This is a genomic window from Sphingomonas sp. P4_G2 (genome assembly GCF_056401155.1).
Genome location: NZ_JBFUJY010000002.1, coordinates 55,422 through 169,398 on the forward strand (window position 1 = coordinate 55,422; position 113,977 = coordinate 169,398).

The following is a 113,977-nucleotide window of genomic DNA, read 5'->3' on the forward strand; positions in this document are numbered from 1 at the left end:
CAGCGTTATGGCGATTATATCAGCTATGACCCGCCCTTGGGCGGCGCGACCTGGCCGCTTTGGGCGGCACCGTTCGTGCTGCTCGCGATCGGCATCGCGATCGCGCGGTCGAGCTTCAGGAGGAAGCGCTGATGGGCTGGATCATGCTCGCGCTGATCGGGCTGACCACGGCGGCATTGCTTGCCGTGTTGCGCCTGCCGCGGACGCTGTGGCCGCTGGCCGGTGCCGCGCTGATGCTGGGCGCGGCCGGTTATGCCTGGCAGGGGCAGCCCGACCTCGCGGCGCAACCCGTCGCGGCGGATGCGGTCAAGTTGCCGCCGAGCGAAGCCTATAAGAAGCTGCGCGATACCTTCTTCGGCCGCTTCGGTGGCGAGTCGATGTATTTCGGGATTTCGGACGTCGCGCTGGCCAATGGCGATCCCGACTTCGCCGCGCGCGCGCTGACCGGCGGGGTCGATTATGCCCCGCGGAATGCGGCGATGTGGAGCGAACTCGGCAACGTCATCGCGCTGCACGATCGCGGCGTGGTGTCGCCCGCGGCGCTGCTCGCCTATCGCCGCGCGATGATGCTGTCACCGCAGAATCCGGGGCCGCCCTTGTTCCTCGGCCTGGCCTATATTCGCGCCGGTGAATTCGCCAAGGCGCGACCGCTATGGAAGCACGCGCTGGATCTGACCCCCAAGAATGCCAGCTATCGCGACGAGATCGTGCGGCGGCTGGCCTTGCTTGACATGCTGCTCGCCGAAATCGCCCGCGAGCAATCCGCCCAACGCTGAGCGCGCGGGGCGGATCGTCAAAGCGGGCTTGTTCGCCCGATCAGGCGTGCCAGGCCTCGAACGGGAGGTCGAGCGCTTCGGCCACCGCTTGGTGCGTGATCTTGCCCTTATAGACGTTGAGACCGTTGGCGAGGTGTGGGTCCGCCTTCATCGCCCCTTCCGCGCCCAGCTTGGCGAGCTTGAGCGCGAAGGGCAGGGTGGCGTTGTTGAGCGCGAACGCGCTGGTCCGCGCGACTGCGCCGGGCATGTTGGCGACGCAATAATGAATCACGCCGTCGACCTCGAACACCGGATCCTCATGCGTCGTGGCATGGCTGGTCTCGAAGCAGCCACCCTGGTCGATCGCGATGTCGACCAGCACCGAGCCGCGCTTCATCGTCTTGACCATGTCGCGCGTGACGAGCTTGGGCGCTGCCGCTCCGGGGACCAGCACCGCGCCGATCACCAGATGCGCGTTGCGGACGGCCTGTGCGATCGCCGCCTTCGACGCGTACTGCGTCTTGATCTGGCTCGAGAAGAACATGTCGAGCTCGGCCAGGCGGTCGTTATTGATGTCGTAGATGGTAACGTCGGCGCGCATGCCGACGGCCATCTGGGCGGCATTGATGCCCGACACGCCGCCACCGAGGATCGCGACCTTGGCCGGCGCCACGCCCGGAACACCACCGAGCAATACACCGCGGCCGCCCTGTTCCTTCTCGAGATAATGCGCGCCGACCTGGATCGACATGCGGCCGGCGACTTCGGACATCGGCTTCAGGAGCGGCAGGCCGCCGCGCGCCGCGGTGACGGTCTCGTAAGCGATGCAGGTGGCGCCCGACTTCATCAGACCCTCGGCCTGCGGCTTGTCGGCGGCGAGGTGAAGATAGGTGAACAGCGCGTGGCGCGGCTCGAGCATCGCCACTTCCTGCGGCTGCGGCTCCTTGACCTTCACGATCATGTCCGATTCGGCGAACACGGTCCTGGCGTCGGGCACGATCCGCGCGCCGGCGTCGATATAGGCCTGGTCTTCGAAATCGATGCCCATGCCCGCCTGGGTTTCGACGATCACCTCGTGACCGGCGGCGTGCAGCTCGGCGACCGACGAGGGGGTCAGACCGACGCGATATTCGTGATTCTTGATTTCCTTGGGGACACCGACTCGCATGCGAACTCTCCTGAAAGGGGTTGTCATGCAAATAGCGCCGAAAAGCCGAGAGAGGTTCGCAAGTTTTTTGACAGATGCGGCCCCTGGCAGGATATGTTTGCGTGATTATATACCTGTGAGAGAAAAATGCTCGACCATCTCGATCGCAAGATCCTCAAACAACTCGTCGTCAATTCGGACCTGACAAGTGCGGAACTCGGCGAGGCGGTAGGCCTGTCGGGAAGCGCGGCGCATCGCCGCGTCGGCAGCCTGCGCGACCGCGGGCTGATCGCGGGGTTTCGCGCGGTGCTGTCGCATGAGGCGCGGGGGCATCCCGCGGTGGTCATGGTCAACGTCACGCTCCGCGACCAGCGGCAGGAGACGATGGCGGCATTCGAGGCAGAGATTAGCGAATGTCCGGAAGTGCGCGATTGTTTCCTGATGAGCGGCGAGGCCGATTACATGCTCCATGTCGAGGTGACGCGCGACGACAGTTTCGAGCGGATCCACCGCGAGACGCTGTCGCGCTTGCCCGGCGTGACGCGATTGGCGTCGCATTTCGTCATTCGCGAGGTCATCCGTCGCCCATGAGCGGCCGGCTGACCCATAACGAGCCGGCGCATCCAATGCGTCGTTGCGGGCGTTCCTATGCAATGCTAGGGCGCCGCCACCGTAAACAGGGGCTTCATACGGTCATCATGACCTTTCGTGCGAACGCGCGGCGCTTGCCGTGAGCGCAGCCACTCCTTCCATCGCAGTAACCGACGGGCACGCCGACGACGCGCACGCCGGGCACGTGCATGCGCATGGCAATGACGGGCTGATCAAGCTCGCGATCGGTGCGATCGGCATCGTGTTCGGCGATATCGGCACCAGCCCGCTTTATGCCTTCCGCGAGACCTTTGCCGGGCATCACAAGCTCAGCCTCGACCATGCCCACATCATGGGCGTCACCAGCCTGATGTTCTGGTCGATGATGGTGGTGGTGACGATCAAATATGTCGCGATCATCATGCGCGCCGACAATAAGGGGGAGGGCGGCAGCCTGGCGCTGCTCGCGCTCATCTCCAGCAAGGCGCAGACCAAAAGATGGACGGCGGGGATCGTCCTGCTCGGCGTGTTCGCGACCTCGCTCTTCTATGGCGACTCGATGATCACCCCGGCGGTGTCGGTGCTGTCGGCGGTCGAGGGTCTGGCGGTGGCGCAGCCCGGCATGGCGCATTTCGTGCTGCCGATCGCGATCGCGATCCTGATCTTCCTGTTCGCGATCCAGCAGAGCGGCACGGCGCGGGTGGGGTTGTTCTTCGGCCCGATCATGCTGTTCTATTTCCTGACGATCGCGCTGCTCGGTGCGCTCAGCATCGCCGAGACGCCGGAAGTGCTGTGGGCATTCTCGCCAACCTATGCCGTCGAATTCTTCCTGCTCGATCCCGTCCGTGCGTTCCTCGCTTTGGGGTCGGTGGTGCTGGCGGTGACCGGTGCCGAGGCGCTCTATGCCGATATGGGGCATTTCGGGCGCAAGCCGATCGGCATGTCGTGGCTGTGCTTCGTGCTCCCGGCGCTGATCCTCAATTATATGGGGCAGGCGGCGCTGCTGACGCGCGACGGGACGCAGGCGCTGGAAAGCCCGTTCTACCTCTTGGCGCCGGTCTGGCTGCAGCTGCCGCTGGTCATCCTGGCCACCGCCGCCGCCGTGATCGCGTCGCAGGCGGTGATCTCGGGCGCCTTCTCGGTGACGCAACAGGCGATCCAGCTCGGTTTCGTGCCCCGCCTCAGGATCGAGCATACCAGCGCGGCGACGGCCGGACAGATCTATATCCCGCTGATCAACTGGATGCTGATGACGATGGTCATCATCCTGGTGCTGTTCTTCCGCACCTCCTCCAACCTGACCAGCGCGTATGGCATCGCCGTCACCGGCGCGATGACGATCGATACCTGCCTGTTGGCGGTCGTGTTGTTCCGCTTGTGGAATTGGCCGAAATGGGCGGCGATCCCGCTGCTCGGGCTCTTCTTCCTGGTCGACGGCGCCTATCTGACTGCCAACCTCACCAAGATCCCGGACGGCGGCTGGTTCCCACTCCTGGTCGGGCTGATCGTCTTCACCATCCTGACGACCTGGGCCAAGGGGCGGCAGCTGATGATGGCGCGGCTGCGCGAGGCGGCGATGCCGATCAAGGTGTTCATCTCGTCGGCCGCCACGTCGGCGACGCGCGTGCCCGGCACTGCAGTGTTCATGACTTCGACGGCCGATGGCGTGCCGCACGCGCTGCTCCACAACCTCAAGCACAACAAGGTGCTGCACGAGCGCATCATCCTGCTGACGGTGAAGATCGCCGACGTGCCGTTCGTGCGTCAGGCCGAGCGGGTGAAGCTCGATCATCTCGGACACGGCTTCCACCGCCTGGTGCTGCGCTATGGCTTCATGGAGGAGCCCGACGTGCCGGCGGCATTGGCGTTGGTCACCGGCTGCGGCGACAAGTTCAAGATGATGGACACCAGCTTCTTCCTCGCACGGCAGACTCTTTTGCCGTCGAGCAAGCCCGGCATGGCGATCTGGCGCGAAAAGCTGTTCGCCTGGATGCTCCGCAACGCCGAAAGCGCGATGGAATTCTTCCGCCTGCCGACCAATCGCGTGGTCGAGGTGGGGAGCCAGGTAGAGATCTGAGACCTCTCGACGATATATAGCCGTCACCCCCGCGAAAGCGGGGGCCCATCTCCCAAGTTTGCACGGTGGGTGTGACGGCAGGAGATGGGTTCCCGCTTTCGCGGGAATGACGGAGGGAAAATTGCACCCACCAGCGCCGATTATCCTGACTGCTGTGATCGGGCGCGACGACCAGGCGTGGCTCGACGCGCAGCGCCGCGCGCATTTCCCGCCCGAGCGCAATCTGCTCCCCGCCCATCTGACGATGTTCCACCATCTGCCGCCGTCGCTGGCGGACGAAGTGCGGCAGCGGCTGGGCGAGCTGGCGCGGGAAGGGGCGCCGGCGGCGCGGATCGCCGGGCCGATCTCGCTCGGCCGCGGCGTTGCCTATCGCATCGACTCCGCCGAGCTGGAGGACCGCCGCGCCTGGCTCGCCGATCTTTGGGTCGACGTGCTGACGCCGCAGGACCGCACGCCGTGGCGCCCGCATGTCACGATCCAGAACAAGGTCGAGCCGAGCGAGGCGAGGGCGTTGCTCGACCGGCTCAAGGCCGATTTCCGACCCCGGCCGCTCGCGATCATCGGTTTCGCCAGCTGGTATTATCGCGGCGGACCCTGGGAAAAGCTCTCTCGCCACATGGTCGCTTGACCGCGTCGGGAGCGCTACTTATAGGCCGCCGCTCGCGGCAACGCGGGCCTTTCGGGGCGGAGTAGCTCAGCTGGTTAGAGCACGGGAATCATAATCCTGGGGTCGGGGGTTCAAGTCCCTCCTCCGCTACCACCCCGACAGTCCGGGTGGAGATTCGCCGGGCTCCAGCGCCGGGGCCGTTTTCCCTCACATGACGATCCTGCACCGGTTCGCCCGTCGCGACGCGCAGCACGGCGGCCAGGCTGCCGAGCACGTCGACGCGGGCGCTGTTCGGTTCGGCGGGGTCGTCGTCGATCGCGATCGAGTCGATCAGGCCGCGGATCACCGGCAGGAACTTGGCGGCGCGCTCGCCCTTGACCACGGCGTCGCCGATCATCGCGATGCGGCGGCGGTATTGCTCGACGATCTGTGGGTGGAGGATGATCGGCGGCAGCGCCTGGTGCTCGGCCAGCTGCGCCTCGGCGATCGCCAGCGCCTCGCGCCGCTTCGCCAGCTCGTCGCGCACCTCGGCCATGTCCATGCCGTCGGCCATCGCCGCCACCAGCCGGCCGATCGCCGCCCTCCCATCGTCGACCGCCTTTTCCGCGCCGCGCAGTCCCTGGGCCATCGCCCGGCGCTGATCGGCGCGCTTGTCGTGATAGCGCTTGACCACCTTTGCCACGACATCGGGCGCGAGCAGCTGGCGCTGCAGCCCGTCCATCACCCGATGCTCGAGGTCGGCGGTGGCGATCCTTCGCGGGTTGTCGCACGTGCCCGTCTCGCGGTGGTTGCGGCAGGCCCAGCGGTCCTTGCTGACCACGGTGAAGCTGCCCCCGCAGCGCGCGCAGCGGACCAGCCCCGACAGCATGTGTTTCGGCCGGGTCTGGCGGTGCCAGGGGATATGCGCGCGCGCGACGCGGTCGGCCTGGATCGCCTGCCAGTCGGCCTCATCGATGATGCGCAGCTGCTCGGCGACTTCCTCGACGCGCTCGTCGACCTTGTTCGACCGGCTGAGCCGCTGGCGGGTGACCGGGTCCTTCACCATCCGCACGCGATTATAGACGATGCGGCCGGCATAGGCCGGGTTGTGCAGGATGCCGTTGGCGCGATCGCGCGAGCCGCTGAGCGTCGAGCTCGACCATAATCCGCCACGCGGCCCGCGCACGCCGTCGCGGTTGAGGCGCTGGGCGATCGCCTTGGTGCTGTCGCCGGCCAGCCGCTCGGCGAAGATGCGGCGGATGATCGCGGCTTCGTCCTCGACGATCTTGCGGTGGCCGCGGTCGACGGTGCCGTCGGGCAGCAGCCGGTTGTCGGTGGCATAGCCGTAGCACAGCCCGCCCGGCACGCGCCCGCGCGACACCGCGCCGCGCTGGCCGCGCCGGATCTTCGCCGCCAGTTCCTTGACGTAGAGCGCGTTCATCGTGCCGAGCATGCCGATATGCAGCTCGCTGACCTCCGCCTCGCTGATCGTGTGGATCCGCACGTCGGCGAATTGCAGGCGCTGATAGATGGTCGCGATGTCGGCCTGGTTGCGCGACACGCGGTCGAGCGCCTCGGCCAGCACGATGTCGAAGGCGCGCGCCTCGGCGGCGGCAAGCAGCGAATTCAGGCCGGGGCGGTGGTTGGTGGTGCCGGATATCGCCAGGTCCGAATAGACCTCGACCACGTCCCAGCCCATGCGCAGCGCATGGTCACGGCAGACGCGAAGCTGGTCCTCGGCCGACCGGGCGTTTTGCAGGTCCGTCGAAAAGCGGGCGTAGATCGCGACGCGCGGGCGAATATTGGTCATGGCGGGCGGCGGCTCCAGGGTATCGCGACTCGGCCGCGTGATCCTCGACGGCCATATCCTCGGCGATTGCTAGCGCGAGATCGAGGATCAGGTCAGGTAATAATGCGGGGAGCGCGCGGGTCGCCATCACGCGGCGTGCTCGAACAGGGCGCCAGAACCCGGCGCGGGGCGTGGGGCGCGTTGCTGGGGCGCTGCGGGCGCGGATGCCCTGGCGGCGATGGTAGCGCGTGCGCGGGCTTGCAGCGCCAAGGTGGTGCGGTGGCAGAACACAAGCATCGGCGTGTCGATGCGCGAATCATAGGCGCGGAAGTGCCAGGCGATCGCGGCGACGGCGTCGGCGCGCTGGCGGGCGATGGTGTTGCCGGGGCTGGCGTCGGCGCGGCGATCCGCCTCGGCAGCGGTGGCGTCGAGATCGGCGCGGATCGCCGGCCAGTCGTGGTCGGCCTCTATCGGTGCGAGTGCGACGACCGCGGCCCAGATCGCGGCGACCTCGGTCATGCGCCGGACGCGGGGATCCTCGGCGCCGAAATACCCCTCACGCTGATCGCGCAACGACGCGGCGACCTGCGCGAGCGCGGGCCATTGGTCGTGGTAGAGGGGCAGGGCGGGGGTCAACGTTGGATGCCGGCCGGCACGTAGCGATAGCGACGGAGGCGCCGTCGAATGGCGTCGGTGTTGGGCACGACTGGCCCGACGTTTCTGTCGACTATGCCCGGTGCAGGCGGAACGCCCATCGCATCGACGATTTCGCAGCGCACCGGGAAACGGTCCGGACTTGGGTGGAGACCCTCTTTGCGCGCGTAATAATAGGCCGCTTCGCCGTCCACTGTCTGGCGCGAATATCGCCCCGACCACGGCAGGGGATAGGCATACCCTGCGTTTTTCGCGCGCCAGAACGAGACATAAGGCTTGTCGCGGAAAGACGCGCGTAAATCGACGATGTAGAATTCAGCGCTCATCGCTCGTCTTCCTCGACAAAGGCGACTCTGGTGCCGGGGCGTTCGGCGCGGGCGGTGCGCAGCGCGGTCAGCCGGTCGTGCGCGCGGACGCTGCCGATCCGGTAGCCCCATTGGCGCGAACCGACCCACACGCCCCACAGGCGGTTGACGTCGATCACATCGATCTCGCGGGCCCTGGCCATCACAGCCACGTCCGCAGATACTGGCCGATGAACATCAGCGCGAAGGCGGCGACGATGCCCAGCGTGACGCGGTCGAGCACGACCTCGGCGGGCGAGGGATAGAGGGACTCGGGCTGGCGCAGACGGCAGGGCCGGATCGGCTGCAGCGGCGCGGCATCGGCGGCGCGCTCGCGGGGCGGGAGGTCGAGGGCGGTCACGGTCCAACCATGCCCAGCGCGGCGAGCATCGCGCGCGCCCCGGCTTTCGCCGCGAACACGACGCGATAATAGTCGCGATGACTCCTTGGGAGACCAGCACCTTCCGCGACTTCGGCACCGATCTCGTCGATGCGATCCGCCGTCACGGTCGGATAGAACATCTGCACCAGTTCGTCGCGAATGATCGCGTCCAATTCCTCTCCCGATACCAGCATCATCTCAGGCTGATCATCGGGACTGGTTCGATCCGGTAATTCGCATACGTTCTGGACGATGCGCATGATGACCACGTCGAAATCGCGCGTTGCACACTCCATCACGCCGCCTCCGCCATCGGGCGCAGGGTCAGGTCGACGCAGCGTTGCGCCTTGCCGTCGACCTTGCGGACGGTCGAGCCGTGGCCCTTGAGGTTGAGGAAGTGGCCGAACGCCATGCGGGTCGGGGTCTGGTATTCCTCGACGCCGCGGGCGCGGGAGAAGGTCAGGAAGTCGCGGTACAGATCCTCGGTCGGGGTCGGGCAGGCCTCGCCCTCCAGGGTCGCGGCGCGCTCGGCGAACCAGCGGCCCATCGGGTCGCTCGGCAGGCTGGCGTCGCTGAGCTGATCGAGCTCGACGGTGCGCGCCACGCCCTTGCCGGTGACGAAGCGCCGGCCGTCGGGCTCGACGCGGTTGATCCGCACGCGGCGCTCGCCGAGCAGCGCCTCGCTGCCGGCATAGGGGAATTCTGCGATGGATTTGAGCATGTCGCCCTCCGTTGATGACGGGGGCGGTGGATAATGAGAAATATCCAATGCGTCAAGCGAGGCGTTGGACATATCCTTGCGGCCCTTGCAGCGCGCCTCGTGCTATGATCGGCCGGGGAGGGCCTTGCGATGTGGATCATGGCGGCAGCCGCGGCGGCTGCGTTCAACCTGGTGTGCACCGGTACGGTGACGGTCGCCGGCGGCGATCGCGACGGGGCGAGGCCGTACCGCACGGCCTATCGGATCGATCTCGCGAGCGGCAAATATTGCGAGGGCGATTGCCGGCTGGTGCGTGATATCGCCGAGGTGCAGCCGACCCGGATCACGCTCGACGAGCGCGGTAATGTCGCGCCCGGGAGTTCCGACTATTCGATAAACGTCATCGAGCGTGACAGCGGCGCCCAGACCATCCTGACCGCGTCGGGACGCCGCGGCGCGATGCTCTACGTGAAGTCGACCGGGCGGTGCGAGTCGCAGCCGTTCACCGGCTTCCCCGATATACCCACCAAATTCTAGGTTAGAAGGCGACCATCTCGCGCCATGGCACCCAGCGGTGGATCGACGCCACCTGACGCGCGGCGATGCGGAAGCGCAGCGGCGGATTGTATTGCTCGAGCTCGATATAATCCGAGCCGCGGCGCACCAGTTCCTTGATCAGCACGCTGGCGATGCGGCCCTCGCCTTCCTCGTCGCGCGTCATCAGCTGGACGACGACGATGTCGCCGATCGAGGGGCGCTGTTCGGGGTCGACATAGATCGGGTCGCCATCCTCGAACTTGGGTTTGAGCGAGGTGCCGCGCACGGTCAGCGAATAGACCGTCTTGCGGTCCTTCAGCGCCGGCGGTCGGCGGACCATGTCGATCACCTCGTCGAGATGCACGTCGATCTGTTCGGCGAACAGCATGGTGCCGTCGGCGGTCACCTGGAAATCGGCGGCCTGGGCAGTGCCGAGCATCGGCACGTCGCGCGGGTCGCCCGGTGACGTGAACGGGGTGCGCGGCGAATGCAGCGCCATCAGCGGCGCGCCGTCGCGTTCCGATTCGAGCGCGTGGAAATCGGACAACGATATGCCGACCACGCCCAGCACGCGGCCCAGTTTGTCATAGCTCGGCTTGGTGCCCTTGCGCCGTATGTCGTTGAAGAAGCTGACCGAGACGCGCGCACGACGGGTCCATTCCGCCCAGCTGAGATCGGCCGGACGGATCGAGTCGAACAATTCCCAAAGCCTTGAGGCTTCGTTGGTTTCGTCGGGCCCCACCATCGGCGTTGGGAATATCCCATGCGCCACGATCGCGGCAGGGGAAGAATTTTCCACAATTGCCGCTTGCGTCATTGGAAATATCTCATTATCCAACGCTCCCCATGACCACCATCCTTCCCAGTTCCGACCCCAACAAGGCGCTGTTGCAGCAGATCGAGGACTTCCTCGCGCGCACGCCGAGCATGTCGGCGACTCGCTTCGGGCTCGACGCCAACAACGACGGCGCCTTGCTGACCAACCTCCGCGGCGGCCGGTCGGTCAGCCTGACCCTGGGTCAGAAGCTGCTCGACTTCATCGCCGAGCAGGATGCGGCGAATAACGGGCAGGGGGCGGACGTGTCAGGCGATAACGCCGCGCCAGGCATTACCCAGGTCGGCGAAGCGGCATGAGCTACGCCCGCGACCTCTCGCTTTCGCATGACGAGATCGACCTCAAGATCGCGACCGACGACGCGGTCGACGCGGCCGGTGGACAGGCCCGGCTCGAGCCGGTGCTCGAGGCCAAGCAATCGCACATTTCCAACCTGTGTTCGCGCACGACTCGGGCGTTCGCGCGGATCGACCAGGTCGCCAAGATCGAGGATCGCGGCACCGGCCGCGCCGGCCATCCGCATATCACCCGCGCGCTGGCGCGGCGACAGGGGTTCGTATTGGTTCCGGCCGGCGATGCCGGCGACGAGGCGAGTCTGCCGATGCACCTGGGCTGTATCGCGAGCGAGGCGGGCGACGTGATCAAGCTGCTCGCCGCGCGCGTCGCCGACAGCAAGCCGATGAGCCCGCGCGAGATCGAGGACGCCCTGCGCGAGACCGACGAGCTGGCTGATGCCGTCGCCGGGCTGCGCGCATCGCTGACCGCGCGACGGCCCGCGCCCCCGGGCTGATCGCCAACGGAGCGAGCGGGCAGGATTTCCAATCTGACAAAGGGGTTACCGGGGTGAGTGGGGAACAGATCAGCTACACGACGCTGGCCGCCAATGCGACGGCCGAGCAGCTGGCGATGATCGCCGGATGCCGTCATCTGACGATCGGCGATGTCCGCGCCTGGGTGGCCGGCGCGCAACCGCGCGCGCAGTTGGTCTACGCGGTCGGCTTTTTCGCGCTGAAGGATGCGGCGACGGGTGTCGCCGAGGAACTGCTCGGGTGCGAGAAGCTCGGCTTCGTCTATCTGGTCCAGAAACGGATCGAGCCGTTCAAGTCGCTCTACATCGCGCAACGATCGTCGCGGCCCTTGTCGACGCCGGTGAAGAAGCCGGTCCTGCACCGCCACGTGCAAGGGGCGATGTGATGGGCGTCCTGCTCACCCTGATCATCCTGCTGGTGGTCGTCGCCACGGCGAAGGCTTCGCTCTCGATCGCCGCCTGGTTGCGCTCGGGCGGCGTGCCGAAATGGTGAGCCGCGCGCGGGCCTTTGCCGCCGACATGGCGATGGTCGTGCTGGCGCTGGTGGTGCTGGCGATCATCGTGGTCTTCGTCGCGCCGATCACGCTGTGGCGGATCGTGCGGGGGTTGCGGGTATGAGCGCCGCGACAATCGCCGTTTTTCTGTGCGGCGTCATGGCGGGGGTTGTTCTCGTCATGCTTGCGTCGATCGTGGGATCGATGCTCGCGTCGAGGACGGGCCAATGAGCGCGGCCGATCAGCGCAAGGTGGTCGAGGCGCTGCGCCTGGCGCTGCCCGAGGGCATGGACCGCTGGACGCCGTCGTTGGTTGCGCGTCAGGCTGGGCTGTCGATCCTCGAGGCCAACATCGCGATCCGATCGCTGCGCAACACCGGCAAGATCAAGTTCGGCGCGCTCGAATTGAGTGCGTCGATGCTGGCTGATGCTGAAATTCCCTCTCCCCTTGTGGGAGAGGGTGCCCGCGACGCGCAAGCGGAGCGGGTGGGTGAGGGGGACTCGGCCTGCGCGGGACAGACTCCCCCTCACCCTTCCGGCGCTTCGCGCCTCCCTCCCTCTCCCACAAGGGGAGAGGGAGATATCGCCCAATCCACGACCGAGCCATGTGCCCACCCCCCCGGCGAGCAAGGCGAGGTTGCGGCGGCCGGGGATGCTGGTCCTCTCCCCAGCGTCCCCGGCCACTCCCGTCCCAATCTGGTCGCGGCCGATGCATCGCTCGGCGAGGCGCTGCTCGCCGAGGTCGAACTGTATCTGGCGCGCACGCGGATGGGCGCGTCGATGTTCGGCGACCTGGCGGTGCACGCGCCCGGCTATGTCAATTTGCTGCGGCTGCGGCGGACGGCGCGGACGAAGACGGCGGAGCCGGTGCGCGCGTTCATGGCTCGCTGGCCGCAAGGCGCGACTCGCGGCCAGGTCCGGGAGGCCCAACATGCCGACCTGGCGGCGGAAGCGGTGCGGATGCGGGCGGCGTCGATGCGCGCGGCCCCGGGAAATTTGGCCGACGAGGTCAAGGCCGAGGCGCTGGAAATGGGCGATCGTCGGCGGTCGGCGCGCAAGCTGTCGGCGACGGTGCACAACCCGCTGGCGGCCAACGTCGTCGGCCTGCAGGCGGCCTTGCTCGCCGAGCCCGAGGACGCGTTCCTGTTCCTGCGCCGGCGTTGGCCGCGCCTGCTGCGCGACGTGATCGCCCAGGCGCGCGCGATTGGGACGACGCCCGCGGCGCAGCTTGCCCATGTCATCGAGAGCGGCCTGGACGCCGCGGCGGGGTCGCTATGACCGACGCCCCCAAGCGGATTCGGCTGTCACGCACCAAGGGTTGGCGGATGCCGCCCAATACGGTGAAGGTCGATCGCACGACGAAATGGGGCAATCCCTATCGGGCAGGCGTCCACTGCGATCATCAACACGCGGTCGACTGTCACCGCTTCCTCCTTACCCAAGGTCGTCCTGCCCGAGCGGAGCCGGATTCGGTCACCAATACCGCCGATTATTTGACTTTCGTTCGGGCCAACATCACCGACCTCCGCGGCAAGAACCTTGCCTGCTGGTGTTCGCTCGCCGAGCCTTGCCATGCCGAATTGCTGCTCGAGCTGGCCAATGCGGAGCCAACCTCATGACCGACGGCGGCTGTGCAGCATCGTCGCGTCCGCTCGATCGCGACATTGGCCTGACCGACGCGCTGGCAGAGCAGCGGGGGCGGTATGCCGATTATATCGACGCCTTCGCCACCAAGATCGCCGCGCGGTTCGACCCCGACACCGCGGGCACGATCAAGCCGATCATCGCCGGGCTCGCGACCACGATCCGCGCCGGCATCCCCGATCCCGATGGAGTTTCGCATGACTGACGACACGCTCGCACCCGAGGACAATCCCGATACCGTGGAAATCGAGCAGCCGGGCGACGACGCCCCGGCGCCCGAGCCCTCGACCGAGGTGAACGACGTGGCCGAGAAACCCAAGCGCGGTCGCGTCAAGAAGGACCTGCCCGACTCGCCCGGCAACGACGGAAAGCCCCGCGTCGTCGCCTTCGTCGCCAAGCAGCTGAAGGCCGCGCTGGCCGGGATCGGCGAGGTGGTCGAGCGGCGCAACACCATCCCGATCCTGTCGAACCTGATGATCTCGGCCGAGCATGGCCGCGCGACGCTGATCGCGACCGATCTCGACATGGAATGCGTGCGGATCCTCGATGTCGAGCAGGCGGCCGACGCGCTGCCTTTTCGCACCACGGTTGCCGAGCGGCTGTTGTCGGACATCGTCAAGAAGATCGACGGCGACGCGACGATCACGCTGACGCTTGAGCGCAGCAAGGTCGTCGCGACCGCGGGCCGGGCGCGCTTCACGCTGCCGACGCTGCCGGTCGAGGATTTCCCGGTGATGGCCGGCGCCCAGTTCGACCATGTGTTCGAGCTGGCGGCGTTCGACCTGGCCGCGATGATCGACGGCGTGCGCTTCGCCATGTGCACCGAGGAAACGCGCTATTATCTCAATGGCATCTATCTCCACGCGACCGAAAGCAGGGGCCCGACCGGCGACGGTGAGGGCGTGGTGATGGTGCTGCGCGCGGTGGCGACCGACGGGCACCGGCTGGCGCGCTATGACCTGCCCCAGCCCGACGGCGCCGGGGCGTTGAACGGCGTGATCGTCCCGCGCAAGGCGATCGGCGTGCTCGACAAGGTGCTCGACGGGTTCGAGGGCCCGGTCGAGGTGTCGATCAATTCCGGCAAGGCGCGGTTCGACCTGGGCGACATGGTGCTGACCACCAAGCTGGTCGACGGCACCTTCCCCGATTACACGCGCGTCATCCCGAGCGGCAATGACAAGGTGCTGCTGATCGACCCCAAGTCGCTGGCCGCGGCGGCGGGGCGGGTGATGGTGATGACGGACAGCAAGACGCGCGCGGTCAAGGTCGCGCTCGACCGCGACATGGTGACGCTGTCGTGCCAGTCGGCGGAGTTGGGCGATGCGCGCGAGGAAGCCCCGGGCGATTACGACGCCGAGGCGCTGACGATCGGGTTCAACGGCACTTACCTGACCGAATTGCTGGGCCGCATCCAGGGCGACACGATGCGGGTCGAGCTGGCCGACCCGGCCGCGCCGACACTGTTCCGCGACGCTAATGACGACGCGCGCGGGTTGTACGTGCTTATGCCGATGCGGGTTTGACGATGTCGGCCCTCTCTTATGCCAACCTCGACGAGATGCAGGCCTGGGCGGCCGGCGTCATGGCGCGCGCGCCCGACTTCATCATCGGCGAGGCGGCCAATCCTTATCTGCGGCGCTGGTGGGTGATCCCGCGCAATGAGGGGTGCAATGTCTATCTGCATGAGATCCTGCGCAGCGACGACGACCGCGCCGGGCACGATCATCCCTGGCCGAACACGTCGTACATCATCGACGGCGGCTATACCGAGATCACCTATTACCAGCAGCAGCCATGGGCCGAGGCCTATCGCCTCGAGCGCGTCGCCGGTGATTGCGTCACGCGGCTGGCGACCGACACGCACCGGCTGATCGTGCCCGATGGCGGGCGGTGCGTGTCGCTGTTCATGACCGGGCCCAAGGTGCGCGACTGGGGCTTCTGGTGTCCCAATGGCGAGCGCTTCGTGCCGTGGCAGGTGTTCACCGGCGGCGAGAATGGCGAGCTCGTCGGGCGCGGGTGCGGCGAGCCATGAGCGGCCCCAGCAAGATCGAGTGGACCGGGCGGACGTGGAATCCGGTGGTCGGGTGTTCGGTGATCTCGCCGGGCTGCACGCATTGCTATGCGATGAAGATGGCGGCGCGGCTCGAGGCGATGAGCGTCGCGCACGAAGCCGCGCACGGCGGCGATCGCGGGCCGCTTGGCCATTATCGCGGCACGACGCGCGCGACCAAGGGTGGCGCGGTGTGGACCGGGGTCGTCAATTTGGCACCGAAAGCGACCCGGTTGGCACCGTTGCGCCGCAAGGCACCGACGACGTGGTTCGTCAATTCGATGTCCGATCTGTTCCACGCCGGGGTGCCCGACGAGGTGATCGACCATGTTTTCGCGATTGCTTCGCTGTGCCCGCAGCACATTTTCCAGGTGCTGACCAAGCGGGGCGAGCGGATGCGTGCCTATTGCAGCGATCCGCGCACCCCCTTTCGCATCGCTCGGGCGGTGCTCGACTTGGCGCTCGCCGAGCCGTCGTTGCTGCGTCGCGAGCCATGGCCCGTGCAGACGATCGGCGACGTGGACGCGCCCGATGACGTGACGATCGCATGGCCGCTGCCCAATGTCTGGCTCGGCGTGTCGGTCGAGGACCAGCGCCGCGCCGACGAGCGCATCCCGCACCTGCTGGCGACGCCGGCGGCGGTGCGCTTCCTGTCGTGCGAGCCGTTGCTTGGGCCGGTCAATATCATGGACGCGATGTGGTCGACCGCCGATCCGCTCGAGTCGCTCGACGCGTCGATCAACTGGGTGATCGCCGGTGGCGAAAGCGGCAAAGGCGCGCGGCCGATGCATCCCGACTGGGCCCGCCAGCTGCGCGACCAGTGCGCCGCGACCGGCACGCCGTTCTTCTTCAAGCAATGGGGCGAGTGGGGACCTGACGATGGCGAGGGCGGGACAGACAAGCTCGACCGCGTCATTGCCGCGCCGGCGTGCACCTGGGCCGGCGGCGCGTGGCACGATCTGCCCAAGCTGATCAGCCAGCGACCCGCCGGGGATTACGACGTCTATCGGCTGGGCAAGAAACTGGCCGGCCGCCTGCTCGACGGCGTCGAACATCACGGCATGCCCGCGTGACCGTCCGCATCATCATCGGCGATGCGCTGGCCGAGTTGCGCAAGCTGCCCGGCGACAGCGTCGACCAGTGCGTCACCTCGCCGCCTTATTGGGGGCTGCGCGACTATGATGTCGCGGGGCAGCTCGGGCTCGAGCCGACGCTGGGCGAGCATCTCGACGCGATGGTCGAATTGTTCGAGGAAGTGCGCCGCGTGCTCAAGCCGCACGGGTCGCTGTGGCTCAATTACGGCGATTGCTATGCGACCGCGCCGAACGGGCGCAGCGCGGCGGCGACCAAGGCCGAGGGCGTTGACGACCGCACGTTCCGCGACAAGCCGTTCTCGACGGTCGGGCCGGTCTATGGCGCGATGCCGGGTAAGCCGAACGAAGCGGCCAACGGCACCAAGCGGCGCGGCGGCGGCAATGCGCCTGCAGGTGCGGTCTATATCGGCGGCTATGAAAAGACCGAGCGGTCGGGCAGCGGGCAGAATCGCGGCAATCTGGCCGGGTCGCACGGTGGCCGCATCGTCGCCGGCGGCTTCCTGAAACCCAAGGACCTGTGCATGATCCCGAACCGGCTGGCGATCGCGCTGCAGGATGCCGGCTGGTGGGTGCGCAGCGAGATCGTGTGGGGCAAGCCCAACGCGATGCCCGATTCTTCGGGGGCGTATCGACCCAGCGTCGCGCATGAAAAGATCTTCCTGCTGACCAAGTCGAACGACGCCGACATCTGGCGCGCGCGCGACACCGGCGAGCTGAGCTTCGATCCCGACCTGTCGCAACGCTGCGCGCTGGTGACCAAGCCCGACCAGGACGGCCCGCGCTGGTCGCGGATCGGCAGCTATTACGATGCGTCGGCGGTGGCGATGCCCCCGGCCGCTGCATCGATCGCGCGCTGGTCGCAGAATGTCGATGGTCAGGCGGGATCGACCCGCGCCAACGCCGGCCGCAAGACCAACGGCAACCTCAAGGCGGTCGGCGGCCCGCGCCGTGGTCGTGCGGTCGATGCTCGCCACGCCAACCATGCCGCGACCGATAATCGCGGGTTGAACGATCTCGGCCGGGGCGAAGGTCGCCTTCTCCGCAGCTACGAGCCCGATCTGTCGGCGATCGTCCCGCCCGAGGTGTGGGACATCGCGACCGCCAGCTTTTCGGGCGCGCATTTCGCGACCTTTCCGCCGGCGCTGGTCGCGCCGTGCATCCTGGCGGGCTGTCCCAAAGGCGGCGTCGTGCTCGACCCGTTCGGCGGCGCGGGCACGACCGGGCTGGTCGCCGACCGGCTCGGCCGCGACGCGATCCTGATCGAACTCAACCCCGATTATGCCGAGATCGCGCGCGAGCGCCTGGCGGCCGGCTTCGTCCGCGTCGAGACCACGCTGCCCCCGCGCCACCACGCGGCCGGGCCGCTGTTCGGTGACCCCGAGCCGACCGAGCAAGCGGCATGATGCCCGCCTGCCTCCGCGTCCTGGTCGCCGCCAAGCTGGCGCAGCGCGAGCGGGTGTTGCTCGGTGCGCGCAACGGGCTGACGCGTCCGTGCCGGCTTTGGACCGGCGCACAGTCCAAGGGGGGGGGGCGTCCATCGAGCGGGCCTTACGGCTCGGTCTGGGTTCCCGGCGTTGGCGGGGTGCGCGTGCATGTCGCCGCGGCCTGGGTTGCGGGCCTGATCCCGTCGCTGCGCGTGCCCAAGGGCATGAACCTGGATCATCGCTGCGAACGGACATTGTGCATGGAGACTGAGCATTACGCGCTGATCCCGGCGCCGAACAATCGCGCGCTGCGCTGGTCGCGGCGGCGGAGGGCGGCATGAAGCGGACGCGGTTCACGGCGCACGATTGCCCGGTGCCGGGCTGTCCCAACACGCGGCAGCATTGGGAGGCGGTGTGCAAGCCATGCTGGTCCCGCCTGCCGCAATATCTGCGCGCGCCGATCGAGGCGGCGCGGCGGGCCAAGGCGCCGCACAAGGTGGGCGCGGCGGCGGTCGCCGCGATCGCCTGGCTGACCCGCGCCCCGGCGGCGATCGCCGCGCGGCGGCTGGGCGAGGGTGATTCTCAGATGGAGGTGGGGTGATGGCGCAAGCCGAATTGTTCGAACGCCCGCTGGCCGTCGAGCCCGGCGCCTATGTCGGCAAGGGCGCGGTGATCTCTGCGTGCGGGAACTATCGCTATCATCTGTGGCGCGAGTGGCGGGGCTTCGGGCGGCCAGAGACGTGGGATTGGTGGCAAGACGACGACGGCAAGCCCGCGGTCGACGGTGTCGGCGAGCCGCTCGGGACGCCCAAGGCTGCGCTGTTCGTCATGCTCAACCCGTCGACGGCCGATGGTGATGAGGACGACCGCACGATCCGGCGCTGCGTCGCGTTCGCCCAGGCGTGGGGTTATGATCGCCTCGAGGTGGTCAATCTGTTCGCGTGGCGCGCGACCGAGCCGAAGGACATGCTGGCGCTGACCGCCAAGGGCGACCCGATCGGGCCGCGCAACCAGCAATATATCGACCGCGCCGTGGGCGATGCCGGCATCGTCGTCTATGGCTGGGGCGCGCATGGCGGGCATATCGACCAGGACGAAACGGTGCTCGGCTGGATCGAGGACGCCGACGGGGTGCCGCACGCGCTGCGCGTGACGAAAGACGGCTTCCCGTCGCACCCGCTCTATCTGCCGGGCGACCTCACGCCGGTGCCATATCGCGGGAGGGCGGGGAAATGAGCTGGTTCTATTTCGGCTGCGATCATGGGCCCGGCCATTACCTGATGCATGCCAACCGCGCGCGAGTAAGCAACGACGGCTGGCGTCGCTTGACCCGATTTGACGCGATGCTCGCGCCCCAAATGGAATCGCAGGACCGCGTCCTCTATCAGGCGGTCGTGTCGCGGCTCGGGGGCTATCGGCTGTTCGCGCTGTCGTGGTGGGATCGCAGCGTCGACAGCCGACCCGGCAGCAACAGCATCATCTTCGGGCCCAACGTCGATTACCCGGCCGAGAAGCTGCTGCGCGACGCCGAGGAACGATTCCCCTGGGTGTTCGCCAGACTGCCGCAGCCTGTCGTGCTGTACGGCGCGGAAGATACGCGCCCCGCGCCCCCAACCTGATGCCGCCCTCGCTTCGCTGATCGACCGCAGGGCAGCGGTCATTTTTCCGGTATTTCGGGGGTGGGTTCCTTTGTCGTTGACGCCGCAATTCCTGGACGAGCTACGCGCGCGCACCTCGCTGTCGGCGCTGGTCGGCGCGACGGTCAAGCTGACCAAGGCCGGGCGCGAGCACAAGGGGTGCTGCCCGTTCCACAGCGAAAAGACCGCGTCGTTCTACGTCAACGACGACAAGGGATTCGCGCATTGCTTCGGCTGTTCGTGGCACGGCGATGCGATCAAATGGGTGCAGGAAAAGCACGGGCTGGGCTTTATCGACGCGGTGCGCGACCTGGCCGAGCGCGCCGGGCTCGAGGTGCCGGCGCCGTCGCCCGATTACGCCCGGCGCGAGGCGGCGATCGAGGATGCGCGGGGCGTGATCGAACGCGCGGCCGACTGGTACGCCGATCGGCTGGCGGGCGAGCCGCGCGCTCGGGCGATCCTGGCGGAGCGGGGAGTCGGCGACGCGGCGATCGCGCGGTTCGGGCTGGGGCTGGCGCCGGGATCGTCCTCGGTCAGCATGTGCGGGGCGGAGCCGCGCGCGCTGGAAGCGGCGGGGCTGCTGATCGACACCCCCAACGGCTGGCGCGACCGGTTCCGCCAGCGCATCATGATCCCGATCCATGACGCCAGGGGGCGCGTGATCGGCTTCGGCGGGCGGGCGATCTCCGCCAATGCCGATGCCAAGTACATCAACAGCGCCGAGGGTCCGCATTTCGACAAGGGGCGGACGCTGTTCAATTTGCACCGCGCGGCGCCGGCATCGCGAGACAAGCGGCGGCTGGTGATCGTCGAGGGCTATTTCGACGCGATCGCGCTCGACGGCGTCGGCGTGGCCGAGGTGATCGCGCCGATGGGCACCGCGCTGACCCCCGAGCAACTCGAGCGCGCGTGGCGCGTGCACCATTGCCCGATCCTGCTGTTCGACGGCGACGCCGCCGGCAGGCGGGCCGCGGTGAAGGCGTGCGAGCGCGCGATGCCGATGCTCGGGCCGGGTGCGAGCCTGGCGATCGCGCTGCTGCCCGACGGGATGGATCCCGACGACCTGGCGCGGGCGGAAGGGCGGGACGGCGTCGAGCGCGTGCTGGCCGAGGCGGTGCCGCTGTCGGCGTTCCTGTTCGATGCATTGGTGGGGGAGGCGGCTTGAGTGACATGGCTGTACGTCCCTGGCACGTCCTCGAGCTCTGCGCCGGCGCCGGCGGGCTCGGACTCGGCATCGATCTTGCCGTTCCCGGAGCGTGCGGCGTCGCTTACGTGGAGAGGGAAGCCGCAGCTGCCGCAACTCTGGTCACGCGCATGGAAGCGGGTGACCTGGCTGCAGCGCCTGTCTGGTCTGACCTTGCCACCTTCGACGGCCGACCGTGGCGTGGCCGCGTTCATTGCGTCGCTTCCGGTGATCCCTGCCAGCCCAACAGCGTCGCCGGCAAAGGGCTCGGCGCCGATGACGAAAGATTCCTCATCGACCAGGTGCTGCGCATCGTCGACGAGGTTCGGCCTCTCCGTCTCTTCCGTGAGAACGTGCCGGGGAACGCCGCCGGCCAGCTCGCCGCCCTCGTCGGGCCACTGGAAGAAATGGGTTATCGCGTTGAATGCGGAATATTCAGCTCGGCCGCGACCGGCAACAGCCACGGGCGAAAGCGCCTCGTCGTCATGGCCGACCGCGCGGACGGCGAGGGGTGGCTATACCCGCGACCGTGGCGACCCGGAGAAGACGCGGGCGACGCTCGAGGGGATGGCGACGGACTGGCGGACGCCGCAGGCGGGGGATGCGACCCGCGGGCCCAAATCGCAGCGGGGCAAGTCGTCTGGCTATCGGGATCCGGCGGGCCGGCACTCGCTGGTGACAGAAGCGTCGGCATGGATGACACCGCAGGCGATAGATGCCGGGATGCCGAGACTGCCACGCCCGAAGACGGGCCACGCGCGGGATTACACGCTCGAGGGAAACTGGCGCGCCGATCTGAAGGACCAAGTTACGAATTGGTCGACGCCACGCGCGACGGACGGCAAGAAGGGCGGCCCGAATCAGGCGTTCGGCGCGGGCGGGACGCCATTGCCGGCGCAGGCGGCGAACTGGCCGACTCCGACGGCGAGGATGCACAAGGGCGGCGGCGAGGCCGTGACACGGGCCGACGGGAAGTCGAGGCTCGACATGCTCGACTGGTCGGCGGAGGCCTGGGCGCGTTCTTCGCTCCCGGCCCGGGCGACCCCCGATGGGGTGGCATCATTGATGCCGATCCCTTTTTCCAGCCTGCCCTCGGACGGTACGATTTCTGGGCCATTGCTCGCCGAAATCTTGGTCTATCGCCGCTGGTCGATGCGATCGGGCGGCGCGGCGGGATGGCGCGGGACCTGGACGCGGCAACCGCGGCGGCAGTTAAATCCGAAGTTCGTCGAATTGCTGATGCGATGGCCGATCGGGTGGAGCGGCTTCGGCAGCTTGGAAACGGGGTTGATCCCGTGGCTGCATGGGATGCGTGGTGCAATCTCGACGCTCGTCACCGCGCGCGGCGAGACCGCGAGGCAGGGCGAGTTGTGGTGATGCTGGCGTGAGCGGATTGCTTCATCCCCTGGTATCGTTCGACGCGATCGACGGCGAACAGCTGAACCGCGCGCTGGTCGACTGGCGGCACAAGATGGGTCCGTTGCATCGCCCGCGCTTCGGGCGGTTCGGCGGCGCACATGGGCTGTTCCATGAAGGTGCGCTCGTCGCCGTGGTGGCGACCGAACAGATGATCGCGGCCGAGACATGCGGGCTGTCGCGCGACCAGGCGTTCGAGCTCGCCCGCGTCTGTGCCATCCGGCCGGACCTTTGCCGCGCGATCGTCCGGCTGTGGCGCGAGTTCGCCTTTCCGTGCTTCGCCTCGGCGACGAACCCGCCGCGCAGCTGGGCGATTTCCTATCAGGATGCGGTGCAGCACACCGGCCATCTGTACCGGCTGGATGGCTGGGTCCGCCTCGGCGAGACGCGCAGCGGCACCGACGATCGCGGACGTGAGGGCAAGCGGACGGGTAGGCGCAAGGTGGTTTGGGGTTGGACCGCTGACGGCGCCGCCCGCGATGCCGCCCGCGCGGCCGATGCGCAACGCCAGGCCGACAAGGCTGCGTTGAAGGTGGCCGCGTGACCGCCCGCACCCCCGAACAGATCGCGGCGATCTGGACTCGACTGTCCGGGCTGGCCTGCGAGATCCGCGACGACGAGACGCGTGCGCAATATCTCGCCGCCTGGCGCGCGCGGTTCGATCGCGAGGTCAGCGCCGCGGCCGAGGTCGTCGCCGAGCTGCCAGCGCTGCATGCGCAGATCCCGGCCGAGGATGGAAATTACGCCTGGCCCGAGGATATCAGCGAAAGCGAGCGGCGGCTGATCATGGGGGTGAACCGGCTGATCGAACTGCGCGCGCAGCGGGCCGAGATCGGCCAGACGATCCGCGACATCATGGCGGTGATGAAGGCGGCCGGCTTTTCCACCAAGGCGATCACCGCGACGATCCGCGACATCGAGGCGGATAGCGAGGGCCGCGAGGATCATGAGGCGACCTGGGCGCTCTATCGTCGCGTGCTGGGGGTCAAGGGCCCGATGAGCGAGGCGATGCTGCCCAGCCCGATCGACGCGCGCGCGGCCCGCATCTCGACCGCGACGCAGCGGCGACTGTCCAAGGCGATGGTATTGATCGAGGCGCGCGACGTCCTGATGATCGGGGAGGGGTCGGATGGCTGACCGCGACCCCGGCCCGATCGCGGCATCGCCGGCGCCCGATGCCCATCTGCAGCGCGCGCGCTGGGACCTCAACGACGTCGGCAATGCGCGGCGCCTGGCGGCGATCGCCGAGGGCAAGCTCAAGTTCGTCGGCGAGCTCGGCCGGCAGGGCGAATGGGTCAATTTCGACGGCCAGCGCTGGTCGATGCGCGACGGCAAGGCGCGCGCGCTGACGCTGGCGCAGCGGGTGGTCGACGAGCTGCTCGCCGAGGCGCGCGCGGTGCGTAAGGCGGGGCCCGAGGAACTGTCCGTGGTGTTCGGGCCGAAATTCGACGCGCAGATGGCCGACGAGCGCGCGGTGCAACTCTACACCTGGGCGATGAAGACGGGCAATAGCGACCGCGCGTCGGGCATGCTCAAGATGGCGCAGGGGCTGGCCGATCCCGATGGCGAGGATGGCGACGGGCGCTTCCTGATGCGCGCGAGCCTCGACGATTTCGACACCGACAAATTCGCCTGGCATTGCCGCAACGGCACGGTGCGGTTCGGGCAGGGCGCCGACGGCTGGGAAAGCTGGTTCGAGCAGGGCCATGTCGCCGGCGACATGTTCATGCAGATGGCCGATGTCGCGTTCGACCGTTCGGCCGCGTGCCCGGCGTGGCGCGATCGGCTCGAGGTGCTGCATCACGACCCGGTCGCGCGCACCGCGATCAAGCGCCTCTATGGCATGACGCTCACGGCGCTGACCTCGGACCAGGCGTTCTACGTGTTCCAGGGGCGCGGCGGCGACGGCAAGTCGATGACCAACAGCGTGATCGCCGACCTGCACGGCGATTATTTCCGGTCGACCAGTCCGCAAACCTTCCTCGAGGGCAAGCAGCGCAACGCCAGCGACCACCAGTCCGACATCGTGCGGCTGCGCGGCGATATCCGGCTGGTGGTGACCGACGAGCCCAAGAAGGGCAGCGTGTGGAACGGCGAGCGGATCAAGCAGGTCACCGGCAGCCTGATCACCGCGCGGGCGCCGAACGCGGTCGAGGAACTGACGTTCAAGCCGCATTGGAAGCTGATCGTGGAGTGCAACCCGCTGCCGCGGGCGCCGAGCGACGATCGCGGGTTTCGACGGCGATTCAAGCTCTATCCGTGGACCGTCCAGTTCGGGGTGACCGCGGGGGTCGAGGATCGGCCCGAGGATTTGGTGCGCGGCGAATTGCTGGCGGAGAAGCCGGGCATCCTCAATTGGATGATCGAGGGCGCGATCGACTGGCTCAATACGCGGGTCATTCCCGAGCCGGAACTGTCGAAGCGAGCGCTGTCGAGCTTCTGGGCGACGGGCAGCGCGATGGGCGAGTGGATCGAGGCGCGGTGCGATCTGACCGATCCCGAGGCGCAGGCCGGGGCGACCGACCTGTACAACGATTTCAAGGCCTTCTGTGGCGAGCGGGGCGATGATCCCGACAAGGTGATCACCCAGACGACGTTCGGCAACGCGCTCAATGAGGCGCAGATATACGCCACCAAGGACAAGGCGGGGCGGAAGGTGCGGCTGGGTATCCGGCTGCGCGCGACCGGGGAACTGGCGTTGCCAGTGACGCCGGCCGACTGGTCCGGCGATGTCGACGAGGTGCCGCTGTGATGGGGGTGATTGAACTGTCCGGGCAACTGTCCGGCGGGGTGTCCGGTGGGCGGTGGCTGGCGGGAGCGGGAGGGCGGCATGGGGCCGAAACAGACGGCTACGGATAGTCGGACGGACTGTTTGCGGACAGTATGGCGGACAGTGCGAAAGCGCGGAAAACCAAGGGGTTGAGCCTAGTCCGGACAGTTGTCGGCCAAGTCGGTGAACTACATGTGCACACGCACGAATATTACTAACCTAAACTCTACTGTCCGAAGGGACGATATAATGACCGGATTGAGAGAAGAGGGCGATGATCGGATGGTAAGGGCGGGTGATCCCGCCCGCGCGCCGATCGTGACGCGGGCGATGCGCGCGCTGCCTGGGCCTGGCGCTCGGCCATGGGAGGCGACGGGGTCGATCGAGGTCGAGGCGCTGTGCGTGTGGGCGTATCGCGACCAGCGGGTGGATCGGCTGGGCAATGCCGGGCTCTATGCGATCGAGGCGGAGGCAGATGGGCGGGTCTGGTATGGCCGCTCGACCGATGGCTGCGCTGCCATCGCCGACATCGCGCACATGGGGTGCCGGGTGCAGTCGTCGGGCGTGTCGATCCGCGACAGCGTCCATGCCGCTGCCGACATGGTGGCGACGGCGCTGGGCGGGATCGATGGCGGGCATCTGGTGGCGTTCCATGCCCGGCATGCCGGGCGGCCCGATGGCTGGGCGCTGCCCGATCGCCGCTATCGTCCGGTCATGTGGTCGGTGCCGGGCGTCGAGGCGCAATGGGAGCATACCGACAGCGGGCACCGCTATTGCCCGATCATCTCGGTCGGCGCGGTCGACGACGTGGGGCGTTGCCGCTTGGCCTATGCGCGGTGGTGGGACGCGCTCGACCAGCTGACCTGGGCGCTGTCGCTGCGCGCGATGGGCTTCGCCGTGCTGCGCCCGACCGCACCGCGCGAGCCATGGGCCGAGGCGGCCTGATGGGCGCGCCACGTCATCCGGAGGGCGACCTGTGCGCGTCGCCGCGCCAGCCGGGCCGCCAGCCACCCCCCCTTCGGGTCCTCCCACGCCTCCCAAGACCAATGCGGTGCGGCAGCGCGAAGCGCGCGCGTTGTGGTAATCGGCTGATTATTCGTGGTTTTGTTTTGCTTTATGGACTGATTTGGGCGGCTGGCGGGGCCGGAAATGCGGGAGGGCGGGGCCGTGGTTGAGGCGGTGATCGTCAGCCTCGAGGAATTCGCCGACCTGTGCGGGGTGACGCCGGAAACGATGCGGGTGCACCTCAAGACGGTCGAGGGCGAGCCCGACTGGCTGATCGCGAAGGGTGATCGGGGGCGGGCTTATCAGATCGAAGCGCATGGCGGCGTGGCGTGGTGGAAGGCGCGGCGCGATGCCGAGGACAACGCCAGCACCGAGCGCCGCAACCAGCTCGCGCAGATGCGCTTCGACCTGCTCGGTCCCGCGGTGATCGACCAGGCACAGCTGTCGATGTCGGGGCGCGCGCGCAAGGAAGAATTCGAGGCGGGGTTCAAGGAACTGGAATTCCGCAAGGCGATGGGTGAGCTGGTCGAAAAGGCCGAGCTGCTCCACACGCTGACCGGCGCTGCGGTCGAATTGCGGCGCCGGCTGATGCTGTGCCCGGGCGAATTCGCGATCGTCGCGGGGTTCGAGGCCGACCAGGTCAAGCCGCTCGAGGGCATCCTCGCCCGCGCGCTCGACGCCTTCGTCACGTCGCTGGCGCCGATCGGCATCGTTGCAGCAAGTGATGCGGAGGCATCCCAGTGAACGCCGCCGAAATCCTCGACCTGCTGATCGCCGGATGCGACGATTCGATGATCTGGGCGAGCGAGTTAGCGCTGTCGACCGGCGCGCGGCGCTGCGATTTCTGGACGATCGCGCCTTGGCAGTCGAAGGGCTATTTGGCGATCGCCTACGAGATCAAGATTTCGCGCGCTGACTTCCGCCGCGATACGCATGAAAAGCAGCGCGAGGCGCGGCTATTCAGCGACCGGTTCTACTACGTGACCCCGGCCGGGCTGCTGCGCCCCGAGGAAATTCCCGACTGGGCCGGCCTGATCGAGATCGCCGATGGCAAGAAACACACCATCGTCATGGCCCCGCTGCGCGACAAGGACGCGCCGAGCTGGGAACTGATCGTATCGCTGCTGCGCAACAGCGGCACCGTTCGTCGCGACGCCGACCTGATCCGCAAGGAACGCGACCGGCTGAAGCGCCAGCTTCGCGAGGCATCGGGCCGCATTCGCGCCGCGGGCAAGCTACCCTGGCAATTCGGTCTCGACGATGCTTGACCCAGTCGCCACCTCTCTCCCCCCATCGTTCGCGTCCGCGCGCGCGGTGGTGGCGGATGGGTTGGCGGATCTGCGCTTTCCGCCCAAGGTGGCGATCTCGGCCGCCAACCGCGGGCGCCTGCTCGACAATCCGGGCGCCTATTCCGGGCCCTGGGGAGAGTCGCCGCACGACATGCGCTTTACCGAGCGCGCGATGGACGCGCTGCGCGCCGACAGCCCCTATGCCGAGGTGGTCGTCTGCGGCCCGTCGCAAACCGCCAAGTCGGAAGTCGGCAACGCCTGGATTTACCACACGATCCTGCACGACCCGGCGTCGCTGCTGTTCGTCATGCCCGACAAGGAAGCGGTCAAGAAATACGTCACGACCGAGCTGACGCGGATGCTCGACAACAACACCGATCTGCGCGCGCGCCAGCTGGCCGGCGCCTCGGCCGACAATATCAACCTCAAGCAATTCCGCGGCTGCGACATCTTCATGCTGCACCCGGTCGGCACCACCTTTCGCGCCCAGCCATTCTCGCGCGGACGCCTCGACGATTACGACGAATTCGACATGGATATCAGCGACCAGGGCACCGCCCTCAAGCTGCTCTATGGCCGCATGGGGTCGTTCGAAATGTACGGCGGCACCAAGATCTACGTCAATTCGACCCCGAAGCTCGGCGACAAGGCCGGGATCGCGGCGCTACTGCCGGGCGGGACGAACGAAAGGTGGTGGGTCGATTGCCTCGAATGCGGCACGCCGTTCGAGCTCGACACCGAGAATGTGCTCAAGTTCGACAATACCGGCACTGCCGAGGAAGCGGCCGAGTCGGCGATGGTGGTCTGCCCCGACTGCGGCGGCACGCACCTCCAGCGCGACAAGCGCGCGCTGATGGCGACCGGTCGCTGGGTCGGGCGCGGAGAGACGGCGATCGCCGGCGGCAAGCAGGGCGAGCTCGTCACCGCCACCCGCCTGTCGCAGCGCTGGGACGGCCTGATGGGCATGCGGTCATGGGGCAAGATGGCGCACCAATGGCGCGAGGCGGAGATCGAGTTCGCCGACAAGCAGGACGAAAAGGACCTCAAGACCTTCTGGCAGACGGTGATCGGCAAGAATTACACCGCGCGCGGATCCGGCGAACCCGCGGTGACCGAGGAAACACTGGTCAGGCGCGCGCGGACCTCGGGGCATCGCCTGCGCACCGTGCCCAGCGCCGCGGCGTGCCTGGTCGCCGCGGTCGACCAGCAGGCCAAGGGGTTCGAGGTCGCGGTGTGGGCGTTCGGCCCCGGCTTCCGCGCCTGGCTGGTCGACCGATACGACGTGATCGTGATCGAGCGCGACGGGCGAAACGAGAAGCTCAAGCCGTTCAAGCGCGCCGAGGATTGGGCGGTGCTGCACAAGGAAGTGCTGTCGCGCAGCTATCCGATGGCGGACGGGCGCGCCGGCACGATGAAGATATTCAACACCGCGGTCGACACCGGCGGGCTCGAGAATGCGACCGACAACGCCTTTCAATGGTGGCACGCGATGGTCACCGGCGACGTCGGATCTGGCCGGGCGAAGGTGCCGGCGACCGCGATCACGCTGATCAAGGGCGGCAACAAACCCGACAAGGCGCTGCTGCCGACCCCGACGATCGACGCCCGGCGCCAGATCAAGGGCGCGCCCCAGGCCGAGCTCTACATACCCAACGTCAACCGGATCAAATCGATCGCCGACACCCGGCTCAAGATCGACGATGGCGGCGCCGGCGCGATCCACTTCCCGTGCGACACGACCAAACGCGGCGACCTGCTCGCGGCGCCGTGGATCGCCGAAATGCGCTGCGAGACCAAGGAAGGCGAGCAATGGGTGCGCGACCCGCACCGCGCGAATGAGACCTGGGACCTGTACGTCTATGCCTATGCCGTGATCCTGCGGCTGGGCGGCGGCGATTCGTCGATGGCCTGGGTGCCGGAATGGGCGCGCCCGCCCCGCGGCAAGCCGCGCAAGCTGCCCGCGCCCGAACGCGCCCCGGCCGAGGACCGCGCCGACGAGCCGACCCGCGAACCGCCCCGCGATATGCCCGCACCGTCGCCGGCCGTCGCGCAGGCGATGCGCCGCCTAGCGCCCAAGCGCGGCGTGCGGGTGCATCGGACGCGGTGATATGATAGGAGAAATGACGATGCTGACGAACATGCCTTGGGGTGCCCCTGCCAACGGAACCGACATCCTTGATGCGATTCGCAAGGCGCGCCTGTTGATGCCGCCTATCGAAACCTGGTGCTCGACGAAGATGGTGCCCGAGCCGCAGCATGCCATCCGCCTTGAGGCGTCGGGCGAGAATTTCCTGATCGGGCACCCCGATCTATGGCGTCGACTTCCGGCGCAAACCAACCCGGGCACGCTTGGCAATTCTCTGAGCGGCGGAATAAAGATAATCGACATCGATCTCGACGACGAACTGTCAGACGAGGCGAGGCGGTATCGCGAAGGGATTTGGTTGCGCCTTGCTGAGGCGTACCTGATCGCTTCGACCGAGCTGCCCGACTGGCTGCGGTCCACGATTCGGTTCGGCACGCACGGTTAGGCGAGACGCTAGTTCGGCGCGGTGATCAGCCCGACCCGGCCCCAAGCTCAAAACGGGCATGATCTCCGATAGTTCTCGCCGCCTTAACTTGATCGGCGAACGGGTCCGTTACCAACATAGGTTGAACATGCCGGTTGCGCTTGGGGAGGGCGGCGCGGTCGCCTCGGCCATCACGCATGGGGAGGGCACGGCAATGATCCACCTGATGGGGGAGCATGCGAAGCAACTCGCAAGTCCCGGCGGGCCAGCGCGGTTGACGGCGCAATGGCAATATTTCCGCGTCACGCTCGAATTGTTCGTCGCGGCGGGGATCGACCTGCTCGACGCGATGCAGGGCGAGCCTGACGATGAAACCGATGGCACCGAAAGCGAGGACGACGAGGGCCAATACTGGATTCCCGGCCGTCCGTTACTGCCCGGTGCCCTGGAGGACGACGAGGCGGGGTAATAAACTCGGCTCGCTTATTGCTTGACGATCGCCCGAATAGCATCGGGTCGACTTTGTAACTGTGCCCCGCTTGACGGGGGAGTCGATGATTTGACAAGGGAGGAACCGTCGAAAAGTTGCGAGCATGGATCACCCGCCCGGGAAACCGGCGCGGGTTTTTTCGTGCCCGCGGCGCCCCCGACAACCTCCCCTCCTCGCGGGGTGATCCGGCAAGATCACCCCGCTGTTTTCGAGGGGCCCCAACAAAGAGGTTCACCCCGTGGCGGCATCGCAGGAAGAGATCGACGCGCAGCGCTCGCTGGTCGCCGCGTATCGCGCCTCGATCGAGGCCGCGCTGGGCAACCAGTCGTACAAGATGCCCGATGGCCGCGAGCTGATCCGCGCGCCGCTCAAGGATTTGCAGGCCGGCTATCGCCAGGCGCAGAACGACCTCAACGCGATGACCGGATCGAGCCGCGGCCGGGTGCGGCGCGGGATCGCGGTGTTCCGCTGATGGACGTGAAGCTCAATTTGATCGACCGCGCGATCGGCTTCGTCTCGCCGGCGGCGGGCGTGCGACGCATGGTCGAGCGCAGCGCGATGTCGGCGGCGAGCGCGATGACCAGCGAGATCCGCGTCGGCGGCCTGACCGCGCCGTCGATCTACGATGCCGGTCGTCGCGGCGGGATCAAGGGCGTCAAGCGCCGGCCGCGCTCGGCCAATGTCGATTATATCGGCGGCCAGACCACGCTGATCGGCCAGTCGCGCTATGCCGCGGCCAACATGCCGCTGGCGACGGCGGCGATCGAGCGGCCGGTCGAGTTCATCATCGGCACCGGGCTGATGGCGATTCCCGACGTCGACGCCGACGAGGTCGGGCTGACGCCCGAAGCGCTGGCGAAGATCACCAAGCGGATGCGGATCGATTACGACGAATACATGGCGTCGAAGGATCCCGACGCCGAGCAATCGTCGACCGGCTATGGCCAGCAGGAAATCATCCTGCGCGGCGAACTGACCTCGGGCGACATGCTGGTCGTCCGCGTGATGCCCGAACAGCGCGGGCGCCGCCACGCGACCGCGTGGAAATTGTTCGAGGCGGACTGGATCATGTCGCCGGTCGGCCACACCGAGGGCCAGAAACTGGCCAGCGGCCCCTGGGCCGGCAAGGTGTGCATCGCCGGCGTGGTGCAGGACGATTATGGCGCGCCGCTGGCGTTCGGCGTGCTCAAGCGCGATCCGGGCGCGTTCAACGTCCGCACGTCGGATGACGTGATGTTCATCGACGCCTGGGGCGAACAGTCCGGCCTGCCGACCGCGTTCCTGGTCGCCAAGAAGAAGCGCGCCAACCAGACACGCGGCGTGCCGTTCCTGGCGCCGGTGCTCGACATCGTCCAGAAGGTGTCGACGCTGACTCGCGCCGAGGCGTTCGCCGCGGTGCTGTCGGCGATGCTGGTGTTTACGCACAAGTCGCCCGGTGCGCAGGCGATGCCCGAGCCGGTCTATGCCGCGGAGGGCGACGACGGCGACCGCATCGTCACCGGCGGGATGGCCGGCGAGGGAGAGGGCGGGGTTGCGCCCGAATACCAGCTCGAGGAAGGGTCGATCCTCGACCTCGACCTCGACCACGAAGTCGAGGCCAAGACGCCGGGCCGCCCCAATCCGGCGTTCGACCCGTTCTTCATGGGGCTGGCGCGGCAGATCGGCGCGGCGACCGGCATCCCGGTCGAGGTGCTGCTGCTGCACTTCCTGTCGAGCTACACCGCCAGCCGCGCGGCGTTCGAGAGCCTGTATCAAATCCTGGTCAAGCCGCGGCGCGAGTGGCTGATCGGCCAAAGCGAGCAGCTGCGCTATGCGTCGTGGCTGTACGAACAGGTCGCGCGGGGCCGCTACAAGCTGCCCGGCTATCTGACCGACGAGAACAAGCGCGCGGCGTGGAGCCGGGTGCGGTTCCGCGGCGACGGCAAATTGAGCATGGATCCGGCGCGCGAAGCCAAGGCGCTCGAGATCCACGAAGCGCATGCCTGGACGACCGGCCAGCAGATCACGGCCGACCTCAACGGCGGCGATTACGACGCGAACGTCACGGTACGGATCGGCGAGCATCAGCGCTTCGTCGACGGCGGCCTGCCGATCCCCAACGTGGTCGGCGGCGGCAACGGGGTGCCCGAGGCGACCGACACGACCGACAACATCGCCGGCAGCGGCTCGGCCGACACCGGCGGCACCGGCAAGGAAGGGAATTGACGATGGGACGGAGGGCCTTTTCGCGCGCTGCGATCACGTCGCGGCTGTTCAATACCCCGCTCGCCGCCACGGCCGAGACCGGCATGATCGTGCTCGGCGCAGTCGGTCGCAAGTTGGACGTGTCGCAGCTGTTCGTCGGTGGCGAAGGCCAGCGCGTAACGTTGACCGATCTTGCCGCATTGTCGTCGGAGCGTGTCACCGAATTGAAGTCGCGTACCGGCATCGACCAGCGTGCCCCGCTCTACGCCGCGTCCGACATCATGCCGGTGATCGAGGGTGTCGCCTTCATCGAAATTCGTGGCGAGTTGGTTGCGGAGAATGACGGCGCGATCAGCCCGCAATCGGGCTTCACCGGCTATGACGGCATCACCGCCAAGGTGAAGGCGGCGGACGCTGACGCTGGCGTCAAGGGGATCATCCTCGATATCGACTCGCCGGGCGGCGAGGTGGCCGGGCTTTACGATTGCTGCGATGCGTTGATGGCGCGCCGTGGGACTAAGCCGATGCGCGCGGTTATCCGTGGGTGCGGCGCGAGCGCGGCCTGTGCAGTCAGCATCTGTGCCGACCAGGGCGACGTGACGATCACCGACCTGGGCTATGGCTGCTCGATCGGCACGATCATGATGCACGTCGATTATTCGAAGGCGCTGGCAGCGGACGGCATCGATGTCACGCTGATCATGTCGGGATCGCATAAGGCGGACGGCAACCCGTTTGAGCCGCTCCCCGACGACGTGCGGGCCCGGCTGCAGGCGCTATGCGACCAGGCCAATAATCGCTTCATCGCCCATGTCGTCGCGGCGCGCGGGTTGGATGAAGAAGCGGTGCGCGGACAGCAGGCGCAGGTTTTTCGCGGGCAGGAAGTGGTCGACGCCGGCATCGCCGACAAGGTGATGTCGTGGGCGGACTCGATCGCCGAGTTCACCGCACAAGTGAATGCCCCGGCATCCCCGGGGACTGGCGGAATTGCAGGCCGATCCGCCCGGCCCGCGCCCGGTGCGCGATCCAGCATGGAGACGACAATGGACACCCTCGACACCGCACCGGCGGGCATCACGCCGGAAGATCACACCAAGGCGCTGGCCGCCACGGAAACCGCGGCCATTACGGCAGAGCGGGCCCGCATCACCGGCCTGCAGGCGATCGCCGGCGACGGCAACAAGCCTGAGCTCGAAAAGGCGATCGCCGATGGCACCGAGCCCGGCGCGTTCGCGATCGCGCTGCGCAAGGGTGAGGAAGCCAAGGCGGCCGAAGCATTGGCCGGTGCCCAGGCCGATGCCGCCAAGCCCGAACTGCTGCCCGCCAAGGCGGCCGACCAGCAGCCCGGCGCCAAGCCCAATCGCGGCCAGGCGTACGTCGCCAAGAAGACGGCCAAGTAACCCGGCGCCGCGGCGTCACCCAATGACGGGGCTCAGCCCCAAAATCGGAGAACGGACATGGCTTACGATCGAGCCGCATACACTCAGGGCGCGGTCTTCGCGCCCAAGCAGATCCTCGCCGATGGCGATTACACCACCCGCAAGGTCACGATCCTGATGGGTGCCTCGCTCATCGCCGGCTCGCTGATCGGCCCGGTGCTGGCGGCGGCCTCGGCGACCGTCACGCCCGGCACGCCGGTCAGCAGCACCGGCGGCACCGTCGGCAACGGCGCGGTCGGCACCTGGACGGTGGATGCCGGCGCTCCCGCTGGCACCTGGTACATCAACATCACCAAGACCACGACCAACCTCGGCAACTTCGAGGTAGTGCGTCCCGATGGGACGATCGATGGCGTCGGCGTCGTGGGGACGGCCTATAACGGCCAGCTCAACGGCACGCTGGCCGACGGCAGCAATGACTGGCTGGCCGGGGATTATATCCCGATCGTGGTCAGCTATGCGGCGTCGAAGTACAAGCTGTCGGCCTCGGCCTCGACCGATGGCAGCCAGACTCCCGACTTCATCCTGGCGCAGGATGCCGACGCCACCAGCGCCGATGTCGAGGCGCTGGTGTACGAGACCGGCAAGTTCAACTGGTCGGGCCTGACCGTCGGCGCCGGCATCACGCTGGCGGCGATCCGCGAGGGGCTGCGCCACAAGGGCATCCTGATCGACGACTAAACCGACCCACCAACCAATCGGGCCGCGTGCCCAGGCTGAAGGCCGTCCCATCCGGGGCGGCCTTCGCTTTTTCGGAGAAAGACAATGGCAGACGACTATGGCACGTTTCAGCCCGATGAGCTGATGCCGCTGATCCCGGACCTGTTCGTTCCGGGCACCTTCCTGACCCAGACGATGTTCCCGCGCGAATTCGAGTTCGACACGCAGGAAGTCTATTTCGACCGCATCATCACCGACCGTCGCCGCGCCCCGCTGGTCGGCCCGCTGTCGCCGGGCAAGGTCCACCAGCCGCGCGGCTTCCGCAAGGAGTCGATCGTCCCGGCGAGCTACAAGCCGAAGAACAACGTCACCCCCAATGAGGTGATGGCGCGACTGCCGGGCGAGATGATCGGCGGCGAAATGTCGGCGCAGGATCGCGCCGCGGCGATCCGCGAAAAGTATCTGCTCGAGCATCAGCGCAAGCTGGCGCGGTCGGTGGAATGGCAGGCGGCGCAGCTGCTGCAGGCCGGGTCGATGACCCTGGTCTCGCCAGACTATCCGTCGACCTTCGTCAACTATGCCCGCACCGGGTCGCATACCGACACGTTGCTCAGCACCGCGCGATGGGGCGAAACCGGCGTGTCGCCGGTCGACGATCTCGACGACTGGATGAATACCGTCGGCGAGGACAGTGGCGCCCCGGTCAACATCGTCATCATGGATCGCCTGGCCTGGCCGCTCTACAATGCCGATCCCAAGGCGACCAAGATGATCGACCTGACCCTGGGTCAGACCACGGCGATGAACCTCGGCTTCACCCCGACCACGCCGGGCGCGCCGGTGTTCAAGGGTCGCTCGGGCGGTGTCGAATTCTACGTCTATAACGACATCCAGGAGGACCCCGACACCGGCACGCCCGAGAAGCTGCTGCCCGATTATTCGGTCGGCCTGCTCGCGATGGGCGGCCTCGAAGGTGGGCGCCTCTACGGTTGCGTCCAGCATGCCGAGAACAATTACGGCAAGGGCCGCTTCTTCCCGCACAACTGGATCGACCAGGGCACGGGCGCGGAGTTCATCGAAACGATCTCGGCGCCGATCTGCGCGCCGGGCCGCATCGATGCGACGCTGTTCCGGACCGTCCGCTAACCGGTGACCCAATGGGTCCCTCGGCCCGGCCATCGCACAATGGCCGGGCCAAACATTTCGGAGTCAATCATGAGCAAGGTTACCATCCTGATCGCCGTCACTCAGTTGACCGGCGGTACCAAGGTCGACGGCAAGGTCGTGCCGTTCACGCTCCCGGCCGGGGAGGAACTGACGTCGGCGGCGATCAAGTCGCTCGGCATCGATAAGACCACGGTCGCCGCCCTGAAGGATGCCGGCAAGGTGGCGGAGACGCTGGCCAGGACGGCGTCGTCGGACGACGGCCCGTCGGCGTCCGAGAGCGCCGCGATCGAGCGCGCCGAGAAGGCCGAAGCGTCCGTAGTCACGCTGACGGCCGAACTGACCGAAGCGATCGCCGCGCGCGACGACCTCGCGGTCAAGCTGGAAGCGGCGCGCAAGCTGCTCACGGCCGACCAGCTCAAGAAGCTCGACGAGCCGGCCAAGGCCTGACCCATGCCGGTCGAGAGCGCGGCTGATCGCGCGTCCTTCCTGTCGGCGGACGAATTCGCCACCCCCGCGCGCTACACCGCGCCGGGCGGTGGCGAGCCGATCGGCCCGTTCACGATCGTCTATGATCGTGGCCAGGCCAAGCAGCGCTTCGTCGCGCCGGATCTGCGCGCGGTGACGGCGGAGCGCACCGCCTGGCTGCGCCGCGACGACGTCGCGACGCTGGCGCGGGGCGGGCTGCTCGAGGTCGGCAGCGTCGACGACACCGGGGCGATCGTGGTCGATGACGACGGCGACATGGTGGTGGCCGAGACGCTGACCATCGACGGCCTGCCGGTGCTCGACGAGACGGGCTTCTTCTGGCTCGCCGAGCTGGTGCTGGCGGACTGATCCGATGGCACGCAAAAATTCCCCCGGCATGATCGCCCGCGCAGGCGGGTCGTCGGCGATGAACTTCCACGGCCGGGGCGGCGGTGGGTCGGGCTTCACCGTCGAATTCCTCGACATCAAGGGCATGAACGCCTTTGCCGCGGGGATCGACGATGGCGCGGTGGTCGTCGCCAATGCCTCGATCGAGAGCGTCGTGCTGACGATCGACACGCTCAAGCAGAAATTGCGCGGCTATTTCGATGGCGTGTTCTCGCGGTCGACCCCGACCCGCAACGGCAAACGCCGCGCGACCAACGCGTTCGTGCAGTCGGCGATCTTCAACGACATGGCCAACAAGGGCCAGTTCACCGGGCTGATCTATTCGAAGCTGGGCCGCGGCATGGGGCCGCAAAGCTTCGTCGACTATCTGCTCGCCCATCTCGACGGCAGCACGCTGCACCCGCAAGGCCAGTGGCTGCGGATCGAGGAAGGTGAACAGGGGGCCGCTGTGCGGCGCGCCGGCGGCTTCATCCCGACCGGCTATAACAAGGCGACCAAGACCAGCGTCTATTGGCGCGCCGACAAGAACGATCCGAACAAGCTCTATCTGCTGCGCAAGGACGAGCAGACGGGCAAAAGCGAGCTGCTCGACGTGCTGGTCAAGAGCGTGACCCTGCCGCCCAGCCTGTCCGGGCTGCAGCCGCTGCTCGACGAGAGCGAGGCGATCTTTGACCGCAATCTCGACGAGGTGTGGGCGCGCCTGGCGCCCGCGGCGGGGCTTAACTGATGGCGTCCGTCCGTCGGCAGCTATTCGACGCGATCGCGGCGAAGCTGGAAGACGTGCGCGCCGATCTCGGCTGGGCGACGGTGTTGCGCAATCCGCGCAAGGCGGTTGGCGAGGACCAGATGAACGCCATCGCACTCGACGAGGGCGGCGAGCCCGAGCCTGACGACCTGACCGGCAATGTCGAGATCAACATGGCCGATTTCGCGGTCGGGATGGTGGTGATGGAAACCGGCGCCGATTCGGCGGAGGATTTGCTCGACCGGGGCTTCGTCGCGATCTGCGACGCGCTGCAGGATCCGAACGATATCCAGCTCGGCGGGCTGGCGATCGGCGTGCTGCGCGGCGGCATGTCGAGGCCGTTTATCGGCACATCGGTCACTGGTGCCCGCGTTGTGGGCATCCAGACGATCAATTTCACGGTCCAGTACATGGCGCGCGAGGGTGATGCCTCGACGCCGGGGCCTTAGCGGAGACCAATCATGACCATCGAACATCAGCGCACCGCGCATGTCGCGCGGAGCGGCGACACGCATGTCATCGATCCATCGGGCGACCATGCCGAGGCCGTCAATGTCGATGCGTTTGCGCGCGACCAGGCGATGGCCGCCCCGCTTGGCGCGCTGAGCAGTGTCGATGTGCAACCCGGCGAGATGACAGACCCTCCCCTAACCCCTCCCGCAAGCGGGAGGGGAATTAAGGCGGCCAAGCCTGACGCACCCCTTACCGGCGCCCAGCCGACCCCTGAAACCTCTGCGGAGTAACCGACGATGAGCGATTTCCTGACGCGCAACCGGCTCGTGCTGGCCAAGACCGAGGTCACGTCGGGCACCGATCCGGTGCCGGTGCCGGCGACCGATGCGGTGCTGGTCGAAGAGCCGAAGGCCAACCCCAATTTCGAGCTCGAGCAGACCGATGAAGTGTCGGGCTCGCTCGATTCGACCCAGTCGATCGTCGGCGGCGGCTATATGGAGCGCACGCATCGCTTCTACGCCAAGGGCAGCGGCACGCCGGGCACCGCGCCCGAATTCACGCCCTATCTGCAGGCGGCGGCGCTGGGCCTGACCACCTTGGCGGCCGACAGCACTGGCACCGCGCGCGCCGGCACGGCCGACACGATGCAGCTGGCATCGGGCGGGCCGGCGACCGATCTGACCGGCTTCGTGGTCGAGACGACCGGCGGCACCGGGCCCGGCCAGACCCGCGTGATCACCGCCTACAACACCACCACCAAGACGGTGACGGTCTATCCCGACTTCACGGTCACGCCCGACGCGACGACCACCTATTCGGTCCATGCCGGCAATCTGTTCGTGCCCTCGTCGACCGCGCTCAAGACGATCACCGATTATCTCTACAAGAAGAATGCCGGCAGCGGCAACGCGATCCTGCACCGGATCACCGGCGCCGCGGCCAATCTGTCGTTCGCGATGCAAACGCGCCAGACCGGCAAGTTCACCGCCACGCTGCGTGGCGTCATGCACGCGCCGGAAGGCGTCGCCAATCCGACCGGTGCGGTGTTCGACAGCGTGCGCCCGCGCCCGCTGCGCGATGCCGATGCCTGGCTTGACGGCGTGCGGGTGTGCTTCCGCAACTTCACCCTCGATCTCGGCAACCAGATCGTCCAGGGCGACTGCCCCGGCGCCGAATTCGGCTACGACCCGGCGCGGGTCACGATGCGCAAGCTCGCCGGGCGGATCAATCCGCAGCTGCTGCTGCTGAGCGACCGCGACGCCTTCACCGACCTGGTCGCCGGCACGGTCAAGCCGCTGTGGCTCAATTGGGGCGAGGTCGACGGCAACCGCGTGTCGATCTTCCTGCCCGGCATCGCCTATACCGGCCAGGAAGACGAGGATCTCGACGGGATCAGCGCCGACGGCCTGCCGTTCGAGGCCACTGGCATCGACTCCGCCCTCTACCTGCTGTTCTGGTGACATCATGCCGGTACGGGTAAGCGACCTGCACGAGTGCGTGATCGGCGACACCGCCTATTGGTTCCGCACGCCGACCGAATACGACACGCCGATGCTGCGCCACGCGCTGACCAAGCGCGGGGTGCGGCGTCCGCTGCAGGCCGAGCTGCGCATGGCAGCCACGGCGGGGATCAAGGCACTGGGCGAGGTTGCCGGCGACCCGGCCGAGGCCAAGCGACAAGAGGGGGTGATGGAGGATTGGTATCGGCTGCTCAAGCCGATCGTCGAGGACGATGTGGACGAGCCCGATTTCGAGCTGCGCGCGGCCGAGCTGGCGCGGCTGCACCAGCAACAGGCGGACGACTGCGCCGAGATCGCGGCGGAAGTGTCGGCGATCGAGGCGATGCTCGCGCGCCATTGGCCGCCTTATGCCGAATTGCTCGCCGACCGCGCGCTGTTCGACGATCTGTCGCAGATCGAAATCGTCCGGCAATTGCTGGTGCGACGGGTCGACAAGGTGCCCAATCCCGATCCCGACACCGAGGGTATGATCGAGCGGGCAACCGATCTTGCCCGCGATCGCGACGGGCGGCTGAGCAGCGCCGCCTATCAGTCGATCCCGAAGCCCTATCGACCGGTGCTGACCGCCTTCGCGATGCGGTTGCTCGTGCCCGACGAGGACCTGGAAAAAAACTGATCCTCGCTGCCGCTTATGCCTTCGACCCGGAAGGCTTTGCCGGTGGCGAGACCTTCACCCCCGCTTATCCGCTGCGCGGCGATACGTTCATGGCGCAGCAACCGGCCGGCATCCGCTGGCTGCATATCCACCCCGATTATCTGGTCACCGACCTCAGCTGGCTGATCGTCAAGCTGGCGCGCAATTGGGAGGACGGGTTCCTGCCCGAGGACAGCGTGCCGGTGCAGGCGGCGTTCACGATGGCGGGGATCCACATCGTGCGGCGCACCTGGGGCAAGATGCGCGCGGCGCGCGATAAAGATTGATGTTCACCGGCCTCGCGGCGTCGTCGCGGGGCCTTTTCGTTGCTGGAGAGTTGGATGGCAGGTCGCGATCGCGCCTTGAACTATGCCGTGCGCGTCAAGGGGCAGCAGGAAGCTGCCGCGGCGTTCCGCACGGTCAGCCAGGCCGCGACCGCCAGCATCCAGGCGGTGGCGGCGGCGGGGCAGGCGGCGGCGGCGCATGACGAAGCGGTGTCGCGCGCGGCGAACAGCGCGGCGGCGTTCGGGGCGGCCCAGGCACAGGCCAGCCAGCAGATGGCGGACGCCAAGGCGGCGTTCGCGGCCGGCAAGATGGGTGCCGAGGCCTATCAACGCACGATCACCGAGGCGAAAACCGGCCTGTCGCTGTTCAAGGCCGAGAATCAGTCGGCGGCGCGCGGCGTCGACCTGACCGCGCGCGCGCTGGTCGCGGCGCAACAGGCGGCGGCCAATTACGCCCGCGAGATCAAGCAGGCCCAGGCGGTTGCGGCCACGCCGGTCACGGCGCCGGCGCCGGTATTCGATAATCGCACCGGTGCGCAGCGGCTGGTCGCGGGCGATGCCTCGATCGACCGCGCCGCGATCTCCGCCACCACGCTCGAGCAAGTGCTCGGCCGCGTCGCGACCAAAGGGCAAGCGGTCACCGCGGCGATGCAATCGGCCACGGCAGCCGAGGATGCCCAGGCATCTGCGGCCGACCGGCTGCGCGCCCGTTACAATCCCCTCTATGCCGTGATCAGCAATTACCTGACGGCGGTACGCGAGATCCGCCAGGCCGAACGCGACGGCGTACTGAGCACCGACGAGCGTACCGCGGCGATCAACCGCGAGCGCACCGCGACGCTGGGTGCGGTCAAGGCGATCAAATCGCAGACGGCGGCGGATCTAGCCGGCACCGGTGCGCGTCGCGCCGGCCTCGCCAATCTCGGCTATCAGCTCAACGACGTCACCACTCAGCTGTCGACCGGCACGCCGGTGGCGCAGATATTCGCGCAACAAAGCGGGCAGGTCGTCGGTGCCTTGTCGATGATGGGCAAGGAAGGCGGCACCATGGCGGCGATTTTCGCCGGGCCGTGGGGGCTGGCCATCACCGCGGGCGTGTCGATCCTCGGGCTGCTGGCGGCCAAATTGTTCGAGACCGGGACGAGCGTCGATTCGCTCGTCGCGAAAATGAAGAAGGACGGCGAGGAAACCCGCAAATCCGATCAGGCGAAACAGGCCTATAATCGGACGCTTGAAGGCCATATCGAACTTCAGAAGAAGCTGACCGAGGAACTCGACCGGACCTGGAAAAGCCAGCAGCAGCTCAACCTGGCCCAACTTCAGAGCCAACTTAACAACCGCAATGCACTGCTGGCGGATGTCAAGGCCAAGCAGGCGACGGTCGATAAGGCGAAGGCGGCGGCGGATGCTGCCGACCAGACCGGTGGGGCCACGGTTGGCGTGCCATCCTATGCCGGTGCCGTTCTTCCCGTTGCGACGGCGACGGCCGCGAAAACGCTGAAGGCCGAGCAGGAAAAGTTGAAGGCGGCGCAGGCTGCGCTGGCCGATGCCAATCGCGGCATCCGCGAGGCGCAGTTGAGCTTCCTCGACGACAAGGCGGCGGCGATGATCGACGCCACTGCGGCGAAGATCGCGGCGCTCAAGACCCAGCTGGACAAGTTGCGCGAAAGCTATGTGTCGGGTGCCACTTCCGAGACTAAATATACCGCCGAGGCGGCCAAGCTCAAAAAGGCAATCGCCGACCTCGAAAAGCAGAGCCACGCCAACAATCGCGAGTCGGGCCGCGAGGTCTCGCCCGACGAGGCGGCGGCGATCGCGCGTGCGGCCGGGCTGCAGGTCAATTCGACCAGCCGCACCTTTGGCGAGCAGAAGCGCCTGTACGACGCCTGGGTGGCCAAGGGGCGCCCCGCAGACAATCCCGTGGCGGTGCCCGGCACCAGCGCGCATGAGGGCGCCAAGGGCCGCTGGGCGCTCGATATCCAGTTCGCGGCGGGGGTAACCCCCGAATTGCTGCGCAAGGTGTTTGCCGACCAGGGCATCAACCTCACCAAGGTGTTCAAGGAGCGCGGCCACTTCCATGTCGAGGGAAGCCGCTCGCAAGCCGACCGCGCCGACACGACCGAGGACAAGGCGGCCGAGGAAGCGATCCGGCGCCAGAAGGCCTATGAGGACCAATTGGCGCAGCTCGATGGCGGCCTGCTGTCGGCGAAGCGCGCCAACCTCAACAACGCCGACGACATCGCCCAGGCCGAAAAGGACCAGTTGGCGGTCGAGCGGCAGAAGACGGTTGCGGACATCGCCGCCAGGGTCGCGCTCGGCGACCTGACCGAGACGCAGGGCAAGGTGCTGGCCGAGCGCGCCAAGCAGCTCGAGGCCGAAAAGACGCTGACCATCGACACCGAGAATCGCGCCAATCACTTGCGCGACGCGGTCGATGCCGAATTGGCCGCATCCGGCAACCGCATGGACCTGCTCAATGCCGAGCAGGCGCTCGCCAAAACGACCGGGGATCGTCGCGACCTCGCGCTGGCGATGCTGGCCGAGGAAGAGAAGCAGGTACGCGCCAAGGCGCAGGAAACGATCGCTCTATTCGCCCTCGGGAAGGCGACCGAGGATCAGGCCAATATAGCGAAGGCCGAATTGGCGAAGCTCGACCAGCTCCACCCGCTCAAGGTCGAGCAGATCAATCGCCAGAATACCGGCGCGCTGGGCAAATATCTCCAGGACACCGACCCGAAGACGATCAACGACCGGGTCGAGACGCTGGTCACCAACGAACTGACCCAGGTCCGCGACGGGATCAACGATGCGCTGACCAACGCGCTCGGGGTCAAGGATCCGATGCTCAAGGGGTTGCTCGAAATCTTCCTCGACGAGGTGCTGTTCCGCCCGATCGCCGAGGCGCTGCAGAAGCGGCCGGGCGGGGGTGGCGGCGGGTTCGGCTCCATCCTCGGCTCCATCGCCTCGCTGTTCGGGTCGAGCATGGGCGGTGGCGGCGGCGCGGGCATCGGCAATTATGACGGCGTGATCATGGAAAATCCGTTCGCGGCCGGGTTCGCGGGCGGATTTGCCGGCGGCACCAACGACCTCCCGACCGGGCTTTCCTGGGTCGGCGAGAATGGCCGCGAGTTGCTGTTCAACGGCGGCGGCGGGCGGATCTCGGTGCTCAACAACCAGCAGTCGCGGTCTGTCGTCCAGGCTGGGCCGGCCGGTGGCGGCGGCAACACGATCATCCATCAGGCCTTCAACACGCCGGCCATTCCCGATCGCCGTCGCCTCGGCGCCGTGGTCGGGCGGGCAGCGCAGCTCGGCGCCGGTCGCGCGGTGCGCAAGGGACTGGCTGCACCGAGGGCTCACCGATGACCGTAGACGTACGCCTCCCCGAGAAATGGTCGAGGGGCTCGGCCGGCGGGCCGATGTTCAAGACCGACATTTCGCAGGTCGATTCGGGCGCCGAGCACCGGCTGCGCAAATGGCTGCACCCGCTGCAGAAATACGAGATCGCGCACAATGTGAAGACGCCGTCCGATCTCGCGGAGATCAGGGCGTTTCATTACGTGCGCGGCGGCAAGCATGAAAGCTTCCTCCTCAAGGATTGGCTCGACTGGACCAGCGCCAGCGATGGCCGCACGGCACCGACGATGCTTGACCAGCCGCTCGGCACCGGCGACGGGGCGGCGGCGACTTTCCAGCTGGTCAAGCGCTATTCGGACGGCGCCTCGGGCGTCTATGACCGCCCGATCGCCTGGCCGGTCGCCGGCACGCTCAAGGTCGCCAAGGACGGCGTGCTGGTCGCTAGCGGCGTCAGCGTCGCGCGCGGCACCGGGATCGTCACCTTCACCGTCGCGCCGGCCATGGGGACGGTGCTGACCGCGGGGTTCGAGTTCGACGTGCCGGTGCGGTTCGACGACGACTGGCTGTCGGTCACCTTCGACACCATCAATTCGCAGAGCGCTGGCTCGATCCCGCTCGTGGGGGTTCGGGCATGACCCGCGTCATCACCGGCGGGCTGGGCGCGCACCTCGCGTCCGTCGAGGCATTCGTCGCCGATTGCCTGATGGTGCAGCGGCGCGACGGCATGCGCTTTGCCTTCACGACGCTCGACGGGGAGATCGTCGCCGACATAGGTGAGGGCGACGAGACGTACGACGCCGGGATGACGGTCCACGCGCTGACGCTGGCGGTCGGGCTTGATGCCAGCTCGGTCGAGTGTCGCGGGCCGATCGGTCCCGTCGTGACGCGCCCGGCGCTGCTCGGCGGGGCGTGGGACGATGCCGAGGCGTGGTTTTTCCGCGCCTCACCGGTCGTCGCCGGCATCGCGCCGTTGCTTCATGGCCGGATCCGCGAGGCGCCCGCGGATGGCGAGGAATTCGTGTTTCAGATCCGGGGCGAGGCCGATCGGCTCAACCAGACGATCGGCGCGGTCATCACGCCCTATTGCCAAGCCGATTTCGGCGACAGCAAGTGCCAATATGTCATCGTGCCGGTCGATGCGACGGTGACGGCGGTGACCGACGCCATGCGCTTCACCGTATCGTTCTCGGGCAGTTATGCCGATGGCTATTTCGATCTCGGCCTCGCCAATTTCCTGACCGGTCCGCTGGCCGGCGATTCGGCGATCGAGATATTCGCCTGGGCCGCAACCGGCGCGGTCGAACTGTTCGAGCCCTTGTCGGCCGCGCCCGAGGTCGGCGACACGCTGCACCTCAAGCAGGGCTGCGCCAAGACGCGCGAGGCGTGCATGGGGTTCGGCAATATTCTCAATATGCGGTATGCCTTTCCCGAGACTCCCGGCTCCGACCAGGTGCTCAAGGCGCAGGTGCCCGACGATGCTGGCGCCTGACATGCAAGCGGCAATCGTCGCCGAGCGCGATCCCCGCTCCGATCTGTCCCCCGGACAGCTCGCCTCCGCCATCGTGGCGGAGGCGCGGGGATGGATCGGCACCAAGCTGGTGTTCGGCCAGTCGGTCAAGCTGGTCGGCTGCGACTGCAAGGGCCTGATCGCCGGGGTCGCGCGCGCGGTTGGCCGGCCTGAGGGCGACAGCGTCCAGGCGCTCGCGGTCGATTATCGCCAGGTCGATCCGCGCCGGCTCAAGGCCGGGCTGCGCGCCTTGTTCGATCCGGCCACGGCGATCGAGGCGGGCGACGTGCTGCTGCTGGCGATGGCGGGCAAGGCGCAGCATCTGGCGATCGCGACCGGCGAGGGGACGATGATCCATTGCAGCGCGCGCGTGTCGCCGCGCGGCGTGGTCGAGCAGCCGATCGACGAGATGCTGGCGATCTTCCCGCTCGATTCGGTCTGGCGCTGGCGGAGTTCGGACGCATGAGCGCGCGTTTCCATCCGATGCCGACGGCGCCGCGCGACGGCACCATCATCGACCTTCGCCACGTGTCGAAGGCGCATGGCGAGTTGATCCTGCGCGCGCGCTGGCTGGCGCCGCTCAAGGTGTGGATCGACTGGGATCGCCAGCACGTCACGCTCGACAAGGCGCCGTTGCGCGGCTGGCGCGTGTCCGAGGTGCAGCATCGCGCCTGGACGCCCGAGGAAGAGGCCATCCTGGTCGAGATCAACGGGCCGCCCGGCGTCCGCTATCTCGACATGACCGCGTGGCAACAGGGCATCCGCAAGGAAGTGCCCGGACCGGGGGCCACCTCGTGAGTATCGATCCCGTCACCCTCGGCATTCAGGCCGCCCTGATGGCGACGTCGATGGCGATGACCGCGTCGAAGACGACCGAGGGGCCGCGGCTGACCGATCTGTCGGTGTCTGTGGCCGATTACGGAACCCAGCTCAATTACTTCAAGGGCATCCGGCGCTTCGCGGTGCCGATCATCTGGGCGGAGAGCCTGAAGGAAGTAAAGAAACAGACCAAGTCGAAAGCCGGCAAGTATAACAACTACACGTATTACGCGACGTTCGCGGTGGCGATCGCCGGGCACGCGATCGACGGCGTCACCCGCATCTGGTTCGACAAGCATCTGATCTACGACGCGACCGGGGTCGGGCCGCAAGTGCCCTATACCGTCGCCGATGGGTTCAACCTGCTCGAGTCGATCCGGTTCATGCTGGGCGGCGAGGACCAGATGCCCGATCCGCGGATGCAGGCGACGGTCGAGGCGAAATGGGGCGCGGGATCGTGCCCGGCCTATCGCGGCACCGCGCTGGCGGTGTTCGAGGAAATCCCGGTCGAGAAATTCGGCAACCGCGTGCCGCAGGTCGAGATCGAGGCGGTCAGCCATGGCAGCCCGGCCTATCCGTTCGAGACGTTCGACACGTCGACTCGCGACATCGGGCTGAGCAGCACGGTCTATTCGCCCGATTATAGTCGCTTCCTGACCGCGGCCGGCGACAGCTACCGGATATGGGACAGCGCCAGCCGCTCACCGATCATCGCCGGCACCTTCCCGGCGCCGCTCTCCAGCCCCGCTATTTCGAACAACGGCACGATCTATGGCCTGGACGGAGTCAACGGGGTCATATCGTTCACGCCGGACGGCCTCGCTCTCGCCGGCCATGTGCTCGATGTCGAAGGCAATGGCGGCCTTGTCGTGCTGCAAGACGGCCTGGGGCGCGAGCACGTCGTCACCCTGCCGCAAGCTTTTCTCGGATCGTTCGCGACCTGGACGCTAGGCGGGCTGGGCTCCCCGGAGACGATCAACACCTGGGAGATCGGCGACCTGACCGGCTGGACGCCGCGCGGGGCCTGCACCGACAGCTATGGCGATATCTGGGTCACCGGCAGCATCGCCGGGTTCTTCGGGTCGTGGGACGACCTCTATCTCTATCGGCTGGTCGATACCGAGGCACGGCCGGGATCGATCGGCTTCGTCCACCTCAACCACGGCCATTTCGACAACGGCCCGTCGACCGAGATCGTCCATTCCGACGGCAAGTTCTTCGTGTTCTGGGGGCATTACCGCCTGATCGTGATCGACGATGAGACGATGACGATCGTCGACGACATCGCGCTGAGCGATAATGCCGGCGGGGGCGGCGCGATCAATTTCCGCAACCTCGCGGCGGGCACGACCAGCGTTTGGATCGGCTATAGCGAAGTCAGTCTGATCGACGGCAGCACGATCCGCAGCGTCGATCCCCATGACTGGAAGACCGAGGACACCTATAGCGGGCCGGTCTATGACCGCGTCAACAACGCGCTGATTTCGCACCCGCAATATTCGGCGGTGGTGACCTTCCGCTATCTCGACCGGATCGGCAGCGACGGCGTCACCCTGGCCGACGTGGTCGACGACGTCGCAGCGCGCGCCGGGATCGCGCCTGGCGATATCGACACGACGCCGCTGACGCAGATCGTCAAGGGCTGGTCGTGGACGCAGGGCGACGGCAAGTCGATCCTCGAGCCGCTGTTCGACCTGTACGATGTCGACCCGCGCGAGCATGGTTTCGTGCTCGGCTTCGTGCCGCGCGGCGGGGCGATCGGCAGCACGATCGATATGGCCGATTTCGTCACCGGCGAGCAGGACGATTCGCCGACGCACACTATCGAGCGCGGGCAGGGCACCGACACGCCGCGCCGGCTGACCCTGAGCTTTTCCGACGTGGCGGCCGACCAGCAGACCAACAGCGCCAGCGTCGCGCGCCCGCTCGAGCGGGTCGACGGCGCGCGCGAACTGTCGATCGACATGACCCCCTGGGTGTCGGACGTCGATACCGCGCACCAGGTCGCGGCGCGGATGCTGCGGCGCCGCTGGTTCGGGCGCGAGACCTATACCAACGGCCTGACCGCGCAGCATATCGCGCTCGAGCCGGGCGACGTGCACCTGCTGACGTTCGACGGGGTGGCCAAGGGCGCCCGCCTGACGCTGGCGTCGGTCGATGCCGATCAAGTGCTGCGGCTCGAATGGGAGCGCGACGACCCCTCGGTCGCGATCCTCAACGGCCAGGCCGGGGCGACGTTCGACGGGCGCGCGCCGTCGGTGATCCTGGTGGCGACGCCGAGCAAGGGCTTCGTGCTCGACATGCCGCTGATCCGCGACGCCGACAACGACGTCAATCCGCTGCTCTATTACGCCGCGGCACCCTATGTCGCCGGCACCTGGCCCGGCGCGACGATCCTGCGCAGCCTGGACGCGGGCTCGACCTATGAGGACGAATTCGCCAGCGTGCCGAGCGGATCGCCCGCCACCTGGGGCTATGCGTCGGACGTGCTGGCCGATGCCGACCCATGGCTGTGGGACCGCGGCAACAGCGTCACGATCACCTTGCAATATGGCAGCCTGACCGGCGCGACCGAGGCGGAGTGCGACGTCAACCCGCTGCTCAACCTGGCATGGTTCGGCGGCGAGCTGCTGCAGTTCACCACGCCGACGCTCAACGTCGACGGCAGCTGGACGCTGTCGGGGCTCAAGCGCGGGCGGCGCGGCACCGAATGGGCCTGCGCCGGCCATGCCGCGGGCGACGCGTTCGTGCTGGTCGCGGCGACCGGCAAGGTGGCGATGGGCGCCAGCGACCTGGGTGATGCCGAGTATTTCAAGGCAGTGACGGCGGGACGCGATCCGTCCTCGGCGTTCGTGCTGTCGCTCGACTTCACGGGCGCCAGCCTCAAGCCCTATGCGCCGGCGCAGCTTCGCGCGGTCAAGGATGCCGCGAGCGGCGACTGGTCGATCGACTGGGTGCGCCGGACTCGGATCGGGGGCGCCTGGACCGGTGGGACGACGATCCCGCTGGGCGAGGTGAGCGAGGAATATGCGCTTGAGTTGCTCGACAGCGGCGGGACGGTCGTTCGGACCTATTCGGGGCTGACCAGCCCGTCGGCGATCTACAGCGAGGCCGACCAGGTGTCGGACGGCGGCGACGTCGCCGAGGGGGATTTGTACCCCAAGGTCTATCAGATCAGCGACACGGTCGGCCGCGGCTTCGGCGCGGCGGCAAACTTTTAACCAGAGGAACCAGCAATGTCGGTAACACCGAGGATCGGCGCGCCGGTCCTGACGGCCGGTCAGGCCGTGCCCGAAACGACCGTCAATGAAATCACGCGCTACATCGAGGCGGTGGCGGCGCGCGTCGTGGTCGACAAGGATCTGACCGCGCCGGCCGGCACCGAAGCCGATGGCGATTGTTTCATCGTCGCGGCGTCGCCGACCGGCGCCTGGACGGGCAAGGCCAAGTATATCGCGGTCAAGGTGTCGACCGCCTGGGTGTTCATCGCGCCCTTCGCCGGGCTGACCTTCTTCGTCCAGGATGAAGCGGTCAATTATCGCTATTCGGGCAGCGCCTGGACGGCGGTCGCCAGCGGCGGCACCGCGGCCAGCCTGGACTATGACACCGACGTCACGCTGGCGGCGAACAGCGACAGCAAGATCGCGACGCAAAAGGCGGTCAAGGCGTTCGTCGCCGCGATGTTGGCTGGCCTGTCGTGGAAACAGGCGGTGCGTGTCGCGACGACGGCCAACGGCACGCTGGCCAGCGCGTTCGAGAATGGCGACACGGTCGACGGCGTCACCCTGGCGACCGGCGACCGCATCCTGCTCAAGAACCAGTCGAGCGGCGCGGAGAACGGCATCTATGTCGTTGCGGCGAGCGGTGCCCCGGCGCGCGCGACCGACGCCGACAGCGGCGCCGAGCTGGTCAACGCCAGCGTCTATGTCAGCGAGGGTACCGCCAACGCCGACACGCAATGGACATGCTCGACCAACGCGCCGATCATGGTCGGGTCGACCAGCCTGACCTGGGCGCAGTTCGTGTCGGGCAGCTACACCGACGAGAATGCCCGCGACGCGATCGGGGCGGCGTTGGTGGCCGGGACAAACATCACCATCACGGTTAACGATGGTGCCGACACGATCACGATCGCGCTCGACCGCACGCCGCAAATCCAGTCGGTTTCGTCCTCCGCGACGGTCACGCCAACCTTTGCCAACGACCAGGTCAATATCACCGCGCAGGCGGCCGGGCTCACGCTTGCCAATCCAACTGGAACTGCGGTTGACGGCGCCGGTCTGTCGATCAGGATCAAGGATAACGGCACCGCTCGCGCGATCAGTTACGGCACGCAATACCGTGCGATCGGCGTGACGCTGCCGACGACGACGGTGATCAGCAAGACGCTCTACCTCGGGCTGATCTTCAACAACGCCGACACCAAATGGGATGTCGTCGCCGTGGCGCAGGAAGCCTGACCGGTGCGCCCGATACAGGCTTTGCGGATGCGGACGGCAGGTGCAGGCGGGCCCGCGACCATCATTCGTGGTGCCGCCAGTATCTACGTGAACGGCACTAATACGGCAACGATTACCCTGCCCGTCGGCTCTCAGGCTGGTGACACAGTGGTGATGTCCGTCGGGCATAGCTGGCCGCTTAATGGCCTGACGTGGTCCGGTGCCAACACTGGAATTCTGAACCTTCAGGGACCTAATTACAACGGCCTGACTTATTATGGGACGCTGGACGCAGCCGATATAACGAGGGGTTATCTCAGTTTTAGCTGGGGCGGGTCGGGGAACGGCGTCGTTGATCTGATCGTCTTGGCGGGGAGTCACACCTACCAAGATTCCGGTGGTACGCGGAATGGTTCCGGCGCTTCCAGTAGAGCAGTTTCAACCGGGTCGTCGGTATCGGTCGGCGCCAACCTCTTCCTGATGGGAAGTGCATATCTCGCGACGGACGCAACCTCGTCCTCTCTGACATCCACGCTGCTGCATGAAGTGCATACAGGCGGATCGGGGGTTTGCCGATATGGCGTAGCGACGGCGTCTGGCGTGCAATCGGGGACGGTTAACTACTCAGGATCACCAGGCGGCGACTATCAGGTATTGGTCGCCATGTCGTGAACCCCAGCTATTCGTTTGGCCATACGAGTAGCTTTAGGGCGAGGAAGAACAGCAGGATAGACCCAAACAGGCCAATGTAGAATTTGAGTTCCTGCCAGCGCTTCATATAACGTTGGATACCAGCATTATGTCGGATGTGCGCGGGATATTTCCGCCAATCTGGTTACAATCCGTCATCGTCCTTCGCCTTGGGCAAGTGCCCGGTCGAACGAAACCTGCGCAGCGTGAAGCGCCTCGACCGTCCCGGCCACGGCGCCAAGGCCGAGCAATAGACTGAAACAGATGAAGGCGGTCCGCATGGGCCGCCTTTCTCGCATGGGTCCGGTCGGGACGCAGGCGATAATCGAGCCGCGCCTATCGCCCGGCCGTCCGAAAAGGGGGAATGATCGATGCGAAGCGCGCGGCGATGAGCGATCCGGCGGCACCATCCGGCTGGGATTTGGCCGCGCTCGCCAGTGGGGCGCTGGCGATGCTGGTGGCGATCGGCCACGGACTGCGCTGGCTGCTGACCTGGACCGACCGGCGGGCGGTGGCGCGCGCCGAGCGGCTGGCGCGCGAGGAAGACGAGCTCGCCGAAAGCTGGTCGTCCTATCGCAAGCGCGTCGCGGCTGACCTGACCGAGGCGATGCGCCGGATCGACGACCTCGAGCGGCGCGACATAGTCCGCGCCAAGGAAAACGCCGCGCTGCGCGTCGCGTTCGAGCTGGTCGCGGCCGGGCTGCGCGTGCTCGACCCGAACAACATCTCGCTGCGCCAGGCCGAACAGATCCTGGCGACCACCTTCAAGCTCGAGCCGCAGCTGCCGCTCGACATGACCCAGGCGATCGCCGCGCTCGGCGAGGTGCCCGGGACCGACGATCGCTAACCCAAAGGGAGAATGACGATGGGCATGTTGCCGATCCGCTATCTGACGATCCATTGCGCCGCGACGCCCGAGGGCCGCGACGTGTCTGCCGAGACGATCGGCGAATGGGACAAGGCCAAGTTCGGGCAGATCAGCTATCACCATGTGGTGACGCTCGACGGGGTCGATCACGTCACCTTGCCCGACACCGCGCGCGGCGCGCATGTCGGCGGCGCCAACACCGGCAATATCGGCGTGTGCTATGTCGGCGGGATGGACGCGCAGAACGCGCATCCCAAGGACACGCGCACCGCGGCGCAGAAGGCGACGCTGCGCCGGATCGTCGCCGATTACCGCGCGAGATACCCGGGCATCGTCGTGCGCGGACATCGCGACTGGCCGAACGTGAACAAGGCATGCCCGTCGTTCGACGTGGCGACGGCGCTGTGATCGCGCTGTCGACGCTGGGCTGGGGCCTGGTGCTGATCATCGCGGTGCTAGCGATCGGGCTTGGCCTGCTGACGATGTTCGCCGGCGGCATGTCCGATTCGCCCGGCGAGGGCCGCCACAAGGGAAAACAGGGCGGCGCGATGGTCGTGGTGGCGCTGATTGTCGGCGGGCTTGCCATCTGGCGGTTGTTCGCGTGACGCTCCCCGGCTGGCCGCCTCGCGACTTGCGCGCATTCGTCGCGCTGGCCGCGTCGATCGGCGGCGCGATGGTCCTAACCGCGCTGCTCGGGTGGATCATCCGCATTTTCCAGAACTGGCACGTCGCGGATCCGTTGGCGAACATCGCTTACGGATTGCTCGCCATCATCGGCATCATCCTGATGTCGCTCGGGCTCGCGATCAACCGGCGATCGGTGAAGGCTTCGGGGCTCGGCTTCTCGCTGGACGCGACGGGCGGCGACGACAGCGCGCCGACTCCCGCGGTCGTCACGACGACCACGACGGTCGCCACGCCACCAGCCAGCTCAACGACGGAGACGACGGTCGCCACGCCACCAGCCAGCTCAACGACGGAGACGACGGCATGATTGCCTGGTTGTTGCGGCGCCTTGTCGACCGCTTCATCGCTCGAGCACAGGCTCGCGAAAGCCGCCCGCTCAACGTGGTGCGCCATGAAGACGGCGGGTTGATCCTGCATCGTTACCAGCCCTTCTGGCCCGACGAATGGATCGGCCCACGCGGCGAGCATTACGATCGTCCGCCTTGGTGGCGGCCGTTCAACGTCCTGCTGCATCAATGGGTGGCGACGCATAACGAGGAAATGCACGATCACCCGCGATGGTCGATCACGATCGTGCTGCGGGGCACGCTGGTCGAGCATACGCCGTGGCGCAGTCGGGTGCTGCGGCCTGGTTCGATCGTCATCCGGTCGCGCAAATATATCCACGCGTTCGAGTTCGTGCCCGGCGTCGAGCCGTGGACGCTGTTCATCGTCGGCCGGCGGAATCACCAACAGAACGGCTTCATCGTCAAGCCGTTCGGAAAGAAGGCTGCATCATGATCGCCTGGTTTATGGCGCTGTCGACGGGGCGCAAGATCGCCGTCGGGCTTGGCGTGCTGATCGCCTTGATCGCCGCGGTCGCCGGGCTGGTGCTGGCGGTCAACGCGCACGATGCAGCGCAGCGGCAGGCCGGCCGCGATGAGGTGCAGGCGAAGTGGAACGCCGAAAAGGCGACCCGTTCGGCTGCGCTCGCCGATTTTCAGGTGACGCTGGGCAAGGCGCTGCAGGACCGGTTCGACGCGTTCGGCGGGAGGCTGGCGGCGATCGACGCGGCGGGCTCGCGGATCTCGGTCGAACTGCCCAAGGCGATCGCCGCGGCGCCGCGCTATGCCGACCCGAATTGCGGCCTGACGCCCGATGTCCTCGATCAGATCAACGCCGGCCGCGCGATGACTCGCGCGCCGCAACCGGGGAAGATGCCATGAAGCGCCTGACCATCGCGATCCTCGCGCTCCCGCTGATGGCGTTCCGCTGCGGCTCGGGTGACGACCGGCCGTCGATCGGCTTCCCCGATCTGCCGAACCTGCCTGCCAATGTCGTCGCGCCGTGTCCCGGCCTGCCCGATGTCACCGGCTCGCTCGGCGACCTGGCGACCAAGGATGCGGCGGCGGCGATCGCCTATGCCAATTGCTCGGCGCGCGGTGACGCGGCGGTCGCGGCGTATGAGATCGCCCAGGTCAAGCTGGCCGAGGCGAAGGCGAAAGCGGAGAAGCGCTAGCCGTACACCAGGTCGAGCAGCGTCCGCGCGATGCCGGCCTGCGCCTGTTCGTCCCAATAATAGGCGGCGCCGGCGGCGGCGCGCTCGAGCGCTTGCGTCTCGGTCGCCCCGCTGCCGCTCCACCATGGCCGCGCGCCATGCGCGGGGTCGTGCCCAGCGCGGATATCAGCGCGCCACCCTTTGCCTTCGCGCCTCGTGCGCCAGTCGAACGTCAGCCGCTTGCGGCGGCATATCCCGCGCAGCGGCGCCAGGATCGCGGCGGCTTCCTCGCGCGTCACCGCGGCGACCACGGATCGCGCGCGCCGAGCTCGCGCTCGTCGACCAGGAAGTGCTGCGCCAGCGCCAGCCGGTCATCCTCCCCCAATCGCCGCGGCGACCCGCGCTCGACATATTGCTGCAGATAGGCGGCATTGCGCCCGATCATCCGCGACAGCCCAGCCAGCGACGCGCCGCGATCGGCGGCCAGCATGGCGAGGCGTAGGCGGGGCGAGTCGTCCATCCGCGCGATAACGCCGCGCGATTTCCAACATCGCAAGCGTCAGGCGCGGAAGCGCTTGAGCCGGTGATCGAGGGCTGGATGCAGACCGGGGGACCGAAGTCCCCCGCGAGCACATCAACCGGCGCTTCTCAGTGCACGCTGCCCGGGGCAAACCCTCATCGTACATTCCGCTTTCGCGAGGCTGCTGCCAAGTAGCATGAAACCGGTGGCGTCGACAATCCGCGCCGGGGCGCTCAGGCGCGGAAGCGCTTGAGCGGACTGTCGGGGCCGATTCCCTCCTCCGCTACCAAGGGACCTAAGCGCTCCCTTGTTCGGATGTCATCCTGGCAACGTCCGGAATGGTATTTTTTCCCGAACAAAATCAAATATTACCAGCCATTCGTTCATCCATCAGCGTTGCTTCTTCGCAATTGTCGCGGTGAAGTCCGGATCCTTGTTCGCCACCCAATCCACGAATTTGCGCACATTCGGATTGTCGAGCAGGCCCGTCACCTCCATCCCATGGCGCTGTAGTTCGGAATTGGTGAAATTGGCGACCAGCGTCTGCTGGCAGATCGAATGCATCGGCACAACATCGCGGCCGCCACGGCTCTTGGGCACGGGATGATGCCAGACGATCGTCTTGCCGGTCGGCCGACCACAGAGCCAGCAGAGCACCGGCGCTGCTGGAGCCTCGTCTCCTTGCGGGAGGTGATCATAGGGGTCGTGTTTCGAACGCTTGCGGGCCATATGTTGATCTAACTGCCTTGATCTCGTTCAGCCTATAGCGATGCGAACGGCAGCATCACATTGGCAAGTGCATAACGCCGGCCCTTTGCCGCGAATGACTGGGAAAGAGCGATGACCAATCTGTCGAAACCGTGGGACGGAGAACTGGTCCGCAAATGGCTTGAGCGTCGTTTCGAGGCCTCGCGGCTCGACCAGGCGGTAGCGGACAGACGCGGCTATGAGGCGCGGGACGACTATGATAAGGCCGCTGCCGAGGAATGGACTTGCCGCGCGTTAAAGGGCGCCGCTTGCACAAATGACCAGGCTGCGTTCGCCACCCGCCTCAAGGAGCTTATCGGCCAAGACGAATACCAGGCGACGAGTATCTATGACGATGCGCGATTCGAACGGCATGTTCGCACGCATCTCAGGAAACTGGCCAAGATGACGAAAGCGAATGAGGGATTCGAGAAGACCCTGCGCCACCAGTGAGATCGGTGAAGCCGGTATCGGTATGCTAAGCATGGCATATTCATGCATGGTCTGAGGATGCGAAGGTCGTAGCGGGCGCGGCGCCACACGAGCATGAGCTCGCGCTAGGCTAGGTCTCCGTTCACGCGAATGCGGACGCCTTGCGCGCTGGTGGGGCAGGGATCTCGTAAATCCGAACCGGGCCCGTCGCGGGTAGATACAGGCACGCTATCGCGCTTCCTTGGCGGCGCTCCAAAAGAAAGCGCACGGCCCTTAGAGCGAGACCGGCGCGCCGCGGCCCGAGGGCGGGTGAGCAGCGTCCCGCCTGCATTGGACGTCATGGCCGATCATAGCGGGCACGGAACAAAGGTCGCTTTGAGCGATCAAAGATGGTTGTCGAACCAAGCGAGCACGCGGTGCTGGACATCGCGCTGGTGCGCTGGATCGTGGAACCAGTGCGGCTCGCTTGGATATTTCACCATCTGCGACTCTTTCCCCAGCATCCTCAGCCCGCGATAGAATTCGAGACCCAGCGTTACCGGGACTCGCGTGTCATTTTCACCGTGCAGCACGAGCACAGGCGTCCGCACATTCTCGAGCATTCGCGCTGACGAACTGCGGTCGTAGTCGGCTATGTGCTTGGTCAGGTCGCCAAAATAGCCGAGCGGAAAGTCGGGCGTGTCGGTGATCCTTGCGAACGGCACCAGGTCGGTGGGCCCAGCGCCGACCACGGCCGCCTTGAAGCGGTCGCCATGCGTCACCGCCCAGGCCGACATGAACCCGCCATAGCTCCAGCCGCCGATGCCCAGCCGGTTGGGATCGGCGACTTTCTGCGCGATCAGCGCGTCGACCCCGTCCATCACGTCCTGATAGTCCATCCCGCCCCAGTCGTTGCCGACCGCGCGGGCAAAATCGGTGCCCTGGCCATCCGATCCGCGCGGATTGGGGAGGAACACGACATAACCGTGCGTCGCGAGCATCTGCGCCCATTCGTGCCAGCTGCCGAGCCAGCCCGACCACCACGCCCATTCGGGACCGCCATGGATCTCGACCACCATCTTGGTCGGCGTGCCGGGCACATAATTGGGTGGCGTGACGAGCACGCCGTAGATCGTCTTGCCGTCCTTGCTGTTGCGCCAGCTGATTTCGCTGACCTTGCCGAGCTTCCAGTCGGCCACCTGGCTGTTGATCCGGGTGATCGCGCGCGCCTTGCCGCCGGCGATCGCCCAGACGTCGGCGGGACGGTCGGGGCTGGAGAGTGCCGCGACCATCTGCCGGCCGTCGCGGCTGACGTCGAAGTCGCTGGATTCGCCGTCGAGTGCCGCGAGCGGCGTCACCGTCCCGTTTTGCCGGTCGATCCGCACGATGGCCGAGCGCGTCTTCTCGAACGATAGCGCCAGCACCGATCTGCCGTCGGCCGACCAGCGGATATTGGTGAACAGGCCGGGATGATCGTCAGCGAGCGGGCGGACCGCGCCCGTGTCGAGGTCGCAGATCCGCAGGCCCAGCCCGATAAAGCCCGGCAAGCGGATCACTTCGCCCAGGATCGACTTGCCGTCGGCCGACCAGAACGGCCCCTCGGCGGCGTTCTCCAACAGGGTCTTGCCGATCGTGCCGTTCGCAGGGTCGAACAGGACCAGTCGCGAATGATAGAAATAATCGTTGATCCGGGTCGTGTCGGCGACGCGCAACGCCATGCGCTTGCCGTCGGGCGACCAGTCCATCGCGCTGACATTGACACCCTCGGGTGAGGCACGGCGCGCGGCGTGGCTGGCGAGGTCGAGGACCCACAGCCGGCTGAAATGGCGGTCGCGGTCGATCTCGGTCCAGTTCGCGCCGCCGGCGATCGCCTGTTTCTCCTGAGGCGACTGCGGGTCGACGCTCAGGAAGGCGATCCGCTTGCCGTCGGGCGACCAGGCAATGTCGTTGACGTCACCTGGCATCGCGGTCAGCGGGATCGCCTCGCCGCCGCTCACCGGCATCAGCCACAATTGGGTAGAAGCGACACCCGGCTCGGCCGCGCCTGCCGGCGGCGTGCCGGCGACCGGCGGATTGGGACCGGCGGCGGTCGTCGTCGAGAAGGCGAAACTGGTTCCCTTGTCCGTCGCGAGCGGGTTGGGACGGTTGGACAGGAACGCGATCCACTTGCCGTCGGGCGACCAATGCGGCGCGCTGTCGATACCCGCGCTGACGATGAACGGCCGGGCCGCGGCGCTACCGTCGCTCGGCACTGCCCAGATCGTCTGGTGCGGCGAAGCGAAGGTCGACATTTGCGCCTGCACGGTGAACAGCACCGTGCGACCATCGGGCGACAATGCGACGTCGCGCATGTCGCGCAGCTTCATGATATCGTCGGGCGTGATCGGCCCGCCCGACGCGGCGGGCAGCGGGGTCGGATCGTCCGCCCCCCATACCATCGGCACGGGGCACAGGGCGATCAGCAAGGCGGCGACGAGGCGGCGGATCATGATCCGCACCGTTACAGCTTCCAGTCGATACGGAGTCCATAGGTGCGCGGCCGCACGATCGAATAAGCCGGGGCGAATTGCGACGTGAATGGCGCGTTGAGGATGCCGTATTCGTTGAACAGATTGTTGACGAAGCCGGTCAGCCGGAAATGGCTCGCCAGGGTGAACGAGGCGCGCGCATCGAAGATGTTGAAATCGCCGCGCGTATTGGTCGATCCGAACGCGACCGGCGCCTTCGACAGGTAACGATGCGCGATCTCGAACGAGGGTTTGCCCGGCAAGTCGTCGCGATCATAGCTGATCGTGTTGGCGACCGACCATTTCGATGACCCCGGCAGCGTCGATCCCGAGACATAGCCGCCGCCGACCGCGAACGTATCGGGCAGGAAGGTGGTGAGCTCGGCCTCCGAATAGGTGACGTTGGTGCTCAGCGTCAGCGCATGCGTGACGCGGAACGATCCGGCAAACTCGACACCGACGATATTGGCGCTGCCGGCATTGGTGACGTAGGAATAATATTGCGGCGCCGGACCGAACAGGCGCGCCTGGATGCCGTGCCAGTCGATATTGTAGATCGAGGCGTCGATCGTCAGCCGGCTCCACAAGGTGGTCTTGATGCCCGCTTCGTAATTGTCGACCTTGTCGCTGGCATAAGCGGTGGGAATGGTCGGCAGCAGGCCGGCATTGGGATTGATCCCGCCGACGCGATAGCCGCGCGAATAGGTCATGTACGCCAGGAAATGCGAATTGGGGCGGAACGCCAGCGAGGCCTTGGGCGTGAAGCCATGGTCCTTCTGGTCGGTATGCCCCGATAGATCGACCGGGCTGCCGCTGACGAAGCCGGCCTTGTTGGTCACGTCTCCCTCGGCCCGGGTGCTGTAATAGCGTCCCCCGACAGTAATCTCGAAGCCCTTGAGCGGCTTCCACGTCGCTTCGCCGAAGACGCCGAAATCGGTGTTCAGCGTGTCCGACAGATAGCCGTAGATGCGGTCGTTGGGCGCCAGCACCGAGGCCGGATAGGCGAAGCCGGCCGGATTGGCGGTGATGTACGCATTGGCGCCCGGCGCGAACATCTGGTCGTAGGAGAATTTGGTCGCGCGCATATAGCTGACGCCGATCAGCCAGTTGAGCGGCCCACCATTGTCCTTCGACGCGACCCGTCCTTCGATCGTCTTGATGTTCGCGTTGGCGTCGGCATAGTCATAGGCAACGTTCGGCCCGGTGAAGGTGCCAGTGACGTAGCCATAAGGATCGGTGAAGAGCGTGTAGTTCTTCTTCTCGTCGATCGCGCCGAGCACGGTCAGCGTCGCGACGTTGCCCAGATCCTGGTCTAGGCGCAGGCTGTTGAGCAGGAAGCTGGTCGTTTGCGGTTCGACCCGCCCGGTGCTGCGGCTGTAGCTGTTGGCGTAAGTGATATAGGTCTGATCGTCGAGCTTGGTGTCCTGATAGGCGCCGAGATACGTGATCTTGGTCCCCTCGAACGGCGTGAACACGATCGATCCGCGCAAGCCGCGCGTACGGAAATCGTTGCTGCCCTTCTTCTCAGGCGTCAGCCCGACATTATCGATGAAGCCGGCGTCGTAGCGTTGCAACGCCATCACGCGGACCGCCAGCTTGTCCTTGATGATAGGCAGGTTGAACATGATCTTGCCGGCATAATTGAGGTCGCCGCCGGAATGCGCGGTCGACCCGATCAGCCCTTCGGCCGCGGCGTCGAGCTTGGTCGGGTCGGCGGTCTTGACCACGTAATTGACCAGGCCGCCCAAGGTCGACGAGCCGAACAGCGTGCCCTGCGGTCCGCGCAACACCTCGACGCGGTCGAGGTCGAACGTGTCGACGTCGGGAATGCCGATCGGGAAGCCGGGTTCCACGGCGTTGATTTCGTTGAGATAATAGCCGACGGTCGTCTGGCCCTGCTCGTGATAGGTAGTCGCCGCGATGCCGCGGATCACGACCTCGGACACGCCAGGCTGATAATCGTTGAACACGACGCCGGGCAGCCGGTTGATATAGTCCGACAGGCTGTTGGCGTTCATCTTGTTGAGCGCGTCGCCGCTGATCGCGCTGATCGGCATGGCGATCTGGCTCTGGTTCTCCGCGCGTTTGGTCGCGGTGACGATGATGTCCTTGTCGTTGCTGGCGTAACTGTCGTCATTGGCATTGGCCGGAGCCGGTGTCGTCGACTGCGCGTGGGCCATGCCCGGCGCGGCGAGCGCGATACTGAGCGCCAATGTGGCGACAGACGTGGTTCTGTGAGAGCGAGAAATACGCACGTTGGACCCCTTCGTTCGAGCGCGGACAGGCCGCTGAGTGTCTCCTGCTGCGCCTCGCTCGGACTGTCTGTCGCTTCGCCCGATGTCGCCGGCGCCCCTACACCGTTGCAGCTTGGTCCAAGTTGGAGAACCGGAAACATCCAAAATGCGGATATCGACGGGTCCAACGCTTGGACCCCTCGCCCTCGCCAGCTTGGATGTTTCGTGTCTGTGGGGATAGGGAGCAGCATCGTCCGGTCGCGAACGACAGGGGAGCTAATGATGGATCGCCGCACTTTCCTGGGCGCAGCCGCCACCACCGCGCTGGCGTGGCGCGTCGGCGCGCTCGCTGCCGATCGCGGGCTCGACGTCGCGCTGGTCAACGGGTCGTTCTGGACCGGCATACCCGGACGGTCGCGCGTGGCCGCTTTGGGCATCATCGGCGACCGCATCGCGGTGCTCGGTGCCGATGCCGTGAAGGCGCGGACGACGGCCCGGACGCGCGTGATCGACCTCGGCGGCGCGTTCGCCATGCCGGCCTTCACCGATGGCCATACGCATTTCCTCCATGGCTCGGTGACGTTGACCCAGCCCGATTTGCTGAGCGCGACCGACCGGGCCGATTTCGCCGCCAGGCTGGGCGCGGCAGCGCGGGCGCGACCGGGCAAATGGATCCTCGGCGGGACATGGGACGAACAAAGGCTGGGCGGCGCCTTGCCCACGCACGAGTGGATCGACGCGGCCACTCCCGACACGCCGGTCTCGGTACCGCGCACCGATCTGCATTCCTATCTGCTCAACAGCGTCGCCTTGAAACTGGCGGGTATCGACCGCAACACGCCCGACCCCCCGGGTGGCGTGATCGTCCGCGACGCCCAGGGCAATCCGACCGGCGTGCTGAAGGACAATGCCACCAAGCTGGTCGATCACGCCATCCCGCCAATGAGCGATGCCGACGCCGATGACGCGGTCCTGCAAGGTATCCGTCACGGGCTGAGCAAGGGCGTGGCGCACATCCACAATCCCGAGATAGACTGGACCACCTGGGGTCCGTTGCGCCGGCTCCATGCGCGCAAGGCGCTCGACATGCGTTTTTATGCCTTCGTGCCGCTGGTCGATTGGGAAAAGATGGCCAAGATCGTCGCGGAAGAAGGCCGCGGCGACGACTGGCTGCGCTGGGGCGGGGTCAAGGCGCTGACCGACGGGTCGCTCGGGTCACGCACCGCGGTGTTCTACGACGATTATACCGACGCGCCGGGGCAGCGCGGCGTGCGCGTGACAAGTCTTGCCAATCTGCGCGAGTGGATCGGCGCGGCCGACGCGCATGGGCTGCACGTCGCGGCGCACGCGATCGGTGACCGCGCCAATGATGATATGCTCGACATTTTCGCCGATGTCGCCCGGGCCAACGGCGCGAAGGACCGCCGCTTCCGTATCGAACATGCCCAGCATCTGCGGCCCTCGAGCATCGGGCGGTTCGCGAAACAGGGTGTGGTCGCTTCGGTCCAACCGTTCCACGCGATCGACGATGGACGCTGGGCAGTGAAGAGGATTGGCGAGAAAAGACTGAACGGCACTTATGCCTTCCGTTCGCTGATCGACAGCGGCGCGCATGTCGCGTTCGGGTCGGACTGGCCCGTGGCCCCGCTCGATCCGCTGACCGGGCTCTATGCGGCGCTCACTCGGCGAACGATCGACGGCGCCAACCCCGATGGCTGGCTGCCCGACCAGAAGGTGACCGCCGAGCAGACCTTGGTCGCCTATACGCGCGGCAATGCCTGGTCGGGGTTCATGGAGGATCGCACCGGCCGGCTCGCGCCCGGCTTCTACGCCGACATCGCGGTGTTCGACCGCGACCTGCTGACGACCGATCCGCTCAAGGTTCAGGACGCCAAGGTGCTGTACACCTTCGTCGGCGGGAAGCAGCGTTACACCGCCGCCTGAGCAAGCAAAGCGATCGCGGCGCGCGCTTCGGCCTCGGTCGTACTGGCGAAGCCGAGCCGCAGCCCGCGCTCGGCGTCGGGGCTGGTCGCGAACGAGCGGGAGTCGGCGAAACGGAGACCCAAAGCGGGAGCCGCGCGTTCGATCCGGTCGAGCAAGGCGGTATCCGGAAAGCGCAGCCAGAAGGCCAGCCCGCCATCGGGCACGCGAATGTCGGCCTTGTTGCCCAATTGGCCCCGCAATGCCTCGGCAAAGGCAGTGCGACGGTCGGCATAGATTTGCGACGCCTTGCGCGCGTGGCGGCGGAGTTCGCCGCTTTCGATCAGCTCGGCGACGGCATCCTCGGTGAAGCTGTTGCCCATGCCGTCGATCGTCGAGACCTGATGCGCGATCGCGTCGATCAGCGGCGGCGGTGCCGCGATATAGCCGATGCGCAATGCCGGCAGCAGCAGCTTGGACAGCGATCCGACATAGATGACGCGCGCCGGGGCGTAGCTCGCCATCGGCAGCAGCGGCTGCGATTCGAAATGGAATTCGTGGTCGTAATCGTCCTCGATCAGCGCGAAATCGAATTGCCGAGCGAGCTCGAGCAAGCGCAGCCGTCGTTCGGGGCGCAGCGCGACAGTGGTCGGGAATTGGTGGTGCGGCGTCAGGAAGATCGCCCGCACATTGTGCTTGCGGCACGCTTTCTCGACATCCTCGACGTCGATCCCCTGATCGTCGAGCCCGACCGGCACGATCTGCGCACCTCGCGCCGCGAACGCGGTCACCGCCGGTTCGTAGGTCAGTTTCTCGACCAACACGGCGTCGCCGGGCGCGATCAGCAATTGGGTGGCAAGGAAGATGCCGTGCTGGCTGCCGCGCGTGATGCAGATGTGATCAGCGGTCACCGCCAGCCCGCGTTCGGCCTTGAGCATGTCGGCGATCGTCGCGCGCAACAGCGCCGTCCCGCGCGGGTCGCGATACGACATGCTGTCGGCACGCGCGCTGCGCTTGATCGCGGTGCGATAGGCGCGGCTCAATATGTCGACGGGAAACAGCCGGCCATCGGGCGACCCTTCGTCGAGCTTGATACCGCGATCCGCCGACCAGGCGAGCGCGCGTTCGGGCGGCGGCTCGAAGCGATAAGCGGGACGGTCTCGCTCCGCTTCCGCGTTGCGCCGGGCAGCTGCCGGCAGTGCCGGCTTGTCGTCGTCGTGGAGGCTCGAGACCATCGTCCCGCGCGTGCCGTGCGATGTCAGCCAGCCTTGCGCGATCAAATCCTCATAGGCGAGGACCACGGTCTTGCGATTGACCGACAAGAGCTGGGCGAGTTCGCGGCTACTGGGCAGGAAAGTGCCCGAGGGCAGGCGCCCGCGCTCGATCTCGTGGATGATCGCATGGACGATCTGGAGATAGATCGGCGTCGGCCGAGCGGGGTCGATCCGTTCGCCGAGAGTGATCTTCCAGGGGCGCAGCATTGGTCCCCGCTTCTCCCATTCAATCCAATATGGACGGGTCCAGCTTAGCCGAAGCCAAGCGCGGCACAAGGCGGCGGTTGGTCCCCGCAATTTGTCGGACTTGGCGCTTGTCGCATCGGCCAAAGGCGCGGAGCATGAGCGTCATCGATACCGGCTGCGCCGGGCAAAGGGGTTGAGATTTGACCGAACCGAGCGGATCCGATCCGGCGCAACCGGCCAGCGAAGCGGTTGGATTTACGCTGGTCGACTTCTCGATCTACGCGATCGAGAATGAAGTTATCGCGGCGCTGATCGCCGACTATCCGCTGGCCTGGGTGCTGCCGCGCTGCGCCGACGCCGGCCAGCCGCATCTGCTGCCCTTGCTCGCGCGGACCGATGCGGAGGGGCGGGTTGTCACGTTGATCGGTCATATGGGCCGCCGCAATCCGTTGGTCGCGGCGTTCGAGACATCGCCCGAGGCGCTGATCCTGTTCACCGGGCCGCAGGGTTATGTGTCCAACGCCCATGTCACCAACCCACGCTGGGCGCCGACCTGGAATTACGGGCAAGTGCGCGTCGAGGCCAGGATCACGCTCGAGCCGGCCGGCGGTGACGCCGCCTTGCTCGAACTGGTCGAGACAATGGATGCCGAGGAGAAGACCGGATGGCGTCCGGCGGACGCCGGCCCACGCTACCGCGCGATGGAGCAGGCGATCATCGCCTTTCGCGCCGACGTCACCCGGATCGAGCCGCGCTTCAAATTGGGGCAGGACGAGAATATTGGGACGTTGCGCGAAATACTCGACCGGCACCCCGACCCAACGCTGGTCCGCTGGATGCGGCGGATCAACCGCAAGCGGCTGGAAGCTTAACGGACTTTAGGCGCTAGTCTTGGCTGCTCGTGCCGCGGCGGCGCGTTTGCGTCGGGTCTTACGGGCGGAAACGCGCGGACGGCGGCGCTTGAGCCAGAGATAGACCCCGGTGACGCACATGCCGAGCGTGACGATACCGAGCACCAGGTCGAGCGCGACGCCGACCGTTCCGATCATCTCGCCAGTGTGAAGCGGATAGAGCGAGCGCATCAGCTTGAACCCGGCGCTGTCGCTGTACGGATTATCTTCATTCACCAAGCGGCCATCGCGCCCGTCGAACCAATAGGTCACCGGCCCGAGCGCGCGGTAATTCTCGATCCCACCCGGACTGAAGCGCAGCCCGACCAGCCCGCGATCGGGTTCGTATTGCAGCGTCGACGGTGCCCAGCTCAGATGGTTGCGTTGGGCAAGCGCGGCGCCTTGGGCCAGCACTTGGCGATAATCGATCGTGCGCGCGACGGGCGCCGCCAATGCAGGGCCGTCGAACGGCGAGGGCCGGGCCGGCGACAGAAGCTTCACAGCCGGGATCAACGCTTCCCCAAAGAAGTTCATCGCCACCGAGGTAAAGGCAAGCACCGCCAGCGGCAGCATCAGCCACAAGCCGCTCGACCGGTGAAGGTCGAGCAACAGACGCGGCAGCGGGCTCGACCATTTGAAGGTCCAGGTCCTCTTCCAGTTGCGCAGATACGGGCGCTTGAGCGGCCAGGTCAGATAGATGCCGACCAGATTACTGATCAGCCAGGTCAGCGCGATCAGGCCCATCAGCCAGCGGCCCCAGTCGCCTGCGAGCAGCGTGAAATGGAGCTGGTAGACGCCCTGCATCAGATGCGGGCGGTCCCATCCTGGGCCAGTCCTGCGCGTGCCAGCGACCGTTCCGGTCGCGCGATCAAGGAAGACCTGATCATAATCGAGCGCGGGCTTGCCGGGGGCTTGCTCGACCGCAACGATGAGGTTGCGGCCCGCCTTCGCATTGACCGGAAAATAGGTCGCGACGAGCTCTGGATGGTCGCGTTCGAGACGTTCGACCGCGGCGAGCGGTTGGATCAGCGCGGGGCTGCTCGGCGCGAACAATTCGGGGTTGAGCCACGCATCGAGCGGCTTTTCGAAGCAGAGCAGACAGCCGGTGGCGGCGGCGATGGCCAGGAAGGCAAGCATCGCCAACCCCGAATAGCGATGGATCGCCGTCCAGAATTGTCGCCGCTCGATCTGCGTCATCGCCTCAACCCCCAGCCAGCCACCGCAAGTGCCCTCTTGGCGCCCGTCGCGACACCTCCAATCCTAAGATCGGAATGGGTCCATTTGCGGATCGTGCGTCCGACTGGTCGCGAGAGTTGAGACCGAATCGCCACCCTCACACCAGGTTTGCCGAAATAGAATCATGGAGCCTCGGAAAACGCTTCAACGAGAAAATCTCTCATTTTCCCACAATATGGAACGTGCACGCAATATTTGGTCTTTACAGCGCGACGTAATCTGTCGGACAATCGGTTTGCGCGTGATGGCGCATGGGAGGTGATGCGAGCCCTCGCAGTGTTTTCGCTCTGGAGGGGGCGGCTCAACTGTCGATGGCGCATCCGAAATGAAAAGAGAGGCGGCTCGCCGAAGCTGCCCTCATCGGGAGAGGGAAATGGGGATGATTTCGAAGAGCATTGGTCGCAGTCGGGCGCGGATTCTGCGGCCGTCGCTTCTGGCGCTGGCCACGGCGTCGGTGTCGATCGGTTTTTCCGGCGCTGCCTATGCGCAAGCGACGCCGCCGGCCGGTTCCGCCGCCGACAAGGGGCCTGAAAAGGCTGCGCCGAGCGACCAGGACACGAGCGCCCCCAACGATATCGTCGTGACCAGCTACCGCGCTTCGCTCGAAAGCGCGATCGACAGCAAGCGCAGCGCGGTCAATATCGTCGATGTCATCAAGGCCGACGACATGGCCAGCTTCCCCGACGCCAATCTGGCGGAGTCGATCCAGCGCATTCCGGGCGTTTCGATCACCAGAGACGGCGGTGAGGGACGGAACGTGACCGTTCGCGGGCTCGGCGGCGATTTCGTTCGCACCCTGCTCAACGGTATCGAGGCCTATTCCGCGACCACCGGATCCACCTTGGGCCAGGTCGCCGGCATCAACCGCACGCGCGGTTTCGATTTCTCCACTTTCGCGTCGGAATTGTTCAACAGCGTCACCGTCAGCAAGACGCAATCGGCGGAGATGGACGAAGGATCGCTGGCCGCGACGATCGATCTTCAAACCGCGCGTCCGTTCGACAAGAAGGGTTTCCGTTTCGCGGTGTCGGGGCAGGGTGCCTATTACGACAATAACAAGACCTTCGCTCCGCGCGTCGCTGGACTGATCAGCGATACGTTCGGCGATTTCGGCGCGCTGGTATCGGTCGCTTACAGTACGCGGAAGGCGCAGGAAGACGGCTATAGCGATACGTCGCAATCAGACTATTCGGACGCGCTCAACGGCTTTTGCGGACGCGCGACCGACGATCCCAACCAACCCGGTAGCCAGGTCGTGAATACGCCGATCCCTTACGTGAATCCGCTTTCCGGAACGGGCAATCGGCCGGCCAATCAGTGTTTCTCCGGCCTCCCGTCAAACGACGCCGCTTATTCGAAGGTCAACCAGCCGAACGTCTTCCTGCCGAGAAATCCCGGGCTGGGGCGGTTCACGCTCGACCAAAAGCGGCTCGGCATAACGGTCGCGCTGCAATACAAACCGTCCGAGAAAACGCAGATCACGCTGGACGGCGTCTATTCGCAATTCGACCAGAATCGCAAGGATTTCGCCCTGTCGCTGGCGTCCAATAACCGCAACGTCAACGGCGCGACCGCCGCATTTCCATTGTTCGCCGGACGCGTCGATACGCAGCTGATCGACGTCAATGTCGATCCGACCGGGCAGGTCGATTACATGAAGCTCAACAATGTCGACATCAAACAGATCCAGGAGGTCAGCAAGACTCGTACAAAGACTTACGAATTCGGCCTTACCCTGAAGGAGGATCTGTCCGACGATCTGACCTTCGATGCGAAAATCGGTGCGGCCGGGTCGGATTTCAATCAGCCTTATGACGTCTTCATTTCCTATGACGGCTTCAACAAGAACGGCTATATCTACGACGCGCGAAATGACAGCCGGCGCCCGCTGATCAACTATGGCTACGACGTCAACAACGCCGCGAACGTCACCTTCACCAACGCCGGAACTGGCCTGACGCCGGATATCCGGCTGGTGAATGCGCGCGTGAAGAACAATCTGTTCACCGCCGCCGCCAGCTTCACCTATCGCGCCAACAGCGCTTTGTCGTTCAAGGCCGGCGCCCAATATAAGAGATTCAATTTCAACGCGCGTCAGAATCAGCGTCCCGCGGCCAGCGGCAACAATACGCCCGATCTGACCAAGTTCGGCTTTGCCCAATTTGCCGCTGACTTCCCGAACCTCTCGGCGCTCAGCACCAGCGTGACCGGCTTTGGCCAGGGGCTGGGCCTCCCGACGGGTTCGGTCAGCAGTTGGGTGGTGCCCGACGTCAACGCCTTCATCAGCAAGCTCGATCTGTTGTGCAATTGCGTCAACAAATATGGCGATTTCACCGTCAACAGTTCCGCTGCGCTTGGTCAGAACAGGGACGTGCGCGAGGAAGACAAAGCGCTTTACGGCCAGGTCAATTTCAACTTCGACGTACTGGACGGTCGCTCGCTGCGGGGCAATTTGGGCCTGCGTTATGTTCGCACCGATGTCGTGTCGGCCGGCTTTACCGGCAGTACGCGCGTCAGCGTGCCCAACGGATATGACGACTTCCTGCCCTCGGCCAACGTGTCGCTGGACGTCACCGACCGTCTGATCTTACGCGCCGCGGCGGCCAAGGTCATGGCGCGTCCTGGCCTGGGCAATCTCAATCCCGGCGGATCGATCAATACGAATTTCGGTGCGCAAAGCGCGTCGATCGGCAACCCCTTGCTCAAACCGTATCGGGCGAAGAATTACGATTTGAGCCTGGAATATTACCCGCAAAAGGGCGCGTTTTACGGCATCGCCTTGTTCTACAAGGATGTCGGCAGCACGATCCAGACAACGGCTTCGCTCGAGCCGTACGGGAACACCGGGCTACCGCTCAACCTCCTGCCTGTGGGACAAGACGCGACGACGATCTATACCGTCACGCGGTCACGCAATACGCCGGGCGGCTATATCGAGGGTGTCGAGGTCAATCTCCAGCAGCCCTTTACCTTCCTGCCCGGCTTCCTCGGGCATTTCGGGGCAGCGGTGAACTACACCTATGTGAAGTCGTCCGTGCTCTACTACCTGTCCACAGCGCCCAACGCGCCGGCAACGCACGATCAGTTCGTCAACGTTTCGCCGCACGCCGTCAACGCGACGCTGTTTTATGATGACGGACGGTTCTCTGCCCATGTCTCGGCGGCGTACCGGAGCGCCTATCTAATCGGCATGCCGTTCAAGCCCGGCGTAGAAGATGGCTATTACAGCTACGGCACCACCAACATCGACGCCTCGATGTCGCTCGCGATCACCAAGCGGTTCAAGATCACCGGCGATTTCCTGAATCTCACCGATCAGAAAGGCGATCAATATAGCGGCAAGGACCGCAAGGCGCAGCGCGTCTTCAGCACGACCGGGCGCTCCGTGTTTTTTGGGGCGGCCTATAGTTTCTGATCGAGCCGGACGGTTATTCTGCCACTGTCGGGGACAATTTGAGAACGAGACCAAAAGGTAAAAGTGAGTAATCGGCCGCGCGGCAGAACGCGGCCCGTTTTGGAGAGATGGAAGACATGAAGCTGATGGCTGCCGCGCTGCTCGCTTTGACCGCCATCGCGGGGTCGACCGCGGTGCCCGCTGCGGATACGCCGCGCGAATGGATCGACGCAAAGACCGGTCATCGTGTCGTTCGGATATCGACCGGCCCCGGCATGTCGAGCCTCTATTTCCACCAGCAGAGCTTCACCCCGCAAGGGGACAAGATGGTCATCTCGACGGCGGAGGGAATCGCTGCCGTCGAGATGAAGACGTGGAAAATTACTCGCGTCGTGACCGGCAAGGGACTGCAATTGCTCTTCACTGGCCGCAAGACGCGCACAGTCTATTACTCGACGCGGGCCCGCTCGGCCGACGGCACGGGTGCGGCGGACCGCGATGGCCAGACCGGCGCGATCGAGGTGTGGGCAGCGGACATCGACAGCGGAAGACCGCGGAAGATCGCCGATGTGCCGGCTGGCGGCATCGCGACGATCAACGCCGACGAAACCTTGCTGGCCGGGGCTGTGACCCAACGCGCGATGCCGCTTCAGCCGGGCACGGCGGGTCGCGATGCCCGGTTCGATCAAGCTCCTTATGCCGCCAACGGCCCCGACGGTAAGCCGCTGACCTTCGCCGAGGCCAAGGAAGTGCGGCTCAACGAACGGCTCGAAGCCAAGATTCCGATGGAGATATTCACCATCGATATCCGCACCGGCCAGCGCAAGACCGTGATCGCGTCGACCGACTGGCTCAACCACCTTCAATTCTCGCCCACCGATCCGGGCCTGCTGATGTTTTGCCACGAGGGGCCCTGGCACAAGGTCGATCGGATCTGGACGATCAGGACCGACGGTAGCGGCCTGACCAAGATCCATGTTCGCACGATGAATATGGAGATCGCCGGACACGAATTCTGGTCGCCCGACGGCAAGACCATCTGGTACGATCTGCAAACGCCGCGCGGCGAGGTCTTCTGGCTCGCTGGATACGACCTCGCGACCGCCAAGCGGCGCTGGTACAAGGTCGACCGCAACCAATGGTCGGTCCATTACAATATCTCGCCCGACCAGAATGTGTTCTCCGGCGACGGCGGCGATAGCGAAATGGTCGCGCACGCGCCGGACGGCAAATGGCTGTACCTGTTCCGTCCCAAAGCGATTCCCGATGTCGCGGGCATCCATGCGCCGGGGTCGGAGGCATTGATCGCACCCGGCACGCTGGACGGCGAAAAGTTGGTCGACATGTCCAAACAGGATTATCGCCTCGAACCCAACGCCCGTTTTTCGCCCGACGGTAAATGGCTCATCTTCCGGTCGAACATGGAAGGCGAGCCGGGCATCTACGCGGTCGAGATCGCGCGCCAGGGCGCCGTGAAGCGACACTCATGACTCTCCGCGGTGCCGGCGACGCGCCGCGAGGCGGCGCCTGCTGCACTTGGCCGACGTCAGCGCTTCGATCGGACGCTTTCGTCGATCGTCACCAGCAAGCCGGCGATGGTATCGCTGACCGGGGTTGCGATGCCGTGCGCTTTGCCCAGCCGACCGACCACGCCGTTGCGGGCATCCCATTCCATCGGACGAGACGCGCGCCGGTCCGCGAGCATCGAATTGACCGAATCCGCCGGCGCATCGCGATAGCCTTGGACGATCGAATCCATCAGCGAGTCGTCGAGATCGGCGCCCTCCGCTCGGCCGACCGAGATACACTCGCGTATCAATGCGCGCATGATTTCGGCCGCGGGCTCGCGCCGCGCGACGCCGCCCGGTTCGTTGCTCAGGACCGATACGGCACCCGCGCTGTTGACGCACAGTTTTCGCCAAATCGCCGTGACAAAGTCCGGGCTCTCGGAGACATCAATCTCGGCCCGGTCGAACAATGCCGCAAAGGCACGCCCGGCTGGGCCCTTGGGTACTTCCATCGTGCCGCGCCGCCGTTGCCGGATGCGACCCGGCGCATCGCGCTCGGCCGGAATATCGACCATCACCGGCAGAAGCCGATCGGTTGGCACATAGTCGGCAAAACGACGCACATGCTCGACCCCATTTTGCAGAACGGCGACGCGCGTTTCCGGGTCGACGAGCTTCGCGAGCCACGCGACGGTGCCGGCGACGTCATAGGTCTTTGTCGCGATGAGAACCCAGTCGACCGGTTGCGCGGCATCGGGCCGCGAAATCTGACGTGGCGCGATGTCGAGACGCGTTGTCGGCGTCTCGACGATCAGGCGATCGAACGGCGTGCGAACGCACAAGGTTACGGAGATCGCATCGGATGACGCCAACCAAGCAGCGACGGTGCCGCCAATCGAACCGGGCCCGACAACAGCGGCGGTCGGTCGCGATCGATGGTCGGTTGGCAAGGCGTCGTCATCCTTCCTATCGTCAGTCACGCCGACCCCTTTCTCTTCCGTTTCCTCCCTCGGACCGCTAGTGAAAGGGCGGGGAGGAAACTATCTCGTCTCGCGACCCTCACGGAAACCAAACGATATTCACCAGTGCGCTGGCGCTAGCGCGGAGATAGAATTCGATGCCGAAAGATACCGACGTCAAGGATCCATACGCTTCGTTGAAGGGCGCGCAATCGCTGATGCGCGCGTTGGACATTCTCGATCAAGTAATCAACGGCCCGGTGAAATCGGCTGACTTGGCGCGCAATCTCGATCTTACGCGATCGACCACCCATCGACTTGCCCAGGCCCTGAGGGCACGCGATTACCTTGCGATCACGCCGGACGGCTATTCGCTCGGTCCGAAGCTTCTCCAGCTCGGATCGATGGCGCAGGAGCAGACCGATTATGTGCGGCTCGCCAGGCCGCATCTCGAGGCGCTGTCGGCCGAAACCGGCTATTGCGTCTTCCTCGGCAAGCGCGAGGGCGACTGGTCTCGCCATCTCGACCGCGTGACCGGGCGGCAGCGCCTGCGGGTGGCGACGGCGCCCGGCGACCGGCGATTGATCGTGGAGACCGGCATCGGAAAAGCGCTGCTGCTCGACCAATCGGAAGATGCGCTGACCAAATTGTTCCAGGCCGAAAAACCCCAGGCCAGCGCGAAGAAGCTGAAAGAGTGGCTCGACGCCATGCGCGAGAACAGGGCGCGAGGCGTGGTGCTTCACGAGAGCGACGCCGGCGACTTCGTGCGATCCGTCGCGGCGCCGGTGAGGAACGACAAAGGCCAGATCGTGGTTGCCATCAGCATCGCTGGAGCGTCCGCCTATCTGACCGACAAGGTTCTCGACGAACTCGCCAATCCTGTGAAGGCGGCAGCGGCCAGCATCGGTGCGACGCTCGGATATCGGGCGTCCACTTCCGACTAAACCGATCGCTGCCGCCGCGTGCCGGCAGCGATCGGCGATCCTGAAAAATCGTCGCCCAACTAGGGGTTCGGCATCGTGAACAGTCGGTCATAGTCGCGCCAATGGGCGTTCATGGTGCGGACCTTTTGCCGCAGCACGGACTGGAAATTGGGTCCAAGCTTCATGATCGTCTCCTCGCCATCGCTGGCGGCCAGATCGAACAGCGGGCGGCTGCTGCTCGACATCAGAGTGTCGAGCGCCACCGCCGTATCGATCTCGCGTCGCGCGGTGTTGATCATGTCGGCGCGCGCCCAATCGTTCTGCACGCCCAGTACCGGATGGGCTTCCGATTTCACCCTCAGCGCGGTGACGCGGTCGAGCTGGGCCTGGTAGCCAACCATGTTGTCGGCCGACTGCAACAAATAGCCGAGCGCCTGAACGCGCTTGCTCGTCAGCCGCCAATAGTCCGCCGCGTCGGGCGTATTCGCCGCGGCCACGAGGGCGTCGAAATCCTTCTGCGCGCGCCGGACGCGCGGCATGGATATTTCGATCGCGCGTTGGAATAGCAGGTGTGCGCCCCATCCTTCGTACATCCGCATTGCCTGGATGTCGGCCAGATTGGATGCCGATTCTTCGGTCCCGGCCTGAAAGAGGAAGCGGCGGTAGCCGGCCTTTTCGGCATCGGTCAGCTCGGCCGGAATCGGCACCATCGGCCGTTCGATCCAGCGATTGAGCACATGACCCATGCGCAGCATCGGACCGAAGTCGAGCACGTCGAGATACTTCCGCACATCGTTGAGCGCGCTCCAGGCGTCGATCAGTGTGTCGGCCTGGCCGTCTCCCACTTCCGATACCGCGAACCGCCGCAGCGCGGCGAGCCGCTCGACCGTCGTCGCCATCGGCTGATCCCGCGTCGAGCTGAGCAGCCGGAACGTGAAATCCTCACTTTCGCGATCGCCGAGCAGATAGGCCTTATGAGCGCCGCTCGACCTGGCGACGGGATCGAAACTCGGAACGACGAGGCCGACCACCGGTGAGAAGGCACCGTCATCGATGCGGGTGATGCCGGTCTCGAAAGGGCGTCCGTCAGGGCTCTCCTTGCCGTTCACCGCGAGATCGGCGGGGAGCTTGCGCTGAATGTTTTCGAGCACGTCCGGGCTGAAGGTCGCGATCATCCACGGCCGTGGCGGTATCTGATTGATGTTGATGCGGATCCGATGACCCGACGCGGCGGCCGCTTGCTGGATGTTGGTCATGAAGCCGACCACTCTGTCGGCGAGCGGCACGTCACGGTTTTCCGATGCGCCATTCGCGCCGGGATACAGCCCTGGCGCCCAATCGAACCCCGACCCGGCATCGGTCGTGACCCAGAGAAACGTCTCGACCTGGGGGCATGCCGACAGCAGCGCATTGGTCGCCTCGCGATACATGGCCAAGACATCGGGATTCGTCACGTTCGGCGCGAAATAGACCTTCTTCGATCGCGTGACCTGATCGATGCGAGGGCCGCGATATTCGGGATGAGCGGCGAAGAATGCCTCGGGCAGGACGCCGGGCTCGTTCGCGTTCCAGATCGCCTTCAGATCGTATCTGGCGAGGATCCGGCAGCGCTGCGTGACGATGCGCTGGACCCGCGCGGCATAACCCGCGTCCATGAACGGACGGACCGCCGCCGGCGGGAACATCTTGAACAGGGTTGCGTGGTGCGCGAACCACGCCGGATAGGGATCGTCGGCGTCCAACTCCCAATAAGCGATCGGAAGCCCTTCGGTGACGACCACCTCCGTCGCCCCCAGTTCGTGCGCCATCCTGGCCCGGCGGTCGAAATCGGCGAGATCGTCGGCATCCCGGCCGGCCACCGAAGCAGCGGCCGACTTTTCCCGGGAGGCGGCGATCTTGCCGGCGGCGATGGCGGGCGGGGCGACCATCGTCGGCGCGAGCACCGCAAGAAGGGGCATCGTCACGGCGCGCCACATCGACAGATGTCTCATATTCTTACTCCGATCGTGCGGCGGCGACCTAGTCACGGCCGGAATCGCCCAGTCGTTTGCGCCCGGGAGCGTCGGGCGCGACGATCGGCACCTGGTCGAGCGCTTCGGGTATCAAGGCCAGGCACTGGATCGCCGCCAGCCCCCATTGCGCCGAGGCGTTGGTCGATACGCCCGGCCATTCGAGCACGTTATCGACCAATTGCCGCGGGTCGCGCGGCCAGGTCCCGAGTCCGGCATCGCCCGACAGGAACTCGCCAGCCGCGCGCGTCGCCAGCGCTGCATCCTTCTCCTGGAACGCGGCATAAGCGGTTAGCCGCGAATGCCCCTCGCGCAGGTTACGCGGCCCGAACGGCGGCCCGAACTTGGCCAGATATTCGGCCTGCGGCGCGTTGTACCAGCGGCAATATTCGAGCCACGCGCTACGATAGGCCGGGACATCGAGCAGCCGCAGCAACTCCGAACTGACCTCGACCGCGCCGAATACGGCATTGAGATGGGACAGCCCGATTCCGCGTTTCTGGTCGATGAAGCGGCCGGTCGCCAGTTCGAACGGCGCGCTCCCGGTCATCCAGCCATGCGGCAGGCGGCCGATCGTCTCCAGCCCCGCGACGATGCGATCGCGCCACTTGGTGTTGCCGGTCCGCTCCCACTCGGTCAGCCAGGCGGCGGCAAGCGGGCACCAGGTGGTGCCGAAGGTCATCTCGATCGTGCCCGGCGGCAATTGCGGTTTCTTCGCCCCGGGGACCTTTCGTCCGATCTCGACACTGGTCAGCGCATGGTCGGAAGTGATCAGCGCGCGCATCAAATCGCCGACCCGCTCATCGGCGGTCAGATAATAATAGATCCGGCGGTAAGTGGCGTTGCTGACGCGCGGTTGTTTCGAGCTGTCGCCCCAATGCTGCACGCCATGGCGCGTGCCGAGCCCGGCGAACCGCCCGGTGTGGTAGACGTCGACCTCGCTGGTGTGGCGCGTCATCGCCTCGGCCAGGCGCCAGGTTTGGGCGTCGCCGGTCCGCAGCGCCTGATACCATAGCCACAAATCGGTCGAGAGCTCGCTATTGTCCCAGGCGAAACCGCCAATGTCGTAGCGCCAGCGATGGCGGTCGCTGTCATAGGTGTGCATCACATCGCCATGGTTCCAGAACCCGTACCAGGACCGGCGATCGACCTCACCGGCATAGAAATCGACCAGGTTGGACAGTTGGTTTTCGATCGCAGTGCGGTTGGGAGTCGAGCGGTCGGGAAGGCCGTAATCGGCGAATATTCCGGCGGCATGGAGGTGCGCGGGGGCGACCATCAATTGCGGCGGTTGCGCCTGCGCGGCGGCCATCGCCGCCAACCTGTCGTGATCGGGCGTGGCGGGCAGCGCCCACAACATCAATTCGCTGGTGCGCGCGATGCCCGAGGCGTCGTCCCAGCCGGGCTCATAATCCTCATAGGTGACCGACAGCCCCTCATTCTGCGCGTCATAGCCCTCCATTCCCATCGTGCCGTGATAGGGGCGCAGGTCCATGGCGGGCGCCTCGGGCGACCACAGCCAGGCGGTCAGCTTGGCGGTGTCGCTCGTGGCGCCGTCGATGTGCAGCGCGGTCGGGTGCCGCTGCCAGAAATAGCGGACGCCGATCGCGGCTCCTCCATCGGGGCCGCCGACATAAGCGAGGCCAGGCGCGCGCCGCCCCTCTGCTGCGTCGATCCATCCCTGATCGCCACCAGTGCGCTTGGTCAGTGCCCAGCCATTGGCGGTCGGCTGTTCGAGGCGAAAGTCGCCCCAGGCGGGAATGCGCTCCAGCGTCGCGCGGACCGCTCCTGCCATCCGGTCGAGCGGCGGTGTTGCGCGGCCGGCAATCTGAGCGTCGCGAAACGTCTTGCCGGGGTCGCGACGTAGCCCGGTCAGCGGGCGGACGCCTTCGGCGAACATCTGGCCATCCGTGGCGATGCGGATGTGGCGATCGTGAAGCTCGCCGCGCATCGGCACCGCCGCGCTGATGCCGAGCGAGGAGAGGAAATCGCGGCTCGCGCTGCCATCGAACACGACCGAGTGCACGATACGCAGGCCGGTCGAGCCGGCATAGGCGTAGAGGCGGACGGTGAACGGCATCCAGGCGCGCTCGCCCGACATATGGTGACCGTCGATCCGCACTACGGCGCGGACCGGCCCGCGCTGCTCGATCGCCGCCGTGTCGATCCGGCCGGTGAACGGCGTGTCGGCGCCATGGATCGGTTCGGTACGCGACGATCCGACCAGCGAGACGGGACCGAGCACCGACCTGCCGCCCTGCGTCGCCGACCGGATCAGGGCGTCGCCGCTCTTCGCGATTTCCCAAGCGAGGTCGCCGATGCGGATCGTGATCGCGGCGGCGTTTTCCGCGACCGCGACCGGCTGGGTTGGCGCCAAAGGTCGGCCGCGCGTGACGGTCAGCGCGTCCGGCGACAGGTCGGCGGGAATTGCGTGCGCGGTCCATTTGACCGACCCGTCGGGCCAGGTCGCGGTGGTCCAGCCTTGCGACGGCACCGGCTTTCCTGCGCCATCGAGAACGGTCAGCGGCGTGTCGCGCTTGATGGTGCCGCGTGGCCAGGCGACGCCAAAGGTCTGGCCGCCATGCAGGGCGGGCGCCTGGCCGTCGATCCAGTGCACGGGTGCGGGGACGAAGCTGACCATCGCGGCCTCCAGCCTGATCGGAAGCATGGTTGTCACGCCCGCCAACAGGCCGGCCTTCAGCGCGTCGCGACGGCTCAGGTGCATCTCTCTCTCCATCAACGGCAGGGGCCGGCAGACCGGCGGACAGGCAACGGGTTCCGAGCGATCCGTACCTCGGATCGGACGTCCGCATGTTGGCTAGTGTCGGTGGCGGTCGCGGGGTGCATGCCGAAAGGCATGCCAGCCAGCCGGATTATGCCCATTGCCTCGTCACCCCTTCTTCCTATCCCGCGCTGTTGCCGCGCGTTTGTCTTATCGGATCAGGATTACTCGCCTAGCATGTCCCGAAATATAGAAGCAATGTCTACATGTTGGGAAAATTGTAGCAAATTATCTCAGCTGGTTGCGGCTGGTAGGACGTGATTGCATAATGCGGAACAAGACGGCGAAGGAGAGAAGGATGCGGATGCCCAGCGTGCTGATCGGGGCTTTGGCCATGTTCGTGGCCGCAAGTGTGCAGGCATCGTCGCCAGCGCCAATGCGCATCTTCATTGCCAGCGATTCGACTGCACAGGATTACAAACCCGACAAATATCCGCAGTCGGGATGGGGCACGATGCTGCGTTGCGCCGTAGGTCCGGGCGTGACGATCGAGAACCGCGCGATCGGTGGGCGCAGCACTAACAGCTTCATCCGCGAAGGCCGGCTCGACAAGATCGCCGCCGATCTGAGGAAGGGCGACACGCTGCTGATCCAGTTCGGCCATAACGACGCGAGCATCGACAAGCCCGAACGGTACACGACGATCGAGCAATATATCGCCAACCTCCACCGCTTTCTCGACATGGCGAAGAAGGCGGGGGCGAGGGCGGTCATCCTGACCCCGGTCGCGCGCCGCGATTTCAAGGACGGCGTCGAACAGCCGAGCTTCCCCGCTTATGCCGATGCCGCGCGCCGTGTGGCGAAGGAAACGCACACGCCACTGATCGACCTGGGCAAGAGCTCGCAGGCAATGGTCCAGGCGTTGGGTCCGGATGCGGCCAAGGCCTATTATCTGCATTATGACGGTGCGGCGGGAGCGCCGGGTTATCCCAACGGCGTCGCCGACGACACGCATTTCAGCGAGATCGGCGCGCGCCATGTCGCCGACCTGGTGGCGATGGGCCTCAAGGCGTTGCGCCTGCCGATCTCCAAGCGGGTAACGCCGCACGTCCCCGCCCTGACCCGCAATATTCCGGTGGGCGGGCCGTCATGCGCTTGATCCCGATCGTCGCGATGATCGCCGCCGCGACGATCCAGCCCGCTTCCGCTCAAGTCCGCCGCTTCGCGCTGGGCGCTACGTCAACGTCCGCCGATACCGTCGCGGTCGCGCTAGGCCGCGCCTATGCGGATGGATATGGCTATGAAGCGGGCAGCGATCGGCTGTTCTCGGTCGCTGCGGCACCGGGCAATTACCGCGTGACGGTGACGATCGGCCTGCCGAACCTGGCGACCGAGACAACGATCAAGGCGGAGTCGCGCCGCCTGATGGTCGACGCCTTGAAGGTCGCTGCCGGACGGCACACGATCATCAGTTTCATCGTCAATGTGCGCGATGCCAAATTGGCGCCGCCGCCGCCCAACGCGCCCGGCGGATCGCAAGTGCTGCTGAAGCCGCGCGAGCAGGGCTCGTTCAGTTGGGACGACAGACTGACATTGGAGTTTCTCGGCGAGCATCCCGGCGTGACCGCGGTCGCGATCGAACCGGTGACATTGCCCACCATATTCCTGCTCGGCGATTCGACCGTCACCGACCAGCCGGCCGAGCCGGCGGCGAGCTGGGGACAGATGCTCCCCGCTTTCTTCGCACCCGACATCGCGATCGCCAATCATGCCGAGAGCGGCGAGACGATGAAGTCGTTCATGGCCGAATTGCGCTTCGCCAAGGTGCTCGAACTGGCCAGACCCGGCGATTGGGCGTTGATCCAGTTCGGCCATAACGACCAGAAGGCGAACTGGCCGCAGACCTATGCCGCGGCCGAGACGACCTATCGCGACTATCTGCGCACCTGGATCGCCGAGTTCCGCCGGCGCGGTGTCACGCCGGTGCTGGTCAGCTCTCCCGAGCGGCGTTTCTGGACGGGCACGAGAATCCGCCCGACCCTGAGCGACTATGCCGCGGCGGTGAAGGCGGTCGGCGCCGAGCTCAACGTGCCGGTGATCGACCTCAATGCCATGAGCATGGCCTTTTATGAGGCGCTGGGTCCGGATCGGGCGCCTATTGCCTTCAACGACAATGGCAAGGACGCGACGCATCATGACAATTACGGCGCCTGGGTGCTGGCGCGGTGCGTGGCGAAGGGACTGGCGGATGCGAAGCTACCGCTGGCGCTGCATTTGAAAACCGACCTGCCGCCGTTCGATCCGGCTCGTCCGCCAGATCCGGCGGGCTTTCGGCTGGCGTCCAGCGTCGCGCATGACGCGCGCCGTCCGGAGGGCAATTGATGCCGACGCGCCGCTCACTGATCGCCGGTTCCATCGCCGCATCGTTTGCCCTTCCCGCGACCCTGAGCGCGGCGCCGGATGCGCCAGACGCAACGGGTGAGGGCGTCACGGTCGACCGCTTCCCGATCTGGCCCAAGGCCCCGCCCGGCGCACCGACGCCGGCGGTGGTCGAGCAATGGGTCAAGAGATCGCCCAATGGCGGCGCCGACGACATTGCCTGGCCGCATGTCGCCTCACCGATGCTGACAATGGTCAAGCCGGCCAAACCGAGCGGCGCGGCGGTGCTCATTTGTCCGGGTGGCGGCTATGCCCGTGTCGCGGTGGGGCGTACGGGCGGCGCCATTGCGCGCGACTTCGCCGCGCGCGGGATTACCGCGTTCGAGCTGTTGTATCGGCTGCCGCACGACAATTGGGCGGCCGGGCCGGACACGCCGCTTCAGGATGCGCAGCGCGCCATGCGGGTGATCCGCGCCGGCGCGGGTACGCGCTGGACGGTCGATCCGGCGCGCGTCGCGGTCACCGGCTTCTCAGCCGGCGGGCACCTCGCGGCGCGGCTGGCGAGCCGGTCCGAGCTTGTGACCTATCAACCGCAGGACGCCGCCGATCGCCTGTCGGCGGCGCCGGTCGTGGCGGGACTGTTCTTCCCGGTCATCACGATGCTCGACGACGGCGTCCATGCCCAGTCGCGCCGCGAATTACTCGGCGCGCACGCTGCGGATCCGCAATGGCAGCAGCGTCTTTCGGCGCAACGCGATTTACCGGCGTCGATGCCGCCCAGCTTCGTCGCCTGCAACGGCGATGACCCGGTGGTGCCGTTCCGCAATGCGATGCTGATGTTCGAGGCACTGAAGGCGGCGAAGGTCGCGGCCGAATTGATGGTATTCGAAAAGGGCGGTCACGGCCCGCCGGCCAACCACAAGGACGGCACGTCGGTGCCGTGGCTGGACCTGTTCCTGGCGTGGAGCCGAGATCACGGCTGGCCCGGCTGACGACCCCCGAGCGGAACACTCCATGAAGCGGGAAGGGCGGCGCAACCGTTATTGCGCCGCCGTCTCGCTCGGTTTCAACGCGCCGGGAAAATAGCTGAGATGCGGAGGCTGGTTATAGGCAGTGTTCTGCCAAGCCACGCCGGCGCGGTAGACCGGATCCTGCATCAGCGTGACCAATCGATGCGTCGTCGGATAGGGCGTGGTGTAGATGCGGAGCTCGCGATTGTCGGCCGAGCGCCACACCACTTCCTCGCGCCAATCGCCCAGGATGTCGGCCTGAAGGGCTGGGGTCGCCTTGGTGCCGTTATTCGACGCGACGTCGTCGGGATGCAGCAGGGTGACGGCGATGCCGCTCTTCCAATCCCATTTGCTGATCGTCGTGCCGTCGAGCAGCTCCTGCAGAAAATCGCCGTCCCAATAGATCGCGAAATTGGTCTGCCGCGGCGCCGGGCCGATCGCCTTGCCGTGGACGTCGAACAGGTCGCGGCTGTTCGACCCCCAGAGTTCGTCGCCGACATAGCGCGGGTCGATATCCGCGGCGACGCCGCGCCCGGTGTCGGTCTCGGCCGGCTTGGTCCACAGGACTTCGCCCGTGCGCGCGTCGAGCAGACCCGAACCGAGCCCGCCATTCGCCTTCACTTCCTCGAACACGCCCCATTTCTCGAGCCCCGGACGCAGGGGGTCAAGGTCGCCGACATGCATCGTGTCGCCGTGATAGAGCGGGTCGGTCCATAGCCCTTTGCCATTGTCGTCGACCGCCATCGATCCGTAGATCACCTCGTCTCGGCCGTCGCCGTCGACATCCGCAATGCTGAGCTGGTGATTGCCGCGATTGCCATAGTCGCCATTGCCGGGCGCCGCCGAATCGAACAACCAGCGCTTGGTCAGCTTGCCGTTGCGGAAATCCCAAGCGGCGATCGCCGTGCGGGCGTAATAGCCGCGGCCGAAAATCATGCTGGGACGCCGCCCGTCGAGATAGGCGGTGCCGGCCAGGAAGCGGTCGGCGCGATTGGCATAGCCGTCGCCCCAGGTGTCGCGCAGTTGCTCGAAGGTCGGATTGCCGCCGGGATAGCGGGGCGGGTCGTACGGCGTGGTGGCCAGCGCCCGGCCGGTGCGGCCGTCGAACACGGTGAGATATTCGGGGCCCTTCAGGATGCGGCCCTTGAGCGGCGCCACTTTGGTCCCATCGGCGAGCAGCCTGGCACCGGTACGATCGGGCTGCGGCACTTCGCCGTCATGACTGCGCCAATCGGCCTTGGCATCGCCGATGACCTTACCGGTGCCGTCGACGGTTCCGTCGGCTGTCTTCATCGCCACTTCGGCGCGGCCATCGCCGTCGAAATCGAATACCTGGAACTGCGTGTAATGCGCGCCTGCGCGAATGTTCCTGCCCAGATCGATCCGCCACAGCCGCTTGCCGTCCAGCGTATAGGCGTCGACGAAAACGTCGCCGGTATAACCCGCCTGGCTATTGTCGTGGCTGTTGCTGGGATCCCATTTCAGGATCAGCTCGTAGCGGCCGTCGCCGTCGAGATCGCCCGCCGACACGTCGTTGGCCGTGTAGGTATAAGTTTCTCCATCGGGCTCCGTTCCGCCCGGTGGCGGGGTTAGCGGGATCGACAAATACCCCTTGGGCATCATGATCGCCGGGGCGCTCGCCTTCCTTGTCACGGGAGCGCCGGCGACGCGCACGGTATAATGCGCGGCGGCCGACCCGCTGGGATCGACGAACGAACTGGTCTCGGAGATCGGTTTGGCGTTGATGCGGCGCCCGTCGCGATAGACGTCGAAGCCGACATTGCGTGCGTCACTGTCCAGCAGGCGCCAGCTGACCAGCCAGCCGCCACCCTTGGCCGGCGAGGCGATCAGCCCGCGATCGAGTCGCTCGGCCTCTCGCGGCGGCGCCGCGCCGACGGCGTTCGCCATCGTCAACAGGGTGCCGATCGCGGATGTCGCGACCAATATTCTCCCGAAGCCCCGCATCATCTCTCTCCCGCTGGATCAGCATCCAATTATCCTACTTAATAGGATTGCATTCCACGTTTTGGCAACATAGAGTGAAACGAGTGCTCACAATGTGGGCATCGAAAGCGAAAGCTGCTGGACGACGGTAAAGGCCGCGTCACGAGAGGGGATGGCGATGAAAGTGCGATTTTTTTCCGCAGGAATCACCGTGGCGCATGGCCGTCCAGCCTCTGCCGCCCGCACCGCTTTCGCCGCCAGATAATCAGAAGCGCGTAATTCGCGCCGGCCGGGAAGGGCGCCGGGGCAATGCGAAAACGCGAGTACAGGAGAGAGATCGATGACTGCAGATCGCTGGCGGAAAGGGCGCCGCTTAACCACTACTTCCGTTCTCGCCTTGACGCTGGGTTGCGCCACCGCCGCGCCAGCGTTGGCCCAGACCGCGCCTGCCACGCCGCCGCAATCGGATCCCGCATCCCCGCCTTCGCCCGCGCCGGGAACAGCGAGCCAGCCGCAGACGGCCAAGGCGCCGCAGGCCGAAGATCAGGCCGGCACGTCGTCCGAAGGCACCAAGGGCGAGATCCTGATCGTCGGCACGCGCGCGTCGCTGCGCTCGGCGATCGCGCGGAAGCGCAATGCGGGAACGGTGGTCGATTCGATCGTCGCCGACGACATTGCCAGCTTCCCCGACAAAAATGTCGGCGACTCCCTCGCGCGCGTGACCGGTGTGCAGCTCAGCCGCGATTTCGGAGAGGGGGTGCAGGTGTCGATCCGCGGCGTCGAGCCGGATCTCAACCGCGTCGAAGTCAACGGGATGAGCCAAGTGTCGGCGCTGGGCACGCGCGGAGGCGACTTTCGCGAGCTGGCGACCGAACTGGTCAAGTCGATCGACGTCTATAAGGGCTATACCGTCGACCTGACCGAGGGCGGGATCGGCGGGACCGTCTCGATCGAGACGCGCAAACCGCTGGAATTGACCAAGGCGCTGGGCAGTATCGTGCTTTCCGCGCAGCATCTCGACACGAGCCAGGATTGGCGGCCACGCGGAACATTCGTGATCGGCACGCCCCATTTGTTCACCGATAAGCTCGGCGTGCTGCTGAACGTCACTTATGACGACGTCACGACTCGCCAGGATTACGCCAGCAATACCAATTTCAAGCGGATGGCCGATTTCGACCATTCGGATCAGAAGACCGTCGCCGATCCGAACTATGCGAACTTCAACACCTATGCGAGTTGCGCGAACGTCGGTGCCACCGCGAAGGCCACCTTCGCGACGCGTCGCGCGGCGTGCGAGACGCAGTTCTTCGATTGGGTGGCGACGGTACCACGCTATCGCAATCTGGTCCGCCGCGACAAGCGCCTGTCGGGCGACTTCACTGTCCAATATGAGGTCGCGCACAATCTTCGCTGGTATGCCGAAGCGCAGATCAACAACCGCGACCAGCGGTTGATGGACACCAATTATTCGCTCGATATCGGCCGCTACCAACGCTTCCAGCTCGATCCTTCGCTGGGTACGGCCTCGACGCCGCAGGTCAAACTCGGCACCTCGACGGTCGACGGCAACCACGTGGTGACGAGTTATACGACCGCCTTGAATTCGGTGAACATCGGCACCGCCGCGGCTCCCAATTACAGTGGATCGAGCAACATTCTGGGCGTCCAGCGCCGCGATTTCCAGTACAACCAGAAGTCGCAATATTTCACCTCTGGCTTCGACTGGGATTTCGACCGGCTCAAGATCAAAGGCATGGGTTCGTACGCAAAGGCGACCACGATCGGCGAGACGAACCTCATCTCGCTGAGCACCGGCATCGCTGGTGTATCGGTCGATACGCGCAATGACCTGGGCATCCCGGTGCTGACCTACCCGAGCAGCGTCGATCCGGCCGATCCTAACATCTACACCGACTATAACCGCACCGGTAACGTGGGTCAGGCCGGCCCTGTCCTTCAGTATCGCCCCGCCCAGTCGAGCAACACCGAGAAGCAGTTGAAGCTCGACGCCGATTGGCAGGTCGATTTCGGTCCGCTGAAGATGATCGAATTCGGCGGCCAGGTCCGCTGGCAGGATTATATTTCCTATAACGGCGGCGGTTCGCGCCTGATTTCGGCGCCGGGGGTCACACCGCTCGTCTATCAGAGCAGCGCCAACGTCTCCTACACGACCAACGTTGTCGACGCGGCCACCGTGCCGCAGCGCGTGAACGGTAACACGTACTACATCACGCGTGCGGAATATGCCGGGCTGATCGATGCGCTCGGCACGGTGAGTGGCGGCGCTCCATTGTTCACCGGCCTGCAGGGTGCCCCGGACAAGATTCCGGGTCGAGTTTCCTTTGCCAATTTCAACTCAGGCGTCCTCAGCAAATATTATGACCTGTCGGGCTTTGATCAGGATCTCGTGCTGAAGGCCAATGGTCTACCGCAGATTCCGTTCTACCAGATCAGCGAGACGGTTGCCGCCGGCTATCTGAAGGCCGATTTCGCCACTCATGTGTTCGGCATGCGCCTGACGGGCAATGCCGGCGTGCGCTATACCTTCACCAAGGACAGCGGAATTGGCACCAATACCAGCCGCGTGACTCGCTTCACCTCGACCGGCGGCACCGAGACGGTGGTGTTGGCGGCGCAACAGGCAACGCTGAACAACAGCTATTCCGATGTGCTGCCGGCGTTCAATGCTGCGCTCGAATTCACGCCCAATCTGGTGCTGCGCGCCAATTGGGCGAAGAATCTGGCGCGCCCGAAGCCGACCGACCTCGTGCCGAACATCAATTGCCTCGACGACGCCACCGTAGCCGCGGCCGACGACGTCTGCACGGCGGGCAATCCCGACCTGAAGCCGTATCGCGCGGACCAATGGGAACTCAACCTGGCCTGGTATCCGAACAAGGATACGCTGGTCAGCCTGGGCTATTACAAGAAATACGAATCGAGCTTCGTCATACCCAATGTGACGCGGAGTGGGGTGGACCTGTTCCACGACGGCATCACCTATACCGTGCGTCAATCGGTCAATGGGTTCGGCGCCTTGCTCGACGGTATCGAGGCGAGCGCGCAAACGGTGTTCAGCTTCCTACCCAAGCCCTTCGACGGCTTTGGCGTGACGGGAAACCTGACCTATGCCCGGGCTATTCGCACCAACCTGACCAATTCGGCGACCGGTGCGCCGCTCAAGGAATATCCCGGCCTGTCGACCTGGACCTGGAATGCCAGCGTCTTCTACGACAAGGGCTGGCTGAACGTTCGGATGAACTACAATTACCGGTCGGACTGGCTGGTGACCATCGCCGACGCGAACAACGGCAATTTGCCGATCTATCGCAAGGCCGAGGGCTATCTGGACGGCAAGATCACCCTTCGTTTCCCCAAATGGCATTTCAGCGTGTTCGCCGAGATGCAGAACATCAACAAGGAATATTCGAAGTCCTATGTGAAGGGCATCGGCACCTCGGAAGTCTATTATCCCGGGCAGCGCTTCTTCGTCGGTGTGCAGGCCAAGTTCTGACGCTGAGGGATCACCGTTTCCTCCCCTCGACCGGCTGCCCAGCGGGTTGCCGGTCGCCTTTTGCGGTCGTGGATGGGATGGATCGCTCACGATTTCGCCGACCGAAAGACGCGCGACATGCGAGGCTGTAACGAACAGGGCCAAACGACGTTGACGCGCCGATCCTTGAACCTCGGCCTGATCGCGGGAGCATTGCTTCCGTTCCCGGCGCACGCTTCGCACCTGTTCGATGTCAGGGCGTTTGGCGCGAAGGGAGACGGCCGCGTCATCGACAGCGGCGCCTTCAATGCCGCGATCGCGGCGGCCGCGCGCGCCTCGGGCGGCATCGTGCTGGTGCCGGCGGGCCGCTATCTTTGCTTTTCGATCGAGTTGAAGAGCCACGTCACCATTCAGTTGGCGAAAGGCGCGGTGATCGAAGCGGCCGATCCGGCGCGGCACCCAGGACAATATGATCCGCCCGAGGATTTCGACCAGCTCTATCAGGATTTCGGGCATAGCCATTGGCGCAACAGCCTGATCTGGGGAGAGGATGTCGAGGACGCCGCGATCACCGGCCCTGGCCTGATCCACGGCTTGGGCCTGACGCGTAACGGACCGGGCGCGCGGTGGAAGGCCCAGATCGGGGAGCGCCCGCTGTCGATGAAAGGCATGACCGGCGCTCAGATCGCCGCCCTGGAGCCTGACGTGACCGCGATGCGCGGAGCGGGCAACAAGGCGATCGCTCTGCGCAACGGCCGCAACATCCGCTTGGTCGGATTTTCGATGCTGAAGTGCGGGCATTTCGCGATCCTCGCCACGGGCACGCGCGACCTGACGATCCAGGATCTCACGATCGACACCGAGCGCGATGGCATCGACCTGGACTGCGTGCAGGATGCGCTGGTCGAGAATTGCCGCGTCAACACGCCCAATGACGACGCGATCGTGGTCAAGGCCAGCTATGCGCTGGGTCGCGCGATCCGCGCCGAACGCGTGACGGTGCGGCGTTGCGCGGTGTCAGGGTACGATCTGGGCACGATGCTAAATGGCACTCGTCGCAAGACGCAGCAATTGGCGCCCGATCGCGATCGTGTGACGGGCCGGATCAAGCTGGGAACCGAGAGCAACGGCGGCTATCGCGATATTCTGATCGAGGATTGCCTCTTCACCCATTGCCGCGGTCTCGCGCTGGAGACGGTCGACGGCGGAGTGATGGAACATGTCGTCGCGCGCCGCCTGACGATGCGCGACATTACCACCGCGCCGATCTTCCTGCGGCTGGGCGATCGCCGGCGCGGGCCGCCGGGGACCGGGATCGGCGCCATCCGCGACGTCGCGATCAGCGACTTGGACGCGACCGGTATCGACCATCGATATTCCGCGGCGATCGCGGGCCTCGTCGATCATCCGATCGAGAACGTGAGGCTCGAGAATATCAGGCTGACCTATAACGGCGGAGGCACCGAGGCCGACGCCGCGCGCCGTCCCGAGGAGCATCCCAGCGCGTATCCCGAACCGAGCATGTTCGGCCCGTTGCCGGCCTGGGGGCTATGGGTGCGGCATGCGCGTGGGCTGACGATCGAAGGCCTCCAACTCGCGGTCTCCGCACCCGATACGCGACCGCCGATCCTGCTCGACGATGCCCCGGATACGGCCATCTCCCGGACGCCGCTTTGGCGCGGTCGTGATTGACCCGTGAGGCGATCTCGGATACCAGATTTTGAACATACATACCACATAATGGGTTTGTTCGGGGAGAGGCAGTGTCGATCTGCGCGTTCAAAATGCAGCTGAAACCCGGCGTGATCGACGAATATCGTCGTCGCCATGACGAGATATGGCCGGAGCTGTCGGCGTTGCTGACCGCGGCCGGCATTTACGATTATTCGATCTTCCTCGACGAGGACACGTTGGCACTGTTCGCGGTGCTGAAGCTGCGCGAAGATAATGATCGCGACGCGCTGCCCGACCATCCGCTCATGAAGAAGTGGTGGGATTACATGGCGCCGCTGATGGAGGTGGAAGCCGATAACCGGCCGAAAGAATGGTCGCTTCCGCTGATCTTCCACCATGCGTAGGATCGCGGGATTATCGATCGGCCCGGGCGCGCTGGCCAGTCTTCTTCTGGCCACCGCCGCCCCCGCACAGACCGCGCGGCCGACCGAGAACCTGACCGCGCCGGCGAAGACATTCGGTCGCGTATCCTTAGATGCGCGGTCGCTGATGATCGACGGCAAACGCAAGGTCATCTGGTCGAGCGAGTTCCACCCGTTTCGCCTGCCCAGTCCGGACCTGTGGCGCGACATCCTGCAGAAGATGAAGGCGAGCGGATTCAACACCGTCGCGCTGTATTTCGACTGGGGCTACCACAGTGCGAAACAGGGCGAATACGACTTCACCGGCATCCGCGACATCGATCGCGTGCTGACCATGGCGGAGGAGGAGGGGCTCTACGTCATTGCCCGCCCCGGGCCGTATGTGAATGCCGAGCTGTCGCGCGGCGGTTTTCCCGGCTGGCTGGTCAACCAGAAGGCTCGTGCCCGCACCGACGACCCCGCTTATCTGGCGGCGGTCGACGAGTGGATGTCCAGGATCGACGCGATCGTCGCGCGGCATCAGATCAACGGCGATGGCAAGGGGCATCGCGGTACGATCATCCTCTATCAGATCGAGAACGAGCTGCCGCTGACCACGTCGGCGCAACGGCAGTACATGGATCATCTCTATGCCAAGGTGCGCGCCGATGGCGTCACCATCCCGCTGTTCCATAACGATCAGGGGCGCAACGGCTATTGGGTGCCCGACAGCTCGCCCGTCGACAAGGTGGTGAAGGGTCCGAACGACCTCTACGCGTTCGACGGCTATCCCGGCGGCACCTGTACTGCGACCGGGAAGGTCACGCGCGGGTCGGCTGCGCCCGATTGGGGCTTTTACGGTCCCGGCGGCGCGAGAGGCGGGGCCTCGGCTTCGCCCGACACTCCCGCCTTCCTCGCCGAATTCGGCGGCGGCTGGTTCGATTATTGGGGGTCGAATGGCGGCTATGAGTGCAACGCGATCCAGCGCGGCAAGCGGTTCCAGCGTGTCTTCTATGGCACCAACCTGGCGAACGGCATCGACATCCAGAGCTTCTATATGGGCTTTGGCGGGACGAGCTGGGGCTGGCTGCCCGCGCCCGTAGTCTTCACCAGCTACGATTATGGCGCAGCGATTTCCGAAGCGCGCGAGCTGCGCGACAAGGCCGAGGAGCTGAAACAGCTGGGCGGCCTGATCGCCAATGTCCCCGCTCTCGCCGGTATGGTTCCGGCCGGGCCCGCGACAGCCTCCTCTTCCAATATCCAGGTCTATCACGACAAGAGCCCCGAGAGCGGCGCGCGCTTCCTGATGGTCACGCACCGGCCGTCGAACGGCCAGACCGACGACCGCTTCACGATCACCGCCGACCTGCCCGATGGGCATTACACCTTCCCGCAGGCCGCGCCGATGCAGCTGAACGGGTTCGATGCGAAATGGCTGCTCGCCGGAGTCGATCTTGGCGCGCAGCGGCTGGTCTATTCGACGTCCGAGCTACAGTCGCGTCTGACCGTCGACGGCGTGGATCTGGTCTTGCTCTATGGCCGGCATGGCGAGGGCGGAGAGACCGTCCTGCGCTATGCGTCCGCGCCCAAAGTCGAATTGCTCGAGGGGCAGGCGACGAGCGCGTTCGACGCTGCGAAGGGCGACCTTCGGCTGAATTACGCGCATGACGGCCGAACGGTAGTCCGCGTGACCGGCGGCGGGCGTCCGCCGCTCACGCTCCTACTGGCCGACGAAGCCGAGGCTGTGCGCTACTGGCAGCGCGATACCGCCGCCGGCTCGGTTCTCGTACGCGGCCCCGCGCTCGTTCGCCGGGCCGATGCAAGCCGCGACACATTGATGCTGACCGGCGATACCAAGGCCGAGACGCCGCTCGAGCTTTGGGCGCCGGCGGCAATCAAGCAGATGCGCTGGAATGGCGCGGCCGTCGCGCTGAAATCCGGCGCGGTCGGCAACCGCCTCGCGACGCGGCCGCTGGCCGGACCCATGGATTTCGCGCTTCCCGCGCTGACCGCCTGGCGGATGGCGGCGGGATCGCCCGAAACCGATCCGGCTTTCGACGATAGCAAGTGGCAGGCTGTCGACAATCGCGAGGCGGCGACGATCACCGCCAAGCCCGACGGTCAGCCGACCCTTGTCATGGACCCTTATGGCTTCCACGACGGCGACGTCTGGTATCGCGGCCGTTTCGTCGGATCGCCAGAAGCGCAGCAGATCGCGCTGTTCTACGGCGCGGGCGGCGCGGGAATGGTGCAGTTATTCCTCGACGGCAAGCTGGTCGGCCAGGACGAATTGGCCAGCGGCCTGCCGCGGCCGATCACCACCGGACTGGCGCGCTTCGCGTTGCCCGAGACCGCGCGGACACCTGGCGAGCACGTACTGGCGGTCATGGTGCGCAACAACGGCCACAATTGGGACCTCGGCGCGGACGAATTCCACAAAGAGGCACGCGGGCTAGTCTCGGTCTCGATCGAGGCACCAGGCGGGCGCAGCTTCGCGGTGCCGGTCGCCTGGAAGATCCAGGGCAAGGCGGGCGGCGAAACGCTGCCCGATCCGGCGCGTGGCCCCGCCAATAATGGCGGGCAATATGGCGAGCGGATGGGCTGGCATCTTCCCGGCTTCGACGACGCGAAATGGGCAGCAGCGACGGTGCCCGCGGCGGCACCATCGGCCGGCACGATTTGGTATCGCACGCGCTTCGATCTCGCCGTGCCGAAAGGGCAGGACGCCACGATCGCCCTCGCGTTCGGCGATACCGATGTGCCGCGATCGAAGGCGCGCTATCGCGTGCTGCTCTTCGTCAACGGTTGGAACATGGGACAATTCATCGCCCATGTCGGGCCGCAGCGCGTGTTCCCGATCCCCGAGGGAATCCTGAATCATCGCGGCAGCAACACGGTCGCGCTGGCGGTCACTTCCGACGGCGCGCCGGGCGACGCATTGGAAGCGGTCAAGCTGGTGGCGCTGCGCAATGTCGCCGGCGGGGTGCCGGTGCGCATGGTGCCAGCGCCCGCGCATCCCGCCGAGCTCAATTCGGTCGCCGCGAAATGATCGGCGACATCGTCATCCGGCGCCGGTTGTCCGGCCGCCATCATATCAAGGCGCGCGGCCGGGCTCTGCCGGTCGCGCGCTTCATCAACAGGAGAAATTGATTGGCCGCCGTTACCCATGACGTGCCGCACGGCGACGTTATCACAGCGATTGATAAGCTGATCGACAATTTGCTCAACATCAAGGACGAGACGGGCGAGTTTCTGCTCCGGCTCGAGGATGGGCGGGTTATCGACACCAAGGGCTGGGCCGGTTGGGAATGGACCCACGGCGTCGGCCTGTTCGGCCTGTGGCGCCTGTTCGAGCAGACCGGCGACAAGAAGGCGCTGGCGGTGATCAAGCAATGGTTTGACGATCGCTTCGCCGAAGGCACGCCGACCAAGAACATCAACACCATGGCCCCGTTCCTGACGCTGGCCTATCTCTACGAATACGAATCCGATCCGCGCTACGTCTCCTATCTCGACACCTGGGCCGAATGGCTGATGGCGCCCGACGGCCTCCCCAAGACCGAGGAAGGCGCGTTCCAGCACCTCGTTTACAATGACGAGAATCCGGGCGAATTGTGGGACGACACGTTGATGATGTCGGTCCTGCCTTTGGCCAAGATCGGCCTGTTGCTCGATCGCCCGCAATATGTCGAGGAGGCCAAGCGCCAGTTCCTCGTCCACATCAAATATCTCTACGACAAGAAGACCGGGCTGTGGTTCCACGGCTGGAACTTCAACGGCCGGCACAATTTCGCCGAAGCGCTATGGGCGCGCGGCAATTGCTGGGTGACGATCGCGATTCCCGAGATCATCGAAATCCTCGAACTGCCGCCGGGCGACGCCTTTCGCATCTTCCTGATCGACACCCTGGCGGCGCAGGTCAAGACATTGGCCGAGACGCAGGATGCCGATACCGGTCTGTGGCACACGCTGATCGTCGATCCGACCAGCTATCTGGAGGCATCGGCCACTGCGGGCTTTGCTTACGGCATTCTGAAAGGGGTGCGTAAGGGCTATCTGCCACGCCATTACGAGGCGGTCGGGATCAAGGCAGTGAAGGGCGTGCTCGCCAATATCGACGCGGCGGGCGAACTGAAGCAGGTCTCTTTCGGCACCGCGATGGGTGACACGCAGCAATTCTACAAGGACATCGCGCTTACCTCGATGCCTTATGGTCAAAGCCTGGCTGTGATCGCGCTGGGCGAATTCCTGCGCACGTACATCTGATGGCGGCGGTCGGGCATTTCCGGCACGGCGACGGCATGGTCTGTCGCCGCGGCATCGCTTCCGCGGCACCTAGGGGGCGATAAAGATGGCCAGCGCGCCAATCACGGAGAACCCGACTGCACCGATGCGGCCGGTCCGCTGGTACAATCTGCTTTTCTACGGGTCGAACGACATCCTGGGCGCAGGGTCGATGGCCGTCATCAGTACGTGGATCCTGATCTTCTATACGAGCTTTTGCGGCCTGTCGGCGGCGGAGGCTACGATCATCTTCGGCGTGGCGCGCATCCTCGACGCCTTTACCAGCCCGGTGATCGGCCATTTGTCGGACAATCTCGGCCGCACCTGGCTGGGCAAGACATTCGGCCGGCGGCGGTTCTTCATCCTGGCGGCCATTCCGCTTCTTCCGTCGTTCGCGATCATGTGGGTCGCGGGGCAGGGCTTCTGGTATTATCTCGTCACCTATGTGCTGTTCGAGATGGTCTATGCGATGGAGATCATCCCGTACGAGACTCTCGCCAGCGAGATGGCGACCGATTACCGGATCAAGGCCAAGTTCGCCGGCGCGCGCATCCTGTTGGGGCAATGTTCCGCGATCGCCGCCGCGTTCCTCCCCGGGCAGCTGATCAATTATCTCGGCCCCGGCTCGCCGCAGACCTTTCTCTATATGGGCATCATCTTCTCGGCGCTGTTCATGGCTGCCGCTGGCCTGCTCTACGCCTTCAGCTGGGAGCGGCAACGTCCGCCGGGGCTCGAAGAGGCGGAAGCCGAGGCGCGGCCGTCGCTGGGGGCCGCGTTCGCGGCGCTCTATAAGAACCTGTTCTCGACATTACGCATCCGGGCATTCCGGCTGCATCTCGGCATGTATCTGGGCGGCTATATCAGCCAGGACATCTACAATGCGGCTTTCACTTATTTCGTGATCTTCGCCTTGGCCGGGTCGACCACGATCGTCGCCAATTTGGTCGGCGTGACCTATATCGTCCAGCTGATCGCGGTGGCGCTGGCGATCAATTTCGCGTTGCGCATGTCGCCGTCCGCCGCCTACCGCCTTGCCGCCGGCAGCTTCGCGATCGGCGTCGTCATCTTCCTGGTTATGTACTGGGCCGGTTATACCGCGACTTCGGCGCTGTTCTGGCTGCCGGTGGTGTTCGTCGGCCTGGGCCGGGGCGCGCTCAATTACATTCCGTGGGCGACGTACAATTACATGGCCGATGTCGACGAAATCGTGACGGGCCGGCGTCGTGAGGGGGCATTTGCGGGGGTCATGACTCTCGTGCGCAAATTGAGCCAGGCACTTGCCGTGATCCTGGTCGGCCAGGTCATGGAGGCGTCCGGTTTCGTACCGAAGGCCACGACGCAGAGCCCGCAGACGATCATCGCAATCGCTGCGGTGCTTGGCATAGGGACCCTTGTGGTGCTGGCGTTCGGCGTGTTCGTCGCCGCGCGTTTCCGGTTGGATCCGCATACCCACGCCATCCTGCTCGACGAGATCGAGCATTTCCGCGGCGGCGCGCGCAGCCCGACCGATGCGCTTCATGCGAAGGTGGTGGAGGATCTGTCGGGTTGGCCCTATGATAGCCTGTGGGGTAACAATCAGGTAGCTGGCCGTAGTCCAAACGAGCGTCTCGGCGGGTGATGCGCTCCACGCAGGCGGTCGCTGTCATTTCCTTTTTGTAGTTTACGAGGTTCCTTATTTCCAAGCCACCGTCACCCAGAGTGCTGATCTCCGAACAGGCGATCAATGCCGCGCGCGGAATACGGTCGATCAACATTCCATCGACGACACGGATCGCGCGCGCCATCGCGATGGAGATCATCGGCGGCACGTTGAAACCGGGCGACCGGATTTCGGGTGAAGAGGAATCGCTCGAGCGTTTCGGCGTATCCCGGACGGTGTTGCGCGAAGCGATCAAGATCCTGGATGCCAAGGGGTTCGTCACCGCCAAACCCAAGGTCGGCACGCGGGTCCGCGATCGCCAGAACTGGAATTTCCTGGACCCCGAAGTGCTGGCGTGGCGCATCGCGGTCGGGCTCGATCCCGATCTGCTCCAGACGCTTCGCGAGGCTCGCCTCGCCGTAGAGCCGTTCGCTGCCCGCTTGAGCGCGCAACGAGCATCGATCAGCGACCTCGCCGAGATGGAGGCGAGCGTGCGGTTGATGGACGAGGCGATCGGCAACCGGCAGCTGTTTGCCGAAGCGGACCTCAAGTTTCATCGCGCCGTGACCGCAAGCACCGGCAATTTCATCCTGGGATCCTTCTCGGCGATCGTCGAGACCGCCTTGGTGTGCGCGACCTTGCTTCTTCCACTCGAAGACGAGCAGCTTCGCAGCGAAGCGGTACGGCGACATGCCGAGCTGTTCGAGGCGATCGTGGATCATGACGGCGACCGTGCGTCTCGGCTGATGACCGACATGATCGCCTTCGGCGGGGAGGTCGGTGAAATGTCGACAAAGCCGAATCGCCGGCGGCCGGGACAATCCTAGCTTCGATTTCGGCAGCGCCGAAACAACTCCATGCCGGCCGACGCCGATCGCCCGACTGCGACCGGCGTTCGGCAAATGTGTGGCTGCAAATCCTGTACCGAGCCAGCCGCGATAACGAGCGGCCGTAGTCGACCGATCCGGGCCCGCAATATCTCTCTTGCGCTATATTATGTCTGAGTTAAAAAGGGGCGAACCGGCTGGGACAACGTTCCTGGCGACCCGCGCCCCGGTTCCAAGGGAGATGGAAATGCGCCTGTTGCTCGCCGCCTTGGCTATTTGCGTTGCCGTGCCTTCGAGTTCCTATGCGATGGGCGACGAGGACCCTGGTGTGGTCGTCGTTCATGGCGACCGGCCCGCGCCGAAATTCGATCGGCATATCTTCGGACAATTCGCCGAGCATCTCGGCCACGGCATCTACAACGGAATCTGGGTCGGGCCGCGCAGCAAGATTCCCAACATCAAGGGCTATCGCAAGGACGTGCTCGAGGCGCTCAAGGCGATCCGGGTGCCCGAGATCCGCTGGCCCGGGGGGTGTTTCGCCGACGAATATCACTGGCGCGACGGCATCGGACCGCAGGCAAACCGCAAGGTCTCGATCAACACCCATTGGGGCGGTGTCACCGAAGACAATGCGTTCGGCACACACGAGTTCATGGACTTCTCGGAGCTGGTCGGAGCCGACGCCTATGTCTCGGGCAATATCGGCTCGGCGCCTCCGGTGGAATTGGCCGACTGGGTCCAATATATGACGTCGCCGGTCGGATCGACGCTGGCCAACGAACGTGCGGCGAACGGCCGCAAGGAACCCTGGCGGGTTCCCATGGTCGGGCTCGGCAACGAGCTTTGGGGATGCGGCGGCAACATGCGCGCCGAATATGCCGCGGACTTGACGCGTCGCTACGGCACGTTCGTGAAGATGCCGGCGGGTCAGCATGTCATGAAGATCGCCAGCGGTGCCAATTCGGGCGACACCGATTGGACAGACACCATGATGCGCATCGCCGGAGACAAGATCGACGGCATTGGCGTGCACTATTACACTGTACCGGGCGACTGGGATCACAAGGGCGCGGCAACCGGCTTTGACGAGGACCAATGGGCCCGCACGCTTGCCGCAACCGTCCGGATGGACAAGATCATCACCGAACATGCGGCGATCATGGACAAATACGATCCCCGCAAGCGCGTGGCGTTGCTGGTCGACGAATGGGGGACATGGTACGATGTCGAGCCGGGCACCAATCCCGGCTTCCTGTATCAGCAGAACAGCCTCCGCGATGCGATCGTCGCCAGCTTGAACTTCGACATCTTCGCGCGGCACACGGATCGTTTGCGCGGCGCCAACATCGCCCAGATGGTCAACGTGCTCCAATCGCTGCTCCTCACCGAGGGCGACAAGATGGTGAAGACCCCGACCTATTGGGTGTTCGACATGTACAAGGACTATCAGGACGCGACTGTCCTGACCGTCGATGTCGATTCCCGGTCGTACAGCAAGAACGGGTCTACCCTGAAGGCGATCAGCGCCAGCGCCGTTCGCGATGCAGCAGGGGTCGTGCACATGGGCCTCACCAACGTCGATCCGAACCGTGCTGAAACGGTTCGCGTCAAGCTCGATGGCCTCAACGTCACGCGCGTGTCCGGCCGCATCCTGACCGCCACAGCCATGGATGCGCACAACACATTCAGCGCTCCCGATACGGTCAGGCCGGCGCCTTTCGCCGGCGCCAGGATCAGTGATGGGACGCTGAGCGTTTCGCTGCCGCCCAAATCGATCGTGATGTTGGATCTGCGCTGATCGGCAATTGCCGGCCACACCGGGGGTATTTGCCGCTTGTCCGTGACGCAGGCGATACCCCCCAGGGTGGCCGGATCATTCTCTACACGGCTCTTTCAAATACCGCCGGTCGACATTGTCGCCATCGAGCCAACCCATGCATCGATCAAGTGGCGCTTTGGGTTGGACGGTCCTGTCCCAGCTTTCTAGCAGTCCTTCGAGACCCACGGCACATCGGATCGCCGTCGAGTGTAGGAGATGCTTGTGACGATGATGGGCCCGGATGAGATGGCGCGTAAGCTGGGTGGTGGTCTGCTGTCCTTTCCCGTCACCCATTTCGATGCCGACGGCGTCTTTCAGGAAGCGGCCTATCGCGCGCATTGCGGCTGGATGCTCGAACACGAGCTGAGCGGTCTGTTCGCGGCCGGTGGCACCGGCGAGTTCTTTTCGCTGACTCCCGATGAGGTGACCAAGGTGGTCGCGGCCGCGGTCGGCGAAGCGAACGGGCGGCTGCCGGTGATCTCGGGCTGTGGTTATGGCACCGCGATCGCGACCGGAATCGCGCGCGACGTGGAAAAGGCCGGCGCCGACGGAGTGTTGCTGCTGCCTCCCTATCTGGTCGGATCGAGCCAGCAGGGGCTTGCCGCGCATATCGAAGCGGTATGCAAAGCGACCGGGCTGGGCGTCATTGTCTATAATCGCGACAATGCGATCGTCGACGACGAGACGCTGGCGCGGCTGTGCGATCGCAATCCCAATCTGGTCGGCTTCAAGGATGGCGTCGGCGACATCGAATTGATGACCCGGGTCTATGCGCGGATGGGCGATCGGTTGACCTATATCGGCGGACTGCCGACCGCGGAGACCTTCGCGATGCCGTATTTGACGATGGGCGTTACGACCTATTCGTCGGCGATCTTCAATTTCCTGCCCGAATGGGCGCTGGCCTTTTACAAGGCGGTGCGCGCGGACGAGCGGGCCGAAGTGCTCCAGCGGCTCAAGGATTTCGTGCTCCCCTATATCGCGCTGCGCAACCGCGGCCGGGGCTATGCCGTATCGATCGTCAAGGCGGGGTGCCGCGTCGTCGGGCGCGACGCCGGCCCGGTGCGATCCCCGCTCACCGACCTGAGCGACGCCGAGCAGGAGGAGCTGCGCCAGCTGATCGCGCGGGTCCAGCCCGGGGCTCTCGCCGCGGCGGCCTGACGGCGCTAGGCTGGGGCATGTTCGAACTCAGCCAGCTGCGCTGTTTCGTCGCTGCCGCCGAAGAGCTTCATTTCGGCCGCGCGGCGCAGCGCCTCAACATGACCCAGTCGCCGCTCAGCCGGCAAATCCAGCTACTCGAACGCATTCTCGACGTGACGTTGCTCGAACGCACCAGCCGCAATGTCGCGCTGACTCCGGCGGGGCGGGTATTCCTGATCGAGGCGCGCCGCATCGTCCGGCTGGCGGAAAGCGCGCAGTTATCCGCCCGTCGCGTCGCGCGAGGCGATGCCGGCAAGGTCGCGATCGGCTTCACCGCCATCTCGGGCTATAGCTTGATCCCGCAGATCGTGGCGCAGGCGCGGGCGGCCTTGCCCAATATCGAGCTCGAACTGCGCGAGATGGTGACGACCGATCAGGTCGACGCGCTCCTCACCGGGCTGATCGATATCGGCTTCGTCCGGCCGCCGGTTACGCGTCACGAATTCGATACGGCGCTGGCGCTCGATGAGCCGCTGATGGCGGCGCTCCCTGCGGGCGATCCCCGTGCCGGCAAGTCGGTGCTCGATCCCGCTGATTTCGACGGCCAGCCGCTGATCATGTATGCGCGCCAGGGCGCCGGCTATTTCCACGACATGCTGGTCCGGCTGTTCGACGAAGCGGGCGTGATGCCGGATTATGTCCAGCACGTGACGCAAATCCATTCGATGCTCGGGCTGGTGCGCTCCGGACTCGCCGCCGCGATCGTTCCACAATCGGCATCCGAGCTCCACCTGATGGACGTGCAATTCCGCCAGCTGACCACGTGGCCTGAACGCCCCGTCGAACTCCACATGGCATGGCGCCGCGACAACGCCAATCCGGCACTGGCTCCGATGCGGCAATTGTGCGCGGAGACGGTGCGGACGTGATCGACCGGCGTGCGATGATCGCGGCGATGGCGGCGGCCCCGGCCTTGGTCGGCGCCTCGCCGCCGCCTGGCGATCCGATCGGCATCACAAGTCATGGCCGCGTGCGCGGAACGCGCGAACACGGCGTGCTGGTATTCCGTGGCATCCGCTATGGCGCCGACACCGCGCCACGTCGGTTCCGTCGCGCGTTGCCGCCAGCCCCATGGTCCGGCATTGCCGACGCGACGCGCTTCGCCGCTGCTGCGCCCCAGACCAAGGCGAGCGAGCCGATCAGCGAGGACTGCCTGTTCCTCAATCTATGGACGCCCGCGCTCGATGCTGCTCGGCGGCCAGTGATGGTCTATCTCCATGGCGGTGCGCACAGCCATGGATCGGGATCGGATCCGCTCTATGATGGCGGCAACCTGGTGCGGCGCGGCGACATCGTCGTGGTCACACTCAACCACCGACTGGCCGGACTGGGCTACGCCTATCTCGCGCAACTCGGCGGCCCGGCCGAATCCGGCAATGTCGGCAATCTCGATATCGTCCTCGCGCTGCAATGGGTGCGCGACAATATCGTCCGCTTCGGCGGCGATCCTGCGCGCGTGATGCTGTTCGGCCAGTCCGGCGGAGGCGCCAAGGTAGTGACGCTGATGGCGATGGCCGAGGCGCGACCCCTGTTCCACGCCGCCGCGACGATGAGCGGCCAGCACGTCACCGCGGCCGGCCCCAATCACGCAACCGAGCGTACCCGCGCCTGGATGGCAAAAGCGGGCGCGCGCGACACCGCGGAACTCGCGACGTTGCCGGTCGAGCGATTGGTCGAGGGCATGGCGATGACCGACCCGATCGAACGCAAGGGGGAGATCAGCTTCACCTCGACGCTCGATCATGACGTGTTGCCGCGTCACCCCTTTTTTCCCGACGCGCCACGAGAAGCGGGGCATATCCCGCTGATCGTCGGCAATACGCATGACGAGACGGGCTATTGGCTCGGCGACACGCTCCGGCGGGGCGATACGACCTGGGACAATCTGTCCGCGCGACTGGAGCGCGAAATGGTCAAGGACGTCGGCGTGGACCATGTCATCGCGCGGTACCGCCAGCTCTATCCCGATCGCACGCCCGGCCAGATTCTGCTCGCCGCCTCGACCGCGGGGCGGTCCTGGCCAGGGCATCTCATCCAGGCCGAAGAGCGTGCGAAGATCGGCGCGCCGACCTGGATGTACCAGCTCGATTTTCCGTCGCCCGAGGCTGGCGGCGTCCTAGGTGCATTCCACACGCTCGACATCGGGCTGGTGTTCGACAACACTCAATTGGAAAGCGCGCGGACCGGTAACGGCGCCGATGCGCGCCGCCTCGCCGGGCGCATGGCCGATGCGTTCATCCGACTGGCGCGGACCGGCGATCCCAATGGACAAGGTTTGCCGCCTTGGCCGCGCTACGACCTGGCGCGGCGCGAGACGATGATCTTCGACCGCGCGTGCCGCGTCGTCGTCGATCCGCGCCGTGACGAGCGCCTGCTGTTCGCGGTGGCGCCCTATATCAAGCCAGGCGGCTGAGGCTCAGCGGCGGTCCCAGGGGAATGCCAGTGTCGGGCGATGGGCATAGCGCGCCATCGCCAGCATGAGCCGACCGCCGCAGCCCGGCGCCAGTCGTATCGTGACATCGCGTCCGCCGACCGTCCGCGTCACGCCGTGCATGGTCAGTCGATCGATGCGATGCTCGCCATAGGCGCCGCCCTGAACGATCACGGTACGCGGGCGCGAGCCGAGATTGACCAGGCTCACCTCGGTCGAGCGGTCGCCCAGGTTATGGACCAACGCGCCGACATCCTCCGGCACACCGGCGCGGCGGCGGTCGGCGTCGAAATAGCGCAGCCGGCAATGTAGCGGCACGCCGCCCTGTGGCGGGCTGGTCGGCGACCAGGGAGGGCGGGCGATATGCAGCCCGCCGGTCATCGTCGCGACCAGCGCGCCCGCGCTCGCCGGATTGATATCAAGCGGCCAGTCGGCAAGCCGCGTCGCCGGGGTTGTGGGATCCGCGAGACGCGCCGCCACGCGATCCGCGACCAGCTTGAGGTCGCCGGTCAGCACCCGCTCGGGATAGCCTGGATCGCGGCCTTCGAGGAAAGCGATCCAGGGATGGTCGCCGGCCAGTGCGCGGTCCGCCGGATCCTGGGTCGCATACCAGATCTCGAACCCGTTGGTGCGATAAGGACCGGATTTCCAGCCGTACCAGCCATCTGCTCCGTACATGGTTGGCGCCGACACCCGGCCGTCGATCGACTTGGCCGCGTCGTTGATCCGCGCATTCTGCCGTCGCCAGAGTCGGATATAGTCGAGGTCGCCGGTCAGCAGCAGCGCGCCGAGGAACGCGGTGATCGCGCGCGGCACGCGGTTGCGATCCTCACGCTTGCCGGTCTGCGGCACGATCGGCGAGAATCCCCAGCCATAGACGCCACGCCACCAATCGGCGCCGACGCTGCCGTCGGGTCCAACCCGGCTCGGCAGGATGCCGCCATTGGCGCGCGCGCGCTCGGCCCAGGCATCGAGATAGTCGAGCGCCCAGCGTCGGAACCGCTCCCCGGCGCCCAGCGCATAGGCGTTGAGGCCGAGCGTCGTTGCCTGGAGGTTGAGCGGATTGTCGCCGGCGACGTCGCCATAAGCGGCATAATGGTCGAGCGTCTGCCGATACGTCTGTTCGCCATGCTCCATATGGAACGGCCGCGGGTCGAACGGATCGCCGGCCCAGTCGAGCGGGGTCGCGGTGCGCAGCATCGGCCCGCGGCTGCCGTTGAGCAGGCTGCGCATGACGCGATGCGCCGGATCGTAATTGCCGGTGGTCGGATCGTGTCCGGTATAGAAATCGGCGAAGCGCCGGGTACGCGCGAACAGTCTCGGGTCGTGCGGCGCGCTCAGCCCCATCACGTTGAAGGTGGTCAGCCCCTCGGCATTGTGCTGCCAGTCCATCTGGACCGGGAATTCGCGGTAATACATGCCGCGCCGCGCGATCGGGACTTCGGTGGTGCGCGCGGCGGTATATTGCCGCAAATGACCCTCGTAAAACCGCTGGGCCAGCGTCAGCAGGCGGTCGGGCGCCCCTAGCGCGTGGAGTGTCACCCAATCGTTGGTAGCCTCTGCCGCGTCGTCCGGGCCATCATTGGCGCCCCAGCGAGCGGCCACCCGCAAGGCATCGTCGGCATCGACATATTTGCCGTAGAACGCCTCGCACGCCGCCATGTTGGCGTCGAGCAACTGGCGCTGCAGACTGGCCCAGCGCGGCGGTGCCATCGGCGTGTCGACCAACACCGGTCCAGGCCGTCCACGCGCCGCCGCGGGGAGCGCCGCCAGCGCCACGGCGCCGGTGAGCATGAGGCGGCGATCGACGATCACGCCGCCAGTTCCAGCCGCCGGATCGGTCCGACCACGACCAGGAAGGCGAAGATCGTCAGCAGGCAGTGCGCGCCGACGAACACCAGAGCGAGGTCGAACGATCCGGTCGCGCCGACGATATAGCCGACCGCGATCGGGGTGACGATGCCGGCGATATTGCCGAACATGTTGAACACGCCGCCCGATAGCCCGGCGAGCTGCTTGGGTGCGACGTCCGCCATGACCGCCCAGCCGAGCGACGCGATGCCCTTGCCGAAGAACGCGACCGCCATCAGCAGCACGACCAGCCATTCGGCATCGACCCAGACGCAGGCGATGATCAATGTCGCCAGCAGCATCCCGACGACCAGCGGACCCTTGCGCGCGAGATTGAGATTGCCGGTTCGCGCCAGGATGCGATCGGATGCATAGCCGCCGACCAGCCCGCCGGCGAACCCGCACAAGGCCGGCGCCGCTGCGGCGAACCCGGCCTCGAGGATGTTCAGCCCGCGCTCCTTGACCAGATAGATCGGGAACCAGGTCACGAAGAAATAGGTCAGCACGTTGATGCAATATTGGCCCAGATAGATGCCCAGCATCATCCGGCTGGCGAGCAGCGGCTTGAGGTTCGCCCAGGTGAAGGTCGGCGTCCGCGACGGCTGCTTTTCCTCCATCCGCACCAGCCCGCCGCCGGATTCGATATGATCGAGCTCGGCCGCGTTGATCGCAGGATGGCGCACTGGGCTATGAATGAAGGCGACAAAGGCCAGCGTCGCGACGATGCCCAGCGCGCCCATCACCCAGAACACCGATCGCCAGCCGTAACTGTGCACCAGCCAGCCCATCAGCGGCGCGAACGCGACCAGCGAGAAATATTGCGCGCTGTTGAAGATCGCCGAAGCGGTGCCGCGTTCGGGTCCGGGAAACCACGCGGCGACCAGCCGGGCATTGCCGGGAAAGGACGGTGCCTCGGCGAGCCCGACGAGAAAGCGCAAGGCGAACAGCATCGTCAGCGCGGCGACCCCCGGCACCCATCCGACCAGCCCCTGCATCGCGGTCATCACCGACCACAAGGCAATCGCGCCGGCATAAATGCGTTTGGTGCCGAACCGATCGAGCAGGGCGCCACCGGGAATTTGCGCGAGGGCATAGGCCCAGGCAAAGGCCGAGAGGATGAAACCGGTCTGGACTGGGGTGAGGCCGAGCTCGTTCGATGCCGCGTTGCCGGCGATCGAGTAGGTCGCGCGATCGGCATAATTGATCGCGGTGATGACGAAGATCAGCGCGATGATGCGGTATCGTACCCAGGTCGGTCGGTCGGTGTCGGTTGCCATCCAGCGCTCTCCCAGTCGGCGCCGCGCCTTTGGCCGGTCGATCACCGCAACTTCATCCCGAACGCTAGCGGCAACGGCGAAAGCGGTCCAAGTCGAAAAGCGGCATGATCCTGCCAATCCGTGGCTAGATCGCGGCGCAGTCAGCATGGTCCCGCCCGATTGGTGCAGGTTCCGCAATGATTCATGCCGTATTGGGGTTGGCCTGACCGGCCAACGCCGGACTACCCCAATGTATCGAGAACCGGCCCGTCGATGAGGTCGGACACAATGACGGCGCATGTGCCGCGAGTTGGGGAGTTACTGAAAATGGCAATCACCGGCATCCGTGGGCTGAAGATCGGGCTTGGCGCCACGTCAGCGGCACTTGGTCTGATGGCAGCAGGGCCCGCCTGGGCGCAGGCAGCGTCGGCGGCGGAGCCAGTCGCCGCGCCGACGCCGACTGGCGCGCAAGGCGTGGACGATCAGGCGCCACCGGCGGATATCGTCGTCACCGGCTTCCGCGCCAGCCTGAACAGCGCGCTGGGCATCAAGCGCAGGGAGACCGCCACGGTCGACGCCATCAAGGCCGAGGACATCGCCGAATTCCCCGACCTCAACCTCGCCGAATCGCTCCAGCGCATTCCCGGCGTGGCGATCAGCCGCGTCAACGGCGAGGGCCGCAACATCTCGGTGCGCGGCCTCGGGCCCGATTACACCCGCGTGCGGATCAACGGGATGGAAGCGATCGGCACCACTGGAGGCACCGACAATTCGGGTGGCGTCAATCGCGGTCGTGGGTTCGACTTCAACATCTTTTCGTCCGACCTGTTCAACAGCCTGACGGTCCGCAAGACCGCGACCGCCGATATCGAGGAAGGATCGCTCGGCGGAACCGTCGACCTCCAGACCGCGCGGCCGTTCGACTATAACAAGCCGACCGCGGTCATTTCGGTGCAGGGCAGCTATAACGATCTGCGCAAGCGCGTGACGCCGCGGCTGTCGGGGCTGGTCACGGCGTCCACTCGGGACGGGCGGTTCGGGGTGCTATTGTCGTTCGCCTATGAAGAGCGCCGGCTGATCGAGGAGGGCGCCAACATCACGCGCTGGACCTATGGCGGGTTCAACGGCGGCTTCAACGCCGCCTCGACGATCAACGGCTATACGCTCGCCCAGATCAACGACGCCAATCCGGCGACCGCTCTGTATCATCCGCGCATTCCCGGCCTGGTCAGCTACGACATTTTCCAGAAGCGCCTGGGTGCGGCGGGGTCGATCCAGTTTCGGCCGACCGACCGCACGTTGATCTCGATCGACGGCCTGTTCTCGCGTCTCGACGGCACGCGGAGCGAAGCGCAATTCCAGGCGATCAGCTTCAGTCGCTCGGGCAGCGGCAAGCCGCAGACGATCATCCGCTCGGCGACGGTCGATGCCAATCGCAACATCATCAGTGGTACGTTCGACAATGTCGATCTGCGCGTGCAGTCGCGTTACGACGAGCTCGAGACCGATTTCTATCAGGTCACCGCGACGCTCGACCAGAAGTTCGGCGACAAGCTGAAATTCGGCGCGGTCGTGGGGTACGCCGATTCCGCCTTCAGCAATCCGGTCCAGACCACGGTGACGCTCGATGCGGCCAACACCAACAATTTCTACTACGATTTCTCGACGCGTTTTCCGACGATCAAGCCTGGCGTCGACGTCACCAATCCGGCGACCTTCGCTTTTACCAACGGCACGTCGGAAGTGCGGATACGCCCGCAGACGGTCGATAACAGCTTCACCAACGCCAAGGGCTTCCTCGAATGGACCGCGACGCCCGAGGTCAAGATCAAGGCGGGGGTCGACTGGCGGCGCTTCTCGTACGATTCGACCGAACATCGTCGCTTGTCGGGTGAGACCGTCGTCCAGACGCTGACACCCGCGCAGATCGCCGCGGCGACCAAGGTGTTCAGTGGGTTCGGCAAGGGACTCGACGTGCCGGCGGGCACGCCGACCGCGTTCGTCGTACCCGACCTCAACGCTTTCGCCAGCCTCTATGGTATCTACAGCGATCCGCTCTACGCAACCGGCGGCGTGGCCAATGCGACGGCCCGCGGATCCTATGTCACGGTGGTTGAAAAGGACCTAGGTGCCTGGGGCATGGCGGAGTTCAATTTCGCCGATGCCGGCCTGCCGCTACGCGGTGATATCGGCTTGCGCTACGTGCGCACCAACCAGGTCTCGACCGGCTATGCCAGCCAGGGAGCGGCAATCAACCTGGTGACCGCGACGCGCAATTACGATCGCTGGCTGCCGTCGGGCAATCTGGTGTTCGACGTGACCGACAAGCTGCTCGTCCGTCTGGCCGCGGCCAAGACGCTGGCGCGTGCCGGCATCTCGGCGATCACCCCCGGCGGCAACCTCAACGTGTCGGGCGGCAACCGCAGTTTCAGCTCGGGCAATCCCGATCTGGTGCCGACGGCATCGACCAATTTCGACGCCAGCGTGGAATGGTATCCGTCGAGCGGCGCGATCTACGCCGTGTCGGCGTTCCAGAAGAATATCGACACCTTCGTTCAGACGTTGAGCGTCACCGTTCCGTTCTCGTCACTCGGTCTGCCGGACTCGCTGTTGGCCGGCACCACCGCGTCGCCGAGCGATTCCTTCATCGTCACCCAGCCGATCAATTCCAGCGGCGGCAAGTTGCGCGGGTTCGAAGTCAACGTCCAGCAGCCCTTCACCTTTCTCGGCGGCTGGGCGAGCCATTTCGGCGTGCTGGCGAACTTCACCTATGTCGATTCGAATATTCGATATCTGATCTCGACGAGCGGATCCGCCTTTGTCACCGCGCCGTTGGTCGGCCTGTCGAAATACGCTGCCAACGGCACGCTTTATTATGAAGACAAGAAGCTGTCGGTGCGCGGCTCGGTCGCGTATCGCTCCCGATATCTGACCGCGGTGCCGGGGACCGAAGGCAATAGCTATAACGGCACCAACTCGACGTTGAACGTCGATGCGCAGATTTCGTACAATCTCACCGATCGACTGAAACTGAGCCTCGAGATGATCAATCTGACCGACGAGCTCAACGATCAATTCGTCGATTCCACCAATCGCCTCAATGTGCTGACCCATAGCGGGCGGCAGTTCAATTTCGGCGCCCGTTTCGCCTTCTAACCTCCTGAAAGGCGACGCTGAGGCCGCCCCGCAACGGGCGGCCTCCTTTTTTGGGCCTCGAGGAAGGCACCTCAGTTCGTCCATCCTATCCCCCGAAGCGAACGCCGATCCACAGCGTCCTTGGCGTGCCAAGGTCGATCGATCCGGCCTGGTTGCGAGTCATGACCTGGGCATCGAACACATTTTCGGCGCGGACGACCGCACTGAAGCCACGCGCGATCGGCAGCTTGCCGAACAAGTCGACGGTGGTCGCCGCAGCCAATTTGTCGGTCTGCAAATCGTCCTCATATTGGTCGCCGACATAACGCAACGTCGCCGACAATATGGGTCCGGCCCTGGGCGACCAGGCGATGGTCGCGCTGGCCGCATGGCGGGGGCTTTGCGCCGGAACGAATCCGTCGAACGCATTGCCCGGCGCCCGGACCTTGCTGTCCGAATAAGCATAGGAGGCGGACATCATCATCGCGCCGCGCCGCCAGACGATATTCGCCTCGACCCCTTTCGCCTCGACGGCGTCGACATTGCGGCGCTGGCGCAGATTGGTGCCGATCGTCACGTTGGCGATCGCATCGGCCAGCTTGTTGTAGAACAATGTGCCGGAAACCGTCAGGCCGGGCAGGGGGGTGACGTCTATTCCAGCTTCCACCCCGCGCAGCCGCTCCGGCTTCAGGCTGGCATTGGCCTGGGTGGTAACGGGAAAGACGGTGAACGGCCGATAGAGCTCGTTGAGCGTCGGCAGGCGGAAACCGGTATATCCCGCCGCACGCAACGCGACCGCGGCGACGGGACGATAGAGCAAGCCCGCGCGCCCGGTGAACTCGGTCCCGCTGCGATCGGGGAATGCCTGGTTGTTCGTCGCGACGCCGGAGCCGTTGCGTTCGTGGAAAAAGCCCCGGGTCAATGTCCAGCGATCGAGCCGTGCGCCGCCGGTCAGCACCACTTTGCCGAGCGTCCAGTCATCCTCGACGAACAATCCCGCGACGCTCGAATTGCCGCCGGCGTTCCGCCGCGCGGTCACCGCGCCGGCGCTGTTATAGGCGTCCTCGAACAGTTCGCCATCGGCCATCCTGACATCGCCGCCGATCCTCACGACCTGGTCGTGGCCGACCGACGGGCGCAGCTCGATCTTGCCGCCGATGCCGGTCGCGGGTGTGGTGCGCTGGTCCAGCGTCAGCTTGAAACTGGTCGCGCTGATCACCTTGTTGGAGAAATTGCGTGCCTGGACGTAAGCGAGCGCGTCGACCTGCCAGCCGCCGCGATGGACCAGCCGGATGCTCGCATCCTCGCCCTCCGAACTCGAATCGGCGCCGCGAAAGCGCAGCGTGCGATTGTCGCCGAACAGCAGGCCATGGAATTGCAATTCGGTATCGGCGTCGATCGGCGCGACCGCGCGAGCCGATGCCGACCAGTCGCGGTACCGCGCGGGAACGCTCGCCGCGACACGTTGATAGTCGGGCGTGGTATAGAAACCGTCGCCGCGCTCGAACCGGCCCGACAACGTCGCGAAGCCGCCGCCGAGGCTCGGCGAGACGCTTGCGGAAAGACTCTCCGACTCGCGGCTGCCATACAATGCTTCCGCGCTCAGCAGCGGCAAGTCGCGCCGCCCGGCGCTGACCAGTTCGATCGTGCCCGCGACGGCACCGGCGCCGAACGGCCCCGACCCGCCGCCGCGCGTCACGCGAATACCGGCGAGGCGATCGGGCACGAGCGCGTTGAACGGCAGATAGCCGAAAAAGGGATCGGCGATCGGCACGCCGTCGAGCAGCACCAACGTCCGGCTCGAGGCATTGCCACCCAGCGCGCGCAGGGTCGCGCCTTGCGCCGACGGATTGGCCGAGCGGCTGTCCGAGCGGCGAAACTGTTGAAAACCGGCGACGTCCGCAAGCACGTCCTCGACGCGGCCCGAGGCGTCGTTGGTCAGCCGATCGCGGTCGATCGTCGTCGCGCCATAAGCCGGTGTGCCAGGCGGCAGATCGAGCCCGGTACCTAGCACCACGATATCGTCATCCGCCGCGGCCGGGGCGGCGGGGGCGTTCTGCGCCTGTGCGGCGATCGGCAAGGCGATCGAAGCGATGAGTGCGAGGCGCGCGGAGCGTAACGACATCGGCTGACCCTAGGAGGATGGAGCGGCGACCGGAGCGGTGGCCCCGGACGCCGCCCTTTGCAAGCGGCACTAGAAGAACAGGATGGCGCCGGCGGCGGTTGCATTGCATGTCCTGCGGCTGGCGTGACATCGCTCGACAAACGGACAAAAGCGACGAGCAAGGTTGGCGAAGAGCGTGGACTGGTCGGGTCAGGATTTGGTGCCCGTCGACATCTGCCGTGGCGAACCAACAAGCTAAGCCGCCGAACGCCCGTATCGGGGATAACGCGTATATCCGGCGCGCCTGCGCGGTTGGTACATCATGACCGATCCCGGGCCGCTTCGGCGATGCCCGAATACAGGAGAAAGTCATGCGCGACGTGCTGGTGCTGATCCACGACGATGTCGGACAGCAATCCCGACTGCAGGCGGCGTTCGACCTCGTTCGGGCGAGCCAGGGCAGGCTTCTTTGCGTCGATCTGGCCGAGCCGGATGTCGGAGGGGCGGGGGCGGCACGCGGCGGATCGCTGGTGATGGAAGCCGAGCTCGCGCCGCTTACCACGGTCCGCGATCAGGTCGAGGCGAGTGGGCTCTCGGCGCAGTGGATCGAGCGCCGCGACGACATGCTCCCGGCATTATCCGAATTGGCCGCACTGGCCGATCTGATCGTGATGAGCGCGCCGCGCGCGGACCTCTTTCCTCCCACCTATGCCACGATCGGCGAACTGCTGGTCAGCGCCGACACGCCGATCATAACGGTGCCGCCGGAGTCGCCGGGCATATGCCTGAACGGCGAGGTGCTGATTTGCTGGGACGGATCGCGCGAGGCGCATCATGCCATGGTGGCGGCAATCCCGCTCTTGCGGCGCGCTTCGACCGTCACGATCGTCGAGATCGACGATGGTTCGCTGAAGCTTCCTGCCAGCCAGGCGCAAACTCTGCTCGCGCAGCGCAACATCGCCTCGCAGGTTCGCTCGGACCCCGCGTTCGGCGAGAAAGCCGCTTTCCCGATCCTCGAGCAGATCGCTCTGCTCAAGGCCGATTACGTGGTGATGGGCGGGTTCGGTCATTCGCGCCTGGTCGAAAGCATCTTCGGTGGCGTGACCCAGCGGCTCCTGCAGGAAAGCCCCGTGCCGCTCTTTCTCAAACACTGACGCCGGGAGACAGGTCATGGCGATCGACCCTATCCGACACTTGGTAGTGCTCGCCCATCCGCGTCGCGGGAGCTTCAACCACCAGATCGCGCAGGCCTATTGCGACACGGTCGAGGCGTGCGGTCAAAGGCCGTTCCTGCGCGACCTCTATCTGAACCGCTTCGACCCGGTGCTCGAATATCTCGGCGAAGCTCCCGAGCTGGAGGTCGTCTACGACCTTACAGAAATCCGGCGCTGCGATGTCGTGGTCTTCGTCTATCCGATCTGGTTCGGCGGGCCGCCGGCGATGATCAAGGGCTATGTCGATCGCGTCCTCGGTGCCGGGTTCAAACCGAGCCATGACCATGCCCAGGCGCACAATCCCTTTCTCAAGGGACGTCATATGATCAGCTTCTCGACCTCGGCATCGACCCAGGCCTGGCTTGGCGAACAGGGTCAGCTGACATCGCTTCGCGAAAGCTTCGACCGCTATCTCGGCACGATCTTCCAGCTCGCCGCGACCGAACACGTCCATATCGATGCGGTCGTCGAAGGGCTGAGCGAGCAATATGCCGCCGAGCAGCTGGAGCGTGTCCGGGAGGCGGCGCGCAGCACTTGCGCGACCGTGCTCGACGCGGCGCGCCGCGCGGAGATGGCACGGCTTGCCGAGGGGGGAACAGGGCAGGGCGCCGCCCCCGCAGCCTGAATGCCGGCGTCGCGCGTCTACGTATGATCCCCGATAGGCCGGGCAGCGAGGCGCGTCCTATCCCGGCATCGCTCGACGAGGAGAAGACCGATGGAGCAAGTCACACCGGAAACACCGCCAAGCGAAGCCGCGGAAGAGCTTTGGCTCTGTAGCCGCGAGCTTTGGCTGCAACCCGTGCAATGGTGGACGGCGTGGTGGAATGCTTGGCTCGCCCTAAGCGTGCCGCACTGCCGGACGCATTCGCCAGCGACAGGCCACGGCTTCGTCGTGCCCGACCCTATCGCGCGCGCCGAGGAACAGGATTTGTTCGCGTGAAGCCGGGCAGAACGGATCCCGTCATGAATGCGCAGATCGGCATGTAGCCAAGGAAGTTTTGATGGCCGTCTTTCACGCCGACCTCGCCGCTCGCTCGGTGCCGCGATACACGAGTTATCCCACCGCCGCGGAATTCACCGAAACGGTAGGCGCGGCCGAGCATCGGGCAGCACTGGATGCGTTGCGGCCGCGCGATCGGATCTCGCTCTATCTGCACATTCCCTATTGCCATGAGATCTGCTGGTATTGCGGCTGCAATACCGGCCCGGTCGGTCGTGCGTCGCGCCTGGACGTCTATGTCGAGGCTCTGGTTGCGGAGATCGGCATGGTTGCGGATCGCGCCAAGGGCAGCGTCAGCCACGTCCATTTTGGTGGCGGCAGTCCCAATGCTTTGTCGCCCGCTCAGTTCGAGCGCGTCGCCGCCGCGGTCCGGAACAGCTTTCAAATCCTGCCGGATGCCGAATGGGCGGCGGAGCTAGATCCGCGGCATCTCGATGCCGATTTCTGTCGGATGCTCGCGGCAAACAATGTGTCGCGAGTCAGCCTGGGCGCGCAGACCTTCGACCTCGGTATTCAGGTGAAGATCAACCGACTGCAGCCGTTTCGCATCGTTGCGCGTTGCGTCGAGGATCTGCGGCGCGCGGGTATCGACCACATCAACCTTGACCTGATGTACGGATTGCCTGGTCAGACGCTCGACACGATCGCGCGAACGATCAGGCTGGCGCGTGATCTGGCGCCCGACCGCGTGGCGATGTTCGGCTATGCCCATTTGCCGCGGATGCTGCCGCGCCAGCGGATGATCGAGGACAGCCGATTGCCCGACGCCGAAGCGCGTTTCTGGCAAAGCATCCTGGCTCGCGACCTGTGGCTCGAAGAAGGCCTTCAACCGATCGGCTTCGACCATTATGCGCGGCCCGACGACAAGCTCGCGCTCGCTGCGGCCAACGGCACGTTGCGGCGCAATTTCCAGGGGTTCACCGACGATGACGCCGACGCGGTGATCGGCCTCGGGGCATCCTCGATCAGCCTGTTTCCGGGGCTGATCGCCCAGACTGAAAAGCATGTCGGGCGATACCGGATGAAGGTCCAAAACGGCTGTCTTGGTACGATCAGGGGAATCCGGCGCTCGGCCGACGATCAGCGACGGGGCGCGGTGATCGAGCGGCTGTTGTGCGACGGTCGCGTCGATTTGATCGAGCTCGGTTGGCCGCTCGCCGTCGCGGCACAAGTCATGGCGGACGCCGCACCGAAGCTGGCGTCGATGGAGGAGCGGGGGCTGATCCGCCGGCACGACACGGGGCTGGTCATTTTGCCGGATGGCGAGCCCTATGCGCGGCTCGCCGCAGTCGCGTTCGATGCCTTCAGGACGGCAGCCGGCGAGCGCTTCAGCAAAGCGGTTTGAGTACGTAGCTATCCCGATATTGCGGCCTCGCTGACCAGCATAGCGTGCTTCCATCCCGACGATGGAGGCGGTCATGAAGAACATCCTGGTCCTGGCGCATGACGATTGCGGCCAGGAAGCGCGGCTGCAGGTCGCGATCGACATCACGCGAGCGATCGATGGGCATTTGACCTGTCTTGATGTGGCGATGACTACGCTGGCCTCCGCCGACTTCACCGGCACCTATACCGGCACCGCTATCATAGCGGAGGAACGGCAGGCCGAGGCTACCAATAGCGCCGCGTTGAAAGCGCGGCTCGGCAGGGAAGATATTCCCCACAATGTGGTTGACGCTACCGGCGACGCTGCGACCTGTCTGCGCCGTGCAGCAAAGCTCGCCGATCTGGTGGTGGTCAATCGCGGGTTGGACGACAAGTCGGCCTATCCCAATATGTTCGATCTCGCCGGCGACATGGTCCTCGAGGGCCGCACACCGGTTTTCGCGGTACCCGAAAAGGCGCGGTCGATCGATCTTCAGGGACGAGCGGTAGTCGCCTGGGACGGATCGAACCATGCCGCCGCGGCGCTGCGAGCGGCAGTGCCGTTGCTCAAGCTCGCGCGCTCGGTCACCTTATTCCATGCCGAGGACGGGTCGTTGGCGCTGCCGCTCGAGGAAGCCGCCACCTATCTCTCACGGCACGGCATTCATGCGACAATCCGCCGCGAGAAGTGCCTGATGGACCGGCCGGGTTCGGTGATCATGGCCGAAGCGATGATCGAACATGCCGCTTACGTGGTGATGGGCGCATTCAGCCGGTCGCGCTTCCTCGAAGCGGCCTTCGGTGGTGCCACCCAGCGGATGCTGAGCGAAAGCCCGGTGCCGATTTTCATCGTTCACCAACCGTGACGTGACATAGAAAAGGGGGCGACGCTATCGCCCCCTTCTTCCGACCCGCTCAGAACCGGACCCCGATGCCCATGCCGGCGACGATCGGATCGATCTTGACGCGCGCGGTGCGGACGGTGGCGCCGCTGGTCAGGCGGGCGGTGGTCTTCATGTCGATATATTTGATGTCGAAATTCACGAAGACCTTCTCGCTCACCGGAACGTCGACGCCGGCCTGCAGCGCGTAGCCGACGCTGTCGCCGAGCTTGACCTTGGTCGTGCCCAGAGCTGCGTTGAGCGAGGGCGTCGCTTTCGACGAATAGAAGACCGAATAATTGATGCCGGCGCCTAGATAAGGCCGCACCTTGCCATCCGGCGCGAAGTGATATTGCAGCGTCAGGGTCGGCGGCAGCACCCAGGTGTTGGCGACATCCCCCAGGGCGGAGATCGTCCCGCGGCCCGACACGCTGTGCCTGGTCGTCGCCACGATCAGCTCCGCGCCGATATGATTGGTCGCCATATAGGTGAAATCGACTTCGGGCATGACGCTGTCGCCGACCCCGACTTTGCTACCGGGAATGCCGGAGACCGAGCCGGAGCGTTCGTTCGGCGCGACCACGATCGCGCGGGCGCGAACCAGCACATCACCTTCC

General features: G+C 65.7%; 109 protein-coding genes and 1 tRNA gene (2 of these 110 only partly in view). 85 read left to right on the forward strand and 25 right to left on the reverse strand.

Annotation, left to right across the window (positions count from 1 at the left end; translation table 11 throughout):
* On the forward strand, positions 1–132 hold the end of the coding sequence (locus AC1DRD_RS05680) for a cytochrome c-type biogenesis protein (RefSeq protein ID WP_478040649.1). Its footprint begins 252 nt before the window's first position; only the last 132 of its 384 coding nucleotides appear in the window; its start codon lies beyond the left edge, outside the window; it ends in the stop codon at positions 130–132.
* The gene (locus tag AC1DRD_RS05685; protein ID WP_478040650.1) at positions 132–776 is read left to right on the forward strand and encodes a tetratricopeptide repeat protein; all 645 of its coding nucleotides are present in this window, start codon (positions 132–134) and stop codon (positions 774–776) included. Before AC1DRD_RS05680 ends, AC1DRD_RS05685 begins: the two co-directional genes overlap by 1 nt.
* Before the next feature lie 40 nt (positions 777–816).
* Here the strand turns inward: AC1DRD_RS05685 and ald are convergent, their stop codons facing one another.
* Entirely contained in the window at positions 817–1,923 is a 1,107-nt protein-coding gene (gene ald, locus AC1DRD_RS05690) for an alanine dehydrogenase (RefSeq protein ID WP_478040651.1), read from the reverse strand.
* A 126-nt stretch (positions 1,924–2,049) separates the two neighbouring features.
* Between ald and AC1DRD_RS05695 the strand changes: the two genes are divergently transcribed.
* From AC1DRD_RS05695 to AC1DRD_RS05710, 4 genes are all read left to right on the forward strand, one after another.
* On the forward strand, positions 2,050–2,493 hold the full coding sequence (locus AC1DRD_RS05695; protein WP_066803461.1) for an Lrp/AsnC family transcriptional regulator: 444 nt from the start codon (positions 2,050–2,052) through the stop codon (positions 2,491–2,493).
* 139 nt (positions 2,494–2,632) lie between these two features.
* Positions 2,633–4,570, forward strand: a complete 1,938-nt coding sequence (locus AC1DRD_RS05700; RefSeq protein ID WP_478040652.1) for a potassium transporter Kup — start codon at positions 2,633–2,635, stop codon at positions 4,568–4,570.
* Positions 4,571–4,676: 106 nt separating this feature from the next.
* Positions 4,677–5,198 (forward strand): 2'-5' RNA ligase family protein, encoded by a 522-nt coding sequence (locus AC1DRD_RS05705; RefSeq protein ID WP_478040653.1) that lies wholly within the window; start codon positions 4,677–4,679, stop codon positions 5,196–5,198.
* A 55-nt stretch (positions 5,199–5,253) separates the two neighbouring features.
* A tRNA-Met gene (locus AC1DRD_RS05710) sits at positions 5,254–5,330 on the forward strand.
* Here the strand turns inward: AC1DRD_RS05710 and AC1DRD_RS05715 are convergent.
* The 7 genes from AC1DRD_RS05715 to AC1DRD_RS05745 form a co-directional block, all read right to left on the reverse strand.
* Positions 5,287–6,966: a recombinase family protein gene (locus AC1DRD_RS05715; RefSeq protein ID WP_478041200.1), complete on the reverse strand. Its 1,680-nt coding sequence runs from the start codon at positions 6,964–6,966 to the stop codon at positions 5,287–5,289. The genes AC1DRD_RS05710 and AC1DRD_RS05715 overlap by 44 nt on opposite strands.
* Positions 6,967–7,092: 126 nt before the next feature.
* Positions 7,093–7,581 (reverse strand): hypothetical protein, encoded by a 489-nt coding sequence (locus AC1DRD_RS05720; RefSeq protein ID WP_478040654.1) that lies wholly within the window; start codon positions 7,579–7,581, stop codon positions 7,093–7,095.
* A complete protein-coding gene (locus tag AC1DRD_RS05725; protein ID WP_478040655.1) occupies positions 7,578–7,925 on the reverse strand; it encodes a hypothetical protein in 348 nt (115 codons plus the stop codon). The genes AC1DRD_RS05720 and AC1DRD_RS05725 overlap by 4 nt, the downstream gene beginning before the upstream one ends.
* On the reverse strand, positions 7,922–8,107 hold the full coding sequence (locus AC1DRD_RS05730) for a hypothetical protein (protein WP_478040656.1): 186 nt from the start codon (positions 8,105–8,107) through the stop codon (positions 7,922–7,924). The genes AC1DRD_RS05725 and AC1DRD_RS05730 overlap by 4 nt, the downstream gene beginning before the upstream one ends.
* On the reverse strand, positions 8,107–8,304 hold the full coding sequence (locus AC1DRD_RS05735; RefSeq protein WP_478040657.1) for a hypothetical protein: 198 nt from the start codon (positions 8,302–8,304) through the stop codon (positions 8,107–8,109). The genes AC1DRD_RS05730 and AC1DRD_RS05735 overlap by 1 nt, the downstream gene beginning before the upstream one ends.
* Positions 8,301–8,624 (reverse strand): hypothetical protein, encoded by a 324-nt coding sequence (locus AC1DRD_RS05740; RefSeq protein WP_478040658.1) that lies wholly within the window; start codon positions 8,622–8,624, stop codon positions 8,301–8,303. The genes AC1DRD_RS05735 and AC1DRD_RS05740 overlap by 4 nt, the downstream gene beginning before the upstream one ends.
* A complete protein-coding gene (locus tag AC1DRD_RS05745; RefSeq protein ID WP_478040659.1) occupies positions 8,621–9,046 on the reverse strand; it encodes a hypothetical protein in 426 nt (141 codons plus the stop codon). The genes AC1DRD_RS05740 and AC1DRD_RS05745 overlap by 4 nt, the downstream gene beginning before the upstream one ends.
* A 129-nt stretch (positions 9,047–9,175) precedes the next feature.
* Between AC1DRD_RS05745 and AC1DRD_RS05750 the strand changes: the two genes are divergently transcribed.
* Positions 9,176–9,562 (forward strand): hypothetical protein, encoded by a 387-nt coding sequence (locus AC1DRD_RS05750; protein WP_478040660.1) that lies wholly within the window; start codon positions 9,176–9,178, stop codon positions 9,560–9,562.
* Between the two features lies 1 nt (position 9,563).
* On the opposite strand, the gene AC1DRD_RS05755 is transcribed toward AC1DRD_RS05750, so the two are convergent.
* On the reverse strand, positions 9,564–10,379 hold the full coding sequence (locus AC1DRD_RS05755; protein ID WP_478040661.1) for a S24 family peptidase: 816 nt from the start codon (positions 10,377–10,379) through the stop codon (positions 9,564–9,566).
* 29 nt (positions 10,380–10,408) lie between these two features.
* Here AC1DRD_RS05755 and AC1DRD_RS05760 point away from each other — a divergent pair, with 29 nt between their 5' ends.
* The 46 genes from AC1DRD_RS05760 to AC1DRD_RS05985 all read left to right on the forward strand — a co-directional run bounded on the left by AC1DRD_RS05760 (position 10,409) and on the right by AC1DRD_RS05985 (position 50,309).
* Positions 10,409–10,696: a hypothetical protein gene (locus tag AC1DRD_RS05760; protein WP_478040662.1), complete on the forward strand. Its 288-nt coding sequence runs from the start codon at positions 10,409–10,411 to the stop codon at positions 10,694–10,696.
* Positions 10,693–11,187, forward strand: a complete 495-nt coding sequence (locus AC1DRD_RS05765; protein ID WP_478040663.1) for a phage regulatory CII family protein — start codon at positions 10,693–10,695, stop codon at positions 11,185–11,187. The genes AC1DRD_RS05760 and AC1DRD_RS05765 overlap by 4 nt, the downstream gene beginning before the upstream one ends.
* Before the next feature lie 53 nt (positions 11,188–11,240).
* A complete protein-coding gene (locus AC1DRD_RS05770) occupies positions 11,241–11,591 on the forward strand; it encodes a hypothetical protein (RefSeq protein WP_478040664.1) in 351 nt (116 codons plus the stop codon).
* 100 nt (positions 11,592–11,691) lie between these two features.
* Positions 11,692–11,823, forward strand: a complete 132-nt coding sequence (locus AC1DRD_RS05775; RefSeq protein ID WP_478040665.1) for a hypothetical protein — start codon at positions 11,692–11,694, stop codon at positions 11,821–11,823.
* Between the two features lie 103 nt (positions 11,824–11,926).
* Positions 11,927–12,976, forward strand: coding sequence for a hypothetical protein (locus AC1DRD_RS05780; protein ID WP_478040666.1), 1,050 nt, complete (start codon positions 11,927–11,929; stop codon positions 12,974–12,976).
* Complete coding sequence (locus AC1DRD_RS05785; RefSeq protein ID WP_478040667.1) at positions 12,973–13,317, forward strand: DUF4326 domain-containing protein; 345 nt, start codon at positions 12,973–12,975, stop codon at positions 13,315–13,317. The genes AC1DRD_RS05780 and AC1DRD_RS05785 overlap by 4 nt, the downstream gene beginning before the upstream one ends.
* Positions 13,314–13,547 carry a hypothetical protein gene (locus AC1DRD_RS05790; RefSeq protein WP_478040668.1) on the forward strand — a complete coding sequence of 78 codons (234 nt, stop codon included), beginning with the start codon at positions 13,314–13,316 and terminating at the stop codon, positions 13,545–13,547. The genes AC1DRD_RS05785 and AC1DRD_RS05790 overlap by 4 nt, the downstream gene beginning before the upstream one ends.
* Positions 13,540–14,865 (forward strand): DNA polymerase III subunit beta, encoded by a 1,326-nt coding sequence (gene dnaN, locus AC1DRD_RS05795; RefSeq protein WP_478040669.1) that lies wholly within the window; start codon positions 13,540–13,542, stop codon positions 14,863–14,865. The genes AC1DRD_RS05790 and dnaN overlap by 8 nt, the downstream gene beginning before the upstream one ends.
* Positions 14,866–14,867: 2 nt before the next feature.
* Positions 14,868–15,374: a hypothetical protein gene (locus tag AC1DRD_RS05800; protein WP_478040670.1), complete on the forward strand. Its 507-nt coding sequence runs from the start codon at positions 14,868–14,870 to the stop codon at positions 15,372–15,374.
* Entirely contained in the window at positions 15,371–16,465 is a 1,095-nt protein-coding gene (locus AC1DRD_RS05805) for a DUF5131 family protein (protein ID WP_478040671.1), read from the forward strand. Before AC1DRD_RS05800 ends, AC1DRD_RS05805 begins: the two co-directional genes overlap by 4 nt.
* Positions 16,462–17,889, forward strand: coding sequence for a DNA-methyltransferase (locus AC1DRD_RS05810; protein WP_478040672.1), 1,428 nt, complete (start codon positions 16,462–16,464; stop codon positions 17,887–17,889). Before AC1DRD_RS05805 ends, AC1DRD_RS05810 begins: the two co-directional genes overlap by 4 nt.
* The gene (locus tag AC1DRD_RS05815) at positions 17,886–18,251 is read left to right on the forward strand and encodes a hypothetical protein (RefSeq protein ID WP_478040673.1); all 366 of its coding nucleotides are present in this window, start codon (positions 17,886–17,888) and stop codon (positions 18,249–18,251) included. The genes AC1DRD_RS05810 and AC1DRD_RS05815 overlap by 4 nt, the downstream gene beginning before the upstream one ends.
* Positions 18,248–18,511, forward strand: coding sequence for a hypothetical protein (locus AC1DRD_RS05820; RefSeq protein WP_478040674.1), 264 nt, complete (start codon positions 18,248–18,250; stop codon positions 18,509–18,511). Before AC1DRD_RS05815 ends, AC1DRD_RS05820 begins: the two co-directional genes overlap by 4 nt.
* A complete protein-coding gene (locus tag AC1DRD_RS05825) occupies positions 18,511–19,146 on the forward strand; it encodes a DUF1643 domain-containing protein (RefSeq protein ID WP_478040675.1) in 636 nt (211 codons plus the stop codon). Before AC1DRD_RS05820 ends, AC1DRD_RS05825 begins: the two co-directional genes overlap by 1 nt.
* On the forward strand, positions 19,143–19,529 hold the full coding sequence (locus tag AC1DRD_RS05830; protein ID WP_478040676.1) for a hypothetical protein: 387 nt from the start codon (positions 19,143–19,145) through the stop codon (positions 19,527–19,529). Before AC1DRD_RS05825 ends, AC1DRD_RS05830 begins: the two co-directional genes overlap by 4 nt.
* A 70-nt stretch (positions 19,530–19,599) precedes the next feature.
* On the forward strand, positions 19,600–20,712 hold the full coding sequence (dnaG, locus tag AC1DRD_RS05835; protein WP_478040677.1) for a DNA primase: 1,113 nt from the start codon (positions 19,600–19,602) through the stop codon (positions 20,710–20,712).
* A gap of 5 nt (positions 20,713–20,717) precedes the next feature.
* Positions 20,718–22,118 carry a DNA cytosine methyltransferase gene (locus AC1DRD_RS05840; protein ID WP_478040678.1) on the forward strand — a complete coding sequence of 467 codons (1,401 nt, stop codon included), beginning with the start codon at positions 20,718–20,720 and terminating at the stop codon, positions 22,116–22,118.
* Entirely contained in the window at positions 22,115–22,690 is a 576-nt protein-coding gene (locus AC1DRD_RS05845; protein ID WP_478040679.1) for a hypothetical protein, read from the forward strand. Before AC1DRD_RS05840 ends, AC1DRD_RS05845 begins: the two co-directional genes overlap by 4 nt.
* Entirely contained in the window at positions 22,687–23,283 is a 597-nt protein-coding gene (locus AC1DRD_RS05850; protein ID WP_478040680.1) for a GapR family DNA-binding domain-containing protein, read from the forward strand. Before AC1DRD_RS05845 ends, AC1DRD_RS05850 begins: the two co-directional genes overlap by 4 nt.
* Positions 23,276–24,898, forward strand: a complete 1,623-nt coding sequence (locus AC1DRD_RS05855) for a DNA primase family protein (RefSeq protein WP_478040681.1) — start codon at positions 23,276–23,278, stop codon at positions 24,896–24,898. Before AC1DRD_RS05850 ends, AC1DRD_RS05855 begins: the two co-directional genes overlap by 8 nt.
* A 267-nt stretch (positions 24,899–25,165) precedes the next feature.
* Positions 25,166–25,861 carry a hypothetical protein gene (locus AC1DRD_RS05860; RefSeq protein WP_478040682.1) on the forward strand — a complete coding sequence of 232 codons (696 nt, stop codon included), beginning with the start codon at positions 25,166–25,168 and terminating at the stop codon, positions 25,859–25,861.
* Positions 25,862–26,065: 204 nt separating this feature from the next.
* Positions 26,066–26,665, forward strand: a complete 600-nt coding sequence (locus AC1DRD_RS05865; protein ID WP_478040683.1) for a hypothetical protein — start codon at positions 26,066–26,068, stop codon at positions 26,663–26,665.
* Positions 26,662–27,189, forward strand: a complete 528-nt coding sequence (locus AC1DRD_RS05870) for an MmcB family DNA repair protein (RefSeq protein WP_478040684.1) — start codon at positions 26,662–26,664, stop codon at positions 27,187–27,189. The genes AC1DRD_RS05865 and AC1DRD_RS05870 overlap by 4 nt, the downstream gene beginning before the upstream one ends.
* A 61-nt stretch (positions 27,190–27,250) precedes the next feature.
* Positions 27,251–29,317, forward strand: a complete 2,067-nt coding sequence (locus tag AC1DRD_RS05875) for a terminase gpA endonuclease subunit (RefSeq protein ID WP_478040685.1) — start codon at positions 27,251–27,253, stop codon at positions 29,315–29,317.
* 19 nt (positions 29,318–29,336) lie between these two features.
* The gene (locus AC1DRD_RS05880) at positions 29,337–29,741 is read left to right on the forward strand and encodes a hypothetical protein (RefSeq protein WP_478040686.1); all 405 of its coding nucleotides are present in this window, start codon (positions 29,337–29,339) and stop codon (positions 29,739–29,741) included.
* Between the two features lie 127 nt (positions 29,742–29,868).
* Complete coding sequence (locus AC1DRD_RS05885) at positions 29,869–30,189, forward strand: hypothetical protein (RefSeq protein WP_478040687.1); 321 nt, start codon at positions 29,869–29,871, stop codon at positions 30,187–30,189.
* 259 nt (positions 30,190–30,448) lie between these two features.
* A complete protein-coding gene (locus AC1DRD_RS05890) occupies positions 30,449–30,682 on the forward strand; it encodes a hypothetical protein (RefSeq protein ID WP_478040688.1) in 234 nt (77 codons plus the stop codon).
* Positions 30,682–32,415, forward strand: a complete 1,734-nt coding sequence (locus AC1DRD_RS05895; RefSeq protein ID WP_478040689.1) for a phage portal protein — start codon at positions 30,682–30,684, stop codon at positions 32,413–32,415. Before AC1DRD_RS05890 ends, AC1DRD_RS05895 begins: the two co-directional genes overlap by 1 nt.
* 2 nt (positions 32,416–32,417) lie before the next feature.
* Entirely contained in the window at positions 32,418–33,794 is a 1,377-nt protein-coding gene (locus AC1DRD_RS05900; RefSeq protein WP_478040690.1) for a S49 family peptidase, read from the forward strand.
* A 57-nt stretch (positions 33,795–33,851) separates the two neighbouring features.
* Entirely contained in the window at positions 33,852–34,514 is a 663-nt protein-coding gene (locus AC1DRD_RS05905; protein ID WP_478040691.1) for a head decoration protein, read from the forward strand.
* An 84-nt stretch (positions 34,515–34,598) separates the two neighbouring features.
* Positions 34,599–35,639 (forward strand): major capsid protein, encoded by a 1,041-nt coding sequence (locus tag AC1DRD_RS05910; protein WP_478040692.1) that lies wholly within the window; start codon positions 34,599–34,601, stop codon positions 35,637–35,639.
* Between the two features lie 69 nt (positions 35,640–35,708).
* Positions 35,709–36,107 (forward strand): hypothetical protein, encoded by a 399-nt coding sequence (locus AC1DRD_RS05915; protein WP_478040693.1) that lies wholly within the window; start codon positions 35,709–35,711, stop codon positions 36,105–36,107.
* Between the two features lie 3 nt (positions 36,108–36,110).
* Complete coding sequence (locus AC1DRD_RS05920; RefSeq protein ID WP_478040694.1) at positions 36,111–36,494, forward strand: head-tail joining protein; 384 nt, start codon at positions 36,111–36,113, stop codon at positions 36,492–36,494.
* A 4-nt stretch (positions 36,495–36,498) separates the two neighbouring features.
* Entirely contained in the window at positions 36,499–37,260 is a 762-nt protein-coding gene (locus AC1DRD_RS05925; protein ID WP_478040695.1) for a hypothetical protein, read from the forward strand.
* Positions 37,260–37,727, forward strand: a complete 468-nt coding sequence (locus tag AC1DRD_RS05930) for a hypothetical protein (RefSeq protein ID WP_478040696.1) — start codon at positions 37,260–37,262, stop codon at positions 37,725–37,727. The genes AC1DRD_RS05925 and AC1DRD_RS05930 overlap by 1 nt, the downstream gene beginning before the upstream one ends.
* 12 nt (positions 37,728–37,739) lie before the next feature.
* Positions 37,740–38,021: a hypothetical protein gene (locus tag AC1DRD_RS05935; RefSeq protein WP_478040697.1), complete on the forward strand. Its 282-nt coding sequence runs from the start codon at positions 37,740–37,742 to the stop codon at positions 38,019–38,021.
* 6 nt (positions 38,022–38,027) lie between these two features.
* Positions 38,028–39,191 carry a phage tail tube protein gene (locus AC1DRD_RS05940; protein ID WP_478040698.1) on the forward strand — a complete coding sequence of 388 codons (1,164 nt, stop codon included), beginning with the start codon at positions 38,028–38,030 and terminating at the stop codon, positions 39,189–39,191.
* Between the two features lie 4 nt (positions 39,192–39,195).
* Positions 39,196–39,867: a hypothetical protein gene (locus AC1DRD_RS05945; RefSeq protein ID WP_478040699.1), complete on the forward strand. Its 672-nt coding sequence runs from the start codon at positions 39,196–39,198 to the stop codon at positions 39,865–39,867.
* A gap of 89 nt (positions 39,868–39,956) precedes the next feature.
* Positions 39,957–40,172 carry a hypothetical protein gene (locus AC1DRD_RS05950; RefSeq protein WP_478040700.1) on the forward strand — a complete coding sequence of 72 codons (216 nt, stop codon included), beginning with the start codon at positions 39,957–39,959 and terminating at the stop codon, positions 40,170–40,172.
* A 54-nt stretch (positions 40,173–40,226) separates the two neighbouring features.
* Positions 40,227–43,532 carry a phage tail length tape measure family protein gene (locus tag AC1DRD_RS05955; RefSeq protein WP_478040701.1) on the forward strand — a complete coding sequence of 1,102 codons (3,306 nt, stop codon included), beginning with the start codon at positions 40,227–40,229 and terminating at the stop codon, positions 43,530–43,532.
* Positions 43,529–44,158 (forward strand): DUF2460 domain-containing protein, encoded by a 630-nt coding sequence (locus AC1DRD_RS05960; protein WP_478040702.1) that lies wholly within the window; start codon positions 43,529–43,531, stop codon positions 44,156–44,158. Before AC1DRD_RS05955 ends, AC1DRD_RS05960 begins: the two co-directional genes overlap by 4 nt.
* The gene (locus tag AC1DRD_RS05965) at positions 44,155–45,012 is read left to right on the forward strand and encodes a DUF2163 domain-containing protein (protein WP_478040703.1); all 858 of its coding nucleotides are present in this window, start codon (positions 44,155–44,157) and stop codon (positions 45,010–45,012) included. Before AC1DRD_RS05960 ends, AC1DRD_RS05965 begins: the two co-directional genes overlap by 4 nt.
* Position 45,013: 1 nt before the next feature.
* Positions 45,014–45,496, forward strand: coding sequence for an NlpC/P60 family protein (locus tag AC1DRD_RS05970; RefSeq protein ID WP_478040704.1), 483 nt, complete (start codon positions 45,014–45,016; stop codon positions 45,494–45,496).
* Positions 45,493–45,828 (forward strand): hypothetical protein, encoded by a 336-nt coding sequence (locus AC1DRD_RS05975; RefSeq protein WP_478040705.1) that lies wholly within the window; start codon positions 45,493–45,495, stop codon positions 45,826–45,828. The genes AC1DRD_RS05970 and AC1DRD_RS05975 overlap by 4 nt, the downstream gene beginning before the upstream one ends.
* A complete protein-coding gene (locus AC1DRD_RS05980) occupies positions 45,825–49,070 on the forward strand; it encodes a phage tail protein (RefSeq protein ID WP_478040706.1) in 3,246 nt (1,081 codons plus the stop codon). Before AC1DRD_RS05975 ends, AC1DRD_RS05980 begins: the two co-directional genes overlap by 4 nt.
* 15 nt (positions 49,071–49,085) lie before the next feature.
* Entirely contained in the window at positions 49,086–50,309 is a 1,224-nt protein-coding gene (locus tag AC1DRD_RS05985; protein ID WP_478040707.1) for a DUF2793 domain-containing protein, read from the forward strand.
* An 824-nt stretch (positions 50,310–51,133) separates the two neighbouring features.
* On the opposite strand, the gene AC1DRD_RS05990 is transcribed toward AC1DRD_RS05985, so the two are convergent.
* Positions 51,134–51,259 carry a hypothetical protein gene (locus tag AC1DRD_RS05990; RefSeq protein ID WP_478040708.1) on the reverse strand — a complete coding sequence of 42 codons (126 nt, stop codon included), beginning with the start codon at positions 51,257–51,259 and terminating at the stop codon, positions 51,134–51,136.
* Positions 51,260–51,342: 83 nt separating this feature from the next.
* Here AC1DRD_RS05990 and AC1DRD_RS05995 point away from each other — a divergent pair, with 83 nt between their 5' ends.
* The 7 genes from AC1DRD_RS05995 to AC1DRD_RS06025 are packed head-to-tail and all read left to right on the forward strand — an operon-like array spanning position 51,343 to position 54,031.
* Positions 51,343–51,825: a hypothetical protein gene (locus AC1DRD_RS05995; protein ID WP_478040709.1), complete on the forward strand. Its 483-nt coding sequence runs from the start codon at positions 51,343–51,345 to the stop codon at positions 51,823–51,825.
* An 18-nt stretch (positions 51,826–51,843) separates the two neighbouring features.
* Positions 51,844–52,254, forward strand: a complete 411-nt coding sequence (locus AC1DRD_RS06000; protein WP_478040710.1) for an N-acetylmuramoyl-L-alanine amidase — start codon at positions 51,844–51,846, stop codon at positions 52,252–52,254.
* Positions 52,221–52,451 carry a hypothetical protein gene (locus AC1DRD_RS06005; RefSeq protein ID WP_478040711.1) on the forward strand — a complete coding sequence of 77 codons (231 nt, stop codon included), beginning with the start codon at positions 52,221–52,223 and terminating at the stop codon, positions 52,449–52,451. Before AC1DRD_RS06000 ends, AC1DRD_RS06005 begins: the two co-directional genes overlap by 34 nt.
* Positions 52,448–52,840, forward strand: a complete 393-nt coding sequence (locus tag AC1DRD_RS06010; RefSeq protein WP_478040712.1) for a hypothetical protein — start codon at positions 52,448–52,450, stop codon at positions 52,838–52,840. The genes AC1DRD_RS06005 and AC1DRD_RS06010 overlap by 4 nt, the downstream gene beginning before the upstream one ends.
* Positions 52,837–53,313 carry a hypothetical protein gene (locus AC1DRD_RS06015; protein ID WP_478040713.1) on the forward strand — a complete coding sequence of 159 codons (477 nt, stop codon included), beginning with the start codon at positions 52,837–52,839 and terminating at the stop codon, positions 53,311–53,313. The genes AC1DRD_RS06010 and AC1DRD_RS06015 overlap by 4 nt, the downstream gene beginning before the upstream one ends.
* A complete protein-coding gene (locus AC1DRD_RS06020) occupies positions 53,310–53,738 on the forward strand; it encodes a hypothetical protein (protein WP_478040714.1) in 429 nt (142 codons plus the stop codon). Before AC1DRD_RS06015 ends, AC1DRD_RS06020 begins: the two co-directional genes overlap by 4 nt.
* The gene (locus tag AC1DRD_RS06025) at positions 53,735–54,031 is read left to right on the forward strand and encodes a hypothetical protein (RefSeq protein WP_478040715.1); all 297 of its coding nucleotides are present in this window, start codon (positions 53,735–53,737) and stop codon (positions 54,029–54,031) included. Before AC1DRD_RS06020 ends, AC1DRD_RS06025 begins: the two co-directional genes overlap by 4 nt.
* Here the strand turns inward: AC1DRD_RS06025 and AC1DRD_RS06030 are convergent.
* The 3 genes from AC1DRD_RS06030 to AC1DRD_RS06040 all read right to left on the reverse strand — a co-directional run bounded on the left by AC1DRD_RS06030 (position 54,028) and on the right by AC1DRD_RS06040 (position 55,259).
* Positions 54,028–54,321 carry a hypothetical protein gene (locus AC1DRD_RS06030; RefSeq protein ID WP_478040716.1) on the reverse strand — a complete coding sequence of 98 codons (294 nt, stop codon included), beginning with the start codon at positions 54,319–54,321 and terminating at the stop codon, positions 54,028–54,030. The two genes, AC1DRD_RS06025 and AC1DRD_RS06030, sit on opposite strands and share 4 nt — an antisense overlap.
* On the reverse strand, positions 54,306–54,530 hold the full coding sequence (locus AC1DRD_RS06035) for a hypothetical protein (RefSeq protein WP_478040717.1): 225 nt from the start codon (positions 54,528–54,530) through the stop codon (positions 54,306–54,308). The genes AC1DRD_RS06030 and AC1DRD_RS06035 overlap by 16 nt, the downstream gene beginning before the upstream one ends.
* A 390-nt stretch (positions 54,531–54,920) precedes the next feature.
* A complete protein-coding gene (locus tag AC1DRD_RS06040) occupies positions 54,921–55,259 on the reverse strand; it encodes a hypothetical protein (protein ID WP_478040718.1) in 339 nt (112 codons plus the stop codon).
* Between the two features lie 111 nt (positions 55,260–55,370).
* Between AC1DRD_RS06040 and AC1DRD_RS06045 the strand changes: the two genes are divergently transcribed.
* Positions 55,371–55,730, forward strand: a complete 360-nt coding sequence (locus tag AC1DRD_RS06045) for a hypothetical protein (protein ID WP_478040719.1) — start codon at positions 55,371–55,373, stop codon at positions 55,728–55,730.
* Positions 55,731–56,092: 362 nt separating this feature from the next.
* Here the strand turns inward: AC1DRD_RS06045 and AC1DRD_RS06050 are convergent, their stop codons facing one another.
* Both AC1DRD_RS06050 and AC1DRD_RS06055 read right to left on the reverse strand, forming a co-directional pair.
* Positions 56,093–58,177 carry a S9 family peptidase gene (locus AC1DRD_RS06050; protein ID WP_478040720.1) on the reverse strand — a complete coding sequence of 695 codons (2,085 nt, stop codon included), beginning with the start codon at positions 58,175–58,177 and terminating at the stop codon, positions 56,093–56,095.
* 11 nt (positions 58,178–58,188) lie between these two features.
* A complete protein-coding gene (locus tag AC1DRD_RS06055; RefSeq protein ID WP_478040721.1) occupies positions 58,189–60,450 on the reverse strand; it encodes a TonB-dependent receptor in 2,262 nt (753 codons plus the stop codon).
* Positions 60,451–60,711: 261 nt separating this feature from the next.
* Between AC1DRD_RS06055 and AC1DRD_RS06060 the strand changes: the two genes are divergently transcribed.
* The gene (locus AC1DRD_RS06060; protein WP_478040722.1) at positions 60,712–62,373 is read left to right on the forward strand and encodes an amidohydrolase; all 1,662 of its coding nucleotides are present in this window, start codon (positions 60,712–60,714) and stop codon (positions 62,371–62,373) included.
* Here AC1DRD_RS06060 and pdxR read toward each other — a convergent pair.
* Positions 62,358–63,830: a MocR-like pyridoxine biosynthesis transcription factor PdxR gene (pdxR, locus tag AC1DRD_RS06065; RefSeq protein WP_478031770.1), complete on the reverse strand. Its 1,473-nt coding sequence runs from the start codon at positions 63,828–63,830 to the stop codon at positions 62,358–62,360. The genes AC1DRD_RS06060 and pdxR overlap by 16 nt on opposite strands.
* 179 nt (positions 63,831–64,009) lie before the next feature.
* Here pdxR and AC1DRD_RS06070 point away from each other — a divergent pair, with 179 nt between their 5' ends.
* Positions 64,010–64,681, forward strand: coding sequence for an FMN-binding negative transcriptional regulator (locus AC1DRD_RS06070; protein ID WP_478031772.1), 672 nt, complete (start codon positions 64,010–64,012; stop codon positions 64,679–64,681).
* A gap of 6 nt (positions 64,682–64,687) precedes the next feature.
* Here AC1DRD_RS06070 and AC1DRD_RS06075 read toward each other — a convergent pair whose 3' ends face one another.
* Positions 64,688–65,896 carry a PepSY-associated TM helix domain-containing protein gene (locus tag AC1DRD_RS06075; protein ID WP_478031773.1) on the reverse strand — a complete coding sequence of 403 codons (1,209 nt, stop codon included), beginning with the start codon at positions 65,894–65,896 and terminating at the stop codon, positions 64,688–64,690.
* Positions 65,897–66,308: 412 nt separating this feature from the next.
* On the opposite strand from AC1DRD_RS06075, the gene AC1DRD_RS06080 reads away from it, so the two are divergent.
* Complete coding sequence (locus AC1DRD_RS06080; protein ID WP_478040723.1) at positions 66,309–69,350, forward strand: TonB-dependent receptor; 3,042 nt, start codon at positions 66,309–66,311, stop codon at positions 69,348–69,350.
* 116 nt (positions 69,351–69,466) lie between these two features.
* The gene (locus AC1DRD_RS06085) at positions 69,467–70,819 is read left to right on the forward strand and encodes an oligogalacturonate lyase family protein (protein WP_478031776.1); all 1,353 of its coding nucleotides are present in this window, start codon (positions 69,467–69,469) and stop codon (positions 70,817–70,819) included.
* A gap of 56 nt (positions 70,820–70,875) precedes the next feature.
* Here the strand turns inward: AC1DRD_RS06085 and AC1DRD_RS06090 are convergent, their stop codons facing one another.
* A complete protein-coding gene (locus AC1DRD_RS06090) occupies positions 70,876–71,817 on the reverse strand; it encodes a 2-dehydropantoate 2-reductase (RefSeq protein WP_478040724.1) in 942 nt (313 codons plus the stop codon).
* Positions 71,818–71,954: 137 nt separating this feature from the next.
* On the opposite strand from AC1DRD_RS06090, the gene AC1DRD_RS06095 reads away from it, so the two are divergent.
* Complete coding sequence (locus AC1DRD_RS06095; protein ID WP_478031779.1) at positions 71,955–72,740, forward strand: IclR family transcriptional regulator; 786 nt, start codon at positions 71,955–71,957, stop codon at positions 72,738–72,740.
* A gap of 59 nt (positions 72,741–72,799) precedes the next feature.
* Here AC1DRD_RS06095 and AC1DRD_RS06100 read toward each other — a convergent pair whose 3' ends face one another.
* Together AC1DRD_RS06100 and AC1DRD_RS06105 are read right to left on the reverse strand one after the other, a co-directional pair.
* Positions 72,800–74,710: a hypothetical protein gene (locus AC1DRD_RS06100; RefSeq protein ID WP_478040725.1), complete on the reverse strand. Its 1,911-nt coding sequence runs from the start codon at positions 74,708–74,710 to the stop codon at positions 72,800–72,802.
* Between the two features lie 28 nt (positions 74,711–74,738).
* Positions 74,739–77,453 (reverse strand): exo-rhamnogalacturonan lyase family protein, encoded by a 2,715-nt coding sequence (locus AC1DRD_RS06105; protein ID WP_478040726.1) that lies wholly within the window; start codon positions 77,451–77,453, stop codon positions 74,739–74,741.
* 355 nt (positions 77,454–77,808) lie between these two features.
* Between AC1DRD_RS06105 and AC1DRD_RS06110 the strand changes: the two genes are divergently transcribed.
* The 3 genes from AC1DRD_RS06110 to AC1DRD_RS06120 are packed head-to-tail and all read left to right on the forward strand — an operon-like array spanning position 77,809 to position 80,821.
* Positions 77,809–78,609: a rhamnogalacturonan acetylesterase gene (locus AC1DRD_RS06110; RefSeq protein WP_478040727.1), complete on the forward strand. Its 801-nt coding sequence runs from the start codon at positions 77,809–77,811 to the stop codon at positions 78,607–78,609.
* The gene (locus AC1DRD_RS06115) at positions 78,600–79,832 is read left to right on the forward strand and encodes a rhamnogalacturonan acetylesterase (RefSeq protein ID WP_478040728.1); all 1,233 of its coding nucleotides are present in this window, start codon (positions 78,600–78,602) and stop codon (positions 79,830–79,832) included. Before AC1DRD_RS06110 ends, AC1DRD_RS06115 begins: the two co-directional genes overlap by 10 nt.
* Positions 79,832–80,821 carry an alpha/beta hydrolase gene (locus tag AC1DRD_RS06120; RefSeq protein WP_478040729.1) on the forward strand — a complete coding sequence of 330 codons (990 nt, stop codon included), beginning with the start codon at positions 79,832–79,834 and terminating at the stop codon, positions 80,819–80,821. Before AC1DRD_RS06115 ends, AC1DRD_RS06120 begins: the two co-directional genes overlap by 1 nt.
* A gap of 48 nt (positions 80,822–80,869) precedes the next feature.
* On the opposite strand, the gene AC1DRD_RS06125 is transcribed toward AC1DRD_RS06120, so the two are convergent.
* Positions 80,870–82,807, reverse strand: coding sequence for a rhamnogalacturonan lyase (locus AC1DRD_RS06125; RefSeq protein ID WP_478040730.1), 1,938 nt, complete (start codon positions 82,805–82,807; stop codon positions 80,870–80,872).
* A gap of 316 nt (positions 82,808–83,123) precedes the next feature.
* Between AC1DRD_RS06125 and AC1DRD_RS06130 the strand changes: the two genes are divergently transcribed.
* The 11 genes from AC1DRD_RS06130 to AC1DRD_RS06180 all read left to right on the forward strand — a co-directional run bounded on the left by AC1DRD_RS06130 (position 83,124) and on the right by AC1DRD_RS06180 (position 100,536).
* Positions 83,124–86,300: a TonB-dependent receptor gene (locus AC1DRD_RS06130; protein ID WP_478040731.1), complete on the forward strand. Its 3,177-nt coding sequence runs from the start codon at positions 83,124–83,126 to the stop codon at positions 86,298–86,300.
* Positions 86,301–86,450: 150 nt separating this feature from the next.
* Positions 86,451–87,971: a rhamnogalacturonidase gene (locus AC1DRD_RS06135; RefSeq protein WP_478041201.1), complete on the forward strand. Its 1,521-nt coding sequence runs from the start codon at positions 86,451–86,453 to the stop codon at positions 87,969–87,971.
* Between the two features lie 71 nt (positions 87,972–88,042).
* On the forward strand, positions 88,043–88,357 hold the full coding sequence (locus tag AC1DRD_RS06140; protein WP_478031790.1) for an L-rhamnose mutarotase: 315 nt from the start codon (positions 88,043–88,045) through the stop codon (positions 88,355–88,357).
* On the forward strand, positions 88,350–91,403 hold the full coding sequence (locus AC1DRD_RS06145; protein ID WP_478031792.1) for a beta-galactosidase: 3,054 nt from the start codon (positions 88,350–88,352) through the stop codon (positions 91,401–91,403). Before AC1DRD_RS06140 ends, AC1DRD_RS06145 begins: the two co-directional genes overlap by 8 nt.
* Positions 91,404–91,504: 101 nt before the next feature.
* The gene (bglB, locus tag AC1DRD_RS06150) at positions 91,505–92,620 is read left to right on the forward strand and encodes a beta-galactosidase BglB (RefSeq protein ID WP_478031793.1); all 1,116 of its coding nucleotides are present in this window, start codon (positions 91,505–91,507) and stop codon (positions 92,618–92,620) included.
* An 85-nt stretch (positions 92,621–92,705) separates the two neighbouring features.
* Complete coding sequence (locus AC1DRD_RS06155; RefSeq protein ID WP_478031795.1) at positions 92,706–94,256, forward strand: MFS transporter; 1,551 nt, start codon at positions 92,706–92,708, stop codon at positions 94,254–94,256.
* A gap of 80 nt (positions 94,257–94,336) precedes the next feature.
* Positions 94,337–95,104 carry a FadR/GntR family transcriptional regulator gene (locus AC1DRD_RS06160; protein WP_478031796.1) on the forward strand — a complete coding sequence of 256 codons (768 nt, stop codon included), beginning with the start codon at positions 94,337–94,339 and terminating at the stop codon, positions 95,102–95,104.
* A gap of 247 nt (positions 95,105–95,351) precedes the next feature.
* Positions 95,352–96,902, forward strand: a complete 1,551-nt coding sequence (locus AC1DRD_RS06165) for an alpha-N-arabinofuranosidase (RefSeq protein WP_478040732.1) — start codon at positions 95,352–95,354, stop codon at positions 96,900–96,902.
* Between the two features lie 249 nt (positions 96,903–97,151).
* On the forward strand, positions 97,152–98,084 hold the full coding sequence (kdgD, locus tag AC1DRD_RS06170) for a 5-dehydro-4-deoxyglucarate dehydratase (protein WP_478041202.1): 933 nt from the start codon (positions 97,152–97,154) through the stop codon (positions 98,082–98,084).
* Positions 98,085–98,101: 17 nt separating this feature from the next.
* A complete protein-coding gene (locus AC1DRD_RS06175) occupies positions 98,102–98,992 on the forward strand; it encodes a LysR family transcriptional regulator (protein ID WP_478031799.1) in 891 nt (296 codons plus the stop codon).
* Positions 98,989–100,536, forward strand: coding sequence for a carboxylesterase/lipase family protein (locus tag AC1DRD_RS06180; RefSeq protein WP_478040733.1), 1,548 nt, complete (start codon positions 98,989–98,991; stop codon positions 100,534–100,536). The genes AC1DRD_RS06175 and AC1DRD_RS06180 overlap by 4 nt, the downstream gene beginning before the upstream one ends.
* 3 nt (positions 100,537–100,539) lie before the next feature.
* Here AC1DRD_RS06180 and AC1DRD_RS06185 read toward each other — a convergent pair whose 3' ends face one another.
* On the reverse strand, positions 100,540–102,369 hold the full coding sequence (locus AC1DRD_RS06185) for a DUF8034 domain-containing protein (protein ID WP_478040734.1): 1,830 nt from the start codon (positions 102,367–102,369) through the stop codon (positions 100,540–100,542).
* A complete protein-coding gene (locus AC1DRD_RS06190) occupies positions 102,366–103,682 on the reverse strand; it encodes an MFS transporter (RefSeq protein ID WP_478040735.1) in 1,317 nt (438 codons plus the stop codon). Before AC1DRD_RS06190 ends, AC1DRD_RS06185 begins: the two co-directional genes overlap by 4 nt.
* Positions 103,683–103,988: 306 nt before the next feature.
* On the opposite strand from AC1DRD_RS06190, the gene AC1DRD_RS06195 reads away from it, so the two are divergent.
* The gene (locus AC1DRD_RS06195) at positions 103,989–106,817 is read left to right on the forward strand and encodes a TonB-dependent receptor (RefSeq protein ID WP_478040736.1); all 2,829 of its coding nucleotides are present in this window, start codon (positions 103,989–103,991) and stop codon (positions 106,815–106,817) included.
* An 85-nt stretch (positions 106,818–106,902) separates the two neighbouring features.
* Here the strand turns inward: AC1DRD_RS06195 and AC1DRD_RS06200 are convergent, their stop codons facing one another.
* A complete protein-coding gene (locus AC1DRD_RS06200) occupies positions 106,903–108,921 on the reverse strand; it encodes a TonB-dependent receptor plug domain-containing protein (RefSeq protein ID WP_478040737.1) in 2,019 nt (672 codons plus the stop codon).
* Positions 108,922–109,271: 350 nt separating this feature from the next.
* Here AC1DRD_RS06200 and AC1DRD_RS06205 point away from each other — a divergent pair, with 350 nt between their 5' ends.
* The 4 genes from AC1DRD_RS06205 to AC1DRD_RS06220 all read left to right on the forward strand — a co-directional run bounded on the left by AC1DRD_RS06205 (position 109,272) and on the right by AC1DRD_RS06220 (position 113,345).
* On the forward strand, positions 109,272–110,054 hold the full coding sequence (locus AC1DRD_RS06205; RefSeq protein WP_478040738.1) for a universal stress protein: 783 nt from the start codon (positions 109,272–109,274) through the stop codon (positions 110,052–110,054).
* Between the two features lie 16 nt (positions 110,055–110,070).
* Entirely contained in the window at positions 110,071–110,739 is a 669-nt protein-coding gene (locus AC1DRD_RS06210; RefSeq protein WP_478040739.1) for an NAD(P)H-dependent oxidoreductase, read from the forward strand.
* A gap of 376 nt (positions 110,740–111,115) precedes the next feature.
* Positions 111,116–112,459 carry an oxygen-independent coproporphyrinogen III oxidase gene (gene hemN, locus AC1DRD_RS06215; RefSeq protein ID WP_478040740.1) on the forward strand — a complete coding sequence of 448 codons (1,344 nt, stop codon included), beginning with the start codon at positions 111,116–111,118 and terminating at the stop codon, positions 112,457–112,459.
* 73 nt (positions 112,460–112,532) lie between these two features.
* On the forward strand, positions 112,533–113,345 hold the full coding sequence (locus AC1DRD_RS06220; protein WP_478040741.1) for a universal stress protein: 813 nt from the start codon (positions 112,533–112,535) through the stop codon (positions 113,343–113,345).
* Positions 113,346–113,394: 49 nt separating this feature from the next.
* On the opposite strand, the gene AC1DRD_RS06225 is transcribed toward AC1DRD_RS06220, so the two are convergent.
* Positions 113,395–113,977, reverse strand: partial view of an OmpW/AlkL family protein gene (locus AC1DRD_RS06225; protein ID WP_478040742.1) — the 3' portion only. It continues 65 nt past the right edge of the window; only the last 583 of its 648 coding nucleotides appear in the window; its start codon lies beyond the right edge, outside the window; its stop codon occupies positions 113,395–113,397.

Excerpts from the sequence above, each read along its gene's own strand:
- AC1DRD_RS05685 (WP_478040650.1), top strand. The coding sequence starts at position 132 with ATGGGCTGGATCATGCTCGCGCTGATCGGGCTGACCACGGCGGCATTG.
- ald (WP_478040651.1), bottom strand. The coding sequence starts at position 1,923 with ATGCGAGTCGGTGTCCCCAAGGAAATCAAGAATCACGAATATCGCGTC.
- AC1DRD_RS05695 (WP_066803461.1), top strand. The coding sequence starts at position 2,050 with ATGCTCGACCATCTCGATCGCAAGATCCTCAAACAACTCGTCGTCAAT.
- AC1DRD_RS05705 (WP_478040653.1), top strand. The coding sequence starts at position 4,677 with ATGACGGAGGGAAAATTGCACCCACCAGCGCCGATTATCCTGACTGCT.
- AC1DRD_RS05715 (WP_478041200.1), bottom strand. The coding sequence starts at position 6,966 with ATGACCAATATTCGCCCGCGCGTCGCGATCTACGCCCGCTTTTCGACG.
- AC1DRD_RS05725 (WP_478040655.1), bottom strand. The coding sequence starts at position 7,925 with ATGAGCGCTGAATTCTACATCGTCGATTTACGCGCGTCTTTCCGCGAC.
- AC1DRD_RS05730 (WP_478040656.1), bottom strand. The coding sequence starts at position 8,107 with ATGGCCAGGGCCCGCGAGATCGATGTGATCGACGTCAACCGCCTGTGG.
- AC1DRD_RS05745 (WP_478040659.1), bottom strand. The coding sequence starts at position 9,046 with ATGCTCAAATCCATCGCAGAATTCCCCTATGCCGGCAGCGAGGCGCTG.
- AC1DRD_RS05750 (WP_478040660.1), top strand. The coding sequence starts at position 9,176 with ATGTGGATCATGGCGGCAGCCGCGGCGGCTGCGTTCAACCTGGTGTGC.
- AC1DRD_RS05755 (WP_478040661.1), bottom strand. The coding sequence starts at position 10,379 with ATGACGCAAGCGGCAATTGTGGAAAATTCTTCCCCTGCCGCGATCGTG.
- AC1DRD_RS05760 (WP_478040662.1), top strand. The coding sequence starts at position 10,409 with ATGACCACCATCCTTCCCAGTTCCGACCCCAACAAGGCGCTGTTGCAG.
- AC1DRD_RS05765 (WP_478040663.1), top strand. The coding sequence starts at position 10,693 with ATGAGCTACGCCCGCGACCTCTCGCTTTCGCATGACGAGATCGACCTC.
- AC1DRD_RS05775 (WP_478040665.1), top strand. The coding sequence starts at position 11,692 with ATGGTGAGCCGCGCGCGGGCCTTTGCCGCCGACATGGCGATGGTCGTG.
- AC1DRD_RS05780 (WP_478040666.1), top strand. The coding sequence starts at position 11,927 with ATGAGCGCGGCCGATCAGCGCAAGGTGGTCGAGGCGCTGCGCCTGGCG.
- AC1DRD_RS05785 (WP_478040667.1), top strand. The coding sequence starts at position 12,973 with ATGACCGACGCCCCCAAGCGGATTCGGCTGTCACGCACCAAGGGTTGG.
- AC1DRD_RS05790 (WP_478040668.1), top strand. The coding sequence starts at position 13,314 with ATGACCGACGGCGGCTGTGCAGCATCGTCGCGTCCGCTCGATCGCGAC.
- dnaN (WP_478040669.1), top strand. The coding sequence starts at position 13,540 with ATGACTGACGACACGCTCGCACCCGAGGACAATCCCGATACCGTGGAA.
- AC1DRD_RS05800 (WP_478040670.1), top strand. The coding sequence starts at position 14,868 with ATGTCGGCCCTCTCTTATGCCAACCTCGACGAGATGCAGGCCTGGGCG.
- AC1DRD_RS05805 (WP_478040671.1), top strand. The coding sequence starts at position 15,371 with ATGAGCGGCCCCAGCAAGATCGAGTGGACCGGGCGGACGTGGAATCCG.
- AC1DRD_RS05815 (WP_478040673.1), top strand. The coding sequence starts at position 17,886 with ATGATGCCCGCCTGCCTCCGCGTCCTGGTCGCCGCCAAGCTGGCGCAG.
- AC1DRD_RS05820 (WP_478040674.1), top strand. The coding sequence starts at position 18,248 with ATGAAGCGGACGCGGTTCACGGCGCACGATTGCCCGGTGCCGGGCTGT.
- AC1DRD_RS05825 (WP_478040675.1), top strand. The coding sequence starts at position 18,511 with ATGGCGCAAGCCGAATTGTTCGAACGCCCGCTGGCCGTCGAGCCCGGC.
- AC1DRD_RS05830 (WP_478040676.1), top strand. The coding sequence starts at position 19,143 with ATGAGCTGGTTCTATTTCGGCTGCGATCATGGGCCCGGCCATTACCTG.
- AC1DRD_RS05840 (WP_478040678.1), top strand. The coding sequence starts at position 20,718 with ATGGCTGTACGTCCCTGGCACGTCCTCGAGCTCTGCGCCGGCGCCGGC.
- AC1DRD_RS05855 (WP_478040681.1), top strand. The coding sequence starts at position 23,276 with ATGGCTGACCGCGACCCCGGCCCGATCGCGGCATCGCCGGCGCCCGAT.
- AC1DRD_RS05860 (WP_478040682.1), top strand. The coding sequence starts at position 25,166 with ATGACCGGATTGAGAGAAGAGGGCGATGATCGGATGGTAAGGGCGGGT.
- AC1DRD_RS05865 (WP_478040683.1), top strand. The coding sequence starts at position 26,066 with ATGCGGGAGGGCGGGGCCGTGGTTGAGGCGGTGATCGTCAGCCTCGAG.
- AC1DRD_RS05880 (WP_478040686.1), top strand. The coding sequence starts at position 29,337 with ATGCTGACGAACATGCCTTGGGGTGCCCCTGCCAACGGAACCGACATC.
- AC1DRD_RS05885 (WP_478040687.1), top strand. The coding sequence starts at position 29,869 with ATGCCGGTTGCGCTTGGGGAGGGCGGCGCGGTCGCCTCGGCCATCACG.
- AC1DRD_RS05895 (WP_478040689.1), top strand. The coding sequence starts at position 30,682 with ATGGACGTGAAGCTCAATTTGATCGACCGCGCGATCGGCTTCGTCTCG.
- AC1DRD_RS05900 (WP_478040690.1), top strand. The coding sequence starts at position 32,418 with ATGGGACGGAGGGCCTTTTCGCGCGCTGCGATCACGTCGCGGCTGTTC.
- AC1DRD_RS05905 (WP_478040691.1), top strand. The coding sequence starts at position 33,852 with ATGGCTTACGATCGAGCCGCATACACTCAGGGCGCGGTCTTCGCGCCC.
- AC1DRD_RS05910 (WP_478040692.1), top strand. The coding sequence starts at position 34,599 with ATGGCAGACGACTATGGCACGTTTCAGCCCGATGAGCTGATGCCGCTG.
- AC1DRD_RS05915 (WP_478040693.1), top strand. The coding sequence starts at position 35,709 with ATGAGCAAGGTTACCATCCTGATCGCCGTCACTCAGTTGACCGGCGGT.
- AC1DRD_RS05920 (WP_478040694.1), top strand. The coding sequence starts at position 36,111 with ATGCCGGTCGAGAGCGCGGCTGATCGCGCGTCCTTCCTGTCGGCGGAC.
- AC1DRD_RS05925 (WP_478040695.1), top strand. The coding sequence starts at position 36,499 with ATGGCACGCAAAAATTCCCCCGGCATGATCGCCCGCGCAGGCGGGTCG.
- AC1DRD_RS05930 (WP_478040696.1), top strand. The coding sequence starts at position 37,260 with ATGGCGTCCGTCCGTCGGCAGCTATTCGACGCGATCGCGGCGAAGCTG.
- AC1DRD_RS05935 (WP_478040697.1), top strand. The coding sequence starts at position 37,740 with ATGACCATCGAACATCAGCGCACCGCGCATGTCGCGCGGAGCGGCGAC.
- AC1DRD_RS05940 (WP_478040698.1), top strand. The coding sequence starts at position 38,028 with ATGAGCGATTTCCTGACGCGCAACCGGCTCGTGCTGGCCAAGACCGAG.
- AC1DRD_RS05945 (WP_478040699.1), top strand. The coding sequence starts at position 39,196 with ATGCCGGTACGGGTAAGCGACCTGCACGAGTGCGTGATCGGCGACACC.
- AC1DRD_RS05950 (WP_478040700.1), top strand. The coding sequence starts at position 39,957 with ATGGCGCAGCAACCGGCCGGCATCCGCTGGCTGCATATCCACCCCGAT.
- AC1DRD_RS05955 (WP_478040701.1), top strand. The coding sequence starts at position 40,227 with ATGGCAGGTCGCGATCGCGCCTTGAACTATGCCGTGCGCGTCAAGGGG.
- AC1DRD_RS05960 (WP_478040702.1), top strand. The coding sequence starts at position 43,529 with ATGACCGTAGACGTACGCCTCCCCGAGAAATGGTCGAGGGGCTCGGCC.
- AC1DRD_RS05965 (WP_478040703.1), top strand. The coding sequence starts at position 44,155 with ATGACCCGCGTCATCACCGGCGGGCTGGGCGCGCACCTCGCGTCCGTC.
- AC1DRD_RS05970 (WP_478040704.1), top strand. The coding sequence starts at position 45,014 with ATGCAAGCGGCAATCGTCGCCGAGCGCGATCCCCGCTCCGATCTGTCC.
- AC1DRD_RS05975 (WP_478040705.1), top strand. The coding sequence starts at position 45,493 with ATGAGCGCGCGTTTCCATCCGATGCCGACGGCGCCGCGCGACGGCACC.
- AC1DRD_RS05985 (WP_478040707.1), top strand. The coding sequence starts at position 49,086 with ATGTCGGTAACACCGAGGATCGGCGCGCCGGTCCTGACGGCCGGTCAG.
- AC1DRD_RS05990 (WP_478040708.1), bottom strand. The coding sequence starts at position 51,259 with ATGCGGACCGCCTTCATCTGTTTCAGTCTATTGCTCGGCCTTGGCGCC.
- AC1DRD_RS05995 (WP_478040709.1), top strand. The coding sequence starts at position 51,343 with ATGATCGATGCGAAGCGCGCGGCGATGAGCGATCCGGCGGCACCATCC.
- AC1DRD_RS06000 (WP_478040710.1), top strand. The coding sequence starts at position 51,844 with ATGGGCATGTTGCCGATCCGCTATCTGACGATCCATTGCGCCGCGACG.
- AC1DRD_RS06005 (WP_478040711.1), top strand. The coding sequence starts at position 52,221 with ATGCCCGTCGTTCGACGTGGCGACGGCGCTGTGATCGCGCTGTCGACG.
- AC1DRD_RS06015 (WP_478040713.1), top strand. The coding sequence starts at position 52,837 with ATGATTGCCTGGTTGTTGCGGCGCCTTGTCGACCGCTTCATCGCTCGA.
- AC1DRD_RS06020 (WP_478040714.1), top strand. The coding sequence starts at position 53,310 with ATGATCGCCTGGTTTATGGCGCTGTCGACGGGGCGCAAGATCGCCGTC.
- AC1DRD_RS06025 (WP_478040715.1), top strand. The coding sequence starts at position 53,735 with ATGAAGCGCCTGACCATCGCGATCCTCGCGCTCCCGCTGATGGCGTTC.
- AC1DRD_RS06035 (WP_478040717.1), bottom strand. The coding sequence starts at position 54,530 with ATGGACGACTCGCCCCGCCTACGCCTCGCCATGCTGGCCGCCGATCGC.
- AC1DRD_RS06040 (WP_478040718.1), bottom strand. The coding sequence starts at position 55,259 with ATGGCCCGCAAGCGTTCGAAACACGACCCCTATGATCACCTCCCGCAA.
- AC1DRD_RS06045 (WP_478040719.1), top strand. The coding sequence starts at position 55,371 with ATGACCAATCTGTCGAAACCGTGGGACGGAGAACTGGTCCGCAAATGG.
- AC1DRD_RS06050 (WP_478040720.1), bottom strand. The coding sequence starts at position 58,177 with ATGATCCGCCGCCTCGTCGCCGCCTTGCTGATCGCCCTGTGCCCCGTG.
- AC1DRD_RS06060 (WP_478040722.1), top strand. The coding sequence starts at position 60,712 with ATGGATCGCCGCACTTTCCTGGGCGCAGCCGCCACCACCGCGCTGGCG.
- pdxR (WP_478031770.1), bottom strand. The coding sequence starts at position 63,830 with ATGCTGCGCCCCTGGAAGATCACTCTCGGCGAACGGATCGACCCCGCT.
- AC1DRD_RS06075 (WP_478031773.1), bottom strand. The coding sequence starts at position 65,896 with ATGACGCAGATCGAGCGGCGACAATTCTGGACGGCGATCCATCGCTAT.
- AC1DRD_RS06080 (WP_478040723.1), top strand. The coding sequence starts at position 66,309 with ATGGGGATGATTTCGAAGAGCATTGGTCGCAGTCGGGCGCGGATTCTG.
- AC1DRD_RS06085 (WP_478031776.1), top strand. The coding sequence starts at position 69,467 with ATGAAGCTGATGGCTGCCGCGCTGCTCGCTTTGACCGCCATCGCGGGG.
- AC1DRD_RS06095 (WP_478031779.1), top strand. The coding sequence starts at position 71,955 with ATGCCGAAAGATACCGACGTCAAGGATCCATACGCTTCGTTGAAGGGC.
- AC1DRD_RS06100 (WP_478040725.1), bottom strand. The coding sequence starts at position 74,710 with ATGAGACATCTGTCGATGTGGCGCGCCGTGACGATGCCCCTTCTTGCG.
- AC1DRD_RS06105 (WP_478040726.1), bottom strand. The coding sequence starts at position 77,453 with ATGCACCTGAGCCGTCGCGACGCGCTGAAGGCCGGCCTGTTGGCGGGC.
- AC1DRD_RS06110 (WP_478040727.1), top strand. The coding sequence starts at position 77,809 with ATGCGGATGCCCAGCGTGCTGATCGGGGCTTTGGCCATGTTCGTGGCC.
- AC1DRD_RS06115 (WP_478040728.1), top strand. The coding sequence starts at position 78,600 with ATGCGCTTGATCCCGATCGTCGCGATGATCGCCGCCGCGACGATCCAG.
- AC1DRD_RS06120 (WP_478040729.1), top strand. The coding sequence starts at position 79,832 with ATGCCGACGCGCCGCTCACTGATCGCCGGTTCCATCGCCGCATCGTTT.
- AC1DRD_RS06125 (WP_478040730.1), bottom strand. The coding sequence starts at position 82,807 with ATGATGCGGGGCTTCGGGAGAATATTGGTCGCGACATCCGCGATCGGC.
- AC1DRD_RS06130 (WP_478040731.1), top strand. The coding sequence starts at position 83,124 with ATGACTGCAGATCGCTGGCGGAAAGGGCGCCGCTTAACCACTACTTCC.
- AC1DRD_RS06145 (WP_478031792.1), top strand. The coding sequence starts at position 88,350 with ATGCGTAGGATCGCGGGATTATCGATCGGCCCGGGCGCGCTGGCCAGT.
- AC1DRD_RS06155 (WP_478031795.1), top strand. The coding sequence starts at position 92,706 with ATGGCCAGCGCGCCAATCACGGAGAACCCGACTGCACCGATGCGGCCG.
- AC1DRD_RS06165 (WP_478040732.1), top strand. The coding sequence starts at position 95,352 with ATGCGCCTGTTGCTCGCCGCCTTGGCTATTTGCGTTGCCGTGCCTTCG.
- kdgD (WP_478041202.1), top strand. The coding sequence starts at position 97,152 with ATGATGGGCCCGGATGAGATGGCGCGTAAGCTGGGTGGTGGTCTGCTG.
- AC1DRD_RS06175 (WP_478031799.1), top strand. The coding sequence starts at position 98,102 with ATGTTCGAACTCAGCCAGCTGCGCTGTTTCGTCGCTGCCGCCGAAGAG.
- AC1DRD_RS06190 (WP_478040735.1), bottom strand. The coding sequence starts at position 103,682 with ATGGCAACCGACACCGACCGACCGACCTGGGTACGATACCGCATCATC.
- AC1DRD_RS06195 (WP_478040736.1), top strand. The coding sequence starts at position 103,989 with ATGGCAATCACCGGCATCCGTGGGCTGAAGATCGGGCTTGGCGCCACG.
- AC1DRD_RS06200 (WP_478040737.1), bottom strand. The coding sequence starts at position 108,921 with ATGTCGTTACGCTCCGCGCGCCTCGCACTCATCGCTTCGATCGCCTTG.
- AC1DRD_RS06205 (WP_478040738.1), top strand. The coding sequence starts at position 109,272 with ATGCGCGACGTGCTGGTGCTGATCCACGACGATGTCGGACAGCAATCC.
- AC1DRD_RS06210 (WP_478040739.1), top strand. The coding sequence starts at position 110,071 with ATGGCGATCGACCCTATCCGACACTTGGTAGTGCTCGCCCATCCGCGT.
- hemN (WP_478040740.1), top strand. The coding sequence starts at position 111,116 with ATGGCCGTCTTTCACGCCGACCTCGCCGCTCGCTCGGTGCCGCGATAC.
- AC1DRD_RS06220 (WP_478040741.1), top strand. The coding sequence starts at position 112,533 with ATGAAGAACATCCTGGTCCTGGCGCATGACGATTGCGGCCAGGAAGCG.